This is a genomic window from Desulfopila inferna, from assembly GCF_016919005.1.
Taxonomy (GTDB): Bacteria; Desulfobacterota; Desulfobulbia; order Desulfobulbales; family Desulfocapsaceae; genus Desulfopila_A; species Desulfopila_A inferna.
Window position 1 is genome coordinate 173,014 of record NZ_JAFFQE010000005.1, and the last position, 115,343, is coordinate 288,356.

The 115,343-nt window shown below is 49.1% G+C and carries 122 protein-coding genes, 1 tRNA gene and 1 riboswitch (2 of these 124 only partly in view); of the genes, 35 read left to right on the forward strand and 88 right to left on the reverse strand.

The window, feature by feature from the left end; translation table 11 throughout:
* The 3 genes from JWG88_RS13795 to JWG88_RS13805 form a co-directional block, all read left to right on the forward strand.
* Positions 1-335, forward strand: the 3' portion of a protein-coding gene (locus tag JWG88_RS13795) for a PAS and helix-turn-helix domain-containing protein (RefSeq protein WP_240194451.1). It extends 553 nt beyond the left edge of the window; only the last 335 of its 888 coding nucleotides appear in the window; its start codon lies off the left edge, out of view; it ends in the stop codon at positions 333-335.
* A gap of 639 nt (positions 336-974) precedes the next feature.
* Positions 975-1,718, forward strand: coding sequence for a TVP38/TMEM64 family protein (locus JWG88_RS13800; RefSeq protein WP_205234375.1), 744 nt, complete (start codon positions 975-977; stop codon positions 1,716-1,718).
* Entirely contained in the window at positions 1,699-1,920 is a 222-nt protein-coding gene (locus JWG88_RS13805; protein WP_205234376.1) for a hypothetical protein, read from the forward strand. The genes JWG88_RS13800 and JWG88_RS13805 overlap by 20 nt, the downstream gene beginning before the upstream one ends.
* 35 nt (positions 1,921-1,955) lie before the next feature.
* Here JWG88_RS13805 and JWG88_RS13810 read toward each other — a convergent pair whose 3' ends face one another.
* Positions 1,956-2,108, reverse strand: coding sequence for a hypothetical protein (locus JWG88_RS13810; RefSeq protein ID WP_205234377.1), 153 nt, complete (start codon positions 2,106-2,108; stop codon positions 1,956-1,958).
* Between the two features lie 93 nt (positions 2,109-2,201).
* Between JWG88_RS13810 and JWG88_RS13815 the strand changes: the two genes are divergently transcribed.
* Entirely contained in the window at positions 2,202-3,254 is a 1,053-nt protein-coding gene (locus JWG88_RS13815) for an AI-2E family transporter (protein WP_205234378.1), read from the forward strand.
* 493 nt (positions 3,255-3,747) lie between these two features.
* A tRNA-Arg gene (locus JWG88_RS13820) sits at positions 3,748-3,824 on the forward strand.
* 203 nt (positions 3,825-4,027) lie between these two features.
* Here JWG88_RS13820 and ric read toward each other — a convergent pair.
* The 8 genes from ric to JWG88_RS13860 all read right to left on the reverse strand — a co-directional run bounded on the left by ric (position 4,028) and on the right by JWG88_RS13860 (position 11,658).
* Complete coding sequence (gene ric, locus JWG88_RS13825) at positions 4,028-4,738, reverse strand: iron-sulfur cluster repair di-iron protein (RefSeq protein ID WP_337833126.1); 711 nt, start codon at positions 4,736-4,738, stop codon at positions 4,028-4,030.
* Positions 4,739-4,995: 257 nt separating this feature from the next.
* Positions 4,996-5,532 (reverse strand): HPP family protein, encoded by a 537-nt coding sequence (locus JWG88_RS13830; protein WP_205234380.1) that lies wholly within the window; start codon positions 5,530-5,532, stop codon positions 4,996-4,998.
* The gene (locus JWG88_RS13835; protein ID WP_205234381.1) at positions 5,529-6,149 is read right to left on the reverse strand and encodes a CBS domain-containing protein; all 621 of its coding nucleotides are present in this window, start codon (positions 6,147-6,149) and stop codon (positions 5,529-5,531) included. Before JWG88_RS13835 ends, JWG88_RS13830 begins: the two co-directional genes overlap by 4 nt.
* Before the next feature lie 478 nt (positions 6,150-6,627).
* Entirely contained in the window at positions 6,628-7,416 is a 789-nt protein-coding gene (locus tag JWG88_RS13840) for a sugar phosphate isomerase/epimerase family protein (protein ID WP_205234382.1), read from the reverse strand.
* 39 nt (positions 7,417-7,455) lie between these two features.
* On the reverse strand, positions 7,456-8,109 hold the full coding sequence (locus tag JWG88_RS13845; protein ID WP_205234383.1) for a VOC family protein: 654 nt from the start codon (positions 8,107-8,109) through the stop codon (positions 7,456-7,458).
* 162 nt (positions 8,110-8,271) lie between these two features.
* Entirely contained in the window at positions 8,272-9,078 is an 807-nt protein-coding gene (locus tag JWG88_RS13850) for a carbon-nitrogen hydrolase family protein (protein WP_205234384.1), read from the reverse strand.
* 52 nt (positions 9,079-9,130) lie between these two features.
* Positions 9,131-9,871 carry a metallophosphoesterase family protein gene (locus JWG88_RS13855; protein WP_205234385.1) on the reverse strand — a complete coding sequence of 247 codons (741 nt, stop codon included), beginning with the start codon at positions 9,869-9,871 and terminating at the stop codon, positions 9,131-9,133.
* A complete protein-coding gene (locus JWG88_RS13860) occupies positions 9,868-11,658 on the reverse strand; it encodes a bifunctional serine/threonine-protein kinase/universal stress protein (RefSeq protein ID WP_205234386.1) in 1,791 nt (596 codons plus the stop codon). Before JWG88_RS13860 ends, JWG88_RS13855 begins: the two co-directional genes overlap by 4 nt.
* 280 nt (positions 11,659-11,938) lie before the next feature.
* Here JWG88_RS13860 and JWG88_RS13865 point away from each other — a divergent pair, with 280 nt between their 5' ends.
* From JWG88_RS13865 to JWG88_RS13890, 6 genes are all read left to right on the forward strand, one after another.
* On the forward strand, positions 11,939-12,217 hold the full coding sequence (locus tag JWG88_RS13865; protein ID WP_205234387.1) for a hypothetical protein: 279 nt from the start codon (positions 11,939-11,941) through the stop codon (positions 12,215-12,217).
* Positions 12,218-12,323: 106 nt separating this feature from the next.
* A riboswitch (TPP riboswitch) is annotated at positions 12,324-12,418 on the forward strand.
* Between the two features lie 74 nt (positions 12,419-12,492).
* Entirely contained in the window at positions 12,493-13,299 is an 807-nt protein-coding gene (gene thiM / locus JWG88_RS13870) for a hydroxyethylthiazole kinase (protein WP_205234388.1), read from the forward strand.
* A 5-nt stretch (positions 13,300-13,304) separates the two neighbouring features.
* A complete protein-coding gene (thiE, locus tag JWG88_RS13875) occupies positions 13,305-13,952 on the forward strand; it encodes a thiamine phosphate synthase (RefSeq protein ID WP_205234389.1) in 648 nt (215 codons plus the stop codon).
* Positions 13,939-14,682, forward strand: a complete 744-nt coding sequence (locus JWG88_RS13880; protein WP_205234390.1) for an ABC transporter ATP-binding protein — start codon at positions 13,939-13,941, stop codon at positions 14,680-14,682. Before thiE ends, JWG88_RS13880 begins: the two co-directional genes overlap by 14 nt.
* Positions 14,679-15,443 carry an ABC transporter permease gene (locus JWG88_RS13885; RefSeq protein ID WP_205234391.1) on the forward strand — a complete coding sequence of 255 codons (765 nt, stop codon included), beginning with the start codon at positions 14,679-14,681 and terminating at the stop codon, positions 15,441-15,443. The genes JWG88_RS13880 and JWG88_RS13885 overlap by 4 nt, the downstream gene beginning before the upstream one ends.
* Positions 15,427-16,377 (forward strand): ABC transporter substrate-binding protein, encoded by a 951-nt coding sequence (locus JWG88_RS13890; protein WP_205234392.1) that lies wholly within the window; start codon positions 15,427-15,429, stop codon positions 16,375-16,377. The genes JWG88_RS13885 and JWG88_RS13890 overlap by 17 nt, the downstream gene beginning before the upstream one ends.
* Before the next feature lie 56 nt (positions 16,378-16,433).
* Here the strand turns inward: JWG88_RS13890 and sixA are convergent, their stop codons facing one another.
* The 8 genes from sixA to JWG88_RS13930 form a co-directional block, all read right to left on the reverse strand.
* Positions 16,434-16,904, reverse strand: coding sequence for a phosphohistidine phosphatase SixA (gene sixA, locus JWG88_RS13895; RefSeq protein WP_205234393.1), 471 nt, complete (start codon positions 16,902-16,904; stop codon positions 16,434-16,436).
* Between the two features lie 246 nt (positions 16,905-17,150).
* Positions 17,151-17,675 (reverse strand): nitroreductase family protein, encoded by a 525-nt coding sequence (locus JWG88_RS13900; RefSeq protein ID WP_205234394.1) that lies wholly within the window; start codon positions 17,673-17,675, stop codon positions 17,151-17,153.
* A gap of 190 nt (positions 17,676-17,865) precedes the next feature.
* Complete coding sequence (locus tag JWG88_RS13905; RefSeq protein WP_205234395.1) at positions 17,866-19,023, reverse strand: acyl-CoA dehydrogenase family protein; 1,158 nt, start codon at positions 19,021-19,023, stop codon at positions 17,866-17,868.
* Positions 19,024-19,217: 194 nt separating this feature from the next.
* Entirely contained in the window at positions 19,218-20,000 is a 783-nt protein-coding gene (locus JWG88_RS13910) for an enoyl-CoA hydratase-related protein (protein ID WP_205234396.1), read from the reverse strand.
* Positions 20,001-20,023: 23 nt separating this feature from the next.
* Complete coding sequence (locus JWG88_RS13915; protein WP_205234397.1) at positions 20,024-20,776, reverse strand: DUF6125 family protein; 753 nt, start codon at positions 20,774-20,776, stop codon at positions 20,024-20,026.
* A gap of 21 nt (positions 20,777-20,797) precedes the next feature.
* A complete protein-coding gene (locus JWG88_RS13920) occupies positions 20,798-22,000 on the reverse strand; it encodes a M24 family metallopeptidase (RefSeq protein ID WP_205234398.1) in 1,203 nt (400 codons plus the stop codon).
* A 220-nt stretch (positions 22,001-22,220) separates the two neighbouring features.
* Complete coding sequence (locus tag JWG88_RS13925; protein ID WP_205234399.1) at positions 22,221-23,075, reverse strand: 3-hydroxybutyryl-CoA dehydrogenase; 855 nt, start codon at positions 23,073-23,075, stop codon at positions 22,221-22,223.
* A gap of 134 nt (positions 23,076-23,209) precedes the next feature.
* The gene (locus JWG88_RS13930) at positions 23,210-24,382 is read right to left on the reverse strand and encodes an acetyl-CoA C-acetyltransferase (RefSeq protein WP_205234400.1); all 1,173 of its coding nucleotides are present in this window, start codon (positions 24,380-24,382) and stop codon (positions 23,210-23,212) included.
* Positions 24,383-25,167: 785 nt separating this feature from the next.
* On the opposite strand from JWG88_RS13930, the gene JWG88_RS13935 reads away from it, so the two are divergent.
* From JWG88_RS13935 to icmF, 6 genes are all read left to right on the forward strand, one after another.
* Positions 25,168-26,934 (forward strand): AMP-binding protein, encoded by a 1,767-nt coding sequence (locus JWG88_RS13935; protein ID WP_205234401.1) that lies wholly within the window; start codon positions 25,168-25,170, stop codon positions 26,932-26,934.
* Positions 26,935-27,133: 199 nt separating this feature from the next.
* Positions 27,134-28,279: an acyl-CoA dehydrogenase gene (locus JWG88_RS13940; RefSeq protein ID WP_205234402.1), complete on the forward strand. Its 1,146-nt coding sequence runs from the start codon at positions 27,134-27,136 to the stop codon at positions 28,277-28,279.
* Positions 28,280-28,346: 67 nt separating this feature from the next.
* Complete coding sequence (locus JWG88_RS13945) at positions 28,347-29,114, forward strand: electron transfer flavoprotein subunit beta/FixA family protein (protein WP_205234403.1); 768 nt, start codon at positions 28,347-28,349, stop codon at positions 29,112-29,114.
* A 13-nt stretch (positions 29,115-29,127) separates the two neighbouring features.
* Complete coding sequence (locus JWG88_RS13950; RefSeq protein ID WP_205234546.1) at positions 29,128-30,039, forward strand: electron transfer flavoprotein subunit alpha/FixB family protein; 912 nt, start codon at positions 29,128-29,130, stop codon at positions 30,037-30,039.
* 371 nt (positions 30,040-30,410) lie between these two features.
* Positions 30,411-31,049: a TetR/AcrR family transcriptional regulator gene (locus JWG88_RS13955; protein ID WP_205234404.1), complete on the forward strand. Its 639-nt coding sequence runs from the start codon at positions 30,411-30,413 to the stop codon at positions 31,047-31,049.
* Between the two features lie 68 nt (positions 31,050-31,117).
* A complete protein-coding gene (icmF, locus tag JWG88_RS13960; protein WP_205234405.1) occupies positions 31,118-34,390 on the forward strand; it encodes a fused isobutyryl-CoA mutase/GTPase IcmF in 3,273 nt (1,090 codons plus the stop codon).
* Between the two features lie 104 nt (positions 34,391-34,494).
* Here the strand turns inward: icmF and JWG88_RS13965 are convergent, their stop codons facing one another.
* The 9 genes from JWG88_RS13965 to cobO form a co-directional block, all read right to left on the reverse strand.
* Complete coding sequence (locus tag JWG88_RS13965; protein WP_205234406.1) at positions 34,495-34,902, reverse strand: cupin domain-containing protein; 408 nt, start codon at positions 34,900-34,902, stop codon at positions 34,495-34,497.
* 51 nt (positions 34,903-34,953) lie between these two features.
* Positions 34,954-35,637 carry an NUDIX hydrolase gene (locus tag JWG88_RS13970; RefSeq protein ID WP_337833127.1) on the reverse strand — a complete coding sequence of 228 codons (684 nt, stop codon included), beginning with the start codon at positions 35,635-35,637 and terminating at the stop codon, positions 34,954-34,956.
* 3 nt (positions 35,638-35,640) lie between these two features.
* A complete protein-coding gene (locus JWG88_RS13975; RefSeq protein WP_205234407.1) occupies positions 35,641-36,039 on the reverse strand; it encodes a GatB/YqeY domain-containing protein in 399 nt (132 codons plus the stop codon).
* A 236-nt stretch (positions 36,040-36,275) separates the two neighbouring features.
* A complete protein-coding gene (locus JWG88_RS13980) occupies positions 36,276-37,394 on the reverse strand; it encodes a ParB N-terminal domain-containing protein (protein ID WP_205234408.1) in 1,119 nt (372 codons plus the stop codon).
* A complete protein-coding gene (locus tag JWG88_RS13985) occupies positions 37,369-37,962 on the reverse strand; it encodes a metallophosphoesterase family protein (RefSeq protein ID WP_205234409.1) in 594 nt (197 codons plus the stop codon). The genes JWG88_RS13980 and JWG88_RS13985 overlap by 26 nt, the downstream gene beginning before the upstream one ends.
* A gap of 111 nt (positions 37,963-38,073) precedes the next feature.
* Positions 38,074-40,977, reverse strand: coding sequence for a DUF294 nucleotidyltransferase-like domain-containing protein (locus tag JWG88_RS13990; RefSeq protein WP_205234410.1), 2,904 nt, complete (start codon positions 40,975-40,977; stop codon positions 38,074-38,076).
* Positions 40,978-41,076: 99 nt separating this feature from the next.
* Positions 41,077-42,246 carry an HD-GYP domain-containing protein gene (locus tag JWG88_RS13995; RefSeq protein WP_205234411.1) on the reverse strand — a complete coding sequence of 390 codons (1,170 nt, stop codon included), beginning with the start codon at positions 42,244-42,246 and terminating at the stop codon, positions 41,077-41,079.
* A 28-nt stretch (positions 42,247-42,274) separates the two neighbouring features.
* Entirely contained in the window at positions 42,275-43,411 is a 1,137-nt protein-coding gene (locus JWG88_RS14000; RefSeq protein WP_240194453.1) for a CaiB/BaiF CoA transferase family protein, read from the reverse strand.
* 103 nt (positions 43,412-43,514) lie between these two features.
* Complete coding sequence (cobO, locus tag JWG88_RS14005) at positions 43,515-44,036, reverse strand: cob(I)yrinic acid a,c-diamide adenosyltransferase (RefSeq protein WP_205234413.1); 522 nt, start codon at positions 44,034-44,036, stop codon at positions 43,515-43,517.
* Between the two features lie 863 nt (positions 44,037-44,899).
* On the opposite strand from cobO, the gene JWG88_RS14010 reads away from it, so the two are divergent.
* The 3 genes from JWG88_RS14010 (at position 44,900) to JWG88_RS14020 (ending at position 47,488) form a co-directional block, all read left to right on the forward strand.
* A complete protein-coding gene (locus JWG88_RS14010; protein ID WP_205234414.1) occupies positions 44,900-45,163 on the forward strand; it encodes a hypothetical protein in 264 nt (87 codons plus the stop codon).
* A 12-nt stretch (positions 45,164-45,175) separates the two neighbouring features.
* Complete coding sequence (locus JWG88_RS14015; RefSeq protein WP_205234415.1) at positions 45,176-46,828, forward strand: sodium:solute symporter family transporter; 1,653 nt, start codon at positions 45,176-45,178, stop codon at positions 46,826-46,828.
* A gap of 96 nt (positions 46,829-46,924) precedes the next feature.
* A complete protein-coding gene (locus JWG88_RS14020; RefSeq protein WP_205234416.1) occupies positions 46,925-47,488 on the forward strand; it encodes a YIP1 family protein in 564 nt (187 codons plus the stop codon).
* Positions 47,489-47,546: 58 nt separating this feature from the next.
* Here the strand turns inward: JWG88_RS14020 and JWG88_RS14025 are convergent, their stop codons facing one another.
* The 3 genes from JWG88_RS14025 to JWG88_RS14035 form a co-directional block, all read right to left on the reverse strand.
* Complete coding sequence (locus tag JWG88_RS14025; RefSeq protein WP_205234417.1) at positions 47,547-48,827, reverse strand: glucose-1-phosphate adenylyltransferase family protein; 1,281 nt, start codon at positions 48,825-48,827, stop codon at positions 47,547-47,549.
* Complete coding sequence (locus tag JWG88_RS14030; RefSeq protein WP_205234418.1) at positions 48,824-50,077, reverse strand: glucose-1-phosphate adenylyltransferase family protein; 1,254 nt, start codon at positions 50,075-50,077, stop codon at positions 48,824-48,826. The genes JWG88_RS14025 and JWG88_RS14030 overlap by 4 nt, the downstream gene beginning before the upstream one ends.
* A 331-nt stretch (positions 50,078-50,408) precedes the next feature.
* The gene (locus tag JWG88_RS14035; protein WP_205234419.1) at positions 50,409-51,428 is read right to left on the reverse strand and encodes a DHH family phosphoesterase; all 1,020 of its coding nucleotides are present in this window, start codon (positions 51,426-51,428) and stop codon (positions 50,409-50,411) included.
* Positions 51,429-51,979: 551 nt separating this feature from the next.
* Here JWG88_RS14035 and crcB point away from each other — a divergent pair.
* Positions 51,980-52,357, forward strand: a complete 378-nt coding sequence (gene crcB / locus JWG88_RS14040; RefSeq protein ID WP_205234420.1) for a fluoride efflux transporter CrcB — start codon at positions 51,980-51,982, stop codon at positions 52,355-52,357.
* A 3-nt stretch (positions 52,358-52,360) separates the two neighbouring features.
* On the forward strand, positions 52,361-53,452 hold the full coding sequence (locus tag JWG88_RS14045; RefSeq protein WP_337833128.1) for an LptF/LptG family permease: 1,092 nt from the start codon (positions 52,361-52,363) through the stop codon (positions 53,450-53,452).
* A gap of 53 nt (positions 53,453-53,505) precedes the next feature.
* Here JWG88_RS14045 and JWG88_RS14050 read toward each other — a convergent pair whose 3' ends face one another.
* The gene (locus JWG88_RS14050) at positions 53,506-55,161 is read right to left on the reverse strand and encodes a phospholipase D-like domain-containing protein (protein ID WP_205234421.1); all 1,656 of its coding nucleotides are present in this window, start codon (positions 55,159-55,161) and stop codon (positions 53,506-53,508) included.
* Between the two features lie 513 nt (positions 55,162-55,674).
* Between JWG88_RS14050 and JWG88_RS14055 the strand changes: the two genes are divergently transcribed.
* From JWG88_RS14055 to JWG88_RS14070, 4 genes are read left to right on the forward strand one after another with little or no spacing between them, the layout of a single operon-like run.
* A complete protein-coding gene (locus tag JWG88_RS14055; RefSeq protein WP_205234422.1) occupies positions 55,675-56,931 on the forward strand; it encodes an ABC transporter substrate-binding protein in 1,257 nt (418 codons plus the stop codon).
* On the forward strand, positions 56,928-57,809 hold the full coding sequence (locus JWG88_RS14060; RefSeq protein ID WP_337833129.1) for a carbohydrate ABC transporter permease: 882 nt from the start codon (positions 56,928-56,930) through the stop codon (positions 57,807-57,809). Before JWG88_RS14055 ends, JWG88_RS14060 begins: the two co-directional genes overlap by 4 nt.
* The gene (locus JWG88_RS14065; protein WP_240194455.1) at positions 57,806-58,642 is read left to right on the forward strand and encodes a carbohydrate ABC transporter permease; all 837 of its coding nucleotides are present in this window, start codon (positions 57,806-57,808) and stop codon (positions 58,640-58,642) included. The genes JWG88_RS14060 and JWG88_RS14065 overlap by 4 nt, the downstream gene beginning before the upstream one ends.
* Before the next feature lie 42 nt (positions 58,643-58,684).
* Positions 58,685-59,833, forward strand: a complete 1,149-nt coding sequence (locus JWG88_RS14070; protein ID WP_205234423.1) for an ABC transporter ATP-binding protein — start codon at positions 58,685-58,687, stop codon at positions 59,831-59,833.
* On the opposite strand, the gene JWG88_RS14075 is transcribed toward JWG88_RS14070, so the two are convergent.
* The 3 genes from JWG88_RS14075 to JWG88_RS14085 all read right to left on the reverse strand — a co-directional run bounded on the left by JWG88_RS14075 (position 59,830) and on the right by JWG88_RS14085 (position 62,341).
* A complete protein-coding gene (locus JWG88_RS14075) occupies positions 59,830-60,978 on the reverse strand; it encodes a baeRF7 domain-containing protein (RefSeq protein WP_205234424.1) in 1,149 nt (382 codons plus the stop codon). The genes JWG88_RS14070 and JWG88_RS14075 overlap by 4 nt on opposite strands.
* A gap of 73 nt (positions 60,979-61,051) precedes the next feature.
* A complete protein-coding gene (locus JWG88_RS14080; protein WP_205234425.1) occupies positions 61,052-61,849 on the reverse strand; it encodes a TraR/DksA C4-type zinc finger protein in 798 nt (265 codons plus the stop codon).
* 285 nt (positions 61,850-62,134) lie between these two features.
* Entirely contained in the window at positions 62,135-62,341 is a 207-nt protein-coding gene (locus JWG88_RS14085) for a dodecin family protein (protein ID WP_205234426.1), read from the reverse strand.
* 251 nt (positions 62,342-62,592) lie between these two features.
* Here JWG88_RS14085 and JWG88_RS14090 point away from each other — a divergent pair, with 251 nt between their 5' ends.
* From JWG88_RS14090 to JWG88_RS14130, 9 genes are all read left to right on the forward strand, one after another.
* Complete coding sequence (locus tag JWG88_RS14090; RefSeq protein ID WP_205234427.1) at positions 62,593-63,186, forward strand: uracil-DNA glycosylase; 594 nt, start codon at positions 62,593-62,595, stop codon at positions 63,184-63,186.
* A 50-nt stretch (positions 63,187-63,236) separates the two neighbouring features.
* Complete coding sequence (locus tag JWG88_RS14095) at positions 63,237-63,971, forward strand: DUF72 domain-containing protein (protein WP_205234428.1); 735 nt, start codon at positions 63,237-63,239, stop codon at positions 63,969-63,971.
* A gap of 275 nt (positions 63,972-64,246) precedes the next feature.
* Complete coding sequence (locus JWG88_RS14100; protein ID WP_205234429.1) at positions 64,247-65,038, forward strand: Fpg/Nei family DNA glycosylase; 792 nt, start codon at positions 64,247-64,249, stop codon at positions 65,036-65,038.
* A gap of 16 nt (positions 65,039-65,054) precedes the next feature.
* The gene (locus tag JWG88_RS14105; RefSeq protein ID WP_205234430.1) at positions 65,055-65,753 is read left to right on the forward strand and encodes a phosphoribosyltransferase; all 699 of its coding nucleotides are present in this window, start codon (positions 65,055-65,057) and stop codon (positions 65,751-65,753) included.
* A gap of 90 nt (positions 65,754-65,843) precedes the next feature.
* A complete protein-coding gene (locus JWG88_RS14110; protein ID WP_205234431.1) occupies positions 65,844-66,707 on the forward strand; it encodes an SDR family oxidoreductase in 864 nt (287 codons plus the stop codon).
* A gap of 22 nt (positions 66,708-66,729) precedes the next feature.
* Positions 66,730-66,975 (forward strand): DUF7218 family protein, encoded by a 246-nt coding sequence (locus JWG88_RS14115; RefSeq protein ID WP_205234432.1) that lies wholly within the window; start codon positions 66,730-66,732, stop codon positions 66,973-66,975.
* Positions 66,976-67,151: 176 nt separating this feature from the next.
* On the forward strand, positions 67,152-67,433 hold the full coding sequence (locus tag JWG88_RS14120) for a hypothetical protein (protein ID WP_205234433.1): 282 nt from the start codon (positions 67,152-67,154) through the stop codon (positions 67,431-67,433).
* A 345-nt stretch (positions 67,434-67,778) separates the two neighbouring features.
* The gene (locus JWG88_RS14125; RefSeq protein ID WP_205234434.1) at positions 67,779-68,081 is read left to right on the forward strand and encodes a hypothetical protein; all 303 of its coding nucleotides are present in this window, start codon (positions 67,779-67,781) and stop codon (positions 68,079-68,081) included.
* Between the two features lie 334 nt (positions 68,082-68,415).
* Positions 68,416-68,712: a hypothetical protein gene (locus JWG88_RS14130; protein ID WP_205234435.1), complete on the forward strand. Its 297-nt coding sequence runs from the start codon at positions 68,416-68,418 to the stop codon at positions 68,710-68,712.
* Between the two features lie 159 nt (positions 68,713-68,871).
* Here the strand turns inward: JWG88_RS14130 and bamJ are convergent, their stop codons facing one another.
* The 55 genes from bamJ to rplK all read right to left on the reverse strand — a co-directional run.
* Entirely contained in the window at positions 68,872-69,579 is a 708-nt protein-coding gene (gene bamJ / locus JWG88_RS14135) for a BamJ family beta-barrel-assembly machinery protein (protein WP_337833130.1), read from the reverse strand.
* A gap of 235 nt (positions 69,580-69,814) precedes the next feature.
* The gene (locus JWG88_RS14140) at positions 69,815-70,261 is read right to left on the reverse strand and encodes a Smr/MutS family protein (RefSeq protein ID WP_205234437.1); all 447 of its coding nucleotides are present in this window, start codon (positions 70,259-70,261) and stop codon (positions 69,815-69,817) included.
* Between the two features lie 164 nt (positions 70,262-70,425).
* Entirely contained in the window at positions 70,426-72,606 is a 2,181-nt protein-coding gene (locus tag JWG88_RS14145; protein ID WP_205234438.1) for a RelA/SpoT family protein, read from the reverse strand.
* An 18-nt stretch (positions 72,607-72,624) separates the two neighbouring features.
* Entirely contained in the window at positions 72,625-74,334 is a 1,710-nt protein-coding gene (locus JWG88_RS14150) for a proline--tRNA ligase (protein ID WP_205234439.1), read from the reverse strand.
* 122 nt (positions 74,335-74,456) lie between these two features.
* Positions 74,457-75,545: a flavodoxin-dependent (E)-4-hydroxy-3-methylbut-2-enyl-diphosphate synthase gene (gene ispG, locus JWG88_RS14155; protein ID WP_205234440.1), complete on the reverse strand. Its 1,089-nt coding sequence runs from the start codon at positions 75,543-75,545 to the stop codon at positions 74,457-74,459.
* Entirely contained in the window at positions 75,542-76,279 is a 738-nt protein-coding gene (gene tsaB / locus JWG88_RS14160) for a tRNA (adenosine(37)-N6)-threonylcarbamoyltransferase complex dimerization subunit type 1 TsaB (protein ID WP_205234551.1), read from the reverse strand. The genes ispG and tsaB overlap by 4 nt, the downstream gene beginning before the upstream one ends.
* Complete coding sequence (gene rseP, locus JWG88_RS14165; RefSeq protein ID WP_205234441.1) at positions 76,279-77,352, reverse strand: RIP metalloprotease RseP; 1,074 nt, start codon at positions 77,350-77,352, stop codon at positions 76,279-76,281. Before rseP ends, tsaB begins: the two co-directional genes overlap by 1 nt.
* Positions 77,353-77,438: 86 nt before the next feature.
* Positions 77,439-78,602, reverse strand: coding sequence for a 1-deoxy-D-xylulose-5-phosphate reductoisomerase (locus tag JWG88_RS14170; RefSeq protein ID WP_205234552.1), 1,164 nt, complete (start codon positions 78,600-78,602; stop codon positions 77,439-77,441).
* Complete coding sequence (locus JWG88_RS14175) at positions 78,602-79,396, reverse strand: phosphatidate cytidylyltransferase (RefSeq protein WP_205234442.1); 795 nt, start codon at positions 79,394-79,396, stop codon at positions 78,602-78,604. Before JWG88_RS14175 ends, JWG88_RS14170 begins: the two co-directional genes overlap by 1 nt.
* Positions 79,397-79,398: 2 nt before the next feature.
* A complete protein-coding gene (gene uppS, locus JWG88_RS14180) occupies positions 79,399-80,145 on the reverse strand; it encodes an undecaprenyl pyrophosphate synthase (protein ID WP_205234443.1) in 747 nt (248 codons plus the stop codon).
* A gap of 223 nt (positions 80,146-80,368) precedes the next feature.
* Entirely contained in the window at positions 80,369-80,923 is a 555-nt protein-coding gene (frr, locus tag JWG88_RS14185) for a ribosome recycling factor (protein WP_205234444.1), read from the reverse strand.
* A gap of 34 nt (positions 80,924-80,957) precedes the next feature.
* The gene (gene pyrH / locus JWG88_RS14190; RefSeq protein ID WP_205234445.1) at positions 80,958-81,674 is read right to left on the reverse strand and encodes a UMP kinase; all 717 of its coding nucleotides are present in this window, start codon (positions 81,672-81,674) and stop codon (positions 80,958-80,960) included.
* 220 nt (positions 81,675-81,894) lie between these two features.
* Entirely contained in the window at positions 81,895-82,491 is a 597-nt protein-coding gene (gene tsf / locus JWG88_RS14195; protein WP_205234446.1) for a translation elongation factor Ts, read from the reverse strand.
* 171 nt (positions 82,492-82,662) lie between these two features.
* A complete protein-coding gene (rpsB, locus tag JWG88_RS14200) occupies positions 82,663-83,481 on the reverse strand; it encodes a 30S ribosomal protein S2 (RefSeq protein ID WP_205234447.1) in 819 nt (272 codons plus the stop codon).
* Between the two features lie 181 nt (positions 83,482-83,662).
* Complete coding sequence (locus JWG88_RS14205) at positions 83,663-84,418, reverse strand: YkgJ family cysteine cluster protein (RefSeq protein ID WP_205234448.1); 756 nt, start codon at positions 84,416-84,418, stop codon at positions 83,663-83,665.
* A gap of 126 nt (positions 84,419-84,544) precedes the next feature.
* Entirely contained in the window at positions 84,545-84,934 is a 390-nt protein-coding gene (rplQ, locus tag JWG88_RS14210; protein WP_205234449.1) for a 50S ribosomal protein L17, read from the reverse strand.
* A 99-nt stretch (positions 84,935-85,033) separates the two neighbouring features.
* Positions 85,034-86,074: a DNA-directed RNA polymerase subunit alpha gene (locus JWG88_RS14215; protein WP_205234450.1), complete on the reverse strand. Its 1,041-nt coding sequence runs from the start codon at positions 86,072-86,074 to the stop codon at positions 85,034-85,036.
* A 163-nt stretch (positions 86,075-86,237) separates the two neighbouring features.
* Positions 86,238-86,867 carry a 30S ribosomal protein S4 gene (gene rpsD, locus JWG88_RS14220; RefSeq protein WP_205234451.1) on the reverse strand — a complete coding sequence of 210 codons (630 nt, stop codon included), beginning with the start codon at positions 86,865-86,867 and terminating at the stop codon, positions 86,238-86,240.
* Positions 86,868-86,922: 55 nt separating this feature from the next.
* Positions 86,923-87,321: a 30S ribosomal protein S11 gene (gene rpsK, locus JWG88_RS14225; protein WP_205234452.1), complete on the reverse strand. Its 399-nt coding sequence runs from the start codon at positions 87,319-87,321 to the stop codon at positions 86,923-86,925.
* Between the two features lie 21 nt (positions 87,322-87,342).
* A complete protein-coding gene (gene rpsM / locus JWG88_RS14230; RefSeq protein WP_205234453.1) occupies positions 87,343-87,708 on the reverse strand; it encodes a 30S ribosomal protein S13 in 366 nt (121 codons plus the stop codon).
* A 48-nt stretch (positions 87,709-87,756) separates the two neighbouring features.
* Positions 87,757-87,870, reverse strand: a complete 114-nt coding sequence (gene rpmJ / locus JWG88_RS14235) for a 50S ribosomal protein L36 (RefSeq protein WP_205234454.1) — start codon at positions 87,868-87,870, stop codon at positions 87,757-87,759.
* Between the two features lie 12 nt (positions 87,871-87,882).
* Positions 87,883-88,116 carry a translation initiation factor IF-1 gene (gene infA, locus JWG88_RS14240; protein WP_205234455.1) on the reverse strand — a complete coding sequence of 78 codons (234 nt, stop codon included), beginning with the start codon at positions 88,114-88,116 and terminating at the stop codon, positions 87,883-87,885.
* A gap of 233 nt (positions 88,117-88,349) precedes the next feature.
* The gene (gene map / locus JWG88_RS14245) at positions 88,350-89,108 is read right to left on the reverse strand and encodes a type I methionyl aminopeptidase (protein WP_205234456.1); all 759 of its coding nucleotides are present in this window, start codon (positions 89,106-89,108) and stop codon (positions 88,350-88,352) included.
* Positions 89,109-89,148: 40 nt separating this feature from the next.
* On the reverse strand, positions 89,149-90,453 hold the full coding sequence (gene secY, locus JWG88_RS14250; protein ID WP_205234457.1) for a preprotein translocase subunit SecY: 1,305 nt from the start codon (positions 90,451-90,453) through the stop codon (positions 89,149-89,151).
* A gap of 68 nt (positions 90,454-90,521) precedes the next feature.
* Entirely contained in the window at positions 90,522-90,977 is a 456-nt protein-coding gene (rplO, locus tag JWG88_RS14255) for a 50S ribosomal protein L15 (protein WP_205234458.1), read from the reverse strand.
* Positions 90,978-90,981: 4 nt separating this feature from the next.
* A complete protein-coding gene (gene rpmD / locus JWG88_RS14260) occupies positions 90,982-91,164 on the reverse strand; it encodes a 50S ribosomal protein L30 (RefSeq protein WP_205234459.1) in 183 nt (60 codons plus the stop codon).
* 66 nt (positions 91,165-91,230) lie between these two features.
* Complete coding sequence (gene rpsE, locus JWG88_RS14265; protein ID WP_205234460.1) at positions 91,231-91,743, reverse strand: 30S ribosomal protein S5; 513 nt, start codon at positions 91,741-91,743, stop codon at positions 91,231-91,233.
* Positions 91,744-91,770: 27 nt separating this feature from the next.
* Positions 91,771-92,136 carry a 50S ribosomal protein L18 gene (gene rplR, locus JWG88_RS14270; RefSeq protein ID WP_205234461.1) on the reverse strand — a complete coding sequence of 122 codons (366 nt, stop codon included), beginning with the start codon at positions 92,134-92,136 and terminating at the stop codon, positions 91,771-91,773.
* 55 nt (positions 92,137-92,191) lie between these two features.
* A complete protein-coding gene (gene rplF, locus JWG88_RS14275; protein ID WP_205234462.1) occupies positions 92,192-92,731 on the reverse strand; it encodes a 50S ribosomal protein L6 in 540 nt (179 codons plus the stop codon).
* Positions 92,732-92,756: 25 nt separating this feature from the next.
* Positions 92,757-93,155, reverse strand: a complete 399-nt coding sequence (gene rpsH / locus JWG88_RS14280; protein WP_205234463.1) for a 30S ribosomal protein S8 — start codon at positions 93,153-93,155, stop codon at positions 92,757-92,759.
* 57 nt (positions 93,156-93,212) lie between these two features.
* Entirely contained in the window at positions 93,213-93,398 is a 186-nt protein-coding gene (locus tag JWG88_RS14285; protein WP_205234464.1) for a type Z 30S ribosomal protein S14, read from the reverse strand.
* 125 nt (positions 93,399-93,523) lie between these two features.
* The gene (gene rplE / locus JWG88_RS14290; RefSeq protein ID WP_205234465.1) at positions 93,524-94,063 is read right to left on the reverse strand and encodes a 50S ribosomal protein L5; all 540 of its coding nucleotides are present in this window, start codon (positions 94,061-94,063) and stop codon (positions 93,524-93,526) included.
* A gap of 31 nt (positions 94,064-94,094) precedes the next feature.
* Complete coding sequence (gene rplX / locus JWG88_RS14295) at positions 94,095-94,430, reverse strand: 50S ribosomal protein L24 (protein ID WP_205234466.1); 336 nt, start codon at positions 94,428-94,430, stop codon at positions 94,095-94,097.
* Positions 94,431-94,488: 58 nt separating this feature from the next.
* A complete protein-coding gene (rplN, locus tag JWG88_RS14300) occupies positions 94,489-94,857 on the reverse strand; it encodes a 50S ribosomal protein L14 (RefSeq protein ID WP_205234467.1) in 369 nt (122 codons plus the stop codon).
* Positions 94,858-94,911: 54 nt separating this feature from the next.
* Positions 94,912-95,172 (reverse strand): 30S ribosomal protein S17, encoded by a 261-nt coding sequence (gene rpsQ / locus JWG88_RS14305; RefSeq protein WP_205234468.1) that lies wholly within the window; start codon positions 95,170-95,172, stop codon positions 94,912-94,914.
* 65 nt (positions 95,173-95,237) lie between these two features.
* Positions 95,238-95,429 (reverse strand): 50S ribosomal protein L29, encoded by a 192-nt coding sequence (gene rpmC / locus JWG88_RS14310; protein WP_205234469.1) that lies wholly within the window; start codon positions 95,427-95,429, stop codon positions 95,238-95,240.
* Positions 95,426-95,842 carry a 50S ribosomal protein L16 gene (gene rplP, locus JWG88_RS14315; RefSeq protein ID WP_205234470.1) on the reverse strand — a complete coding sequence of 139 codons (417 nt, stop codon included), beginning with the start codon at positions 95,840-95,842 and terminating at the stop codon, positions 95,426-95,428. The genes rpmC and rplP overlap by 4 nt, the downstream gene beginning before the upstream one ends.
* Positions 95,843-95,891: 49 nt before the next feature.
* Positions 95,892-96,539, reverse strand: a complete 648-nt coding sequence (rpsC, locus tag JWG88_RS14320; protein ID WP_205234471.1) for a 30S ribosomal protein S3 — start codon at positions 96,537-96,539, stop codon at positions 95,892-95,894.
* A 79-nt stretch (positions 96,540-96,618) separates the two neighbouring features.
* Positions 96,619-96,951 carry a 50S ribosomal protein L22 gene (gene rplV, locus JWG88_RS14325; RefSeq protein ID WP_205234472.1) on the reverse strand — a complete coding sequence of 111 codons (333 nt, stop codon included), beginning with the start codon at positions 96,949-96,951 and terminating at the stop codon, positions 96,619-96,621.
* A 45-nt stretch (positions 96,952-96,996) separates the two neighbouring features.
* Entirely contained in the window at positions 96,997-97,272 is a 276-nt protein-coding gene (rpsS, locus tag JWG88_RS14330; RefSeq protein WP_205234473.1) for a 30S ribosomal protein S19, read from the reverse strand.
* Positions 97,273-97,289: 17 nt separating this feature from the next.
* Positions 97,290-98,111: a 50S ribosomal protein L2 gene (rplB, locus tag JWG88_RS14335; protein ID WP_205234474.1), complete on the reverse strand. Its 822-nt coding sequence runs from the start codon at positions 98,109-98,111 to the stop codon at positions 97,290-97,292.
* Positions 98,112-98,203: 92 nt separating this feature from the next.
* Complete coding sequence (locus tag JWG88_RS14340) at positions 98,204-98,491, reverse strand: 50S ribosomal protein L23 (RefSeq protein WP_205234475.1); 288 nt, start codon at positions 98,489-98,491, stop codon at positions 98,204-98,206.
* Complete coding sequence (gene rplD / locus JWG88_RS14345; protein ID WP_205234476.1) at positions 98,488-99,111, reverse strand: 50S ribosomal protein L4; 624 nt, start codon at positions 99,109-99,111, stop codon at positions 98,488-98,490. The genes JWG88_RS14340 and rplD overlap by 4 nt, the downstream gene beginning before the upstream one ends.
* 35 nt (positions 99,112-99,146) lie before the next feature.
* A complete protein-coding gene (gene rplC / locus JWG88_RS14350; RefSeq protein ID WP_205234477.1) occupies positions 99,147-99,776 on the reverse strand; it encodes a 50S ribosomal protein L3 in 630 nt (209 codons plus the stop codon).
* Between the two features lie 40 nt (positions 99,777-99,816).
* On the reverse strand, positions 99,817-100,128 hold the full coding sequence (gene rpsJ, locus JWG88_RS14355) for a 30S ribosomal protein S10 (RefSeq protein WP_205234553.1): 312 nt from the start codon (positions 100,126-100,128) through the stop codon (positions 99,817-99,819).
* 12 nt (positions 100,129-100,140) lie between these two features.
* Positions 100,141-101,331, reverse strand: coding sequence for an elongation factor Tu (gene tuf, locus JWG88_RS14360; RefSeq protein WP_205234478.1), 1,191 nt, complete (start codon positions 101,329-101,331; stop codon positions 100,141-100,143).
* A 24-nt stretch (positions 101,332-101,355) separates the two neighbouring features.
* Complete coding sequence (gene fusA, locus JWG88_RS14365; protein WP_205234479.1) at positions 101,356-103,434, reverse strand: elongation factor G; 2,079 nt, start codon at positions 103,432-103,434, stop codon at positions 101,356-101,358.
* A 67-nt stretch (positions 103,435-103,501) separates the two neighbouring features.
* The gene (gene rpsG / locus JWG88_RS14370; RefSeq protein ID WP_205234480.1) at positions 103,502-103,975 is read right to left on the reverse strand and encodes a 30S ribosomal protein S7; all 474 of its coding nucleotides are present in this window, start codon (positions 103,973-103,975) and stop codon (positions 103,502-103,504) included.
* 28 nt (positions 103,976-104,003) lie between these two features.
* Positions 104,004-104,375: a 30S ribosomal protein S12 gene (gene rpsL / locus JWG88_RS14375; RefSeq protein WP_073379304.1), complete on the reverse strand. Its 372-nt coding sequence runs from the start codon at positions 104,373-104,375 to the stop codon at positions 104,004-104,006.
* A gap of 155 nt (positions 104,376-104,530) precedes the next feature.
* On the reverse strand, positions 104,531-108,580 hold the full coding sequence (rpoC, locus tag JWG88_RS14380) for a DNA-directed RNA polymerase subunit beta' (RefSeq protein ID WP_205234481.1): 4,050 nt from the start codon (positions 108,578-108,580) through the stop codon (positions 104,531-104,533).
* Positions 108,581-108,703: 123 nt separating this feature from the next.
* A complete protein-coding gene (gene rpoB / locus JWG88_RS14385) occupies positions 108,704-112,783 on the reverse strand; it encodes a DNA-directed RNA polymerase subunit beta (protein WP_205234482.1) in 4,080 nt (1,359 codons plus the stop codon).
* Positions 112,784-113,177: 394 nt separating this feature from the next.
* Positions 113,178-113,555 carry a 50S ribosomal protein L7/L12 gene (rplL, locus tag JWG88_RS14390; RefSeq protein ID WP_205234483.1) on the reverse strand — a complete coding sequence of 126 codons (378 nt, stop codon included), beginning with the start codon at positions 113,553-113,555 and terminating at the stop codon, positions 113,178-113,180.
* A gap of 46 nt (positions 113,556-113,601) precedes the next feature.
* Entirely contained in the window at positions 113,602-114,129 is a 528-nt protein-coding gene (gene rplJ / locus JWG88_RS14395) for a 50S ribosomal protein L10 (RefSeq protein ID WP_205234484.1), read from the reverse strand.
* 187 nt (positions 114,130-114,316) lie between these two features.
* Positions 114,317-115,021: a 50S ribosomal protein L1 gene (gene rplA / locus JWG88_RS14400; protein WP_205234485.1), complete on the reverse strand. Its 705-nt coding sequence runs from the start codon at positions 115,019-115,021 to the stop codon at positions 114,317-114,319.
* Between the two features lie 59 nt (positions 115,022-115,080).
* On the reverse strand, positions 115,081-115,343 hold the 3' portion of the coding sequence (gene rplK, locus JWG88_RS14405; protein ID WP_205234486.1) for a 50S ribosomal protein L11. Its footprint extends 163 nt past the window's final position; the window shows 263 of its 426 coding nt (coding positions 164-426); the start codon falls outside the window, past its right edge; it ends in the stop codon at positions 115,081-115,083.

A 115,343-nucleotide genomic window follows, 5' to 3' on the forward strand; every position in this document is an offset into this window, starting at 1 on the left:
CCAATGTCGACCGATTGGTCCTGCCCTATGTGGAGAGACTGCTTCAGGGTAAACTGACGGAACAGCAACGTACTCTTGCCGAAGTGGTGGAGAGTAATCTCCGGGAAATCACCGAACCTTTTCTGCACACTTTAGCCGGCATCAAGGTAATGCTCACTCCCCAGGAAATAGAGGTTGCCAATATGGTGCGGGGTGGTAGATCAAGCAAGGAAATTGCCGAAATGCTGAATCTTTCCGTCAGTGGCGTCGATTTTCACAGAAAAAGCCTGCGCCGCAAGCTCGGCCTCACCAACAGCCCGCAAAATCTTCGATCTTATCTGATGTCACTGGAATAAAAGACAGGGATTATTCAGGTGGTGTTTATAGAATTCTTTGTACTGCTGCTTTTCAGGTTTTTTTATTCGTAAAATGGGATACCCGACTCAGAAGCGAACGGATGCCCATAGATGTATACTTACCAGCAAATCACAAATCGGGGTCAGACCATAATTACAACCATTATTCTAGATATTTAATGGTAAAAAACAGGAATTTTCGATGCTTATAGGCCCCTTTTGCCCCCCAATAAGAGTGTTGTAAGGCAATCCCTGATAAACTACCGGCCTGATCTCTATAGGATCAGCGGCGAAAGCGGAGGTAAAATCGGAGATTTCCTCTGGCCGCTCTTCCTGCAGAATTTGAACAAATCACTGCAGCTTAGTCCGCTGTAATCTGAGAAATACAATATCTGACCTGCTCTTTCAAAAACAAAGAGGAAAGACCAGAGGGTTAGAGTAATTTTTATTTGCTATTTTAATTTTACTCTGACCCTTTTTATCCCTGACCCTTTTTATCCCGTAGAGGGGCGCGATACTGACAATGCTTATCATGTATCATGTATGTCCCTTATTATTTTCTCTGGAAGAATAAGCTGAAACAGATATGGAATCGGTGAGGTATTGGGAGGCTCTGTCGCCGGAGAAAGCGAAACGTTTATGAAAAAATTTTCCTTTTTCCAGAAACTCAAGAAGCGAAGACGGATGTGGCTATTCACGGGGTTTATCCTTCTCGCCATTTTGGGGCTTGTGGGCATTTGGCGCTTTACACCCCTTCAGTATTTCACCGATCAGGAAAACCTGAGCGGGCTCATCACTTTTGTCCGGGGCCAGTGGTGGACCCCCCTTGCCGTCATCGCGGCCTACCTGGTGGCCAACAGCCTTCTGTTTCCCAATATGGTGTTGAACGGTGCGATTATTCTGACCCTGGGGGGATTTCTCGGCTGGGCCTGCGCCATCACCGGCAGCCTGTCAGCCGCTTCTCTCTTCTTTTTCCTTGGTCGACGGTTCGGCACCGGAAAAATCGATTTTATGAAAGGAAAACGTTTCCAGAAGGTGCAGAGTTTTTTGCGTAAAGGCGGGATTGGCGCCGTGGTCGGTGTCCGGATGATACCCGTTGCCCCCTATGCGGTCGTGAATACCGCGGCTGGATCGATAAATCTTCGCTTCCGGGATTTCCTGATCGGCACCTTCATCGCTCATCTTCCGGGAACCCTGACTTTGGCCATTTTCGGGGAACAGCTGGAAAACGTGATCACAGATCCTTCCGCTGAAAATATCGCGCTCTTGCTGGCAGTGGTGATACTGGGAATTGCATTGATCTGGGGAATCAAGCGGTATGCGCGCAAACGCATCGAAAGCACTGAAAGAGGAGAGACCAGGGATGACATCAGAAAGCGATAAAGTCAAAACCATCATGACTCGAAACGAGGTTGAAATCTGCTATGAAACCTTCGGGGATCGGGGTGGCCCGCCGCTGGTGTTGATTATCGCTGGCCACGCAGATGAGCGCCTGGCGGAACCCTTTTGCCGCAAAAAAAAAGTGGAGAACCACTTTTCAATCGGTGACAAGAGTCAAGAAAAGGTTTGCCCCTTATCCTATTGACCGATTCCATTACCACGTTAACCGCTGTCTGGAACTCAACTCCTCGGCGCGTAGAACAGGTTCTGAATGCGGTCAGCCCCGAGAGCCTCACGGTGATGTCGATGCACCATCATGCTTTCGTCATAGCCGGCGAAGTCACATTTCAATATATGATGGACCTGCAGGCATGAAACTGTTAATTCGCTCATATTCGAAAAATTCCTCTAAAAATAGGCCTTGATTGTGCATGTAGGTTTCCGAAGCAGATTTTTCTATCTCTTTCCCCCTTAAACAGGACATCAATGGTTAAGACAACAGAATATACAAAGCTGATTCTTATAGCACTTGGTCTATTAGCTCTTTTTCTTTTGCTATCTTTGTTGTTGAGATCAGCCGTGCAGATACTGCTTCTGATTTTCGCCGGAATCCTCTTCTCCATTTTTATCCGTGGACTGAGCAATTTCCTTTTCGGCAAATTCAATCATCTGTCGGAAAATTGGAGCATAGCCATTACCCTCATGCTTCTGGTCATTGCCTTCATCGCCTTCTTCATTCTGTTGGCTCCGCAACTTGCCGAACAGGGAGGCAAACTGGTGGAACAGATACCTGAAGCCTTCAATAATCTCAGGGAGAGAATAAATCACCTGGACTGGCTCGAGAATCTTTTCCAGTCCTTCGGCGGATCTTCTGCACTCTCATCCGCCGGGACAGTGAGCAGTCAAGCCCTTGGTTTTTTCGCCACAACTATCGGAATAATTACCAGCATGTTTATTATTCTCTTCGTCGGCTTATATCTCTCCTTTACCCCTCAATACTACATCAACGGTATCATACGCCTGGTCCCGCAAAATGGACGACAGCGGACCGGACAAGTCTTCAGCGCCCTTGACTATACTCTTGGTCTCTGGCTTATCGGCAGATTTACCGGCATGCTGGTGGTAAGTGTCTCCACCTTTATCGGTTTGTATTTCCTCAAGGTTCCTCTGCCTCTCAGCCTTGCTGTTCTTGCCGGTCTTTTGACATTTATCCCCAACATCGGGCCGATTCTCTCAGCTATTCCGGCTATTCTTCTGGGATATACCGAATCTCCGTCAACCGCCCTGTATGTGATTTTGCTCTATCTTTTAATACAGGGTATCGAAAGCTACATTATCACTCCTCTCATTCAGCAGAGGGCGGTAGCCATGCCGCCGGTTCTTACTCTCACCTCACAGGTCGTTCTCGGCACCGCTCTGGGCTTTCTCGGTCTTTTGCTTGCCACTCCTCTTACGGCAGCCGCCATGGTGCTTGTCAAAATGCTGTATATAGAAGATGTACTTGGGGAAAAGTGTGAAACCGATGGTATCGAAGAATAGTCCTTTGTAATAAGAAGAACTTTTCCCGATCTCGACAGGCCGGGATCAGGAGAATGATTGTCTGCTGTCGCAGGACAGTTGTCCGTTCGGAAAGGAAGAATTCCGCACTCAGGGGTATTTCGGCTCGCCGATATTTGACCCATTTCGCCATTCATCACTTGTCCAAGCCTACCAATCCCGCTCAGGGAGACTTTCTTCCTGTCTTTTTCAATTAACAACTGCAAAAGGGAACTTTGGCGGATGTCCGGAGTGGTTTTCCGGTGCAGCGAATACACCAGCTTCTTTTCGCCAGGCAAGCTATCTATGCGAGGAGGAGTTACAAGAGCTGGGAATTCCAGTAAAGAAGGAACCAGCGTTTTGGTAGAAGAATAAGAAAACTAGACAGAGGCGCCTACGGCTTCCACATTAAATATAGATCGTTTTTGGTCGAAAAAAGAAGAAAGATCTGGCATAATCGTATTAACATATGGTATATGACAGCACCTTTCCGGATGGTCCCGTAGCTCAGTAGGATAGAGCACCAGATTCCTAATCTGGGTGTCGCAGGTTCGAATCCTGCCGGGATCACCACCCTTCTCTTTTTTCAATTACACAATCTTTTACGATCGGCAACCTGGCGTAAGGTTGAACTGATTCTTCTTTTCAGATTTTCTTTTTGCTGATTTGACAGGACAGTATGCATTCCTCTCAGGGTATGGCGGATTATGGCATTCCGAGTCATCAGAGGAAGCAATGGATTCCGAATCTGGGTCCGAAATGACGACTGGGCCTGATTATTCACAGAGCTTCATCGCCTTCGGAAAAAGAATATTATTTTCAAGGTGAACATGCTTATGGATATCGTCTTCGAACTCCTTGAGTTTCTCATAAGTGAGGACATAGGTATTGCAGACGTTAGCCGGTATGTCGAAATCCTTGGAGAGATGGCGGATTTTATGTAAGGCATCGCCTACTTCCTCATGCTCATCTTTGAAGTTCTCCAGCGATTTTCTGATAATGGCGGTATCTTCTTCTGCCGAGGTCTGGCCCGCTTTTTTCTGGGCGTAGACTCGTTTGAGAGCGGGAAAGAATTCTTCCTCCTCATCCCTGAGATGGCTTTCAAGATCGCTGCCGAGTTTCTTGAAAAGGGAGGCTATCTCGATTACTTCAGGATGGCTTGATCCATGGACCTCGGCGATCTTGTTGGCGTATGTGCCTATCTGCTCAATATTATCGTTAAGGTAGGAATGATGAACAGTGACAATGTAATCGGAAAGAAAAGGCAGCTCCCAGGAGTCATAATCCTGGCTACGCTCCCTGGGTTCTTTCTGCACTTCTTCGAGCTCTGCCGTTATTACGGAGAGATCGATGTTTTTGTCCCTGCTGGTCGTGGCAAGGTCTTCTTTGCCTCCACAGCAGAAATCTATGCCGTATTTCTCGAAAACCTGTGCGGTGCGGTAATCCTCGGCGACAATCTCGCCTATAGTTTTGTTTGGTGTGTTCACTTTCTTCACCTTTTGATGGATGGTTTGAGATAAGGCTCCTTATATTTCGTTATTTGGGTCTTGATATGAAATCCGGTATTTCTAAGAAAAGTGGACTCCGGGTCAAGCTCGGAGCGACGGTTGCAAAAGGATTAAGGAGATCTGCAGGCTCTGCTTCATCAAGTAGTTGAACTTCTTTTTGCAACCAGCTTTTAATACTATTGTGACAGCCTGCGGAATGATCAACTCCTTTTCTGGCGACCTCAGGGAGGCTTGCTTTATTGCCAGAATTCCGGGTACTTACGGCTTTTTGGCATATTGTTGAAAAGAAGAGCGACGATGAGCATGATCATTGCCCCGGAGGCAGTGGGAATTATGACGTACATGTAACCAAGATTATGAATACTTTCTCCGCCTATCACAGCGATCAGGGCAGTTGCCCCTCCCGGAGGATGGAGGGTCTTGGTGAAATGCATGACAGCAATGGAGGTGGAGACCGCCAGGGCCGCTGCCAGCCAGAGATCGCCGCCGAACAATTGGAAGGCGGTCACTCCGATTATGGCCGAGAAGACATGGCCGCCGATCAGATTCCTCGGCTGGGCCAGAGGACTGCGGATGGCGCCGTAGATAAGGACGGCCGAAGCGCCGAAGGAGCCAATTATCATGAGCATGCCGGTCTGGTCGAGCATCTTGTAATGAATCAGGGAAACAGCGGCAATGCCGAGAAAGCTGCCAATCCAGGACCAGAGAATCTCCATCGAACCTACCTGCGGCGGACTCTGCCCGCCTCCCTTCATTTTCTCCCAGTAACTCATTTTTTGGGTTTCTCCTGGTAGACATTGAGGGAATGCGCCAGATCGGTGCGTGTCACCATGCCAATCAGCCGTTGATCCGCATCGACAATCGGAAGGCGGTTGATCTGTTTATCGGCAAAAATCGAAGATATGGCGCCCACAGTCATTTCCGCTGCTCCGCTGATGGGGGGCCGGGACATAATGTCGCCAATAGTTCGATTGTGCAGCCTACCGATCATGCAGCTCCTGTCGTTGAGGCAGTGAGTGGCGATCTGCATAAAGGATGGTGTGGCACCAAAGCCCATTTCCTTTAGAAAATCCTTCTCCGATACGACCCCGACAAGGATTCCCTGACGATTCACCACTGGAGCACCCGATATCTGCTTTTCGGCCAGCAGGGCTGCGGCATCGACAAGGGCCATTTCCTGATCGACCACCACCACCGATGTCGTCATGATGTTGACGGCTTTCAGATCGGTGAGCAAACGTTGTATCGCCAGTGCATAAGCGGCCTTATAGATTTCCTTAAAATCACCGGGGGTAATGTCGAGATAGCCCGGAATGCGTTTCATCGCCTCGAGCACATCCTGCTCGGAAATTTCCAGAGGACCGCGCTCTTCCGAAAGTACTTCCTTCATGATTTTTCTCCTTTTGAATCACCGGAAGTCCGGCTGGATCTCTGGGCAATTATCTAATAAGAGTAAAGCATTTTTAAATAAAAGATAATTTGACATAGGTCAAATCGGGATGATTGCCTTCTTATGGGGCTTAAACAAATACAAACCGGCACAAAGCGGAGGCAGTTGCAGGGCCAGCAAAAGCGTTGGGCTTCCTTACGTCAGCACCAACCTACTGGAATGCCGCAATCGAATTTTGAAAGGGTAGGTTGGCGGTGAGCCTGGCGAACCCCATCAATTTAAAGTTTATTTGCAACTCATGGATAAGTTGCTTTTTTGACCATTGTTTGCAAATAGTAGAGCAAAAACACACTAAATCCGGAAGAGCCAAAAAATATTTTCAGAAATGAGGGCCTGCCAAAAATCTGCGGCTCGAGAGATTGGACTTTCTCGAAGTCGGTCTATGCCCGGTACGGGTGCTTATCGCGATGACATCTTTTTAACGGAGGAACATTTCCTTAATGCGTTCGCGACTGTCGACCAGCATTTGCCTGTCTTCTTCGAACACTTCAAAGGTAACGGTGCTGTCATAACCGATCTGCTGCAGTTGTCGTATCAGCTCATCAAAATCAATCGATCCCTTCCCCACCGAGAAATGATCATCTCTCCGGCCCCGATTGTCGCTGATATGCAAATGGCCGATCCGTTCGCCGAAATTTTCGGCAAGGTGCAGCAGACGTTTTCCGCTTTTATCGTCAATATTGGCGTGTCCGGTATCCAAAGTCAGCTTGAGGGATGGGAATTCCCTGAAGATTTCCTCGAAATCATGAGGTTCCACACCGGACATATATCTTGGAAACATATTTTCGAGGCAGATTTCCATCCCGCCGGCAGCAGCGGTAATTTCCTGCAGAAACTCGTAGGCATACCCTCGCACCGTATCCATGACAAAGCTGCCCAGACCGCTGACCACACTGGGATGCAGCACGACCTTTGAAGCCCCCAGTTCGATAGCCAGCTCCAGGGAACGGTGCATTTCCGTCACCGATGCCCTGCGAATACTTTCGGTGAGATCGGCAGTGGATACAAAGGTGGGCATATGACAGACCAGATCCAGACCGTTATTCCCGAGGGCATTAACGATATCGTTTTTATTTGCAGCAATGACACGGTAATGCGCCATGGGCGGATCCATGGCCAGTTCGACGTAGTCGAATCCCAATCGGCCTATCGCCTCTATTTCCTCAAGGACAGGCAGAACAGGGAAATTCATGGCTCCGAATTGCATATCTTCACTTCCTTTCTCAAATCTAATGAATGAAGCTGCCTAAATGCTTTTCAGCAGGCAGCTACCTGACTTGGTGGATATTTCCGCCTCGAGATAAGGGGTGCTCATCTCCGGCAGGATCTGAAGCTCGATCAAATCCAGGGCGCCGATATCCTCAAGCTGCCTGGCAGTCCATTCCACAAAGGGGGTAAAGAGTCTCAGGGCCTGCAGGCGACACCCCAGATCCACCATTTTGGCGGCGGGATGCTCGTCGGTTTGCCAGCTGATAATATAGGGCAGCATACCGCCTGCCAGCAGCCTGCCGTCATCGGGCACGCCGAAATACCAGCGCAGATCGCCACGGCTCACAGGCTGTGGAGCACCGAAGGAAATTTCAGCAATGTTCAAAGCACCAGTAATATCATCGGTGTTCACCACCCAGGTGAGCAGGCCGGGTCCATCGGCGAGGCGACGGCGCACCAGGGGATCGTCCAAGCCGAACCAGCGCGGCTGCAGCGGCTGTTCTCCCTCCGGGTCGATGGCGATAATCTCGAGAAAGACGGCATCGTCCAGCTTGGTCAGACAGTTATGGGTACCCATGCGCGGATGACTGCCGCCCAGGGGAATCTCGATGCCCAGCTGCTCTTTGACATATTGTCTGCCCTGCGCCAATGTTTGCGCGCCGATGACCAGATGATCGAGGTTGGTTCTCATTAGTACCTTACTCCCGAAAGGCTGACAAAAATACAAGAAAAAGGGAAACGTATTTGAAATCGCTAAACTACATCTACAACCAAGGTACTTATCCCGGCCGCTTGCGGCTTGACGGGGTTGATACCCCTTCTCGCTTAAGTGAATTAATGGTTTTTGAGCCTCTCAGCCGAACATCTCACTGCGCACATGATCAAGTGCCGGAAAGGTTTTTCGAACTTCAGCCAGGTGCTTCATGTCGACCTCAGCGGATATCGTGGTAACGCTGTCCCTTGCCTGGGAGATCACCACACCCCAGGGATCGACAACCATGCTTCTGCCGAAACTGACGTAGCTGGGAGGACAGCTGCCATATTGACCGGCGGCGGCCACATAACAGAGATTCTCGACAGCTCTGGCACGCAGGAGCAGCTCCCAATGATCCTTGCCGGTCATCATGGTAAATGCCGCCGGTACCAGTATCACCTGAACACCGCGGGCAGAAAGAACCCGGAACAGTTCCGGAAAGCGTAAATCATAGCAGGTGGCCATGCCGAAGATGATGCCGTCTACTGTAAATGTTACGACCTCATTCCCTGCCGTTATGGTCTCGGATTCGAAATACTTCCGACCACCGGGCACTTCCACGTCAAATAGATGTATTTTACGATATTTTGCGACGATATCACCCAGGGGATCAAAAACAACTGCGGTATTATGGATATCACTGCCGGATTTCTCCAGAAAAGAGCCGCAGTGAATAAAGACCTTGTGCTCAATCGCCTTTTCCTGTACACGGCCGAGGCTCATGGAATTATGCAGTTCCTCACTGTTTTTGCGCCAGTGTTTTTCGGGGCCCAGGAAATTGAAATATTCCGGCAGCATTATCAGACGGGCACCTTCCCTGGCCTGCACATCGATGAGTCTTTCTGCCTCGGCAAGGTTTTCCGCCTTATCCTTTTGGGTGTTCATCTGCACTAATCCGATTCTCATATTTTCCCTTTGCATGTCTCGTGGTTCCCAGGCTCACCTACCGATCAGCCCGCTATCTCCCTGTTTTCAACCTGGAAGCTAGATATTCCGGCAAGCCGGCCTTGCGCATTTTTGTTTGTGTTGTCTGATTGGCATAACTGAACCTGTGAAATATTACCGTTTTTTCGATGTCATCGTAGAGGCAATATGAACCGTCGGCGCTGCCGTCGCGAGGCTGGCCGATGCTGCCGCAGTTGACGATATAGCGCTGACCTTCCTGCAGATAACGAACCTCTCCGGGCTGCACCTTTTCCAAAGATATTTTCCAGGAATTCTCTTGAGAGATAAGCTGCGGCCAGTGGGTATGACTGACGAAGGAAAGACGATAGCCGGTTCTGCGAAAGGACCATAATGCCTTGATATACGAGTTCAGATAGATCCAGGCATCCGGGCTGTGCGGGGAGGCATGACAGTAACAGACGCCATCTATGAGCACCTTGTGCCGGAGGGTCCTGAGAAAGTTGACGCTCTCATCGCTGAGCTGGTCCATTGTCCAGAAAATTGCGTCGCGGGCATCGGCATGCATTTCGTAGGGGGAACTGTCCCAGATCGCCGCGGAATCATGATTGCCGAGAACCGCCTCAAGGTTGTCAAGCTCCTGCAGCAGTGTAATGCATTCATTGGGGTCCGGACCGTAGCCGATGATGTCTCCCAGAAAGACAAAACGGTCGGGTTGCTCTTCGGCCATCACCTCCAGAAAAGCCTGCAGGGCTTCCAGGTTGGCATGAACATCTGCAAAAACGGCGATTTTCAATCGGTTTTACCTTCGGGTCTGAGAGATTTGGCCACCGAACCGCCGATTTGCTGAAGAAGCTGCATGAAACGGCTTGAAAGAGGAAGAGTTTCGGTGCTGTATACTTTCTTAAAATCATCCTGTCCGGCCTCCAGCGTGGCAATCCTGTCCACACTGCGATGCAGATCCTCGTGGACCTTCAGCAATTCCGCCCCCCGCTCCTCTTCATCGAGATGACTGACAAACTGCTCCAGCCATTCGCCGTAGGGGCAGGCCGCCGCCGACGGCTTGATCTCCTCGACATGGGTATTTACCGCCTCACTGAGTGAATTGAGGTGATAGACCCAGGTATCGGCGAGAAACAGTCTCAAATTCTCCAGGGCCACCCCTGCAGGCCTCTCGCTCCGCTGAAGTCGAGGTCCCGGCCCGGATGATGCCGGTTTGAGTACCCGTACTTTCCGGTTGAGGGTGCGGCTCACCTTGTCGATGGTGCTGCCTCCGAAAAGGCCGGAAAAGGTGGCTGATCTTCGAGGATGACGCGGAGGGCCCAGAACGGTAATATCGGCGTTCAGGCTCTCTGCCATCTCTATAATATTTTCAGCTACATTTCCTCTTTTAATGCGCAGCATCACCGGGAGTTCATATTTTTTCAGGGTTGACATATACCCGTCAATCCTGTGGACCAGCCGGGTTCCAACAACCTCGTTGGTATATTCGACATCCTCCGGCTCGATATCCTCCTCTTCAAGCACCACCAGAAGGGTGATTTCACCGCCATATACCAGAGCTTCCCGCTTGACCTCCTCTACGACCAGGTCCGCGATATTATCATCCATGATACAGCCCAGAATTTGCCGGGCCTCAAGCGGGACGGACATTTTGTTTCTTTCCTTCTTTTCCCGGTAGATGCTGCAGTCCTTCGACTTAAAAAAACTGAACAGGGTGGATGGCTTTTCTGTTTTTTCGCCATCTTCAGTGGGTTCAAGACTATCGTAATTGCGGAGATCGTGCTGCAGGTCAGCAACATTCTGGTAACGGGAACCCAGATCGCGCTTCAGCATTTTCAGGATAATCTGCTGAATAGCGGGAGGAATCGACTGCTCATAATGTCGTGGTGGCACAGGATCTTTATTGAGCCGCTGCTCCACATCCACAACCTTACTCGAGCGTTTGAAAGGTATTTGCCCGGTCAGCATTTCATAAAAAGTTATACCCAGGCTGTAAATATCGCTTTGTTTGGAACTCCTGTTGCCGCAAAGCTGCTCCGGTGAAATATAATACGGTGTTCCGTGAGGTTGAGAGAAATCATCGGCCAGGTAGTCGCGCAGGCCGAGATGACGGGCAAGTCCGAAATCGACGAGCTTGATACCATCATTGGGAAGAATCATTATGTTTTCAGGTTTGACATCAAGATGGAGCACCGATCTGGAATGTAGATAGCCGAGCGCCTGGCAGACCTTGAGGCAGACCGACACCGCCTCCTTTAACGGAAATATCTGGCGGACCTGCAGAGCTGTCTTGAGATCCTGCCCGGCAATATACTCCTGAACGAGATAGAGATGTGAGATTGGTCTGACCAGAAACCTGACCACGGTTCGATGATTGAGGTACCGGCTCAGGTATTCTTCGTTCTGATAATGGTAAAACAGGACGGGATGATTAAGAATGTTGTCGAGTGGAATTTTCAGGACGACGGAGTTATCCGACAGGCTGTCATCAGCCAGATAGAGATGGGCCGCAGCCCCTTTATGAAGCAGCTCCTGAATCGTAAACCCATCGATTATATCACCAATTTCAGGTAGTTCCATCTTTTCCTCTCTTTTCTTGTCCGGCCCCTGGCCGTCGGCATGTTCGGAGGACTCTTCCAGCCTCGCTCCAATAAAATATATGTTTTAGCTCTAGATATTCATAGATCAATCGTATATCTGATCATGAGTTTTTGCAAGAACGGGCTTTCATCCTTCCGGCTGCTTCTGCAAATGGCCGGCGGAATGGATGGTTGAGATGCCGGGAGAAATGCATAGTATATCGATATGGAGCTTAATTTGCTCCGGTTTTATACATCTCAACCAAGAAAGAGGTGAAAAAATGGTTACAAAAGACGAACTTTGCAAAAAAATAGAAGCGATACATCCTCATATGGGAGTTTGCGGCATTGATTTTAATGTCGATTATGACGATAAAGCCGAAGCCTGGGCGGTGGATTACCATCAGGGCAAGCGGCACCTCAGAACTTTTGTAGATTTCGATGAGGCCGACTCATGTCTTGAAAAGGAAAAATGTTTGCCGCTGGGCCTACAGATAGGCCAGTTAAGAAACAATTTTGAGAAATATATTCATGAGCATGCCCTTGAAAAGGACAACTAAACCACCAGGATATCCCGTGCCCTGCACACGACAGGGCAGGAGATACTCATCCACACTACTGCGAGCAAAAGGTGGTTGACAATAATAGAGCATTACTCTATTTTCTAGTATTTGCAGGGGGTGGCACAATATGCCTGAGATGATACCCATAGAACCTGATCTGGTTTATTCCAGCGTAGGGAATCGCAAAAATGAACCATGCTCTTTCACATGTTTCCATCATCTCTGTTTCCACTTGACCCTACAGCTTACTTTCCCAGGAAAAGAGGTGATACATGTCGAATCTTGCCGAAAAAGCAGCCGCTAATCTTCGGGCTGTCCGCACCGCCGCGCCCCTGATCCATAATATTACCAATTTTGTGGTGATGAATTTCACCGCCAACAGTCTACTCGCCATGGGAGCCTCTCCGGTGATGGCACATGCTGAAAACGAAGTTGTCGATATGGTAGCTCATGCCGGCGCTCTAGTTCTCAATATCGGCACCTTGACCGATTCCTGGGTGGAATCGATGATCAAGGCGGGTCGGGCTGCTGCAGCACGGAACACTCCCATAATTCTCGATCCGGTGGGTGCCGGCGCCACTCCACTTCGTACGCAATCGGCCAAAAGGATAATCGATGAGACGCGGGTCGGTATTATCAGAGGAAACGCCTCGGAAATTCTTTCCCTGCGCCACCCCGATTCCGCCACCAAAGGTGTGGATGCGCTTCATTCAGTGGATGAAGCCGAGGAGAGCGCCAAAGTTCTGGCCAGGGAGCTGGATGCTACCCTGGCTATCACCGGGCCGGTTGATCTGGTAACCGATGGCGACCGCGTTCTCAAGATCTCCAACGGTCATCCGCTGATGCCTTATATCACCGGGACGGGATGCGGTGCAAGCGCTGTAATCGGCGCCTTCGCCGCAGTTGATAAGGATTTCGTCTCGGCGGCGGCGACCGCGCTTGCCTTTTTTGGTCTTGCAGGGGAGAAGGCAGCTCTCTCTGCCAATGCCCCGGGAAGCTTCATGATCGCCTTGCTCGATGCGCTCTATACCATTTCACCCGTGGATCTGCTAGCCGGCGCCAGGATAGAGGAAATATAATTACAATGATCGACTATTCGCTTTATCTTGTTACCGACTCTCATCTTTCGCTGGGCAGGACAACTGCGGAAGTTGTGGCCTCCGCCGTCAAAGGCGGGGTCAGTTGTGTACAGCTGCGCGAAAAAAACCTGACAAAGCATGAGTTTTTGGACAATGCCCAAATCCTGAAAGAACTGCTTGCTCCCCTGGGCATACCCCTGATCATCAATGATTATCCCGACATTGCTCTTGCAGTCAACGCCGAGGGCGTTCATCTCGGCCAGAACGACATGCCTGTCAGAGAGGCCCGGGACCTGCTGGGTAAAAACAAACTAATCGGCATTTCCGCGGAATGCCTGGAAGATGCGATCAGGGCTGAACAACAGGGCGCCGACTATATAGGGGTAAGTCCGGTTTTTGCAACCACCAGTAAAGCAGATACCGGTATGCCGTTGGGCCTGGAGGGAATCCGCAGGATTCGCCGCCATGTCAGGCTGCCGCTTGTAGCCATCGGGGGAATCACCAGTATGAATACCGGCAGGGTTATTGCCGCAGGGGCCGACGGTATTGCCGTTATTTCGGCCATTGTCTCCGCCGCCTCCCCTGAGGAGTCGGCGCGAATGCTCACAGAGCTGATAGCAGAGGCACGACGGGTACACCATGACTGCAACTAAAACGTCAGCTCCGTCCATAACCTTCACCGACATCTGTCTTGATTTTGAAAACGAGACTCTTTTCGATCACCTCAGCTTCAGCGTGGCCGCGGGCAAATGCACCTGCATCCTGGGGCCCAGCGGCTGCGGGAAATCAACACTGCTCAGGATGGTTTCCGGAAACAGCAGTCTGCGCTATAGCGGCAGTATTTCCTTCTCTACCGACAATCACCAAGTAGGCTGGATGAGTCAAAACGACCTTCTGCTCCCCTGGATGACCCTGCACGACAATGTCATGCTGGGCGCCAGGCTGCGCGGCGAAGTGGACGACAGTGTCCGTGACAGGGCGTCCATGCTGCTCGAACATGCGGGATTGTCACAGTACGAGAAGGCCCTGCCGGCCACCCTTTCCGGAGGAATGCGCCAGCGCGGCGCACTGCTTCGCACCCTTATGGAAGAACGAGCGCTTCTGCTCATGGATGAACCTTTCTCGGCACTCGATGCTCTGACCAGGATGAAACTGCAGGATCTTGCGGCTCACATGACCCGGGGCAAAACGGTACTGCTGGTCACCCATGATCCCCTGGAGGCGTTGCGGATGGGAGACGAGATTATTGTTTTCACCAATGCCCCCGGCGGAGTGAACAGATTTGCCGATCTGCCGGGCAGCGTGCCCCGTAAGGCGGGAGATCCCGCCATTGCCCCCTTCTATACCAATCTGCTGGCTCTTCTGATGAGAGAGAACGTATGAAGTTCCTCAGGATTGCAAGCCTGATCGCCGGAGGAATTCTTCTCTGGCAGGTAGTGGTGATTATCAGTGGAGCTCCCCACTACATCCTGCCCGGGCCGTTGCCGGTGGTCCGTGCCATTGTCAGCCACTGGCCCGAATTATGGCATCATCTGCAGACCACATTGCTGGAAATTATCGCAGGGTTGATCATCGGCACCTTTCTGGGGAGCATCAGCGCCCTGGTGATGACGCTCTCGCCCCTGCTGAAGCGCTGGATGCTGCCGGTGCTGGTGATCAGCCAGGCCATCCCGGTATTTGCACTGGCGCCGGTGCTGGTGCTCTGGCTCGGTTACGGCATGGCCTCAAAGATAGCCATGGCGGTGCTGATTATCTATTTTCCGGTAACATCCTCCTTCTATTACGGGATGCAGCGCACCGACCGTGATCTGCTCGAACTCGCCAGAATAATGGGGGCCGGCAAAATCGCCCTTTTTCGTTTCATCATTATCCCCAACGCTCTGCCTCCCTTCGGCTCCGGTCTCAGGGTAGCTACGGCAGTCGCACCAATCGGAGCCATAGTCGGCGAGTGGGTGGGCTCCAGTGCGGGTCTTGGCTTCTATATGCTTCATGCCAATGCCCGGATGCAGATAGATATCATGTTTGCCGCCCTGACCGTACTTGCCCTTATCTCCCTGACTCTCTATTTCGTCGTTGACGCCATCATAACCAGAATTCTTTTCTGGGAAACACAAAAGGATCTCATTCATGAAAAAACCAGGTAAGGTATTATGCTTTGTTTTTGCCGCACTGCTGCTTTTCTCCGGCAGTGCTGGCGCTGCAGAAAAACTGACAGTGCTGCTCGACTGGTTCGTCAATCCCGACCACGCCCCTATCTTCGTCGCTCAGGAAAAGGGCTTTTTCAAGGAAAAAGGGCTGGAGCTGGAAATTATCGCCCCATCCAATCCCAACGATCCGCCCAAACTTGTGGCCGCCCAAAAAGCCGACATTGCCGTATCATACCAGCACCAGCACCATATGCAGGTTGATCAGGGTCTGCCACTGGTCAGAATTGCCACTCTGGTTGCCACGCCCCTGAACTCTCTGGTGGTTCTTGCCGATGGCGATATTGACAGCCTCGCCGATCTCAAAGGAAAAACCATCGGCTACTCGGTAGGCGGTTTTGAAACAGTTCTCCTCAAGGTGATGCTGGAGCGTGTCGGATTGACTCTTGACGATATCAAGCTGGTAAATGTCAACTTCTCCCTCTCTCCTTCTCTTTTTACCGGGCAGACCGATGCGGTGATAGGTGCCTTCAGAAACTTCGAGTTGAACCAGATGGACATTGAGAAACGACCGGGAAAGGCCTTCTTTGTTGAAGAACATGGTATTCCGGCCTATGACGAACTGATCCTGATCGCGCATCGCGACCGGATAGGAGATGATGCCCTGCGCCGCTTCGTGGACGCTCTTGAGCAAGGTGTTCAGTATCTCATCAACCATCCCGAGGAAAGCTGGGCTCTTTTCGCCAGTGGATCGCGAAAGAATCTCGATGACGAGCTGAATCGCCGCGCCTGGAGGGATACACTGCCTCGCTTTGCCCTGCGTCCCGGCGCTCTGGACATCAACCGTTATGAAAATTTCGCCCGATTTCTGCAGGAGCAGGAGATTATCGAGACGATCCCGCCTCTGCAAAGCTGGGCTGTTGAACTGCGGTAATCAGTATATTTGCCGCTGCAGCAGAATCTGCAGCGGAGTGACTTTTTTTTATTACTTCACGACAGGGTGGGGTTAAGAGTCCATTTGATATACCAATTCAGGCCGCCGTCTTCTCCTTTTTCGGCGTCCAGGCAGACAATTCCGGAGTTCTGGAAGTGATACACCTTGATATCGGGGGAGCCGGTGGTCAGAAAGGAAAGAAGGCGTTCAAGAAAGGGCATATGACCGACAACCATGCAGTTTTCCGCCGGGTCGATATGCTTTGCATAGTCCCGGACATCATCCAGGGGAGCAATACCGGATACCTGCTCAACAGGGATACTGTCCTGAACAATGTCCCGGAAGAGATCCGCCGTTTGAGCGGCACGCTTTTTTCCTGAATGAATTATTTTCCGAACATTGACCTCATATCCTCTGGCCACTTCGGTAATGAGCTCCGTTTCCTCTATACCCTTTGAGGTAAGTCCTTTTTCCGGATCGACGTCTTTTGAAGCACTTCTGCCATGCTGTACGAGAAAGAGTGCCATTTGCCACCTCCTGATTTTCTGAGTTTTGTCAAAAAGAGGGCCAAAATGTCATATTCGAATACAGTTACCACGTTTGCGGGATACGGCCATATCCCCAGATCATATTTTCATAAACAACAGATCAGACTGATCGGGATAATCCGTGATTCGTGAAAACAAAGGCGCGATATCTTGAGCGCGGACTGTGCGGATGCCGATGAAATAGGACAGCGGCGGTTTGACAGCCACCGCTGTTCCCAAGCAAATTTAGAATTTCTCCCAATGAACAAACTCCTCCATCGCCTTTCTTTTCGGCGCCGGAGGTTCATGATCCGGATATCCCAGTGGCACCAGGGCCACAACTTCGTGGGTAGGCGGAACATTAAGAATATCCCGGGCGCCGTCATGGTCAAACAAACCGACGATAACCGTGCCGAGACCTTGATCATGGGCGGCCAGGCAGAGATTCTCGGTTGCCAGCCCGAGATCATACATAAACCAATCCCCAAGTTTGGTTACCGCCTTGTCATTGTAAAAACCTGATTTTTCCAACCTGCCACATACGGCAATGACAACGGGAGCCTTCTCCATGGCAATTGTTGCAGGATTTTTTTTGCTGATTATGCCTGCGAGCTGCTGCTTTATCCCTTCATCCCTGATGACAACCAGTTCGCAGCACTGGGTGTTGGCCCAGGAAGGCGCCCATCTTGCCGCCTCCAGCACTTTCTGCAGTTTGTTCTCTTCAATCTCGGTTGACTGGTACCTTCTGACACTGCGTCGTGTAGTAAACATTAACCCTCCCTTCGTTTGTGGTCTCTGGCTAGGAGGTTGTCCGAGAATAGGCATTTTCGTTCAGATCAAGGCATTTTCAGGAAATCAAGCACAGCCATATAGCTGATATCGGAGTCTGCGCTTACCTGCGAGCATTGATTTTCTGAAAATAACGCCGAGATGGGCGAAAAGGGCATTTTCGGACGGCCTCCTAGGAAAATTCACCTAAGATCTGCCGGGCAATTATCAGCCGCTGAATCTCGCTGGTTCCCTCATAAATCGTCGTTATTCTGGCATCGCGGGCATACCGCTCAACCGGATAGTCGCGGGTGTAGCCATATCCTCCCAGAATCTGCACGGCCTCATAGCAGGCGCGATTGGCTGCTTCCGTTGCGAACATTTTTGCCATGGATGCTTCCTTGGAAAAGGGACGGCCCTGCTCTTTCCGGTAAGAGGCGCTCATCAGCAGCAGTCGGGCCGCCTCAAGCTCGGTAAAGGCATCGGCAATCTTCCACTGGATTGCCTGAAAATCACTTATTTTTTGGTTGAACTGTTTACGCTCCAGAGAATATCGCGTGGCATACTCCATGGCGGCAAGACCGATACCAAGACCCAGTGAACCGATGCCTATGCGGCCGCCAGCCAGCTCACTTACTGCGGCCCTGAATCCGTCGTTCTGCTCACCCATCAGAGCGTCTTTGGGCACGCGGCAGTCCTGAAAGAGCAACTCGTTGGTGGCCGAGGCATGCTGGCCCATCTTTTTTTCCTTTTTGCCGATTATCAGACCCGGAGTGCCGGCTTCAATGAGAAACAGGCTGATCCCCTTGCCTCGCGGAGCCGCAGGATCGGTCACTGCCCAGACCACAAAAACACCGGAACAGGTACCGCTGGTGATAAATATTTTGGAACCGTTAAGAATCCATTCATCACCCTTGAGAATGGCTGTAGTCGTCATCCCGGCTGGATCGGAGCCGGCGCCAGGTTCCGTGAGGCCGAAGGCGCCTGCCGCATATTCTCCGCTGCAGATCCTGGAGATATATTTCTTTTTCTGCTCCTCACTGCCCAGCGCCTGGATTACCTCACACACCATGTTATTTACCGAGACAGTGACCGCAGTTGAGGCACAGGCCCTGGCAATCTCGGTCATGGCCACGCTGAACGCTATAACACCGGCCTCGGAACCACCATAGGCATCGGAGACATTGAGCCCCATGAAACCGAGTTCCCCCAGCTTGCGTAGATTCTCGTAGAAAATGGCGTCATCACCACCATTGTCGAGTTGCGCTGCCACCGGTTCTAGCTCTGATTTGGCAAAATCGCGGGCAGTATCCTGTATTAGTTTTTGTTCTTCACTCAGATCCAGACGCATAGCTTTACCCCAACCGTCTTTTTATTTTTCCTGATTACCCCTAATCCTCAGCTCAAGGTCGGGACTGCTCATTTCTCGGGTCTCTGCAGCCCGGACGGCTGCAGCGAAGCCTCCATGGATGGGTTTACGGCGTCCCGATGAAAAGAGCAGTCCCGGCCTGGGCCAGAAAACACTGCGTTACAAGCGTAATCAGATTATTTTTTCTTGAACTCCGGAACACGTTTTTCCAGAAATGCCAGCATCCCTTCGCCCTGCTCATCACTGGCAAAACAGAGACCGAAAAGATCGGCCTCGTAGCGGCAGGCCCGTGCCAGATCCATCTCCATGCCGTTGTTCACCGCCTCCTTGCACAGCCTGACCGCGAGCGGCCCCCGGGAAGCGATCCTGCCGGCAAGACCGAGACATTTCTCCAGCAGTTCCTGCTGCGGGAAAACCCTATTCACCAGGCCAATGCGACATGCTTCCGCAGCATCGATTATATCACCACTGAAAAGCAGCTCGTTGGCCCTCCCCTTGCCTATAAGACGCGGCAACCTCTGGGTGCCGCCGAAGCCGGGGATGACACCGAGATTGACCTCCGGCTGGCCGAATTTGGCATTCTCGGCGGCATAGCGGATGTCGCAGGAGATGGCGATCTCGCAGCCGCCCCCCAAGGCAAAGCCATTGACCGCCGCAATAACAGGTTGGGGCAGTTCCTCGATGGTTTTCAGCACCTTGTGGCCGAATCGTGCAAAACGGTTGGCCTCGATGACGCTGAGATCCTGCATGTGGGAAATATCCGCGCCGGCGACAAACGATTTTTCGCCGGCTCCGGTCAGGATAACGACGGCAACCTCCTCGTCTTCGCCAAGATCGATGAAGCAATGATCAAGCTCCAGCAAGGTATCCAGATTCAGGGCATTCAGGGCTTCGGGCCGGTCAATGGTGACGATGGCGGCAGCGCCTTTTTTTTCCAACCTTATGTATTCATATTCCATAGGTTTCCTCATCGAGTTGTTTTTTACTCTTCGTTCAGGCTGAATTTCCAGGCGCAATGCCACTCCGGCGGATGTCTATCCGGCGGACAGCCGATGCATTCGGTAGTAATACGCTCGTCAATTGCCCTGGCAAAATAGGTATATTCCACCTGTCCCGCCGACTTGCAGGGATAGTCATCCAGTCCTTTGCGGTTTCTGGCCGCCTGCACCCTGCATTTGTTCATTTGAAAGACAAAGCTTTTCTCCTGCTCATCGGAGATTGACTGTTCGTTGATTGAACCATAGAGCCTGAAAGCAAGTGCTCTTTTCAGCCCTGCTAATCCGGGACGTTCTTCCATTCCCAGAAAGTTCTTGATGGATGCCGCCTCCACCGGCGAAAACTGAGACCAGCAGGAGTCGTTGCAGCGCTTGGCATCATTCATCCCTTCACTGAACTCCACCGTCTGAAACCAGACGCCGTCACCGACCAGCCAGTTTTTGGCGACCCGGTGGAGCAGCTCTTTCTGCTGCTCCACCTCCATGCTCAAAAGCGGTTCCGGAATATTATCCACCATCTCGAAGCCAAACACTTTGGAGAGATGATGTATCTGTATCTGATAGCTTTTTGCTGCAGCCTTTTCCAGCATCTGCAACCCTTTCTTCTCTCCCATCTGGTGCTTTACCTCGGCATACCAGAGGGCATGATGAACAATGGTGCGATGAAAGAAGTCCAGGATGAGTCCGGCCCGTCCTTTCTGATCGAGGGTGTCGGGACTTTCTGCGTCTGTCTGTATCATAATCGGCTCCGGGGAAAATTGTTAGGAAACTCTGCAAATTTCATCGGGGAAATGGTTAAGAGGCTCAAGTCCCACCGCTGTTACCAGATGGGTATTCTCGATACCGACCACGCCTTTTCCAGGCATGATCACCTTGGGCTCAAGGGCGATGACCATCCCTTCCGCCAGTTCGAGCTTCTGGCCTTTGGCAAGAAAAGGGAATTCGTCAAGTTCGAGTCCCACGCCGTGTCCGGTAAAGCGAATCTTCCTTTCGCCCACCCCCATAAACTGCTGACGATATCCCTGCTTTTCCGCCATATTCGTCATCAACTGGTAGAGATCGCCGGTTACCGCGCCTGGAACTGCTACTTTTTTAATCCTCTCCTGCATCTCCAGCATGGCGTCATGGGCTCGATACATCTCATCCGGGAGATCGCCGATGACAAAAATTCTGGCGTGATCGGAAATATATCCGTCATAGGCAAAAACATAATCGACAAGGACAGTCTCATTCCGCCTGATTTTCTTGAACCCGGCCCCCTGGCTAATAAGTCCGCTCACCCCTTGTCCTCCGGTAGGCGATGCCAGATAACTGGGAACCGCGGCAGCCGGACCAGACATGAGATGTCCATAAAACAATTCACTGCCGAACAGCCTCATTCTGACGATGCCCTGATGCCCGAGGCTACGGGCATAGGCCTCCAGTTCACCGGCCAGAGCCACTTCGGTCTTGCCGACTTCGAGTAGTTGCGGAAAATGAGCGGCCACTTTGTCGGAGAAGGCAGCTGCGGTTTTTATTTTCTCAATTTCATAGGCGGACTTTACTGCCCGCACCAGGCGGATTGGCGTTGACACATCGACGATTGAGCAGCCTGAAAAGATTTTTAAAAATTGAAAATAGAGATTGGCTGGAAGTACATCAAGTTCCATTCCCAGGGGGGAAGGAAGAGTATAACCGTGTTCCTCTAAGGCCTGCGGGATTTTCTTCGGGCTCACCAGTGAAACTATATCTTCAAGAGGCGATTCAGCCCTGGCCCGTTCGAATTCCTTGAAAATCATGAGCAGGGGCTTGCCTTCGCCTGGAATATAGAGCCACCCCTGCTGGGCAGTACCTGAGAAGTAATACAGATCGGTATTCTGCACGATCAGGGCGCCCTGGATGTCCTTTTTCCGCAATTCGGACTGCAGCTTCCTCAGACGTGATTCAATTTCGCCCAAAAGTGGTCCGGCCGGATATTCTTCCACATCTCCTCCCTGTTGATCTGCTCGCGTTTGCTGATCCTGTAATAAATTGCCGCGATGTCAGAAGGCTAGATAAAAAGTTCGATATACAGAAGGCGCAGTTTTGGCAGGCCTTAGACGATACATAGTATGTCGAAGGTCTGTCAAAAACCTGCAACGCGGGAGTTCGGGCTTTCTCGAAGTCGGAGTTTATGCCCATACGGGTATTTATCGCGACGCCATCTTATTTGGAATAGTCATAAAAGCCTTTGCCGCTCTTTCTTCCCAGCCAGCCGCTCTCGACATATTTTCTCAACAGTGGGCAGGGGCGGTATTTGGAATCCTTGAAGCCGTCATAGAGCGTTTCCATAATGGCCAGGCAGGTATCCAGACCGATAAGATCCGCCAGGGCCAGCGGACCCATGGGATGATTCATGCCCAGCTTCATCACCGTATCGATATCTTCCGGTTTGCCGACACTCTGGTAGAGGCAGAAGATAGCCTCGTTGATCATGGGCATCAGGATTCTGTTGGCGATAAAACCGGGAAAATCGTTAGCTTCAGCAGGTGTCTTGTTGAACTTTTTACAGAGATCCCAAGTCAGCCGAAAGGTTTCTTCGGAGGTTGCCAATCCCCTGATCACCTCGACCAGTTTCATCACCGGCACCGGATTCATGAAATGCATGCCGATGACCTTTCCCGGTCTGGTGGTTTGAGCGGCAATTCTGCCGATGGGAATGGATGAGGTATTGGTCGAGAGAATGACATGGGCTCTACAGACGTGATCAAGTTGCTGGAATATCTTAAACTTGAGATCCTCACGCTCCACTGCGGCCTCGACCACGAAATCGACATCTTTCATATCGTCCAGGTTAACGGTGGTCTTCACCCTGGCGAGGATATCATCGGCTTCACCCTGATCGAGTTTGCCCTTTTCCACCATGCGGCCCAGATTTCTGGCAATGGCCGCCCGACCCTTCTCGGTGAATTCCTCGCGGATGTCGCTCATCAGAACCTCGAGCCCGCTTGCCGCGGCCACCTGGGCGATGCCATTGCCCATCTGGCCCGCGCCGATCACTCCAAACTTTTTTATTTCCATTACCGTTTCCTCTCCCGGATTGATGACTTCGTCGAAAACTTTTTCCCGGCTGTACTTGTTTCCGCCTTCGTCTGTAATGAATGCAGCGGAGCTATCATAAAGCCGATTTGACTGCCGATTTGTTCAAGGCTTAATCAGCGTTTCAGTACCAGAGCCACAGCCTCTCCGCCGCCAAGGCAAAGAGACGCCAAACCTGTACGGAGGTCTCTTGCCTCCATTTCATAGAGCAATGTCGTCAATACCCTGGCACCGCTGGCTCCGATCGGATGTCCCAAAGCAACGCTGCCGCCATTGACATTGACTATAGCGGAGTCAAGTTCCAGCACCCTATTGATGGCTACCGAGGTTCCGCTGAAGGCCTCGTTAATTTCAAACAGATCGACATCCGCCTGGGTTATCCCCTCCTTTTTGAGTACCTTGGGGATTGCATAGATCGGAGCCATCAGCACATACTTCAAATCGATGCCGGCCGACGCCTGGGCGCCGATTTCCGCCATAATCGTGCAACCAAGCTCCTCGGCCTTCTCCCTGCTCGTTACCACCACGGCGGCACTGCCGTCGCTGATTATTGAGGCATTCCCTGCGGTGCCGACACCATCCTTTTGAAACGCGGGGCGCATTTTGGCAAGTCTTTCATAAGGGGTATCCATGACGCACTCATCGGTATCGAAAAGAATATCACCCTTGCGATCGGAAATAGTCAACGGGGCAATCTGCTTTTTGAAGCGGCCGTCGGCAATAGCTGCCTGCGCCCGCCTGTAGGATTCCGCAGCAAACCTGTCCTGCTGCTCGCGATCAACCTGCCATTTTTCACAAATGAGCTCGTTGGACATGCCCATATGGAAGTCGTTGACAATATCCCAGAGACCGTCGTGCACCATATGGTCCTCGATCTTTCCGGGTCCCATGCGGTGGCCCCACCTGGCTTTATCCAGATAATATGGAGCCATGCTCATGTTTTCCATCCCTCCGGCAACCACGACATCGGCATCGCCGCATTGTATGGCCTGGGCGGCAAGCATCACGGCCTTCAGAGAAGAACCGCACACCTTGTTAACGGTAATGGCCTCCACCTCCTGGGGCAGATCCGCTTTGATGGCCGCCTGCTTCGCCGGGTTCTGCCCATACCCGCAGGGTAGAACCATACCCATGATGCATTCATCCACTGCGGTCGCTTCTATGTTCGCCCGTCGTATCGCTTCTCTGATCACATGTGCCCCCAGATCGGTGGCTCCGGTTTTACTCAATGTCCCACCAAAGCTCCCCAGCGGGCTCCTCACAGCGCTAACAATTACGGCGGCTTTCATAGTATACCTCTTCAGTTCGTGTGATTTTCATATTCCGCGGAATTATCTCTATAATGACTCGAAAAGAGCTCGACCAGCGTCGTTGTAGATCTAAAACGGCGATTTGTCGCACCACCTGTACAGCCCAACGGTACTGCCAAATCGCCGTTTCAGATACTGCGCCAGTATATCGGACTATCTTAAAGTCGGAGTTATGCACGTATGGGCGTTTATCGCATGTCCACCCCGGCAACTTCGACGACCTTTACAAAATCATCTCTTGTTGAAAAACATCTGATTTTATCCAAGTCGGAAATACCGACCAAGCGCTCAATCGTTTTTTTTATGATTCCCTTTAAAGCACCATTTGTCAATCAGTTTTTCGTTATACGGAACTGAAAATCTTCCTGAATTGATCACAACCCATCCTTCCTTTCTCACTACCATAACTATCCGATTGACTATCAAATACTTCCTCTCCTTTGCCACAAAATCTGCCAGAAAACAGGAACATGTTTCTCTTTTCAGGGTATTATGACAACACATCTGTTAACTATGGCTTATACATGCCATGAATAAGTTTGAAAACCAAAAAAATGCTTTGACAAAATCATCAATATACTTTTAAGTGGAACTAGATTCCGAGCGAGCGCTCGGTAGCTAACCAACACTGGAGGGCGACAACGCGCCCGGTACTCTAACCCGGTAAAACCGGGCTAGGCCTTTAAAAAAGAATTTCCTGCACCGGATGCGCAGAAATTTTTTCCATAAAGGTACCAAAAATTCCGAACAGGAGGGAGTCTCAAATGGGTATGGAAAGTCTGTATAAGGAAGTTATGGATATCAACATGATGGCAGATGACGACCGCAAGGATGATGCGGCCAAGGCTTTTTTTGAACGGCTCAACTTCATGGAACTTCCGGAATACTTTAACTGGGCGGAAGAAATATTCGAGGGCGTCCATGTCAAAGAACGCGGTGACAAACCGGCATTCATCTGGGCCGATATCCTCACCGAAGAAAACAAGACCTATTCCTATCGGCAATTCATGGCCAGAGGCAATCAGTGCCTGAACCATCTGCGTAAGTCCGGGGTGGACAAAGGCAACAATATGTACATGATGGTGCCGATCGTCCCGGAAACCTGGTTTGCCACCTATGCCTGTGTCAAGGGAGGACTCGTCGCCGTTCCAACTGCCACCACCATGACTCAGCGGGAAATGGAATTCCGCTTCGAGACCTATCCGCCGGACTGCATCATCGCCGCCGAAGTGTATACCGATCTGATCGATGCCGCCATCAAGACCAACGGCACCGAACCTAAGGTCAAAATCGTTCTCGGCAAAAAGGCTGGCTGGACCAGTTATACCGATCTCGAAGGAGAATCGGAAGAAGCAGAGGCCGCCAAAACAAAATCGAGCGATCTGCTTTTCTGTTTCTTCACTTCCGGTACTACCGGACTGCCCAAACGAGTCGGTCACACCGCCGTATCTTATCCTCTGGGACACCTGTCCACCTCCATTATGGCCGGTATCCGGACCGACGATATCCATCACAACCTGGGAGCGCCCGGCTGGGCCAAGTGGGCCTGGAGTTCCTTTTTCGGGCCGTTGAATGTCGGCGCCACCGCCACCGGATTCGATTTCACCACCCTTGACGGTGAAAAATATCTCAAGGCTATTTCCACCCATAAGATATCCACCTTCTGCGCTCCCCCTACCGCCTGGCGGATGTTCATCAATCTTGACACATCCCAGTTTGACCTCTCTAACCTGAGACAATCCATCGGCGCGGGAGAGCCCTTGAATCCTGAAGTAATTTCCCGATGGAAGAAACTGACTGGTAATGAGATCCGTGACTTCTACGGTCAGACGGAATCAACGGCAATGATCGGCAACCCCCCCTGGATGAAAGGTAAAATGCGCAGCGGCTCCTTCGGCTACCCCTCGTATATGTACGATGTCGCCCTGGTTGACGAGGAAGGCTTTGAAATCACTAAAGCCGATGAGGTCGGCCATATCGTGGTTAAACTCGATAAATGGCGGGCCATCGGACTTTTTACCGAATATATCGGCAGCCCTGAGAAAATGGGCGATGCCTTTCGTGGCAACTACTATTACACCGGAGACCGGGCATCCTACGATGAAGACGGCTACTGGTGGTTTGTGGGCAGAAGCGATGACGTTATCAAATCCTCGGACTTCAGAATCGGACCCTTCGAGGTGGAGAGCGCCCTTATGGAGCACGTTGCCGTTGCCGAAACCGCCGTGGTAGGTGTACCGGATCCCAAACGGCATCAACTCGTCAAGGGATATGTCATCCTCAAACAGGGTGTTGAACCCTCAAGAGAACTGGCTCTGGAACTCTTCCAGCACACCATCAATGTCCTGGCCAAATTCAAAATTCCGCGGATCATCGAGTTCGTTCCCGAGGTTCCCAAAACGCTGAGCGGCAAGATACGCCGTATCGAATTGCGGCAGCAGGAGGAAAAGAGGCAGCAGGATAAGTCTGGAGCGGTTGCCACCGAATTCTTCTACTGGGATTTCCCGGAACTCAGTTCAAGAAAAAATTGATAGCACGCGGCAGGGGCGCACTATACGCTCCTGCCGCCCTCTAATAAAATAAAACGATAAGTGCGACAGAGGCAGCCCGACAGGGACCGCTGAGTTGGCAACTTGCGGCCTGTGCAAGCACGCTGAAAAACACTTTTTTAAAGAATGCATGAAAAATTACCCGAAAAATACCCAAAGGGACTCTGCTGGAGATTGAACGATGAATTTTGAACTGACGGAAGAACAGAAACTTATCAAAGACATGGTACGCAGCTTTGCGGAGGCGGAGGTAGCTCCTTCCGCCCGGGCCAGGGATGAGGAAGAACGCTTTGACCGGGAACTGATGTTTACCCGACTTGCCGAACTTGGCCTGACCGGAATCGTTTTCCCCGAAAAGTATGGTGGTGCCGGTGCGGACTACATCAGCTACGCCATTGCAGTCGAGGAACTTTCCCGGGTCTGTGCCTCCACCGGAGTCACCCTTTCCGCACATCTGTCATTGTGCGCCAACCCTATCTATCTCTTCGGCAGCGAAGAACAGAAACAGAAATTCCTTGTTCCGCTGGCTACCGGTGAAAAAATGGGGGCCTTCGGTCTCACCGAGAACGCTGCAGGCTCCGATGCCGGCGGCACCAGAACCACGGCAGTTAGGGATGGTGACGAATGGATCCTCAACGGCAGTAAAACATTTATCACCAACGGCGGCGAAGCTGAAGTATATGTGGTGATGGCCAGAACGGACAAGAATGCCGAGAAGCATCATGGAATCAGCGCCTTTATCGTCGAAAAGGGCACACCCGGCTTTACCTTCGGTAAGAAGGAGGAAAAGATGGGGATTCGCAGTTCCCCGACCATGGAGCTTCTCTTTGAAAACTGTCGGATTCCACAGGAGAATCTTCTGGCCGAAGAAGGCCAGGGCTTCAAGGTGGCAATGAAAACCCTGGACGGCGGCAGAATCGGCATTGCCGCACAGGCCCTCGGAATTGCCCAGGGTGCGCTTGATGAGGCGGTAAATTATGCCAAGGAAAGAAAGCAGTTCGATACGCCGATTGCCCGTTTTCAAGGGGTCCAGTTTCAGCTTGCCGATATGGCCACGCAAATTAAGGCAGCCAGGCTGCTGGTTTATGATGCCGCTTACCGGGCCAGCGCGAAGCTTCCCTATTCTCAGGATTCGGCAATGGCCAAACTGATGGCAAGCGAGACAGCGATGCGGGTAACGACACAGGCCGTGCAGATTCTCGGGGGTTACGGCTACACCCGTGATTTCCCTGTGGAAAGGATGATGCGCGATGCCAAAATTACGGAAATCTACGAAGGGACCAGCGAGGTGCAGCGGATTGTCATAGGGTCGGCGTTAACCAGATAAACAGTCTCGTTAATAACATTACCAATATGTATTTTGCACAAAAGGAAAGTTGTAACTGGAGGAATCTATGAAAATTCTTGTCTGCATCAAACAGGTTCCGGATATGGAATCAAAATTTTCCCTGGACGGTACCTGGTACAGTACCGTCGATCTCGCCTGGCGAATGAACGAATATGATGAATTCGGGGTCGAGCAGGCGGTCTCTCTCAAAGAGCAGGTTAAGGATTGTGATATCACGGTCCTCTGTATCGGACCGACCAGGGTTAAGGAAACCATGAAAAAGGCGCTGGCAATGGGATGCGACCGCGGCGTACATATAGAAGACGATGATTCCGCCGGACGTGACCCTTTTACCATAGCATCAATAATCGCTGAATTTGCCCGGGATAAAGAATTTGACCTGATTTTCTGCGGTATGCAGTCGCAGGATAGAGCAAGCGCACAAGTAGGCCTAATGACCGCGGAGATCCTGAGTATACCTGCGGTATCCACGATAGTCGACTTCAAATACGATTCCGGAGACATCCAGGTTAAACGGGAACTGGAAGGCGGCATCAAGTCTCTTGTCTCGACAACTACTCCCGCCCTTCTCACCTGCCAGCTTGGACTCAACAGCCCCAGATATCCGACCCTTCCCAATATCATGAAGGCTAAGAAAAAAGAGTTGCTTTCCTCTCCGGTTGCCGATTTTCTCAAAGAAACTCCCCTTCAGGAAACAGCGGAGATCTTTTTTCCGGAGAAAAAGAGCGGCGGCCTTATTCTTGAGGGAGATCCGGCTGAATTGGCGGAAGAACTTCTCAGGATTTTAAGAGAAAAGACAACCGTTATGGGATGATGGGAGATACATGATGAAAACTTTACTGATTGCAGAATATAGAGATGGCAAATTGCTTGAAAATTATGGGGAGCTTATCGGCTTCGCTGAGGCAATTGAGGCAGAAAGTGTTATGTTTCTGGTGGGCTCACCGGAGTCTCTGCCTGATTTCAAGGGCAAACTTTATCTGGCCGGTGCCGAGAGCCACGGTGAATTCAACCCCGCGGTGCACAAAAGGTTGCTCACCGAGGTAATTACCCGGGAAGAACCTGATATCATTGCGTTTCCTCATTCATCATACGGTTGGGATATGGCCCCGCGAATTGCCTGTTCCCTTGGAATCGCCCAGATTTCAGAGGTCGTCGACTTCAGGGATGGACTGCCGGTCGTACCGGTCTGCAATGCCAAAATGCGCCGCACCGTCAAACCGAAGAGTGAACAGTATGTGCTCACCCTGCAGGCGGGGGCCTTCAACGCTCCGCCTCCCCAGAGTCAAGCAGCTCCCGAAGTAATAGATATTGAGGAGCTGTCGCAGGGGGATCTCTCATTTCATGGATATGAAGAGGCTGAAAAGGGCGGTGTTGATCTCACCAGGGCGGAGATCATAGTCAGTGCCGGCCGGGGCATAGGCAAAGCTGAAAATGTCGGGATTATTTCCGACCTGGCCGAAAAACTCGGCGGTGAATACGGGGCCAGCCGTCCGGTGGTTGATTCGGAATGGGTTGAACACAACAGACAGGTAGGAACAACGGGACAGACGGTTTCCCCGAAACTCTATATTGCCTGCGGTATCTCCGGAGCTATACAGCATCTTGCCGGAATGAAGAAATCCGAATTCGTGGTTGCCATCAACACCGACAGGGATGCTCCAATAGGAGAAGTAGCCGATGTTCTGATAGTCTCTGATCTGAAGCAATTCGTGCCGGCTCTGATGGAAAGGCTTTAGTACCTTACTCCTTAACTTCTGTCATAAAAAAACAAGAAAAGGAGAAATGTATTTGAAATCGTTAAGTTGGATATGCATCCAAGGTACCTACTTGCCGTTTGCCGGCGTTAGTACCTTACTCCGAAAAAATCGGCACAAAAAACCAGAAAACGGAAAGTACTTTAACAGCCGGCCCGTTAAGCATATTGCCAAGGTACTTATACCCCTCAAGGGGGTACTGTAAAGAGTCCAGCTCAGCTGGGTTAAGCTGCCTTTCGATGATTATGTGCACTCACGTTTGCAGGAGCGCTGCCGGAATATTGCACACCTTGAAAATACAGCGTCTTAGAATATGCTTAGAGGCGGCCAAGAGGGACAAGGGGAAAGTGTAGATGAGAATTGAGGCAAAGGACTCACGCGAAGTAGCCACCCAGATAAAGAACAAAAAACTGGTTGAAGAAAGAAGACGGCAGATTGTCGATGGTGCGGTCAAACTTTTCATCAAATATGGCTACCATAAGACAACTACACGGATCCTGGCCAAGGAGACCGGGCTTTCCATAGGTTCTCTCTACGAGTACATATCGACCAAAGAGGATGTTCTTTACCTGGTCTGCATGGCCATCTACTCTGAGGTAGAGCAGGGTCTTTCGGGGGCGCTGACACGATCCGCCGAAGGCCGGGAGGCGTTGCGGGAAATCATCCGGGAATATTTCCTGGTCTGCGACCGCATGAGCGACCACGTCCTGCTGATGTACCAGGTAACCCATTTTCTTCCAGACAAGTGGCAGAAGAAGGTCCTGGAGGCGGAGATGAGAATCACCAGTCTCTTCATCGATGCCATGAAGCAGCTGCAGAGTGAAGGTAAACTTGCTGTTGACGATGAAACCATCAACCTGATCGGCCATAATATATCGGTCATCGGTCATACCTGGGCTTTCAGAAGATGGTACTTTGCCAAGCATTTTACCATTGAACAGTATACCAAAAAACAGTCTGAGTTCATTATGGGATTTTTACCGGAAAAGTAATTGGAATCCTGCTGATCTCACTTTAAATTAGAACAGACTTCTCGATCAATGTCAAAGAAGGAGACGAGATGAACGCCCCCATTGAAGTGTATAAGCTCAATAATAATGTCAGAGTAATCACGGCCACTTCACTTTTCGACGGCCATGATGCCTCAACCAACATTATCCGTCGGATTTTGCAGGATTCAGGAGTGGAAGTCATCCACCTTGCACACAATCGTTCCGTCCAGGAGCTTGTCGATACGGCCATTGAGGAAGATGCCCAGGGGATAGCCATGTCCTCCTATCAGGGTGGTCATATCGAAGCCTTCAAATATATGATCGATCTGCTCAAGGAAAGAAATGCATCCCACATCAAGGTGTTCGGCGGGGGCGGCGGCGTCATTGTCAGCGAAGAAATAAAAGAACTGATGGATTACGGCGTGGCCAGAATCTATACCCCTGAAGACGGGGCTAGTATGGGATTGCAGGGCATGATCAACCACATGCTGTCTATCCTGGATTTTTCGACGCTGCCTTATCACGATCTCCAGCCCAAAACACTCGCGCCCACTATGGTCGACAAAATCAGCGGGTTAATGACCGCGGTACAGGAAGCCAAGGCGACAAGTGCGGAAGAACTGGAAAAAATCATGTCGACCATACGGCCACTGGCGGCGACCAGGAACCCTCCCGTTATCGGCATCACCGGCACAGGCGGTGCCGGGAAATCCTCACTTACCGACGAGATCATTGTCCGCTTTCTTAATGATGCCAACGATATTCGCATTGCCGTTATCTGCTGTGATCCGTCACGAAGAAAAACAGGCGGTGCCCTGCTTGGCGACAGGATACGCATGAACTCCATCTCCACTACCGATCGGGTCTATATGCGCAGCCTGGCGACCCGCAGTTCCTCCCACGAGGTCTCCGAGTCTCTCCCGGAAGCGATACAGGTTGCCAAGGCGGCCGGATTTGATCTGATTATTGCGGAAACCGCCGGCATCGGCCAGGGTGACTCCCGCGTGATCGATCTTGCCGATGTATCTCTCTATGTGATGACCAGCGAGTTCGGCGCCCCGTCCCAGCTGGAAAAGATCGATATGCTTGATTACGCCGATATCATCGTTATCAACAAGTTTGAAAAGAAGGGCAGCGACGACGCTCTCAGGGATGTTCGCAAGCAGGTGCAGCGCAACCGCAAAGCCTGGGACAGAGCCCCGGAAGACTTTCCGGTATTCGGCACCATCGCCTCAAAGTTTAATGACGACGGGGTCACCGCCCTCTACCATGCCATTCTGGAAACACTTAGCGCCAAGACATCTCTGCAGCTTAGCTCGGCCCTGCTCAAACCCGAGAAGAAAGCCTCATCTTCCAAGGCTATCGTGATACCCGCCGATAGAATACGCTACCTCGCTGAGATTTCTGAGAGTATCCGCAAGTATCATGCCATCAGCGGGAAGCAGTCCGAGGCAATCCGCAAAAGATGGCACCTTCAGGAGAGCATCGAGATAATAGCCGCCGGAGACGGCGATGAAATAGTAATCAACTCCCTCAAGGAAGAAGCCGGCAAAGCATCGCGGAGCATCGACACTGACGCCCACACGCTGGTTTCCTCCTGGCAGGATATCAAAGAAGCCTATTCCGGCGATGAATATGTTTACACAATCAGGGGAAAGGAGCTGCGCATCCCGCTCTACAGCACAACGCTGTCGCACTCCAGAATGCCGAAAATATCTCTGCCCAAGTTCAAGGATCCCGGAGAGATCTATTCCTGGATGCGGCGGGAAAACCTCCCCGGATATTTTCCCTTCACCGCCGGGGTGTTTCCTTTGAAGAGAGTTGCGGAAGATCCTACACGGATGTTTGCCGGCGAGGGTGGTCCCAAAGAGACCAACGCGCGCTTTAAGCTTCTCTCCGCCGACTCTGAGGCAAAACGCCTCTCAACCGCCTTTGACTCGGTCACCCTCTACGGCTGGGACCCGGATCTGCGTCCTGATATATATGGTAAAATAGGTACCTCGGGGGTATCCATCTGCACACTCGATGACGTTAAACAGCTGTATGACGGTTTCGAGCTCTGCTCACCCACCACCTCGGTTTCCATGACAATCAACGGCCCCGCTCCAATCATTCTGGCAATGTTCATGAACACTGCCATCGATCAGCAGGTCGACGCTTTTGCGGAGAAGAACAATCGCGCTCCCAACCAGGAAGAATTACGGCAAATCAGGGAGATGGTCCTTGCCAATGTCAGGGGCACCGTACAGGCCGATATCCTTAAGGAAGACCAAGGGCAGAACACCTGTATTTTCTCTATTGAATTCGCTCTGAAAATGATGGGGGATATTCAGCAGTTCTTTATTGAAAACAATGTACGGAATTTTTACTCCGTCTCCGTCTCGGGCTACCATATTGCCGAGGCCGGCGCCAATCCCATTACCCAGCTCGCCCTCACTCTCTCCAACGGCTTTACCTATGTGGAATATTACCTGGCGAGGGGCATGCATATCGACCAGATCGCACCGCGGCTCTCCTTCTTTTTCTCTAACGGCATGGATCCTGAGTACACGGTTATCGGCCGGGTGGCCCGGCGCATCTGGGCCGTGGCCATGCGGGAGAAATACGGGGCGTCAGAAAATAGCTGTAAGCTGAAGTACCATATCCAAACCTCGGGAAGATCGCTGCATAGTCAGGACATACAGTTCAATGACATTCGTACGACACTGCAGGGTCTCTGCGCTATCTACGATAACTGTAACAGTCTGCATACCAATGCCTACGACGAGGCAATCACTACTCCGAGTAACGAGTCTGTCCGGCGTGCTTTGGCCATTCAGCTGATCATCAACCGCGAATGGGGTCTGGCCAAAAATGAAAACATGAACCAGGGCAGCTTTATCGTTGAAGAGCTGACCGAACTGGTGGAAGAGGCGGTTCTCAGTGAATTTGACAGAATCACCGAACGCGGCGGCGTACTTGGAGCGATGGAGACAGGGTATCAGCGCTCCAAGATACAGGAGGAGTCGCTTTATTACGAGAACCTGAAGCATACGGGCAAATATCCTATCATAGGCGTGAACACCTTCCGCAATCCCGCTGCCAATTACGACGAAGCCAATGCCGCAGTGGAACTTGCCCGGGCAACGGATGAGATCAAACAGGACCAGCTGCAAAGACTCTCCGACTTCCAGGCAAGGCATAAAGAAGAAGCACCCGAGGCACTGGCGCAACTCAAAAAAGCGGCTCTTAACGGCGACAACCTTTTTGCTGAATTGATGGAAACCGTGAAAAGCTGCAGTCTCGGCCAGATAACTACAGCCTTGTATGAAGTTGGTGGACAATACCGCAGAAATATGTAGCAGATCTAAATTTCAATAATTCCTGAAGATGCCGGAAGAATGGGCAATTGTTTCCATTCATCCGGCATCTTGCCTGGAAGGAAGAGCAGACTTCATAATGCCGCCTACTTTTTGACGGTAATCGGCTGCCCCTTTTCGCCCAGGTAAACTACCAGAATCTCAACAGGCTCCACTCCCTCATTTATGCCGTAATGGTCCTGATTGACCAGCTCGATCAAGGCCTCGCCCTGTTTTATTATCTTTCTTTTCCCCTGGTCTGAAATGACTGTCAGTTCACCGGCAAGCATGTAGGCCACATTAATCACCGGATGAAAATGCATCGGTAGAGAGGTCTGCGGGTCTACGGTGATTTTCAGAACGGTCACCTCCGTTTCCGCCTGAGAATAATCGGGTAGAGAAACATCATTCCATGAACTGGTGGATTTGATCAGTTCTTCAACCTGCACGCCCTCCGCCCAGGCAAACCCGACGAAAAACAACAGCACGACCACAGTAGTAAATATTGTCTTCATAATCCCTCGTTGATGGCTCGTAAAAAACTCGATATATCCGGTTATCTTTGGCTATCGCCAGGCAAAATAAGGTTGTTCATAATGGGCGACCCTTACCTCTCTGCCCTGTAGGGCTACTTCACGAAACTGGTAAAGCACCGCTCCGGTGGGACTCGCAATCCATCCCTGCCCCACCGGCATAAGCAGCACCGGATTATCACTCTCGGGAATTGACTGCAAAACCGGAGCATCGTCCCTCATCAACTCCATTACCGGAATACGGTGAACCGAGGCAACTTCGGCGGGATTCGGGATCAGGCCGGGATTCTCGCCGGCCCACACCACAATGGGGGTAATGGTAAACCCGGAACGAGTGGAAAAGTCATCGAGACGACCCAGGATGGCTGCCGGTCCCAGGCTGATCCCCACCTCTTCCTTCAATTCCCTCAGGGCCGCCTGCTCGGCGGTTTCGCCTTGGTCTATACTCCCGCCGGGAAGAGCCCACTGCCCGGCATGGTTAACCAAATGCTGCGATCTTCTGGTAAGAACCAGAGCTGCTTCGCCAGGTGCTGTCTTCGGTATTCCGTATACCGGCGAATCATCACCCGCATTGACAAGGGCGAGGGCAACGGCAGCCCGTCTCATGCCGCTGTTCTGCTGACAATGGTGCACCGTAAAACGCTTCAGATTGGCAGCCACCAGCAACCGAAGCCCATCTCCAAACGGCCAGCCGTTCTGCTCCGCTGTTTTCACCACCCTCTAGTCCATCTCCTGCAAAATCTTCTTCACGGTATTGCCATCGGCGCTTGAACCGAAATGTGCCATTATCGGGCGCATGGCCTGCATTTTGTTGGCCAGACTGCTAAAATCGACATTATCTTCTATCCAGGCGCGAATTTCTTCCTCGCTAGCCTGCTTAGGCAGATATTCCGTGAGGATACGGATATAACCGGTATCCGTTTTTCCCGAAGCTGCCAGCAGCTCCTTCTCTGATTTAATCAGTTTCTTGATGATGCCGACAACCTGTTCATCGGTTAATTCCTTTTCCGGCTGTCTCTGGAATTCTCCAATGAGTATGCGTATCACAGCGGTTCTCTCGCTGTCTTTCGCCTTCATGGAAGTTATAAGCTGTGACCTTATGGTCTCCTGTAGTGCCATTCTCTCCTCCGAAAATATTTAAAATCGCTATACAGCGTTCTTTTGCTTGATAATCTCGTAAAAAGTCATCGAAGTTCCGAGATGGACTCTGCGATAAGCACCCATACGGGCATAAACTCCGACTTCGAGAAAGCTTGACATACTAGGCGTAGTATCTGAAACGACCAAAATCACCGTTTTAAGATCTACAACGACGTAGATCGAGCTTTTTGCGAGTCCATCTTTGCTTTAATAGATCATATATGACAACGATCCGTATCCTTCACCTTTGAAATACCGGGAATAAGAGTCTGCGTTGAAATAACCCCGGTCCATTTTCTGATGGTGGAGAGAATGAACTGAGAGAGCAGCTCCGCATCCGAAGAGAGCAGGTCCCGCACCAGCCTCACTTTAATAATGATATCAATAGACCCATGGACGGAGTGAACTTCACGAACTTCATCGAGGGCAAGAAGCTTGTCGAAAATGCGCTGTTCATGCCGGCCATCGACGTTGAGAAGGATAAAAACCGTCATTTCCGGATGAAGATCAGGATATTTCTGCTCTTTACGACGTGACATTTCTTTGCGGAATTCTTCCATCTCTCGGGGAATAAGCTGATCGACCCCGATTCCATATTTTCTCTTCTTGCCTATTTCCCACTGATGCACGGAAATATAGAGATAGAGATCATCAACCGTCCTCTCCGGAAAAGAGGCGACCAGCCGCCGGTCGCGGATTATCGCGGCAAGGGGTTGATAGATAGTGGAGTACCAGTCTCCGGCCGCCTCCTCATAACTCACCTCTTCTCGCCGTTCCTCGGTGAGAAAGCGGCGATGCTCCTCGATCTGCTTTTCCAGATGGCCGTATTGTCCAAGCTCGGTCAGATCAATAGTGCTGAGTAGTCCTGCCTTGTCTCTGAACTCCGTTTTTTCCAGATACAACTTGTTTTCCAAGGTATTTTTTGACGGCAGCAGTTCTATGATACAGGACCTGATTTCGGTGCGGCCTAATTCCTGGGCAGCCTTGAAACGATGATGCCCGTCAAGAATGAAATAGTCATCCTTGATCTGGTAGAGAGAGATCGGAGCCATGGTTTTACCGGTCTTCATTGCTTCGACAATGGTGTCAAGGCGTTCATCCCTTCTGCCGTTTCTGGTTTTAAACTGATTATCGAAATCATGGTATCTCCCCACACTTCCAATAATCTTATGCATCGGAACCATTGAGGTGCCGCGCTTCACCGACTCATATGCCTCCTCACGCTCCTGGTGGGTATTGAAGCTGTGAGGGTTGTCGTCCTCCCCTTGTTCAGTACCGCCAAAGATCTTCCTGGCAAAATCCAGAGGGTTATATTTCGAAAACATAGAAGCCATAACTGTTTATCACCCGGGTTGTATTGACTATGGTTACTCGCTCTGCATCATCTTCAAAATTCCGGTGAATATGTCCATGTAGAAAATATGAAGGTTTATATTTCTCAATAAAGCGCGAGAAGCTCCTGAAACCCTTATGACAGGGATCTTCGCCATCGTGGATGTGACGCGGCGGTGCATGGGTCACCACTATATCAGGCCCGCCGCTGCGCCACAGAGAAAAACGCATCCCACCGATGAACCGGGCCATCTGCTTTTCGGTGTATTGATTTCTACCGCCATTATACCATCTGCTGCCGGAGAAACCGACAAAAGTAAAGTCATTGAAGGAAACTATCTGCCTGTCGATGTTGCGGCAGCCTACCGGGGAGGAAGCGGAATAGCGCAGATCATGATTGCCGAGCACATACATCAGAGGAACATCGAAACGATGCCGCAGTGCACTGAGGAATTCCGGAGGAAGGTCCCCACAGGAAATAATGAGATCAATATCCTTGTATTTTTGCAGTGTTTCCGGAGAATCAAAGACATCACCGGAAACCGTGTCTGAAACCGTCAATATTTTCAAAATTCCGTCGCCAACCTCTCATGGCTGAGTACTATCTGCCGATTGTTCTCCGGAGAATTGAAGATTCCCAAGTCATTATTGAGATCCTGGATCAAACCGGGAATGATGCGCCTAGAAAAATATTTCCACCTTACCTATGGCACTCAGCTTTTTCTGCAGAGCGCCTACATGGCCGAATATATTCTTTAATGCATTTTTTTCCATATAATTAAGTTCCTCAAGGAAAATATGGTTATCAGGTTCCAATCCTTGATCCAGTCTTTTCACCTGATGCATGAAGCGTATCTGCATTAAATAGTTGTAGCCCTCGGTGAGATCCTTATGCAGTTCTTTGCTGATAAAGCCCCGTAACCTGAGGCGGTCCAGACGCTGCAGGGTATTGGTCTCCTCCAGCCCAAAATTAATGGCATAAAGCCGCGCATACCCGACAATGAGAGCGATGACATGCTTTATATTGAAAGTATTGGCATGTTCTCCACCGGATTCAACAGAAATGTTGCCGAAAAAATCCAGCGGCAGCTTAAAGAGCAAGGCGTTCTGGGCGAGCTGATAAAAGAAGGCATCTCTGTTTTCCACCCGCCTGCCAATGTGTTCCCTCAGTTCCGTCACCAGCCTTTTTTCGCCGTACATACAACGAAAATCAAAAAAGATGCTGACTTCAAGCAAATCTTGAGGTTTGGCTTCGGTGATCCAGGTGCTGAAATATTCTTTCCAGATACTGAGCGGCCGACACCAGCGGGGATTCATAGCCATCACCTCTCCCTTGCATAAAACATATCCGGCCTGATCCAGCCATGCACAAATTTTTTCGCTCATCTTCAGAAAATAGGAATTGACCTGTTCCTGCCGATCTTCTTCAACATCTTCATAGATCAGCGCATTATCCTGGTCGGTTGCCAGAGTCTGCTCCTCGCGCCCTTCGCTGCCCAGACAGATAAAGGCAAAACGTGCAGGCGGTTCTCCCATTTCCCTGATGGCGAACTCGATGAACTTCAGCAGAACTGCTTCCGATATCATACTGGTTATCCGGGTTATATTCCGGGCGTGAGCTCCGCTGTCCACCAGTGACTTGATTATGCGGGGAAGCCGCACATGGCTGGCAACAATCCCGGAGGTATCGGTGGCATCGTTGATTTCATTCACCAGAAATGCTGAAGAATAACGGTGTACGTTGAGCAGATCTTCGTTGGAGAGAACACTGACAATCTCTCCTGCTTCATCCTTGACTACCAGATGTTTTACCCCTTTTTCCTCCATAAGCATAACCGCCTCAAAGATCAGGGCCGATCCTTCGATGAAAATAAGCGGGGTGCTCATTACTTCGATAACCGGCGTAGCATAATCCATCATTTCCGCGACCACCTGCTCCCGCAGGGCCATGTCGGTGGCAATGCCGGCAACCTCACCAGCTGCGTTTTTTACCAGAATCGAGCTGCTCCGCCCTTCCTTCATGAGCTTTGCCGCCTGGTAGATCGGCAGAGATCCGTCACAGACAAGAAAATCTCCCCGCACATGCCTCACAGGCTGGTTCAAAAAGAGCAGGGAGGTCTGCAGTTCCACGATAAGCTTTTCCCGGTCCTCTTCTCGCCGTATCTCCTCACTGACGTCCTCCATAATACCATCGCAATAGAGGGCTTCTCCCAGGGCATTTTTGGTAAGTACCAGGGAGAGAGAGACACTTCTGATCACATCCTCATGCTGCAGTCGAATTATTCTGTTTTTCAAAAAACCTTCTTCAGCAACCAGATCATAGAGATTTGCGATATCGTGCCGGCCAAAGGTATCGCGAAGGCTTATATTGCTCGCACCTTCCTCAAGACCGGTCAATTCGTAGAAGGCGCGGTTGGCCTCCAGCAGCTTGAGCTGCCGGTTGGCTTCGGCTCTGAAAATCGGGATATTGAGCCTGGAGGTCAGCTGCCGGTACTTCTCCCGGCTTTCGTCCAGCTCTCTTTCCATCAGCTTGGTCGAGCTGTTGTCCTTGATACTGATGACGGCAGCCTCACGGCCATCCAGCGCGATTTTAGAGATGGACAGCTGCACCTCGATGGATTCACCTCCCGGTTTTAACAGGTTTGCGGTGTATCTCCCTTCCTCGATTCTGCCCCCGGCCGCAAAAAACGGTAGTCCGTTTTCCGTCCCGGAAAATATCTTTCCAACGGCAATGGCATCGAGCTCCTCCGCGGACAGCCCGGTTACACCCTGCGCCGGTTTATTGGAATATATGCACCTGCCCTCAAAAAACATCAATAACGGATCCGTCGCCGTTTCCACCAGCCTCTTATACTTGAGCCTCGATTTTACCAGTTCCCGCTGGGCGTGGTTGCGCTGTTTTTCGGAAAGATAACTCTGCCTGCCCACATAGAAGAGAATGAGGGTCAACAGTGCTACCGCAGCCAGACTCATGCGTGAAAGGCGTCCGGAAATCTCGGCCGTCTTGTTCTCGACATCGTCCAGGAATACGCCGGTGCCTATCACCCAGTCCCAAGGGGCAAAGCGTTTGACAAAGGAGAGCTTGGGAACGACCATCTCTTCGGCATACTTCCTGTTCCAGCTATAGTCGATAAAACCGCTGTTCTGCTGTTCGACGGTCCTTTTGATTTCCACAAACAGCTGTTTCCCCTGGGCGTCCCTGAAGCTGGTCAGATCCACCCCGACAAGCTCCTCGGAATAAGGATGCATCACCATTACCGGAACGCTGTTGGTAATCCAAAAATAATCCCTGTTGTCTTCGCCGTACCTCATGGTTTTTATAAGCGCCAGAGCTCGTTGCTGAGCCTCCATTCTGCTGAGTAGGCCCGCCTCTTCCTGCTGCCGGTAAAAATCGAGGACCCCCCAGGCACTCTTGGTCAACTCGAGAATCATCGCCTTCTTGCCGTCGACAAAGCTTTTTTCAAATGCGGGTATGATGACCAGATACAGCGCGGAGATGGTGAGAAGAAGCGCAATAAAGGTTGGCAGTACAATTGAAATAAAAAAACGTCCCCAGACATGAATAAATCTTTTCAACAGAACCATCGGTCTCCCCTTATAACGGGATTATTCTGAACCTCATTGCCAGAACAGCATGCGAAGGAACTACAGTCAAAACTGCCGATAAAGGCATGAAAGTCAAAATCAGATGAACAAAGAGGCCGTCTTTCTCTTCAGGCTGTTTTGCAATCTGCGCTTATGAATACCGATGCAGCCGCAGGAAGCTCGTGTAAACCCGGCCGACTCCGGTTGTAAATCAAGTATATCGAAGAGAGTGAGAACAATTTCCGGATCGAACTGACTTCCCGCACCCAGCTGCAGGTTGACTATGGCATCTTCAAGCTTCATTTTTGCAAAATGCTTCCTGCCCGCCAGCATAGTCTCGAAGGCATCGCATACAGTCAGGATCCGGGCGCCCAGTGGAATGTCATTCCCCTTGAGGCCTTCCGGATAACCGGAACCGTCATAACGTTCATGGTGATGCATGACAAGCGGTTCGACATCGCTTAAAAATACCAGCGGCTGCAATATCCGGGCTCCTATGACGGGGTGCTGCTTGACAATATCCATCTCTTTGCGGTTAAGGATGCCGAGACGCTCGAGAATATGGTCATTCATGCCGATCTTTCCGATATCATGGAGCAATCCGCCATGATACATCGTCTCTGTTTGAGCCGCCGTCAGCTTCATTGCCTGTGCGATGCACTTGGCATATTGTGCTACCCTGATAGAATGTCCATGAGTCTGCTCATCCTTTGCTTCCAGGGCCAGGGTGAATCCCTCCACCATCTGTTTCAGGGTGTCGAGCATCTTATCGTCATAACTTAGACTTTTCTGCAAAGCGATGGAACCCTGTTCTCCCAGGGCCTGCAAAATATCGTGCTCCCCTTTCGTCAGCTTTCGCGTTTTCGAAAAATAAACGGCCAGTATGCCACGGTAGTCCCTGACGATATCAAAGAAAACCGCCTGAATGGAGCCAACCTTCTTTTTACCGATCTTATCAAGATTGGGGATGCGACTGTCGTACATGGCGTCTTCAATAAAGACGGATTCCTCCCCCCGATCATCGAAGATCGCCATCAGGGTTGCATAGTCAATCTCAGCCAGACTGCGATAGGAGAAGCCATGTGATATCATGTTCTTGATGCTTTTCTGTCCCTGATCGACAATCCAGAAAATGCATCCCTTGGCCTCAAGAATCTCTGAAATGTTTTCAACAATCCTCTCTAGGATTTCATGGGTATTCTCCCCGGTGTGAATGGCCTTGCTAACCCGTCGAAATACCTTGAAAAACTGGGAATAATCCTGATCCATATGTTCTCGTTTTTGCTGACAAAGGAGGTTAAACCACACCTGTATCAAAGTATGATTGAATGGTTTTCTCGGTATAGCCGAGTTCGGCGAGCACTTTCCGTGTGGATCCGCCAAATGGCTGCGGAGCACTGCGGACAGAACCCGGTGTCCTGCTGAGTTTAACCGGCACGCCGAAGGATTTCCCTACCCCCTCCGGGCCTTCCATTTCTATGATCATGTCCCGGTTCCTGAAAAGCCGGTCCTCAAGTACTTCATCGAGGCTCTGTATTTTGGAAAAGCATACGTCTGCCCCGGACAGAACCTCCTCCCAGTGCGACAGTGGCTTGTTCTGAAAGAGTTCACACAGTCTGGCGATAATCTCTTCTCTTCTCTCCTCATCATACTGCAGTGCGCTATATTCCTCGAGCTCCAATATGCTGCAGAGATTTTGCCAGAACCTGTTCTCCACAGCCCCAAGGGCAAGATACCTGCCGTCGGCGGTGGCATAGGTATTATAGCAGGCGTAGCGATGGGAAAGCATGGATTGCGAACGCTCCTGCTTCATTCCCGTCTTCTTCTGCAGAACAGCAGGAAGAGTGAGCAGCCCGAGGATGCCGTCGGTCATTGATATATCGATATATTGTCCTTTGCCGCTTTCATGCCTCTCCTGCAGCGCCAGGAGTATACCGATAACCGCATTCATCCCACCTCCGGCGATGTCGGCAATCTGAACGGCTGGGATAACCGGCGGTCTCTGCTTTTCTCCGATGCAGTCCAGTACTCCGGAACGGCTCAGGTAGTTGACATCATGCCCTACCACCTGGCTTGCGCCTCCATCCTGCCCGTATCCGCTGATGGAACAATAAATGAGAGCCGGATTGACTTTGCATGCTTCCGCATAGCCAACCCCTAATCTGTCGACTACCCCCGGGCGGAAACCTTCAATGACGATATCCGCCTTCTCAACCAGCTGAAAGAAGATCTTCTTCCCTTCCTCTTTTTTGAGATTCAGGGTCATGTGCCGTTTATTCCGGTAGACATCCGCGAAATAGAGATCATCGGCCAGGAAACGCCGGTCTTCTATGGCCAGGACTTCCGCGCCATGATCAGCAAGTATCATCGAACAGAACGGCCCCGGCAAAAGTCTGGATAAATCCAGAACTGTAATACCATCAAGTGCTCCCATCTTCATCTCCTTCGATTGGGTACAGGTTATGATTATCAGCCAAACTCAGACAAGGGTATTATTTCCATTGTGGCCATGTGGACTTAGCGTTAGCGGTCACCTATCAATATTCAATACCCTTTTGTGCCTTGATGCCCTGGGTGAAAGCGTGCTTGACTACGTCCATACTGGTGACTGTATCGGCAATTTCGATGAGTGCTTCATCCGCGCTCCTACCAGTCAGAACAACACTCAGCCGTTCCGGTTTTTTTTTCAGCACTTCAACGATCGCTTCTACCTCCAGAAATTGATAAAGCGTCAGATAAGTTATCTCATCAAGGATGACCAGGTCAAAATGATTGCTTTCGATTTTCTCTTTGGCCAGTTGAAATCCCTGCCCTGCAATCTCTCTGTCCGCGGTGATATCCTGTTTTTTAAAGACAAACCCTTTACCGCAGATATGCCATTCAAGATTTTCCAGGGTATTGCCGAAAAGCCGCTCCCCATAATCTCCCTTACCTTTGAGGAATTGAATCACGCAGACCCGATGGCCATGTCCCAATGCACGGAATGCAAGACCAAGAGCTGCGGTTGTTTTACCCTTGCCGTCACCGGTATTGATTATAATTCTTCCTTTTGAACTCACTCGGTTTTCCTCCAATGCTCGGCTATTGCAAATTAATATTGGTTTTGAGGAGATAATTGAACCACTATACCTAAAATAGCCGGTAAGCTGCCGTTCCACCATATTTTCTTTGAAGGACTCTAAAAAGCCCAGCACTCCGCGTTGCAGTACTTCGAACCTTATCCATTCATCTGAAAGTTTGGTGGAAATTTTATTTCAAACTTATCCTATGGCATTCCTTTATCTTTAGAAATCATTCAGCAAATATCATCAAACATACTGATACAAAACAGTTGACAAATTAATAATAATGGATTTAAACTACCACAGACTGAGCGCTCGTTCAACATATCTATCCAGACGTGAAGAAATTGACGGGCCCGGTTATTGAATGTTGCTTTTACAGAGCATCTAATGTCGAGCAGCAAAGTCTCCTCCGACTGCTCTAACCAGATATTGTGTCTCTTCCATCAGGTTAGAGATCCGATCGCTTCTTGATCGAGCGCTCGATCTACAAATGCTTTTTTATACCTTAGCGATCTTTTCCTGCGCCTTTGCAGGAAAACACTTCAAAAAGGCGCTGTTAAGAGTCCAGCTCTGCTGGGTTAGCTGATTTCCCCTCATCTCAAGAGCCTCTAGACTCTTGGTCTGCGGGATATATATAAACCACGGAATAGGCCAAATATTTTGTGGTTTTGCAGCATCGGCTTCTTAGAGACATCTTCAACAAACTTCTGAGGAGCACATACAGGTTCGTCATCTTTTTATTATGGATCTCACCGGCGCAGTGCCGGATCTTTTCTGCCCGAAACAAAATTGCGGCGATGAGATCGGGGGTCAAGAGGACGGCGGAGCAGCAGCATCATCATAAAAAGGAGGAGAAAATGAACAGCGCGTATAAAAAGGAAATTAGGTACACTATGATTTTCAGTGTGCTCCTACTACTCTGCGGCCATTGCGGATTGTTTTTCGTGGCCATTCCCGCCCTGCGGGGCCACATGATTTTCGGCTTCCCTTCTCAATACATTATCCCGGTGCTCATGGGATGGTTGGGTCTGATGGCAGTTACTGCCATCCAGGCAAAACTGACCAATAATCTGGACGATGAAATTGAAGCGATGCAGGATGTCGTTGAAGAATCAATCTAAAGGGGCAAGATCATGGAACAACAGAATTGGGCACTTGAAGATCCTACCATTGGGATCATATTTGTAGCAGCTTCATTCATCATATTCTATTTCGTCGGCTGGTATTCAGCGCGTGCCGCCAAATCATCAACTGACTACTGGACCGCCGGACGTTCAATTGGATCTCTAGCCAATGGCCTCGGCATGGCTTCGAGCTATATGAGTCTGGCAACTTTTCTGGGAGTGACCGCCCTGATCCTCAACCTCAAGGTTCCCTTTGTTTACATGTGGATCCAGTTCGGTCTCTCAATCCCTCTCATAACATTGTGGTACGGTACTCCCCTGCGCAGAATGGGGGCTTTCACTCCGGCGCATTTTGTCCGTGAACGATACGGCCTGAAAACCTCCTGGGTGGTGGCGGGCTTTATGGTACTTATTATGGTCATGTATGCTATCGGCCAGATGATAGGAGTCGCCAAGGTTTTCCAGATGCTCTTCGGCATTAACTATACCCTCGCCCTGATTGGCGGCGGTGCCCTTATTGTCGGCTATGTCGCCATCGGCGGAATGTACGGAACCTCCTACAACGCAGCCTTCCAGATGGTGCTGATGGGAATCGCTTTTATCGTGCCGCTTGGTGCGATCATGAAGGCCATGGGCGGTACCGGCTGGTACTTCCCCCCGCTGCTCTACAGCGACATGGTCCCGGCAATGCTCGCCGCGGTACCTGACTTCTTCGACATGAAGTATGGTTTTAAATGGTACTTTGCCCTTATTCCCACTCTGACCATCGGCGCCATGGGACTGCCCCATCTCGGTATGAGGATTTACACGTCTTCTTCCTTGAAGAGCGCCAGAGGTGCAATGGTCTGGTTTACCTTCTTCTGTGGCATCACCTTCAGCGCCACCTACACCATGGGTTTTTCCGGGGTCTTTTTTCAGGCAACATCGGGATCGGCCATAGCCCCTACAGACTTCGACAAGATTACCCTTATTCTCAACAGTGTCTATAACGCGCCATGGGTTCTCGCCTTCGTTATCGCCGGTGCCATAGCCGCGGGTCTCTCAACCATCAGCGCCAATCTTATGGCAATCGGGGCTTTGATCGCCCAGGATATTATCGCTACGCTCAAGCCTGATCTTCCCGAAGATAAAACCAAGATACTTAACTATAGCGCGATTGCCGGTGGCGGCCTGGTTGCCATTCTCATCGCCCTAAATCCGCCGACCTTTCTGGTCGTCTCCGTACTCTGGGCATTCGGTATGGCTGGTGTAACCTGTGCACCGCTGGTGATTCTCGGCGTCTGGTGGAAGCAGGCTAACCGTTTCGGTGCAACAATAGGATCCTTGGTTTCCGGACTCACCTATGTTATCGTATCTCCATACGTCTTTCCCAATATCACCCTGGCCAGCGGGATTCAGGCAAAGCTGGGAATGTCCGGTGCACTTCTCTGTGTACCTCTCTGCTTTTTTCTGGTAACTACTATTTCCATGATTACCAACAGAATCCCGGCGATGCTGGTGCATATTCCGCTTGAGGAAAACAAACGGCTGGTCGATTCCATCCACGGCTGGACCGTCTACAGTGAGGAACGTTACAACAGCACCATGGCCGGCGTTATTGTTGCCGGCATCAGTGCTCTCATCATGATCTGGTCATTATTACCAGGCGGCTGGGTTGCCTAATCCACCGTCACTCAGGCTGTTCTGCAATCTCAAATGATTGCAGAACAGCCGTTTATTTTTATTTTTTTAAGAAAAGAGATTGAAGGGCAGATGAAAATGGCTGATATTTATAAAGGAATGCTGGTTGGCAATGAAGATGTTTTTCAGTTGGCACTGGATGGCAAGGCCAGAAAATACGCCCTCGGCAATATTTTTATACTTGGGATTATCTATGGATTTTCCAACCTGCTCGGAGCCCTGCAGACCACACCGGAATTACCCCTGGACGACAAATTCGCCTTCATCACGCCTCTTATCTTCTCCACAGCGGGCATCGTCACTATATGTGGAGCCCTCATAGCCTGCACCATGGTATATTGGGCTGCGTCCAAAGCCTTCGGCGGTCATGGTGGCTTTGGCTTGGTCTTTGACCTTATCGGTCTTGCCGCTATTCCCTTCTGGATCCTTGCTCCATTACTAAACTACACTTTGCGTTATCAAACGGGCGAGTTTGCCCGTATGATCTTGATTGTTTGCATGGCCCTGGCGTTTTTCTGGGCTTTCAGGCTGGTCAGAATGAGTATGATACAAGGTCAGGGTCTGAACAACAGACGAGCAACAATTGCGGTAGCAGCAATATGGATATTCAGCGTCAGCTCAATCTATGTCTTTCTGCCCTGAATCATGTAGGTAGAAAATAAATCCTCTACTCAAGCACTTTTACGGATCATATTATTTGCTACTCTTGATTAAGCAGAATAGATTCACCATCGGCTACAGTTGAAGTAGTAAAAAATGATTCGTCGACTCTCGAATCGATCACACAATTCCTGCCGACCTGCGCCCCTTCCGGCAAATGTGCTCCTTTACCGATAATGGTGATACCTGTATACAGATGAGAAGGCTCAACCTTGTTGACAATATCGAATCCTTCTCCATAACCGATAACGGAATTGGCCTCCACGATCACGCGCTTGTCCAGAATGGAGAGATCGACCACCGCATTATTTTTGATGACGCAATCAGTGAAGACAATAGAATCTTTGACAACAGCCCCTTCTTCCACTATCACCCCAGGAGACAGCACCGAGTTTATCACTGTTCCTCGAATGTTGGAGCCTGCTGAAATCAATGATCTTGAAACCTTGGATGTAGTGGCAAATCGGGCGGGAGCCCGGTCCGCGGGTCGGCCTTCCGCCTCGACATTGGTGCGTATCTGCCACTTCTGCGGTGAGATCCCGCTATCGAGATTGATTACGTCCATATTCGCCTGCCAGTACGCCTGCACGGTCCCAACATCTCGCCAATAGCCGTAAAAGGGATAGGCAAAAACATTGTCATTTGCTATGGCGTGCGGGAGAATATGCTTGCCGAAATCAACATCATTTTTGTCACGCATCAGTGAAGACATTAAATAATCGTAGTCGAACACATAGATTCCCATAGAGGCGAGGTTTGACTTGGGTTTCTTGGGTTTCTCCTCCCAACCAACTACCCTGTTGCGCTCGTCGATGATACCTGCACCAAATTGGTACATTTCGCTCTTGGGGACGACCATCATGCCAACGGTGATATCGGAATTTTTTGAACGATGATATTCAAGTATGGCATCGAAATCCATCTGATAAATATGGTCACCGGATAGGATAAGCACTTCTTTAGCCGGATTGTCGGCAAGAAAATCGATATTTCTGCGCACCGCATCCGCGGTACCTTTATACCAGTCCGACTCCTTTTCTCCGGTTCTCGGCGGAAGAATACTGATGCCCCTGCTTCGTCCGGTGAAATCCCAAGCCTCGCCGCTGCCGAGATGACTCATCAGGGATAGCGGCTTGTACTGGGTCAACACACCGACCTTCCTCAGTCCCGAGTTCATGACATTACTCAGGCTGAAATCGATAATCCGGTAGATCCCGGCAAAAGGAACAGCGGGTTTGGCCCGTCTCTTCACCAGAATATTGAGACGGCTGCCGACTCCACCGGCCAACAGGAGAACCAGGGCATTTTTAAAACGGCTCATCGCAGCACCTCCCCATATTTTACGATGGAAGGCCAGTGCGATTGCTGGATCGCTGGATATATGGTGGCACCTTCCTCGATTCTGGTCTGCAGCGGTACCTGGTTATTCCAGCCGATCACGGTAACTTTTTGTGCGCTGCTCCCCGGTTCCGCCCCTATTACCACATTCCGGCCATAGTTATTGTTGACATCGGCCACGACTTTGTTGAGACGGCAATTTTCATTGATGACATTATTGAAGAAAATCACTGAATTTTCAATGACTGCTCCTTTCTTCACGACAACACCGGGAAAGATGACCGAATTTCTTACTTCACCGTCTATAATGCAGCCATTGTATATGAGGCTGTTGTCGACCCTGGCATCCGTCCCTGTGAGAACAGGCTGGAAATCTCGAATACCCCTGTGATCCAGATTGGTTCTAAAGCCCCACTTTTCCAGATCGATGACAGGGTTTTCTCCGAGAAGATCCATATTGGATTGCCAATACTCTTCGACGGTACGGGTATATCCCCAGTATCCACAAAATTTGTACCCGTAAACCCGATAATTATGCTCCAGCAGTTGGGGGATAATATCACGCCCGAACTCAAACGATTCTTCCTGCTGGTTTTGCTTCAAGGCATCATACAGCACCTGAGGCCGAAAGCACATAACCGTCAGGGATGCCCAGTTTGACTGCGGCTGTTGAGGTTTTTCCCAGTATTTCTGCACCTTCCCCCCGCGGCCATCTTCATCTTCAATCACCGAACCCACGCCGAACCGATGCGCTTCCGCCAACGGCACCTCTATGAAAGCTATGGTCAGGTCGGCGTCTTTTTGCCGATGGTAATTGATCATATCCTGGTAATCCATCTTATAGATGTGATCACCGGAAAGAATCAGGATCTCTTCTGGATTGTGATACTGGACATAATCAAGATTTTTGAAAACGGCATCGGCCGACCCCCTGTACCAATCCGTCGCTTCAGTTCCCAGAAACGGCGGCAGGATGGAAATGTGACGATACCGGCCGATCATATCCCAGGCAGCGCCAGTGCCGATATGATTAATCAGCGAATAGCTGCGGTACTGACTGAGAAGGGCAACCTGCTCAATTCCGGAATTCATCAGATTGCTCAAAGCGAAATCGATTACCCGGCCAAATCCACCGAAAGGAACCGCGGACTTAGGGCGATAATAGGTCAGGGCAGTGAGTTCATCCACCCTTCCCCCGGCAAGTACCATGGCAAGTGTCTCTGGTCTAAGCATAGTTTTTTTCCGTTGGGGGCGAACCTTCCCCCCCTGGTATATGTTGGGAGTGATGATTGATGTAGCGGCCAGCCTCTTCTAACACTATAACAGAACGATATATTTGCCAAGATGCGGATGACAACAGAGAAGTTTTTTTTGTGCTGGCGTCACCACAAGCGCGGACTTCGAGAAAGCCCGATCTCCCGTGCAACAGCCCTTGTATATAGGAACTTTCCATCTAACCAGTTGGGAGCTTCGCGGCACCTCAACTGAGATTATCTGGTGTGATATCCTCGCAAAAGCCGAAGATCCCTGTCGTTACTTTGGGATCACACCGGCAAAAGTATGATCACATATGTCGCATTGTCAATCTTTTAAGAGTCAGGGTATTGAAATCCTTATCATCGATATCCAGGTTTTTCAAAGGAACTTCCGCCCGCGCCGAATCTTTGTGCCCACCGGCTGAACCGATAGAGCCGAAAATCCGTGTCGCCAGTTTTCCGGCACTCTTGCGATAGCCGTCACAGCGGAAGATAACCACCAGCTTATCTCCATGAATACCAGAGACGAACACCCAGTCTATTTCACCGACGTGATTAAGAAAATCGGCAATTATGACCAGAACATCAGGGCTCCGTACCCTACCGACATGGGTGTAATACCTTCTCTTGGAATACTTAAGCGCTGCCAGTGCTTCACTGAAATATTTCAGTTCGGATCTTCTCAGTTCCGTCAATTCAAATTTGCGAACCAGGTTTCTATTGGCAATATTAAAGAGATAACGAAAGGATATGCCATCGGCCAGGCCGCCTTTCTTTTCGAAATCCTGAGTGTCTACCTTGATGGCATAAAAAAGCGCGGTTGCCAGAATGACTGAGGGTTTCATCGAAGCGGCCCGCAAATACTCCACCATCATGGTTGAGCAAGCTCCATACTCAGGACGGATATCTATATAGTCCGCCTCCCAATTACCGGCAATGGGATGATGGTCTATTATGACATTAAAGGGCAATTTTTCAAACGGCGGCAAATGACTCGGCTGTGAATCGATCAGAACCAACTTTGAGTACTTCGAAACTTTTACATTCTTTAATCGTTCCAACGGAATTTTTAATCTTTCAACCATTGCCACATTGTTGAGCCTCCGTATTTCATTAGGATGGGCTATGGCAACGGTTTTTGTTCTATAGCGCAGCAGTCTCTTTACCGCAAGAGCACAAGCCAGAGCATCAGGATCGGCATTGATGACGACAAGAACTTCGTCCTCTTTTTCAAAGACTTTCCAGAATTGATTCAAACGCTCTTTGGTCGATCTTCGCGCCGATTGCTCAAGAATAGAAGGATTGCATCCTTTACTTTTCCGTGCCATTTGTTGTTAACATTTGCATTCTGGACTTTCTCCCCCGAAAAGGGGTGTATCCGGCCGTTTTGTTGAGTTTGCCGTAAACACCCTTGCAGCCGACACCACTCCCAAATGACCCCTGGACAGGCATGTCGAATGCCTTTCAAAAATGCAAAATGCCTCCTCTAAAATTCAGCCCCTTTTCATGTTTCGGAAATCAAACAGGGCAGGAAAATGCTAAAAAAAGCCTGTTATCTTCTGGCTTTCCGTAATTTTCAGCACACACGAAAATTCACTATAGCATACTAGTCTTCTAAAATGCAAGAGTCTCATGGGGTGGTGGTCTATCCGGTACATCTCAATTTTAAAGGAAAAAAGCTGCTGTCGAAGAGACAAAGTCAATCCAGTTTCACCCTCCAATCCTTTTCCCCATACGGTGCTTCTGCTTGACGATGGATGCCGATAATGGTACCTAAGATGAACGTTGAACAAAAACAAAAAAATATCATTTAATCTGTGAATCGGTCTCTATAGCTAAGGGAATAGCCAACTCAGCTGGATTAGGAAATACAATAAAAATGGTAAAGATACTTGCCGTGGGCCTCGGGGGTGCAGCCGGCTCATTAGGCAGATACTTCATAGCCGTACTCGCCGAGAGGGTGAGTTCGCTGAATTTTCCCATAGGAACCTTTATGGTGAACATTATCGGCTCACTTCTCATTGGATTCTTCTGGAGCTATTTTGACAAAATCCACATAAACAATGAATTCAGACTTTTTCTCTTTACCGGATTTCTGGGGGGCTTCACTACATTTTCAGCCTTCACCCGGGAAACAGTGCAATACATCAAAGCCGGTGAGCCATATCACGCTCTCTCCTATCTGCTTTTCTCCAATGCCACGGGAATTGTTGCGGTAATGTTGGGCTTTTTCATCTCCTATAGACTCTTGCGTTAACAAGTGAAAATCGTGATCCTGCTCAACCGCTACCTTTTGGCCCAGTTTGCCGTTAATTTTGCGACTGCTTCAACCGCTTTTGTTGCTATTTATCTTCTCATCGATTTTTTTGAAAAGATTGATAAATTCACCGCACATGGTGGAACAATGGCTCTTGCCCTCAAATTTTTTCTCTTAAACATTCCATTTATCCTTGATCAGCTCGGACCGGTGCTCATATTGCTCTCCGGAGTTATTACATTTGGCATCCTTAACCATAACAATGAATTACGTGCCTTAAAAGCAGGCGGCATTCCTCTTAAAATCATTGTCAGGCCCATTATTATGGGTGCGGTACTGGTAACCTTAATATTCCTTGCCATGGCGCAGTTCCTATTGCCCAAAAGCATCGCCACCACGAATACGATCTGGTACGAGCAGCTTCAGGGCAAGGTTCCGCTGGGAATCCACAGGAGTGGCCGTTATTATTACAAAGGCCAGGAAGGATTTTATTCATTTGAGTGGCCCGATACTGACAAACTCTCTTTCCGGAATTTCTCGTACTCCCGCTGGAATGAGAACTATAATCTTAAACTGATGCTCAGCGCGGCACAGGCTGACTGGAAAGATGGTACCTGGCATTTTCATAGTGGCCAAACCCAGGAATTGATCGGCGAGAGTGATTATAAATACACCTTATTCGAAAATACACAGGATGTTTTGCCGGAATCTCCCGATCATTTCTTCATTCCGGAATACAGATCTGCCGAACTCTCGTTGACCGGGCTGTTCCGCGAAGCCCTCAAAAAACAGGCCCCCGAAGAAGAAATGGTCTCCTGGACCAATTTTTACAGCCGCCTCTCCTATATTTTGCTGGGAATTCCTCTTTTGCTCCTGGGTCTGCCGATTCTCACCCTCTCCTATCAGAAATGGGGTCGGGACCTGGCTATTGCCATACCTGCCAGCTGCATGCTGGCCTTTGTTGCCTGGGGTTTCTGGGGAGCATTGCAGTCGTTTGCCAAAGTCGGCTATATTTCTCCCGCCCTTGCCGCCTCCGTGATCCACATTCTTTTCGCACTCCTGGGTCTGCTGCTGCTGCAACAACAGGACAAATAGCTTGCGCTCCCGCTACTATCAAACCGAACTCCAAACGAAAAAGGCCTATATAGTCATAGAGTAGGGGTAAAAGGTCTGCTTATCGGCTGCAGCAGATTTGTCAGAATGCGCTTCTGATCAATGAATGAGACCTGGGGGTACGAGCCGACAGGACGGTAATACTTATGGAATTCCGGATCATAAGGAGATACCATTTTCCCTCCTTTCCATTCAAAGCAGGCGGTATTGGTCAATGGCCACAGATTGATGCCGATTATTTCTGAAATGGTAGTATGAACGGTCGAACCGATGGCATCGATCTGCTCCAGCCCGATCGGCTGCTCAAGCTCAGCTACCACCCAGGCCCCCTCGGGAGACCACAGCGGCTGCAGATATTCGCTGAGATCGGTAGCCAGAGATTCATCATCAATGACCACCATGACCTCGGCGTTCCATACTCCCGAGCGAGGGTCCCAGTTGAATGAACCTATTGCCGTAAACCGGCTATCGATTATGCTGGTTTTGGAATGCAGACTGCTCGTAGTATCCCGGTTGCCCGATCGTTCAACCAGAGTATCTGGCTTTTTCAGGTGAAGAAGAAGGCGAAGGTCTCCCAGCATGATGCGCAACTGAGGCTGAAAGGCCACATAAGTCTGCCAGGCGTCGGTCGAAGCCAGGCTGTTGGTGAGGACCCTGATGGGCAGATCCGGTTTTTCGGAGCGCAGATTTCTAAAGAGCGCGTGAGAACGATCACTCAGCACCAGATACGGCGTCTCGATAATCACTGAGTGGTCTGCAGAGCCTACAAGCGCTGCCAGACGATCAGCCAGCAGCTGAGGATTGTAATCAGGCTGATCACCGATAAGTCCTGGACGATCATACCAGATGGATATTCTGTTGACCGAGCGCCACCGGCCGGTTGCCTCATCGACCTCTGCCATTGCTTCCTGCGGCGCCTGTTGCAGCCACTCCGTATCCGGTACACTTGCGGCGACATCATCCAGTTTCATTGCAGTCTTCGAACGAGAGTCCTTCCAGAATAATTCAAAAGCATCAACGGCATCAGCTACAGCCGGCCCTTTTATGAGGATATCTCGATCAATGAAATTCAATTTATTGTTCACTCCGAAATATTCATTGCCGACGTTGCGTCCGCCGATAAGGGTCCGCCGGCCATCGACGGTGAAAATTTTCAAGTGCAGGCGCTGGTTGACGCTGGAAAAATCCAGCATCAGGTTCTCCAGAATTCCCACATCAATGCTGGCAACTTGCTGATTAATGGGGTTATATAACCGAACTTCAAGTCTCTTGCTGGCCTGGGCTATGGCCGCTACCCTGCTGGGATTGCGCATAAAAAAGATACCGTCTCCCAACAGCCGCACGCGAACTCCCCTCTCAGCTGCAGCTATCAGATCCTGCACCAACGTCAGTCCTGCCTCATCATCGCGCCAGAGAAAGGTGCAGAGATCGATTGATTGCTTGGCCTCTCGGATCATCTGCCGCCGCAGCATAAAGGCTTCCACAGGATCATCGACCAGGAGGATCTGATGAGCACTATTGTGCCATTCGTAGGAGGCAACACGTTTTTTGGCAAGTTCGCCAATACTTACCTCTTTATTGGGTTTAAGAAAAAACTCGACGGCAGCACCGGCAAGCAGAGCCGCCAAAACAAGTCCAATTCCGAAAAGGCGCCGGAGTTTCCCCTTGAACGGCATACCGAAGATTTTCAAGCTACACCTCCTCTTCAACATTTCTGGACATTATGGTTTGACACCTGGCAGCAACTCCCGCTAGCTTTGCTTATCTGTTTTTTTTTAGACATCATCTCAGATCAAATACTAATTCTTAAATCAGAAGGTTTCTTCATTTTTGTTGCTTCCATCCGTGTTGTTGATTTTACCTTATTTTTCCTTTGCACCAATTATAAAAAGATACGTCCCGCCTTTACATCATAATATTTTTGCTGCACAATTAAAGGAGGGCGAGGTGGAGATGTAATTTCCCCGCCACTCGAGGCAATCTATGTATAGTCAGAAATCTGCCGCAAAACTTTCGCACTTTCGCAGCGTATATCACGATTTTTCATCCAGTCAACTATAACCCGTAACACGTTTTCCCTGCTGCCTATCCAAGTTTTGCTATCCTTTTTCTTTCAGAGTTGATCATAACAATCAATGCTTTCATGCCTGAAGATGATCAGATCTCATACTTTCCTTAAAAATATTCGGGTTTTTTCCCGATGCATGAGTGGTTTGCTTCCATACTGTCGGTTCCTTGGAATCATTGTTGTTGTGCTGTTCTCTATCGGCGGCTGCAGTGAGGAACCATCTTTCACAGGGCCGGTGTTGAAATGGTATACTTTCGATGAACCTTCAGGGGCTTTTGTCCAGGCGGCAAATACCTGTTCCCGCGAATCCGGAGGGCAGTATTCCATTGACATGGTCCCTCTGCCGGCCGACGCCGATCAGCAGCGTGAACAGCTGGTAAGAAGGCTGGCCGCCCGGGATCCTGACATTGACATTATCGGCATGGATGTGATCTGGACGGCTGAATTTGCCGCGGCCGGCTGGATTCTGCCCTGGCCGGAAGATCTGGCGGATACGGTTATTCAGGGGAGGCTGAGCAGTGCCGTAGAAAGCGCCACTTATGAAGGGCGCCTCCATACTGCACCGTTTACTACCAATACTCAGCTGCTCTGGTATCGGACCGATCGAGTAGAAACACCGCCTGAGACCTGGGAAGAAATGATAGAACTGGCCGAATCTCTAGGCGAAATCGGTGCCATACAGGCCCAAGGAGAAAGATATGAAGGTCTGACAGTTTTTTTCAACTCCTTGCTGGCCTCGGCCGGAGGCTCAATTCTGGATGACAGGGAAGATCAGGTAGAGCTAGACGAAGACCCCACCCGTCAGGCTCTGCAAGTGATGCAGCGCCTCGCTCTCTCTCCGTCGGCACCTTCTTCCCTTGCCACCAGCCGCGAGGATCAATCCCGTCTCGCTTTTGAAGCGGGAGAATCCACCTTCATGGTCAACTATACCTTCGTTTGGCCCAGCGCCTGGCAGAATGCTCCCGATATAGCAGAGCATGTAGGCTGGGCCCGCTGGCCCGCCGTCTCCAAGGAACATCCGAGCAGGGTTACCATCGGTGGTCTTAATCTCGGCATAGCCGCATCAAGCCCCCATCCAGAAATGGCCTTTACTGCGGCCTCCTGCCTGGCATCGGAGGAAAATCAGCGGCTGGCGGCCCAAATAGGCGGTCTTCCCCCCACCATCGTCGCCCTCTATCAGGACAGTGAGGTCCGCGAGACCTTTCCCTTTGCCGATACCCTTCTGGAATCCCTGAAAAGTGGCGTACTGCGCCCACAGACTCCGCTCTACAATGACATTTCCCTGGCCATCAGCCATACTCTTCATCCTATGCGTTCCATTAATCCCGAGCAGGATGTCAGCCGCCTGCGCGAGAAGATCAGGCGTGCTCTGCATTCGGAGGGACTGCTGTGAAACCAGCCGGGCTCACCGACCAGAAACTCGGCTGGCTTCTTTGTACTCCGGCCCTGCTCACCATGACAGTGGTAACAGCCTACCCAATTATCTATGCCTGCTGGCTTAGCCTGTTCCGCTATGACCTCCGTTTTCCCGAGCGTCGTGCCTTCACAGGCTTCGATAATTACCTTTCTGTTCTCAGTTCATCAGTCTGGTGGGAAGCCTTACTCAATACCATGATGATTACCGTCAGCTCAGTCAGTATCGAGCTGGTTCTCGGTATGATCTTCGCTCTGGTGATGCATAGGGCAACCATCGGCCGCAGACTGGTCAGGGCTTCCATTCTGGTTCCCTACGGCATCATTACCGTAGTGGCGGCGCTGATCTGGAAATTTGCCTTCATTCCCACAACCGGTTTCGTCAATAACCTTTCGGGCCTGGAGCTGTCCTGGCTCGGTGGACGATGGAGCGCCTTCTTCGTCATCGTCCTCACGGAAATCTGGAAGACGACTCCTTTCATGTCGCTGTTGCTCCTCGCCGGGCTGACCCTGGTACCGGAAGACCTGCTACGGGCCGCACGCGTCGATGGCGCCACTGCCTGGCAGCGCTTCACTTTGATAATTCTGCCGATCATGAAGCCCACTATCGCAGTGGCCCTGCTCTTCCGCACCCTGGATGCCTTCCGTATCTTTGATACGGTATTCGTGCAAACAAGAGGAGCGCACAACACCGAATCGGTATCCATCATCGGCTACCATGCCATGATTTCGAGGCTCAATATGGGACTTGGCTCCACGGTTTCGATACTGATATTCATCTGTGTACTCCTGGTTGCCGCCGTGTATTTACGTGGGTTCGGCATCGCCCGGTCACTGACCGGCGGGGAGGAGCCATGAGCCGAGGCCAAAACCGTCTCGAGCGTCTGTACTGGATCGCCGGCAGTATGCTGGCGGTTGTCTACGCCCTGATCCCGATTGTCTGGATTGTATCGCTTTCCCTGAAATATCCAGCAGATCTCAACGACAACCGCTTCTGGCCACGGCGCATTACCTTTGAACATTATCAGGCCATCTTTACTGATGCGCAGTTTCCTGCAGCACTGTGGAACTCGCTTGGCATCGCCTTTCTCTCCACCTTGCTGTCAATTGTAATCGCCATGTTTGCCGCTTATGCCATAGTAAGGCTGAAGTTCAGCGGGCGCGGGCTGTTTCTCGCTTTCACCCTGTCCGTTGCGATGTTTCCTCCGGTGTCTATCGTCGGGCCTCTGTTCAACATGTGGCGCCTGGTCGGTCTTTACGATACCTGGCCGGGCCTTATCCTGCCCTATATCACCCTGACCCTCCCTCTGGCAATCTGGACGCTTGCCGCCTTCTTCCGTGAAATTCCCTGGGATCTGGACAGGGCGGCCCAGGTGGACGGCGCCACGGCTTTTCAGGCCTTCCGTATGGTGATTGTGCCGCTGGCCGCACCGGGTATTTTCAGTGCCGCCATTCTTGTTTTTATCTTTGCCTGGAACGATTTTCTTTTTGCTATCTCGCTCACTTCCACTAACCAGGCAAGAACCGTTCCTGCGGCCATAGCATTCTTTACAGGAAGTTCACGTTTTGAGCAGCCCACCGGTTCAATTGCCGCCGCTGCGGTGGTAGTGACCATTCCACTGATTATTATGGTGCTGATTTTCCAGCGGCGGATTGTCGCGGGGCTGACCGCCGGGGCTGTCAAGGGATGAGCAGCAGATCAGGCCCTTTCATATTTTCGTATATGGTAAAAAATGTCTGAAATTCAGCTCGACAACATCAGCAAGATATTTCCCGACGGCACGGAGGCCGTCAAAGATGTTTCCCTGACCGTCGGCAACGGTGAATTCTTCATACTGCTAGGCCCGTCGGGCTGCGGCAAGTCAACCCTGCTCAACATGATCGTCGGGCTCGACAGCGTTAGCTCCGGAGAGGTACGGGTTGACGGGAAATCAATTAACCATCTCGCCCCGCGTCAAAGAAATATGGCCATGGTTTTCCAGAGTTATGCCATTTATCCTCACATGAGTGTGCGCGATAATCTCGCTTTTCCCCTAAAACTTGCGGGGATGCAACAGCAGGAAATAGGGCGCAGGGTAAGAAAAGCAGCCGAGGCTCTGGAGCTTGGCGAGTTACTTGATCGCATGCCGCGCAGTCTTTCCGGTGGGCAGCGGCAACGGGTGGCCATGGGCCGGGCAATCGTTCGCGAACCTGCAGCCTTTCTGCTTGATGAACCTTTATCCAATCTCGATGCCAAGCTAAGAGGCCAGATGCGCGGCGAAATTGCCCGTCTTCAGGAACAGCTTGGAACCACCATGATCTATGTTACTCATGACCAGACCGAGGCCATTACTCTGGGGCACCGGCTGGCAATTTTGCGTAGAGGTTATCTGCAGCAGGTAGGGACTCCGCGCGAGCTCTACAATGATCCGGCCAACATTTTTGTTGCCGGGTTCATTGGATCACCCGCCATGAATTTCATTCCGGGTCGTCTGAGCCGGGGTAAACTGCACCTGCCGGTATTGGACAGAGACATGGATCTAACGTCAGTTCAGGGAGCGGAATCGGACAGAAATATAATCGCAGGTCTGCGGCCAGAACATCTTCAAATAGTTGATGACAAAGAAAAAGAACCGCAGATGTCAGCCACCGTTTCCATGATCGAATGGCTCGGCGCCGACGCCTTTGTTCATTTTACACTGGAGAACAGAGAAGGCACGTCGGTATCCCTTCCCGAGGAGCTGGACAGGCGTATCAGTCCGGAAAAAGAAATACAGGGCATCGTCAGGGTGGACCCTTCACGCCGCCTATCGAGAGGAGATTCCCTGCGTCTTAAAGCGGATATTGACAAGCTGCACATCTTCGATCAGAACAGCGGCAACTGTCTGAGCCGCTCCAACTAGTACCGTAGAAGAGCACAAACTGCCGAGTCCTGCGGCATGTCCTTTCGCTCCTTGAAATATATCCTTCCTCTCTTCAGCATCGTCCAGAATACAGCCTCATCGAGCAGGTCAACCGAGCCGCTGTTCATCTCATTTGTCTGAACCATTTTCCTCTCATCATGGTCAAACGTCCCCCAGACCTGTTCATTTTGGACCACAAACAGTGTATCGACACGTCCCTCACTGGCGGCGATAAGGACATTTTGCAGGTCGTCGCTAACCCTACCGGTACCCAGATTATTGCCCAACTCAGTTAGGGCATTGTCTTCTCCCCTAGCATAGTAATTTGCCACAATCTTCCAGGTTTTCTGGTGAAGTTCCTCTATAGAAAGATCATCGGGATTCTTGCCGACAACTTCCTTGAGAACAGCATTGCTCTTGGTGGTATGCCTGTAGATGGCAGCCAGTTCATCAATTCCGGCAAGGATGATGGGGCAGTTTTTCTGATCGAGCAGAGGAAAAAGTCCACGATCAACGGCCTGGAAATACCGCTCCAGGTTTACCTTTTCTTCGTCGATGCCAACTCCCTGTCCATGATACATCGGCCGACTTCCTTCTCCATAAGAGCCGCTTTGAGTATGGTAGGTCAGTTGACTTTCGGGATCGTCATAACGCAGAACCTCCCCCATGTTCCGTGGAGTATCCGGCGGCAGTTCTATTTCTCTGATTTCAAATCTATCCCCCTGATAAAGGTGAATACCGTTCTTGTTTAAAGTGACTACAAGATAGGGTTGATTTTCCAGAAAAGGAACAAGAGGCTTGACATGGAAACGATGTCCCACCTGTATCAGCTCCTGAAAAGATATGGGCAGATGATAACGCAATGCCACATCTCCTGCACGGAAGACCGCCAATCCTTCCCTGCCGATATGCTTCCAGTATCCCTGATTCTGTACGAGCTTATATTCCGGATCGAGGAAACTGCGTGCTTCAGCGCTCCGCATTCCTCCATCTATCAGCCGGGTCTCGATCTGAGTGATAAAATTTTTATAACGAATGGAATCCTGTTGGTCTCCGATCCGACTGACAGGCATATAAAGGGATACCGCAGGCCATTTTTGCTCCTGCAGAAGAGATTTAAATTCACTGATGTCTATCATATCCATACTTTTTTCCGTTCTGTTGCGGGGCCGGCAATTGTCTGTTTTGTCAGCTCATGCTCAGCACCTGATTTAGGCGTCACTTGCGGCCGCCTTTTTCCGGGATAATTTCATCGGCCGGGCTGATTGTCTTGCCTTCCTTTACCGCCTCAATGGTTTCGGTCCCAACACCTTCGGCACTATCCGGTTCTTCCTCTTCTTCATTGTTGATCCCCGGAGTGCGATCCTTTCTCGCCCAGGCCGTTCGATCTATCCTGATTATTTCCTCTACATCTCTGAATCCAAGAACGTCGTAGATGATCTCCTGAAGGTGGCTATGCTGCCGCTTGTCCGGCAAAGCGCCTTCGACCCGAAGAAAGCCCTTGCTGCAGGTGACCGACAGATCATCAAGGGGAACCTGTCCATCCCGGAGAATGGCATCTATCACTGCAGCCTCCAGCTGCTCATCATTTAGTCCCTGTAGGTCCTCCGGCAACTCCACCTGTTCTTCAGCTCCCAAAATTGCCTCTTCTTCATTCAAATCCTCCTCCCCAACCTCACCTTCCTCACCCTTTGCGCACCGTATACACGACGCCGTCCAGGGAAGTGCTTCCAATCTTTTCGCAGAAATGGTACGGCCACAGGATTCACATATTTCATATTCTCCCAGGCGAAGGCGATCGAGTGCATGATTGATGGCCGCGATTTCATTTTCTACCTGATCATCCAACCGATCCAATCCATCGGCCATCTGGGCATTGGTTGCGTTCTCTTCGAATTCGACCTCCTTGAGACCTAGATTGATCCTGGCTTCTTCTAGTTTTTGCCGTTTTTCAATAAGCTCTTGATGCAAATCCTTGAGCCGTTTTTCAATATTCTGCTGTTGTTCTCTTTCCATAAAAAGCACCTCTTACGGCATAATGTAAAATCCCGCTTTTCAGAGGATCGAAAACCTTCAGTTTAATATTCCATCCCCGGTGTCTTGCTTTGCAGGACAATAATCTCGTCTCGTCGGATTAAAATTGTACATCCTCCTGGCTCGCACCTTCGGTTCCTCCTCATCTGGCATCAGTCCGGAACTCTACCTTGTTAAGCGTTCGCCTCCGGAAATGAGTTTCTCACATAGTATTTGCTTCAGGTGTGAAACTCAGAGAAGTGAATCCAACCGGTAAGGTAGTATCTGTTATTTTTCCAAGGCGAAGGTGACCTTGAGATGCAGACGGTAGACCTTGGGACCTGAGTCGGAAATTATCACCTCCTGGTCCTTTATCCAGACACTGCGCACATTCCTCAAAGTTTCGCAGGCCTGCTGGATTCCCACCGACAATGCATCTTCAAAGTTTTTTTCAGAATCGGCGCTTATCTCGATCATTTTTGCTACTGAGGCCATGAGTCGTCTCCTTTTGCGCTGAAAATTATCGATGAGCAAGCATCCTTGCTGTTTTCTATGGAGTCTGGATCAATGATTCCGAACCAACTCCGTCCTACAAAAATTAAATACAATAACCATGCCACATCATCCGGCCATTGACTTACTCTGCCGGCAATGGCATACGTATTGCAATTGTTGTCATAATCGGAATCGACTTATAGCCTTGATCCGCCACAACGGAAAAAAGATAGCTGAGATAGAAATTTACCATGGATAGAGTTGAAGAGAGCCTCTTTCGTCTGGCCGCAAAGGCGCAAAAGTGCCGACGATGCCCGCTGCACCGGAGCCGCACTCATGTGGTATTTGGAGAAGGTCCCGCCAAGGCTGCTGGTCTGCTGGTTGGTGAAGCGCCGGGTAAGGCGGAGGATGAGAGTGGACATCCATTTACAGGCCGGACCGGCCGCTATTTCGACACTGCACTGGCCTCATGCGGGTTGAGCAGAGATATGCTGTATATCACTTCAGCCGTAAAGTGCCGGCCGCCCAAAAATCGTGATCCAAGCAGAGAAGAACTTGAAACCTGCCGGGTCGCCTGGCTCGACGACCAAATTGCCTTGCTCGATCCACCTATCGTACTGGTGCTCGGCAAAATAGCCTATCTCCAGATTTTCCGGGATAGCGCTGATCTAAGGGATGTCCGCGGCAAATTCCTGGACTACGATAACCGCAAATGGCTGGTTACTTATCACCCGACAGCGGCAATGCGCTTTCCCAGAGTGAGAGAGTTGTTTATTCATGATCTCGAAAAGTTCTCCCTTGCCCTTAAAACTTCCCCATATTCCTGTTTTTTTGCAAAAAAGTAATCTTTCTCAAGGTTCTTATGCAACTCAGGTTGGCTGAAGAAGGTAAAAAAATGACCAAGCTAACAGCTCAAGTTTGGATCGGCACATCGGGATACCAGTACAGTCATTGGAAGGGGATTTTCTACCCGGAAGATCTCCCTAAAAAAAACTGGTTCAGGCATTACCACAAACACTTCAAAACTGTTGAAATAAATAATACTTTTTACAACCTTCCCAAAGCAGAGACTTTCGAAAACTGGCGAGACAGGGCGCCGGAGGACTTCTGCTATGCGCTCAAGTTCAGTCGTTACTGCACCCATATGAAAAAGCTCAAGGATCCGGAAAAGGCTCTGGATAAATTTATGGCCATGGCCTCCATTCTCCAGAAAAAACTGGGTCCGATTTTAATACAACTTCCGCCACACTGGAAAGCGAACCCGGAACGTCTGCAGGAATTTTTAAGAAGAGTGCCTTTCGGCCCGCGCTTCACTGTGGAATTCCGCGATCCTACCTGGTTGGATGATAGCATATTTAAAATACTCGAAAATCACCGAGCCGCTCTCTGTATACATGACATGATTTATGATCATCCTGAAAGAACCACTGCTGATTGGGTCTATTATCGATTTCACGGAAGAAATTACGGAGGAAATTATTCCCATCAGAAGCTCAGCGCGGTAGCCGATCGTCTGGCTATTCACATAAAGGCAGAGCGGGATGTTTTCGCTTATTTCAATAACGATCTAGAAGGTCATGCCATCCATAACGCCCTGGACCTGCAGAGGTATGTTATGGACAGGATATGATTACGAGGCAACGGAAAGAGAAGGATTTTTTAGGGCAATAACATCAGTATCCCTTTCTTTTCGCCGTCCTTCCCAACCACAATCTCATCACTCTCATCAATTGAGGTAATACTGCCGCAACCGTCAAGGCAGTTCATGAAAAGCAAATGCAGTGGCGTCGAACCGATCAGGATAGAACTTGTCAAGGCGCCATGGTGTACCTACATTAAAACGACAGGAACAGGCCGTTCGCCTGGCTTGGTCTTAACTATCTCATTAGACCATGAGGTATCACCATGCCGGAATTACCTGATGTTGAAGCATTTCGGAAATATATTCAATCCACAGCTCTCCACAAAACGATCCGCGATGTCAAGGTATTCGACACTGCGGTTCTCAAAAATACCGGGCCCTCGGTTTTAGCTGGAGGGCTCAAAGGACGCAGCTTCGAACAAGCAGAACGACATGGCAAATACTGTCTGCTGGCATTGGATAACTCCAAATACCTGGTCCTGCACTTCGGCATGACCGGCTTTGTTAAATATTACAAAACTGGAACTCAAGCTCCGAATCATGTGCGTGTTGCCATTGAGTTCGAGAATGACTACGTCCTGGCTTATGATTCCCAACGTAAACTCGGGGAGATTCAGTTGATCGATGATGCGACCCGGTTTATTGAGAGTCGGAAACTAGGACCTGACGTCATGAATCCGGATTTTTCAGACAAGAATTTTCTGAAAGCCCTGAGTGGACGTAGAGGAACACTCAAATCGACACTCATGAATCAGAAGATTATTTCAGGTATCGGCAATGTCTATTCCGATGAGATTATGTTTCAGGAAAGGCTGCACCCAAATACAAAAGTTGCCGACCTGGATGACGAACAACTCGGCCTGGTCTTCAAAACAATGCAAAGAATTTTTGCTCAGGTTATCGAAACGGGCATTGAACCACAGAACATGCCGGATTCATTGTTGACTCACCACCGCGGAAGGGACATGAAATGCCCTTCCTGCCAGGGTGCTATCGAGAAGATCAAAGTTGCAGGCCGCAGCGCCTATTTTTGTCCCTCTTGCCAGGCTCACTAAACCGGGAGGTAAGCAAATGCCGGGTACTTTGACTGATGCTCCCCGATTGAGAAACAAACATCACGTGTTTACAGGAAGGAAGGATGCTGGCCGCTATCTCGCCGCAATGTTGAGCAAGTATGCTCATCGATCCGAAACCATGATTCTTGCCATCCCCTCTGGAGGTGTACCGGTGGGATTGGAAATGTCCGGTAAGCTCGATCTGCCTATGGATCTGGTAATTACCCGAAAAATTCAGATTCCCGGCAATACCGAGGCGGGATTCGGCGCCATGACTATGAATGGTAAGGCCTTTATAAACCGGGAACTCCTTGACAGCCTGCATTTAAGTGAGGCCCAAGTCAATATGCAGATGGAAAAGGTACGAGGGGAGCTGCAACGCAGAAACGTCCGCTTCCGAAACAACAGACCTCCTCCGGACCTTAAAGAAAAGGTGGTTATCCTGACTGATGACGGCATTGCCTCCGGATTCACTATGCTGGCAGCCATAGACATGGCTGTAGACCATGGTGCTAAAAGAATCGTAGTGGCTGTTCCCACGGCACCTATCTCCTCCATCTTTCGCATTGGAGGCAGAGTTGAAGAAATTTTCTGCGCAAATGTTCAGGACTACGGTGCGTTTGCGGTAGCCGATGCCTATAAGCGCTGGCGTGATCTGGAACCGGAAGAGGTGGTTGAAATGCTGCAGCTGTGTGGCTTACCGACGACTGAATAGCTCTGAAGGAAACCGCTCGCCCTCTTCCCGCAAGGGTTAGGCGCAGTAAATTAAAATTGAGAGAAATTTCTAATCAGGGAGAATGATATCATGAGCATCGACAAAGACAGACAGCAGCCCTCTCAGCATCAGGACAAACAACCGGGCGAGCGCTCTAAAATGACTCCCCTGCCCAAAACGGAAGATGACGATTATCGTCCCAGCGGCAAACTGCTGGATAAGGTGGCTATCATCACCGGTGGAGACAGCGGTATCGGCCGGGCTGTCAGCATACTTTTCGCCAAGGAAGGCGCCGACGTTGCCATTGTCTATTATGATGAGCACGAGGATGCTCGTGACACTCAGGAGCGTGTCGAGAAGACCGGGCGCCGGTGCATTTCCATCTCCGGAGATCTCGGCGATCCATCTTTTTCTCAGGTAGTTGTTGAAAAAACCCTCGATACTTTCGGCACCCTTGATATTTTGGTCAACAATGCCGGGGAACAGCATGCCTATCAGAGCATAGCCGATGTCACGCCGGAAGATCTCCAGCGTACCTTTCAGACCAATATCTTTTCCATGTTCTATATGATCCAGTCTGCACTTCCCGCACTTGGAGAAGGGAGCATCATCATAAATACAACCTCGGTCACCGCCTATCAGGGTCATCCTACCCTGATACCATATGCCTGTACCAAAGGTGCGATTACCACGCTGACCCGCTCTCTTGCCATCAGTCTTGCCGAAAAAAACATCCGGGTCAACGGGGTAGCCCCAGGCCCAGTCTGGACCCCATTGATCCCGGCAAGTTTTGATGAAAGCAAAGTGGAAAGATTTGGTAAAAATACCCTGCTGGGTCGCCCCGGCGAGCCGGTGGAGATAGCTCCATGTTATCTTTTTCTAGCAACTGAGGGCGCATCCTATATGACCGGACAGGTCCTTCACCCTAACGGGGGCCGTATCATCAATGGCTGAACCTTTTGACCGGAGACTACCTATGCCTACCAGTAAAATAAAGGACGAGAAACAATACCAGGCCCTGCGTGATCAGGGAACGAGCAAGGAAAAAGCCGCCAGAATTGCCAACAGTCCCAAAAAACAGACAGGTAAAAAAGGCGGAAGTGCAGGAAAATATGAACAATGGAGCAAATCGGAGTTATATGAAAAAGCCAAAGAAGTCGGCATAGAGGGTCGTTCAAAAATGAGCAAAAGTGATCTTATTGATGCTCTTCGGCATCACTGATCCTTACGCTAGAGTTGCGGGCACTGCTGTGGGTCGGTATCGATTCAATCGACCTGCCGAATTATCAGAAAATAATTACTCCGATTATACCTAAAACAGAAAGTCCCAGCCCGAACACACCAAGGAGAATTGCTAGAATACTGATCAGTCCGCCTCCGATTTTCGGAGAGGCGGAAATGATCACTCCGATTATTCCCAATACAATAGTTAGACAAGCCGTGAGGAGCCCCCATATGGGACTTCCGGAAAAAATGAGAATAAAGCTGATTACAGCAGAGATGATAGCGATTGTTGCAGCAGTTCCTGCCTTTTGGTTTTCCATACAGAAGACCTTTGCATTTTCAGGTTCAAGAGAAAAACTTCCTGCGGTCGATGCCTCTTTTGCTCTTAACAGATTGACCGAAGCTGCTATGAAATTCCAGGAAATATCAGGATATATTAGTTTTATGATAAGGTGAAGTATGTGTACTGTCAATGAGGTTATGAATGCGACTGGCTCTCCTCCGAATCTGCTCCTGATAGCACCACTCTACAATTCGTCCAGAAATAGTTTGTAGCCAAGACCATGTGTCGGAGAAAGTCATAATCTTTCCGTGTAAAGCCATTCACCTCATGGCATATTTCTTGCTTTTCAATGATAAAGAGAGCCGAGCCGCAGGGAAATAAGATACCGATCGAAGATTCGATGATCTGTATCAGCTTTCTTTTCGCCTTTACGGCGTGGCGGCAGATGGCTATGCAGGACCACGCATGGCCCAAGCCGTCAATAAATCAGGTATTCAAGTCTAAAAAAGGAGAATATCATGGAATTGAAAGATTATTGCCGCAATGTCGAAATGGAACTGACAAACTGGAAATCAAAACTATATGATATCATCAGGAAAATGGATACTGCACCGACCGGTGAAAAAGAGAAGATGTATGAAGAAATAAACGGCCTCCACATTCTACTGACCGAACTGGAAGATCGCATCGACGGTCTGCGCACTTCATGCCCTACGGAATGGCAGCCCGAGCATGAAGAAATAAAAGGGAAATTTGAGGAAATAAAAAGCCGCTACCAAGAAGCAGCAAAGGCCAAATTCGATTATGACTTCGGCGGCTGATATCTTTAGTCGCCATTCGTGATTGATATTTTAAGCCGGCTCTATTCCTTCGAAGGAAAACAGCATACAACCTTTGCTCTGCTAGAAGTAAGTCATAGCATTACGGCCATGACGGCAGGCGATATTTCTTTCCGTCATGGCTGAACTACCTCAAGCAGTCGAAGCTTTGTATAGGGAACATCCTGCTGATCTGATTTCCTGCAAAAGTGGAATCGTCCGAGATAATCGGATTATCTCAAATTTCTACCCGGCGTTTTTAAAGCGACTAGCCGTCGGTAAGATTCTTTTAATCGTACAACGATTAGACAAAGGAACTTTAAGTAGGAGAAAAACCATGCATTCATCTCCCTATCATGACCTTATCGAGGATAAGATAAGGGAATGGCGAACCGAAATTGAAAAACTTGACGAACGGATGCTTAAGGGAAAATTCGCGACAAAAGAACAGTCGGGTACCATGATTGATCGACTCAATGCAGCAGTCAACACCGCAGTCCTTGAACTCCGCGAGCTTGAGAAAAAAGAGCAATCAGGAAATACAGCGACCATGAAGGACAGAATGTTGGAGATATTCGATTCCGTAGACAAGAACATCAGGTCCCATGAGAGCAAAACACCTTTTATGCTCTGAGTAGCAACGCCACACCTTCTAGACGACAGGCTCCTCCGGCGCTGAAGAATGCCGATGCCTCTTTGAGCCTGCGGCAGGCCGTAAAACAACAAGCCGTTCCGACAGGAACGGCTTGTTTACTTCAGATAATACAGAAATAAAGCAATGAAGGGTTTTCAGTTACTCAACAATCTCGAGCAACTCCACCTCAAATATCAGTACGGAATTCGGTTCGATAACAGGAGGTGCGCCTCTCTCTCCATAGGCAAGCTCAGGCGGAATGACCAGTCTGTATTTTGAGCCTACATTCATCAACTGTAATGCTTCACTCCAACCGGCAATAACCTGATCCGCCCCGAAAACGGCGGGCTCGCCACGCTTGACTGAACTGTCAAATTCCGTTCCGTCTATCAATGTTCCGACATAGTCGACTTTAACCTGATCGGTAGCCTTGGGCTTGGGGCCATCGCCTTCCTCCAGCACTTTGTACTGAAGTCCGCTCTCTGTTGTGACTACTCCCTCTTTTTCTTTATGTTCTTCAAGGAATTCAGTGCCTTCTTTAATGTTTTCTTCTTTTATTGCAGCAAGTTGTTCCTCTTGCTTGGCCTGCATTTCCTCTCCGAACTGTTTCTGGACAGCAGCTATTTCATCAGCACCTAATCGAGGCTCGTTTCCCTGAAAGGCATCCTCGAGTCCCTGGAGAAGAGCTTCAAAACTAATTTCTTCTCCAATTCCTTTAAAATAATTACCGACATCAAGCCCCATGCTGTAGCCGAGTTTTTCCTGGAAACTTTCCAGAGCAATAGCTTCTTTTTTTGCCTCCTCAGCCCACACTGTTGACGGTAAAACAAAAATACAGGCCAATATCACCCCTGCTAATTTCTTCACATTATTCTCCTTTTTAGTCATAATTCCAATCTGATCAAGTCTATCGTGTCTTTTATGATAAACATCCAAACCATTCATACAAGACGGCCTCTTCTTAAAACATTTCCCACTTATATACTCCTAACAGTTAATGGCATTTATATTTTTGGAAGGTTCTGAGATTATGGGTGTGACGTGAAGACCGCGGCATTAGTGCCTTACTCTTGAAAAACGGCCACAGTAGAGATGCGGCAGATCACATTTCTATAATGGAAACGCCTTTATTTTTTCTATTGAGATTATCATTTTGCGAGAGCAACGGCAATCGTCGCAGTAACGCTCTTGTTGCTCCGGTCTTTTTTGAGAAAAGCTCACCTGCAATATAGCTCCGTATAGTATTGTGTTCTTTATAAAAATCAAGCATTTTCCGACACTCAGCCCGAATTCGGCCGCCCTTGCCGCTGGCTCCATAACCATGAATAACGGTAATGACGCTGATCTCGTCATTTTTTGCTCTTTCCAGCTCCCTTGCCAGCTTCGCCAGAGCCTGCTCGACCGTAGGCCGTCCATATTCTATGTTGATTATGCGGTGAAAGCTCGTGGGTCTTTTCAATCTCCCGCCGGACTGTCTGGTCCCGCAAAAGGGACAGATGGATGAGTCGATACCCATCTCGTTTCCACACATTTCGCAAACATCTTCCATACCGCGTACTCACCTGCTTTCCAAGCAATATTTTGGGCGTCGAATTATTTTGTTAAAACTGTCGTAGAAGCCGCCTTATTCGTGCGGTTTCCAAAAAAGAGATACTGATTTCTGCTTATGAAATCAAGGCGAAGTGATCCTTTAAACCGACATCTTCTTCCGGACTATTTTCTCCTGACCGATATGACGTGCGTCATCTGACGCAGATGCTGGTTGATGATCTGCAGGTGCTCAAGGTTTTCTACCTCGACTGTGATGCGAATGTCAGCGGTATCCACTGGTGTTGTGTGTGCGGATATTTCGACAATATTGGCATTGTCCGAACTTATGGCTGCACTGATCTCGGCAAAAATGCCTCGCTTATTTTCGGCACTGACCAGGAGTTCCACCCGGTGCTGACGGTTGGATGTATTCGACCAGGAAACATCGATCCAACGCAGCGGATCGGTCTGTTTAAGATTGAGACAGTCCGCCTTATGTACCGAGACTCCTCGCCCCATCGTTATAAAGCCGATGATATCATCACCGGGTACCGGATTACAGCACTGGCTGATTTTAACCAGCATATCATCGATGCCGTCAATCTGAATAATGGCATCGGAACCTTCTGCAGGTTTTCGGGGGGTGCTGACATATACCCCGCTCTCTGCGGGTGTCAATGAGCTTTCTATCGCCTCTTTTTCCTGCCGCACTTCAGTGGGCAGCAGAAATTTCTCCAGATGCTGGACAGTAATCGTCCCGGATCCGACCTTTACCAGCATATCATCAAGAGAGTTGCAGTGAAGTTGCTTGAGCAGAAGCCTGATATGGCCGCTCTTCACCATCTTTTTTAAAGTGGTGTTATTCTTTTTCAGCTCGCGTTCACAGATTTCCCGCCCCAATTTTAATGCCTTCTCCTTCTCTTCCCGCCTCAGCCAGGAGCGTATGCGGGACCTGGCCCTGCTGGTTTTTACCAGATTGAGCCAGCCCCGCCTGGGGGTCTGGGAAGGAGAGGTTATAATTTCGACAATATCACCATTCTGCAGTTGATATTTAAGGGGAACCAGGCGACCATTCACCTTTGCTCCGGTGCAGTGGTCACCGACCTCGGAATGAATGGCATAGGCGAAATCGATAGGACAGCTCTCCTTGGGGAACTCCTTCACTTCACCGTTCGGGGTCAGAGCGTACACATCGGGATCATACAGCTCACCCCTGACGCTGTCGAGAAACTCTTTGGGGTCTTCGACTTCCTGCAGAGCGACCACCAGCTTTTTCAATTCCCTGAAAAGCTTCATGTCGTGCTGCTCTGCTTTCTGTCCTTCCTTATAGGCCCAGTGTGCCGCCACACCTTCCTGGGCAATCAAGTCCATCTGCTCGGTACGTATTTGTATCTCGATGAAATGCCCCCGCGGTCCTATAACCGTGGTGTGCATGGACTGATAGTTGTTTGATTTAGGTACGGATATGAAATCTTTAATTCTTCCCGGCACCGGGGCCCAGTTGGCGTGGATGGTTCCGAGGGCCTCATAGCATTCATTCAGGGAGTTGACAATAATGCGGAAGGCAACCTTGTCGTAGACATGTTCAAGAGGTATATTCTGAACGATCAATTTTTTATAGATAGAGTAGAGATGTTTCGGTCGTCCTATTATCCTGGTCGGTTTAATGCCGCTGGCATGGAGTTTTTCATTTAAGATGCCGATTACCTCGTCGACATAGATTTGCCTCTCTTCAAGCGAGCTCTCCAGTTTGCGGCTCAATTCTGCAAACTCGTCAGTATGCAGAAACTTGAAGGCCAGATCCTCCAGCTCCCTTTTCATCCAGTCTATACCCAGCCTGCCGGCAAGGGGAGCGTAGAGATCCATGGTTTCGCCGGCAACCTCACGCTGCTTTTCCCGGTCAACAGCTTCGAGCACGCACATATCCTGAAGACGGTCGGCCAGTTTAACCAGCAATACCCTGACATCGGAAGCAATGGCCAGCAGCATCTTACGCACGTTTTCCGCCTGGTGGGCAAGTTTACTGTTGTACTGCATGTCGGTAATTTTTGTCGAACCATCGACTATCTGGGCAACCGATGCACCAAACTTTTCACGCAGTTCATCGGTGGTGACACCATGTTTCAATACACCATGGAGAAGCCCTGAAAGAATAGTATCCAGATCAAGCTTCATGGAGGCCAGAGTAGAGGCAACCTCAAGGGAATGGAGGATGTAGGGCTCGCCGGAAAAATGTTTTTCTCCCTGGTGAACCTCCTCCACAATGTCCCAGGCCCGGTCAATAGGGGAAAGATCAACCCCCTGAAGGTGATTACCGGCAAGGACTTTAAGACCGCGTGTATTTATCGTTGGAATCTGTAACATACCACCTACCTATATTTCTCAGAGAGTTGCCTCAGCGACTCCTTTAACAATATAGGGCACCACGTCTGCAACCACTATTTCCTCAGTGACACCATCGCAGCGCCGCCGTATCTCAATCACGCCTTTCTGGGCGTAACTTTTGCCGACGGTAACTCTATAGGGAATGCCGAGAAGATCGGCGTCCTTAAATTTCGCTCCGGGCCTTTCGTCGCGATCATCAAGGAGTGTTTCAATCCCCTGATCCAGGAGATCCTGATAAATCTTTTCCGAAGCTGCTGTAATCTCGTTATCCTTGAGATCCAGGTTGAGAATAATCGCTTTATAGGGGGCCAGAGGCACAGGGAAAATAATACCGTTTGCATCATGATTCTGTTCAATGGCTGCGGCAACTACCCTGCTCACTCCGATACCATAACACCCCATCACAAAAGGCTTTTCCTGGCCTTCATTGTCTTGAAAAACAGCACCCAAAGCCACCGAATACGAATCCCCCAGCTTGAAAATATGGCCTACTTCAATACCTTCGGTAAGCTCAAGTTTTCCGCTACATAAAGGACAGAGGTCTTCAGTTGTTACCTGGCGCAAATCAGCTATGGATTCAACTTCGAAATCGCGGTGCATATTGACGTTTTTCAAATGAAAATTCTTTTCATTGGCGCCGGTGACGAAATTTCGCATGGCCTCCACCTGCTGATCGGCAACCAACCGGATCGAGCCGCCTACAGGGCCGAGATATCCACTGGAAACACCTGTGGCATCGAAGACTTCCTTGTCTTCAGCCATAACGATATCCGTGGCCTTGAGCAGGTTTTTGAGTTTTACCTCTTCCACTTCATGATCACCGCGCAGCAGGACTCCAACAGGCTCTCCATCTGCCAGATAAACCATGGTCTTGACCAGTTGCTCCGGGACGATATCCATGAACTTGCAGACCGCCTCAACCTTGCGCTTTCCGGGTGTTTCCACTTTTTCCATGGCCGACAGTTCAATGGAGTTATCCAGCTGGGGTGCGGCAACCCGAGCTTTTTCCATATTCGCGGCATACTCACATTTTTCACATATTACAATAGTATCTTCGCCGGTTTCGGCAAGGACCATGAATTCATGAGAGAAACTGCCGCCGATAGCTCCGGAATCGGCTTCCACGGCACGAAAATCCAAGCCACAGCGCTTGAATATTCGGTTGTAGGCGTCGTGCATCTTTCTATATGAAATCTCGGCCATCTGATCATTCATATCGAAAGAATAGGCATCCTTCATGATAAACTCTCTGCCCCGCATCAAGCCGAAGCGCGGACGAACCTCATCACGGAATTTTGTCTGAATCTGGTAGAGATTGAGGGGCAGATCCCTGTAGGAATGCACATCGCGGCGGATGATATCGGTAATCACTTCTTCATGGGTCGGGCCCAGACAGGACTCCCGTTCGTGGCGGTCTTTAAAGCGCAGCAACTCCGGTCCATATTTTTCATACCTACCGGACTCCTGCCAGAGATCGGCAGGCTGCACCATCGGCATCAACAGTTCCTGTGCTCCTGCCCTGTTCATCTCTTCTCTGACGATTTCTTCAACCTTGCGTATCGCGGCAAGACCATAGGGCAAGTAAGTATAGATGCCCGAGGTAAGTTTTCGCATAAACCCGGCGCGCAACATCAGTCTGTGGCTGACAACCTCGGCTTCTGCAGGGTTTTCCTTAAGAGTGGGAAGTAATGATTGTGAATATCGCATTATCGTTAGCCAGATTATTGTTAATAGTTATGAAGCAGTTAGGTCCTGAGTTCCACGATCATTTTTAAACTATCTCAAGATTGAGTCAACAGGAATCGGACACGCTCCGTAAACGGGCTGCTTCATTGCTTCTCCCGTCCGTACTGATCTTCCATCTTTTTCAGCTCAGTCATGAAAACCTCCAACAGATCGGCTTCGGCGACCTTTTTGTAGAGCTTTCCTTTCTTGAATATAATGCCGACGCCTTTACCGCCAGCGACTCCGATATCGGCCTCCCTGGCCTCTCCGGGGCCATTGACGGCACATCCCATTACTGCGACCTTCAAGGGGGCTTTCATGGTCTGCACATATTCTTCAACCTTTTCCGCCAGAGAGAATATATCGATAGGCGTCCTGCCGCAGGTGGGGCACGAGATCAACTCGGGCCCGCGTTGGCGGATCTGCAGGGAGCGCAAGAGTTCATAGCCAACACGAACCTCTTCCAACGGTGGTCGTGTCAGCGATATCCTGAAGGTATCGCCGATGCCCTCGAAGAGCAAAATTCCGAGAGCGACACTGGACTTGACACAACCGCCGATCAGCCCACCTGCCTCCGTCACCCCTATATGTAGAGGATAGTCCGTCCGTGCAGCCAGTTCTCTGTAGCCGTGAATTGTTGTCAGTGTATCTGAGGACTTGATCGAAATTTTTATTTCGTGGAAGCCCTGCTTCTCCAGTAATTGTATATTCCGCAGAGCACTTTCAATAAGCGATCTTGGATTCTCCGGGGTAGGATAGCCATACGTGCCGAGAAGATCTTTTTCAATGGAACCGCTGTTCACGCCAACCCTGATGGGCAGGCCGTGCATCTTGGCAGCATCGACAACACGGGCAAGTTTGCTTTCTCCTCCGAGATTGCCGGGATTGATGCGTATTGCCTGAGCACCATTTTCCATTGAGGCCACCGCCAGGCGGGAGTCAAAATGGATATCGGCAATCAGCGGAATGGAAATGCGTTCGCGAATAGAGCGCAAAGACAGGGCTGCCTCCATGTCGGGAACAGCTACACGAATAAGCTCACAACCGGCTCGTTCCAATCCGGCAATCTGAGCAACAGTAGCCTCAATGTCCCGCGTATCGGTGCTGGCCATGGATTGGACGCTTATAGGAGCATCTCCGCCCACCTTGACATCACCTACTGTAATCTGTCTGGTTTTTCTGCGAACGATCATCCTCTGAAATCCTTGCTTTGCTTTTTGTCGGCCAGACTAAGTTCGGCATCGGATGCCCGAACATAGACAGGAGCCGCCGTGGCCAGGTCAAGGTACTTGTTTTCACATAGTAATCTGCCGCACAATAGGCCAACTGCTGCAGCCGATGGAGCATGCAGCTGATACGGTGCAAATTTCACACGATCGCCTAGCTGCTCTTTCCAGAAATCTCCATAGGTCAAGACGCCATCACCAACCATAACGACGGGTTCATCGATTTTCCCGACCAGCTGTTGCGGAGAAAGTACTTGAATTTTATCCCTTCTAAGAAGTGAACCATCATCACCGCTATCATAAAAAGCTGTATAGACCTGTTTTTTTCGAGCATCGAGAACCGCACAGACAGTACCGCCGGTAAGGCACATTGACGCCAGCGCATCCAAGGTTGATACACCCAGAAGTTTCTTTTGAGCCGCCGCTGCAAAGCCCTTGGCGGTGGCCATTCCAATCCGCAACCCGGTAAAGCTGCCGGGCCCCAAACCCACCGCTACCCCTTCAATATCCGACCAGCCGGTTTCCGTCTCGTGAAAAAGAGTATCAACGATGCCAATCAGTCTTCTGGAATGGGTTATACTGGAGCTGAACGACAGACAGGCCAGGACCTCGCCGTCCATAAGCGTTCCTCTGGTCAAGGCTACACTGCTGCATCGTGTTGCCGTTTCCAGGGAAAGGATGAGCGGATACTGCGGAGACATCACTGAAACAGCCTCAGGATATCATTGTAGAACACAAAAACCATCAGGGTGGCGAGCAGAGCTATGCCAATCTGCTGCGCGATGATCTGAGCCCGCTCGTTCATAGGCTTTCGCCGAATGGCTTCCACTGTCAGAAAAGCCAGATGGCCGCCATCAAGAACGGGTATCGGCAAGAGGTTGAGAATTCCCAGATTGACGCTCAACAAACCAATGAAATAGGTTAAATTAACCCACCCCTCCCGCATTTGCTCCCCGGCGAGCTGGGCAATGAGGATCGGACCACCCAGTTCGCTAGCAGGAATGACCTGCTGCACTATTTTGGCAAAACCCATGCCGGTGAGATAGATGAAAAGCCATGTTTGCGAGAGCGCATCCTTAAAGGCCTGCAACCCTCCGACAGAGGAGTATTCGACCTCATTGTCCTTGACAATGCCGATCATATAGCGCTCTTCGGTCACTTCGCCAAACATATTTTTGGCATCATCAAGTTCAGGCTTCACCAACACCTCAAGGGTCCTGTTTTCTCTCTGTAGCAGAACATTTATCTCATTACCACCGCTTTCCTTGACCTTGTGAAGGACGTCAACCCAAAGCTTGGTAGGCTGGCCGTTAATTTCCAGCAAAACATCACCCTCCTGGATTCCCGCATGATATGCCGGTGAATCTTCGGTCACCATACCGACCCGAGTGGTTTCTACCGGTTGTGGAACTCCAACAACGCTGAACAGGAAAAAAAAGAGAAAAATGGGAAATATCAGATTAAACACGGGTCCGGCCAGTATGATTAAAAACCTCTGCAGCACACTTTTATGGGCGAACGATACCTTTTTATCGGCTTCCGGCACATCCTGCTCATCGGGGTTTTCACCAAACATCTTGACGTACCCCCCTAGCGGCAGGGCGGAAACGATGTATTCCGTCTCTCCCACAACTCGCCCAAAGAGCTTTGGCCCGAATCCAAGTGAGAACTTGAGTACTCTGACGCCGAAAAGTTTAGCGACAAGAAAATGGCCTAACTCATGAACAAAGATGAGCAGTCCCAAAACCAAAATAAAAGAAAAAAGTGTATTCATCAGCAGGGCAACGTTAAGGATAAATTTGAATGGATCTTGTAAGTTTATATGAAATTAATCATTAAAAGAAGAAATGCGACTACGGCTTACTGCAGTCGTTCTATAAGACGCCGCGCCACACTCCGTGCCTCTCTGTCCGCCTCCAATATATCGTCCAGACTGTTTTCGTCGCCGCTTCTCACTGTCTCCATAGTCTGCGCGACTGTTTCAGCTATTTGCTGAAAAGACAGACGATTATCAAGAAATGCCTCAACAGCTTCTTCATTGGCGGCATTGAGAACCGCGGGAAGGACGCCGCCCTGCTGCAGAGCATCAAAGGACAGGCGCAAAGCGGGAAAACGTCGGTAATCCGGCTCTTCAAAGGCGAGATTGCCGCACTGAGTGAGCCCAAGCCGGTTAAGGCGCAGAGGCAGCCTTTGCGGATAGGACAAGGCATAGGCTATGGGAATACGCATGTCGGGGATTCCTAGTTGAGCAAGGACTGAACCGTCCTGAAACTCAACCAGCGAATGAACAATCGACTGCGGGTGAACCACTACCTCGATATCCTCGCCGCTTATATCAAAAAGCCAGCGCGCTTCGATAACCTCAAGCCCTTTATTCATAAGGGTTGAAGAATCGATTGATATTTTTCTCCCCATGGACCAGTTGGGGTGCTCCAGCGCTTGGGCAGGGGTGACATTCTGCAATTCTGCAACTGTTTTTTCTCTAAACGGTCCTCCGGATGCGGTAAGGATTATCTTATCAACATCCTGCCGTCTCCCTCCTTCGAGGGCCTGGAAGATAGCACTGTGCTCGGAGTCTATCGGGAAAAGCCGGATGCCTCTACGACGAACGGCATCCATGACGATCTTGCCGGCCATCACCAGCGTTTCCTTGTTGGCAAGGCCGATATCCTTGCCTGCCTCAATGGCGGCAAGAGTAGGCAGCAATCCGGCTGCACCGACGATTGCTGACACAGTAAAGTCCGCTTCTGCAAGGGCGCCGACCTGCTCGTTGCCGGAGTTTCCATAAACTATTATGTCGTGAAAATGCGGCGCTACCAGTTTTTTTAAATTCTCGGCATGATGTTCATCGATAACGGAAACACATTTTGGTCTAAACTCCGTCATTTGCTTACTCAGCTCCATCAGGTTTCGTGCTGCGGCAAGTCCCACGATCTCGAAATGCTCGGGGAATTCTCGAACGATTCTAAGAACGTTGACACCAATAGAGCCGGTTGAACCCAGGAGAGAGATTTTTTTCTTCATCATCCGGTGAAAATCAACAGGTAGTAGAGAACGGGAGCAGACAGGAGCAGGGAGTCGATCCTGTCGAGAATACCGCCATGACCAAGGAGTATCTTTCCGGAATCTTTTGTATCTGTTCCCCGCTTGATGATGGATTCGCTCAAATCACCGGCAATGCCGACACCGGTCAGCAGAATTGCCATGGGGACAAGAACGACCCAATTAATGTTATCAAGGAGAAAAACGGCAAATATCACAGCAATGACAAGACCGCTTATCACTCCGCCGATAGCGCCTTCTATCGTCTTATTTGGACTGACATTTCGGCAGAGCTTATGTCTGCCCCAAGTCCTGCCGCTGTAATATGCTCCCGAATCAGAGCCCGCAGTTATGGCCACCAGTATGATGAGCCAGTAATTGCCTTCAGGCACCAGCCACAAAAGAACCAGATGAGCCGCAAAAAATCCGACATAGACGGCACCGAACACGAGCCTGCTTAAGACCCCAAAACTATCGGCTAGTCTGGTATAGTTTGTCAGTATATAACAAATAGATAAAAAAACGGAGAAAAAGAGCCCGCCACAGAGTCCGGCTTCGTGCCATAAACCGCTGAGAATGACGGGAAGCGCGAGGGAGGTGGAAAGCATCAGCAATTCGGGATTGCCGGTATCCGACGGCAGCGCCATTTTCAGATATTCATGAGCGCCGATTAAAGCTATAATTACAACAACCAGCCAAAAGGCAGAAAAAGAACCGCTGAGGAGTAAAAAAAGCCAGCAGGAGGCCAGCGCAATACCCGGTACAATTCTTTTCATCTCTATCCGGTCCTCAGCTGTGCCCCGGTCTTGCCGAAGCGGCGCTCTCTGTTCTGATATTCCGCCAGGGAATTCAAGAAAGCATCTTTTCTGTAGTCAGGCCACATTGTTTCGGTGAAAATTATCTCGGCATAGGAGGCCTGCCACAACAGAAAGTTGGATAATCGCTTCTCTCCTCCGGTTCGGATAAGAAGATCAGGATCGCAAAGATCGGAAGTATAGAGATTATCAGAAATTGTATCCTGGTTAATGTCGCCGCTGTCAAGTATTCCCTGCCGGCACATGTCGGCGATTTTTCTGACTGCATGGACAATTTCATCACGTGATCCATAACTCAAGGCAAGATTGAGAATAAGCTTATCGTTTTTCTTGGTCTTATCAATGGAATCAAGCAGTACGCCACGAACACCGTCTGGTATTCTATGAAGGTCGCCGATACAGGAAAGCCTGATATTGTTGCTGAGCATCCGGGAAAGCTCTGACTCCAGATAGTTCTGAAGAATCGACATCAAGCCGGAAACCTCACCATCGGGTCTCTTCCAGTTTTCGCTGGAGAAAGCATATAGAGTCAACACTTCAATGCCTATTTCTCCGGCGACCTCGACAATTTCCCTGACTGTTGAAGCACCGGCCTTATGCCCATAGAGCCGTGGTTTTTTTCTTTGTTCGGCCCATCTGCCGTTGCCATCCATGACTATGGCAACATGACGGGGTAATCTGGTTTGATCAAGCTCAGGATCCGTTGGCATAATAAACTGATAAGAGATAAGTCGGTCAAAAGAGAACGTCGCCGTAAACGGGTCCGCAATGAGGGTAAAGAGTAGCGCCGGTTGAGTTGGGCTTTAGTGCCTTACTTTTTAAAAACCGTCACAAAATATAAACTGAAAATGTATTTAAATCATGAATCGGCCTCTACAGCCAAACCATTTATACCCCTCAAGAGGGGACTGTAAAGAGTCCAGCTCGGCTGGATTAGACCTCCATGACTTCCTTTTCTTTGGAGGCGGTAATCTCGTCAATTTTTTTAATATGACTGTCGGTTTCAACCTGAGCTTCTTCCTGAAGTTTGAACAAATCATCTTCAGAAATTTCTTTATCTTTTTTCTGCTTTTTCAGGATGTCAATAGCATCACGCCGGGCATTGCGCACGGCGACGCGAAACTCCTCCGCCACTTTTTTCACCTGTTTGACAAGTTCCCTGCGCCTCTCCTCCGTAAGCTGGGGGATATTCAATCGAATTATCTTGCCATCACTCACAGGGGTAAGGCCGATGCTGGCTTTGAGAAGCGCTTTTTCAATCGCTGGAAGCATCTGCGGATCCCAGGGCTGAATAGAAATCATTCTGCTCTCCGGAATGGTAAGCGTGCCAACTTGATTAAGAGGCATCGAACTGCCGTAGGCGTCTACCATGATATCCTCCAAAAGCGCAAGTGAAGCGCGCCCGGTCCGGACCTTCGAGAGCTCCTGCCTGAAAGCTTCGACACTTTTCTCCATTTTTTCGGACATTTCAAAAATCACATCACTCATTGTCTGCACCTCTCCTGTACTGCTTATACGATGTTTATTCCGCGCTGATAATAGTACCGATACTCTGTCCACTTACTGCTTTAAGTATATTACCAGGTGTATTCATGTTCAGAACCAGAATAGTCTTTTTATCACCTTTTGCCAGAGCGATAGCCGTTGCATCCATTACCCGAAGATCCTTGATAAGGACTTCATCAAAAGTTAGCTTCTCGTAGCGTATAGCTCCTTGATGTACGACAGGATCCTTGTCAAAAACACCGTCTACCTTTGTGGCCTTGATGATGATATCGGCATTAATCTCCAATGCCCTCAGGACACCGGCGGAATCTGTGGTGAAATAAGGGTTGCCGGTTCCAGCGGCAAAAATGACAGCTCTACCCTTTTCCAGATGACGAGTTGCCTTCCTTCTGATATAGGGTTCACATACCGACTGCATAGGTATAGCCGACATTACCCTGGTATCTACGCCGACACGCTCCAGGGCGTCCTGCAGGGCCAGACTATTCATGACAGTTGCCAGCATCCCCATATTATCGGCGGTCGCTCTGTCCATACCCTTGCTGGCGCCGGCAACACCTCGAAAGATATTGCCTGCACCAATCACTAGGCCAGGTTGAACACCCAGGTCGATGATCTCTTTTATTTCTTTTGCGACATAGGCAATGACATCGGTGTTGATTCCGTAAGAATCGTCACCCATTAGAGCCTCACCACTGAGCTTCAACAATACCCGTTTGTACTCTATGTGCATCGCATGATCTCCGCTGAGTTTTTTGGAAAAGGAGAAGAAGTTTACTGCAGGCCTCCGGCAGTCGAATTATGACAATCCTGAGAAATAGATCTTTCTCTCAAGCTCACTTTTGTGCTATGAATTCACCCTAAACAAGGTTAAACTTCAGTTAAGAACTTGACCTTACAGCCTTATTGAGTGAGCATGACTCCGAACCGCCAAAGTGTCAAAGTATCCTGATTTACTCTTCGCCTATCTGGAAACGGACAAATCGTTTAATCGAAATATTTTCTCCCATCTTACCAACCAGATCAGTGAGAATATCCTGAATTGAGCGTTCCGGATCCTTGACAAATTTTTGCTCGAGAAGGACGATTTCGGCAATAAATTTCTCAACCTTGCCGGTCACCATCTTCTCAATGATGTTTTCGGGTTTTCCGGATTCCAGTGCCTGTTGGATATAGATATCCTTCTCTCTGGCTACGATATCTTCCGGCACTTCTTCGCGGGTAACGGAAACAGGATTGGCAGCGGCAATATGCATGGCTATATCGCGGGCAAAATCGTTAAATTGATCCGTCTTCGCGACAAAATCGGTCTCACAGCCGACCTCAACCATTACACCGAGTTTCCCGCCGGCATGAATATAGGTGGCAATTACACCTTCGCTGGTCGCTCTGCCCGCGCGTTTTGCGGCAACAGCAAGACCTTTCTGGCGAAGAAGATCAATAGCCCTTTCCATATCGCCATTGGTTTCAGTCAACGCCTTTTTACAATCCATCATGCCTGCAGCGGTCTTATCGCGCAGCTCCTTTACCATCTTGCTTGTTATAGTCATGGTAAATCCTCCATTAGTCAGCGCCGGGGCGCTTTCTCTTTCATTTATGAAAACGTAAAGCTTCTATAAACCAAAGCCTTTGCGTTAATACGGAATAAAGGGGCTGCCACAGAAGACAGCCCCTATAAATCTTGAACATCACATAGTGCACGTTGTGCTTTTACCTGGCTGCTACTCTTTTTCAGAAACCTCAGAGGCTGCAGGACTTTCCGGAACTGCGGGAGCGGCCGGAGCCGATTCCATGCCAGCAGCTTCAGCCTCGCCATGAGCGGCGGCCATAGCTTCTTCTGAAGCCTCTTCGCCATCTTTTGCAGCCTGGCCACGCAGTACGGCCTCAGCCATCTGGTTGCTGATCAGACGAATGGACCGGATGGCGTCATCATTTCCTGGGATAATATAATCGATTCCATCGGGATCACAGTTGGTATCGGCAATGGCGACTACTGGAATATCAAGCTTTCTCGCCTCACTGACACCGATTGATTCTTTTCGGGGATCGACAACAAAGATAACACTCGGCAAAGATCGCATGTCTTTTATGCCGCCGATATTTCTCTCAAGCTTGATCCTTTCCTTCTCCATCAGCAGAATTTCTTTTTTAGGAAATCGGTTGATGGAACCATCCTCCTGCATCGATTCGATAGCTTTTAATCGATCAACACTATTTTTTATGGTTTGAAAGTTGGTCAGCATGCCGCCCAGCCATCTATGGTCAACATAATACATACCGCAACGCCGCGCCTCTTCTTTTATAATGGCCTGTGCCTGTCTTTTGGTGCCGACAAAAAGAACGGTTCCACCATTAGCGACTTCATTTTCGACAAAACTGCAGGCCTTGTCGAACAGTCTTTTGGTAAGATCCAGATTGATTATATAGATGCCGTTGCGTGGTCCGTATATATACGGTTTCATCTTCGGATTCCAGCGACGTGTCTGATGACCGAAATGCAGACCAGCCTGAAGCATATCTTTTACACTTACATTTGCCATTTTTAAATCTCCTTTTCTGGTTTTTCCGCCATCCCCATTTAATCACCTTTAATCGATGACACCAGTTGTTCAGGGATGTGTGTTATTTAGCTGCCTGTTGAGAGGATGCTTTCCTCATGTTTACAAAAGTAAAACAAATCTGTTTACCATGACAGGCTATATATTGCAAGAATTCCTCGACTCATTGCCTTTTTATGAGTGAAGATTTTCCTGAAAAGATTAACTTAAGCCATTCAAAACCGAATTTAAGCAATTCACTATCCTCGCTGAGGATCCGCCTTTTAAGATCCTTGGCCATCTTAAACTGCTGTAAAACATTTTTCTGTTCTACAAATCCGCGAAAACCGTCTATATCATAACAAACCATAAAAGCGAATCGTTGTTTTTCACCGCCAACACCTTCCCCTTTCCATGGATTAGTTGAAAATAATGTATCAATTTCACCCCAGAGGTCATTCATGAGATTAAACTGCTCCAGTCGCTGCTGGCGAACCCACTGCTTTACCGTCAGATTTTGCTCTTCCTCATGCCCCATACAGTAATCATGATTGGTCATGAAGTAGAACTCTCTCTGCCGGTCCGCACTGGGTTTTCTGTCGATGGCTCGCTCGAGAGGATATGTCCTGCAGGCAGAAGGCCTGTCACTGTAAACGGTACAACCGCCGGAACCGAGAAACGGACACCAACCCCTCTCATCAAGTTTGAGCATCACCGCGGGAAAATAAGGGTTATCGCCACTAACCACGCGGGAATGCTGATACAGGAATTCTTCAGAATCAAGCTTAACTGCCTGCCTTAATCGCAGTATATCATAGGGGAAGAGCTGCATGTCGACATTTTTGCAGCACAGGGTAAAACAGGACACTCCCGGATGACAGGAAAAGGTAAAGGGGCTGCTCTCGAGGGGAACCATTCCTTCGGGAAATATTTTTTCCATACAAAAACCTTCCTAACCCAGCTAAGCTTGATAAGAACCTTTAGACCACAAATAAAAAAGCTGGTATGAGTATAATACTCATCCCAGCTTTTTCAACGTTTCAGCTCATGCGGAAAAAAAACGAATTTACTCTTCGCTTGCTTCTTCACCGAGATCTTCTTCATATCCGACAAGTTCAATGATTGCCATTGAAGCGGCATCGCCCTGGCGTGTGCCGGTTCTGATAATCCGGGTGTAGCCGCCATTGCGGTCAGCAAATTGACTACTGATCTGATCAAATAATTTAGTGACGACGTCCTGCTTCCTGATGTAACTCAGCGCCTGGCGCTTGGCATGCAAGTCTCCACGCTTGGCGAGTGTAATCATTTTCTCAGCGATAGGACGTACTTCCTTAGCCTTCTCAGCAGTGGTTACGATACGCTCATGCTCAAAAAGCGAGGTAACCATGTTTCGAAACATGGCTTCACGATGGGAGCTGGTACGACCAAGCTTTCTGCCGGATTTTTTGTGTCTCATGTATCTATCCTCAACTTATGTTGATAGTTTCAGTTGGCTCTATTGTCGCCTTCGTTATACGAAGACCTACCTGGTGTCTGTCGATGGACGGACACAACCTTATTCATCCTCGCTGGGAACTCTGTCCGGAGGTGTCCAGTTCTCAAATTTCATGCCCAGGCTCAGTCCCATTTCCGACAGCAGCGACTTAATTTCATTGAGAGACTTTCGTCCGAAATTTTTGGTCTTCAGCATCTCTTGATCGGTTTTCTGCGCCAGGTCCCCGATAAAATGAATCTCTGCATTCTTCAGACAATTAGCTGAACGTACAGACAGCTCAAGATCTTCAACCGGTTTGTCAAGATAGGGATTAAGAGGCTCGACATCCTGCTCTTCCTCATCGGCCTTTTCAGGCTCGGCGGCTTCCTCATCAAAATTAATGAAAATAGTCATCTGCTCCTTGAGGATTTTTGCAGCATAGGCTACAGCGCTCTCGGGTTTGATGGAGCCATCCGTTTCTATTTCCAGGGTCAACTTATCATAATCGGTTCGCTGACCAACCCTGGCCTGAGAGACCACGAACTGGATGCTCTTGACCGGAGTAAATATCGCATCGATAGGGATTTGGCCGATTGACAGATTTTCTTTATCCTGCTGTTCGGCAGGCTGATATCCCTTCCCCCACTCAACGGTCATTTCAGCTATAAAGGTTGTCTCTCCGGTAAGGGTACAGATAACCTGTTCAGGATTCATGATCTCCACGATACCACCAGAGCTGATAATATCTCCGGCAGTAACCACACAGGGCCCTTTTTTCTCAATCCGGACTACCTTTGAGTCCTCGCTGTTAAGTTTGGTGCGCACCTGTTTGATGTTGAGTATGATCTCACTGACATCTTCGGAAATATCCTTCATTGAGGTAAACTCATGCAGGGCGCCTTCAATCTTGACAGTGGTGATGGCTGCACCCTGAATGGCTGCAAGAAGGATACGTCGCAAAGAATTGCCAATCGTGGTCGCAAACCCTCTTTCAAGCGGCTGGCAAATAAATTTACCGTAGTACTCGGTATGGCTTTCCTTGTCCACTTCAAGTTTCTCAGGCGCTATGAGTTCATGCCAGTTCCGATAAAATGGTATATTTTCCTCGACAATCTGGGTCATATAAATCCTTCTTTGTTTTTTCTACGACTTTAAAAAGCGTAAAAACCCTAAAGGGTGACACCGATCCTTTCTCTACTGGAAACGGCCGGTGTCAATCCAATAAGGCGCTTAAATCTGTAACAGCCGACAATAAGAATATCCAATTGCCGGCATGGTAAGACTGTTACTTGGAATACAGTTCTACTATCAACTGTTCCTGAATTGGCATTGTCATTTCTTCACGGTTCGGCATTGCCTTCACAGTAGCCTTATAGGCGTCTTTATCAAGTTCGAGCCAGCTGGGAACACCACGTCGCGCCACAGCCTCAAGACTTTCGTTGATTATAGCATTAGCCCGGCTTTTCTCTTTCAGAGTGATAACATCATTCTCAGATATCAAATAAGAGGGAATATTCACCTTCTTTCCGTTCACAAGGATATGGCCATGTCTTACCACCTGCCTTGCCTGATCTCGGGAAGATGCAAATCCGGCACGGAACGCGGTGTTATCAAGACGTCTCTCCAGGAGAACAAGAAGATTCTCACCTGTAACACCTTTTTGACGCTCAGCTCTGTCGAAAGTAAGGCGGAACTGCTTCTCCAGCATACCATACATTGACTTTACTTTCTGCTTTTCGCGCAACTGTACAGCATAGTCGGATAACTTACGAAAACGTGACTGACCATGTTGTCCTGGTCCAAAAGCACGTCTCTCAAATGCGCATTTATCTGAATAGCACCTATCGCCCTTCAGAAATAATTTCAGATTTTCACGTCTGCACCGTCTACATACAGCCCCTATATTTCTAGCCAACTTTGACCTCCGCTCTTCGTATAAATTTATGCACCTTAATCAGCGTTCGCAATTGTTACACTCGGCGACGCTTAGGAGGCTTGCATCCGTTATGAGGAACCGGAGTAACATCGTAAATACGGCTAACTTCAAAGCCGGTATTAATCAAGGCTCTGAGTGCAGCCTCTCTTCCTGGCCCCGGGCCCTTTACCTTTACCTCAATTTTGCGCATTCCCTGATCGGCGGCTTTTTTTGCGGCATCCGCTACAGCATTCTGAGCAGCGAAGGGAGTACTTTTCCGCGAACCCTTGAACCCTAGAACGCCGGCGCTGCACCAGGAGATCACATTCCCCTGCTTATCAGAGATTGTCACTATGGTATTATTGAAGGTAGAGTAAATACTGACGACACCTTCCGGTACGTTCTTTTTAACCTTCTTCTTCACTCGTGCTTCTGCACGTTTACCTTTTGCCATTACAACACCTGTTAAATTTAATTATTTTTTACGTGCAGCACCACGACGCGGTCCTTTTTTGGTTCGCGCATTGGTTTTGGTTTTCTGACCACGGCATGGCAATCCCATGCGGTGCCGGCGTCCACGATAGCAGCCAAGGTCCATAAGCCTTTTGATGTCCATGGAGACTTCACGTCTCCTGTCACCTTCTACCGTATATTCATCTTCAATAACTTTACGGATTCTGGAAACATCGTCACCGTCGAGGTCATCACTACTCATCGTATACGGCAGATCTACCTTATCCAATATTTTTCTGGCAGAAGTCAAACCGATACCATGAATATAGGTAAGGGCTATGTCGATATGTTTGTTCTTTGGTAGGTCAACACCAGCTATACGTGCCAAAATGTATCTCCTTAAACAAGTGGGAATAATCTAAGCGACAAAAATCTATTATCCCTGTCTCTGCTTATGTTTTTTAATCTTACAGGAAACGCGTACAAGACCATTGCGTTTATATACTTTACAAGCACTGCACATTTTTTTAACGGATGATCTTACTTTCATAATTTTTCTCTGCTATTTCTTTTTAGAGTTTTTGGATCTGAATGTTACTCTTCCACGAGATAGATCGTAGGGTGATAACTCAACCGTTACTCTGTCGCCGGGCAATATTTTTATAAAATGCATTCTCATTTTCCCGGATATATGAGCCAGCACTTTGTGGCCGTTATCGAGTTCGACACGGAACATTGCGTTGGGCAATGGTTCGATTATAGTGCCTTCAACTTCAATAGCTTCTTCTTTTGCCATGGAGGCTCCCGAATGTTATTAGTCCCTTACAGATTACTTTTCTTATACTGCAGCAAAATGATTTCCCGAAGGTCCTTATCCAGCACTGGCGGAGAGCGTCTTAGAGATAGTTTCCCTGTGTCTTTCCCAAAAAAATATCACTAAGGCACTTACACAACGAGGCCGGGTTAGTATTAATTCAAAAACTCGTTATTATAATCTATTCTACCACAAAAGAGAAGGATTTTTTTAATCTACTCAAAATTGTCACGAGAACTAAGGACAAGCGGTCCATCAGCAGTAACGGCGACTGAGTGTTCGAAATGCGCAGACGGCTTCTTATCTGCAGTTATGACAGTCCAGCCATCTTTGAGTACTTTCACCTTATGTGTTCCGGCATTGACCATAGGTTCGATGGCCAGAACGAGTCCTTCGACAATTCTCGGCATGCGGTCATCCTGGACGAAATTTGGAATCTCAGGACCTTCATGAAGAGACGTACCGATGCCGTGGCCCACAAACTGGCGGACAACGGAAAAACCATTCTGCTCTACATATCCCTGTACCGCAGCGGAAATATCGGATATGCGGTTGCCGATTTGCACTTTTTCTATAGCCAGTTCCAGGGAACGTTTGGTTACATCCAGCAGTCTTCTGGTCTGCGCAGAAATATTACCAACCGGCAGGGTTATTGCGGAATCGCCGAAATATCCCTTGTATTCAACGCCGAAATCTATGGAGATGATATCTCCCTTTTTCAGCTTACACTTTTTTGATGGTATACCGTGTACCACCTGCTCATTCACCGATACACACAAGCTGCCGGGAAATCCACGGTACCCTTTGAAAGCAGGTCTGACTTTCTTCCTGGCACAGAAATCTTCAGCGAGCCTGTCAAGTTCCCAGGTGGTCACTCCCGCTTCGACATGTCGTTTAACAAGAATCAAGGCCTCAGCTACGATCTGGTTAGCCTCCTGCATGATGCTGATCTCATCAGCGCTTTTCACCACCATCGTTTTTGGTTCCTCAACTGTGCCCACGTCACAAAACCCTCTAGCTCCGGCCTTTGATCCGTCCCTGCTTCATAAATCCTTCGTAGTTTCTCATTACCAGATGGGATTCTATCTGCGAGATTGTGTCGATACCGACACCTACGACGATAAGTAGAGCAGTTCCTCCAAAATAAAAGGGTATGTTAAACTGCGAAATCAGCACGGTTGGCAATACACAGATCACACTAAGGTAAATCGCCCCAACAACTGTAATTCTGGTAAGCACCTTGTCTATGAATTCTGCAGTTCTTCTGCCTGGTCGAATTCCCGGTATAAATCCTCCGTTCTTCTTCAGATTCTCGGCAACATCGTCAGGCTTAAACTGAATTGCGGTATAGAAAAAACAGAAAAAGACGACCATAGCCACAAATATTACATAATACCATACAGTCCCGGGGGACAATGCAGCAGAAGCCCGCTGCACCCAGTCGATCTGGATAAAACTACCGATCGTTGCGGGAAACATCATTATTGAAGAAGCAAAGATCGGCGGAATAACGCCGGCAACATTTATTTTCAGAGGCAGATGGGAGCTTTGCCCGCCATATACCTTTCTGCCTACCACTCTTTTTGCATATTGGATCGGAATCCTTCTCTGCGAGGTTTCAAAAAAGACGATGGTCGCCACTACACCTAACATGAAAATTACTAGAAACGGTACGAAAAATATAGCTATCTCGCCGGCCTTTACCAACTGAATAGAATTGATAATGGCAGCCGGTCCCCGGGCAACGATTCCCGCAAATATTATCAGCGATATACCGTTGCCGATACCGCGTTCGGTCATCTGTTCGCCAAGCCACATAATAAATGCTGTACCGGAAGTCAGGGTCAGCATCGTCATCAACTTGAACTGGATGCCGGGATCAAGCACAATAGCTTCTCCACCTGGTCCGGCCATTCCTTCAAGACCAACTGCTATAAAGGTGCCCTGAATTATGGAAAGTGCAACGGTTCCGTAGCGCGTATATTGCGTAATTTTTCTCCGCCCGGCTTCACCCTCCTTCTTCATGGTCTCCAACTGTGGTATGACCACCGTCAGCAACTGGATGATGATCGAGGCGCTGATGTAGGGCATGATACCCAAGGCAAAAATAGAGAAGTTCTCAAGCGCGCCGCCTGAAAACATGTTGAACATCCCAAACAGTGTGCTTGCATTTTGTTCAAAAAATGAAGCCAGTGCCTCTCCGTTTATACCCGGTGTAGGGATCTGCACCCCCATACGATAAACCGCCAGCATAAGCAGCGTGAAAATTATCCGCTTACGCAATTCCGGTATGTTGGCTGCACTCTGCAATCCACTCATAAAAGTTCTTTCCTTGTGCTGTGACAAAAATACGCCCGCTGCGAAAAGGAATCAGCGGGGTATAGAGATTATTCCTCTAGGGCACTAACGAGTGTAACCGTACCGCCTGCCTGCTCAATCTTCTGTTGCGCCTGCCTGCTGATCTTATCGACACAGACGGTAACCGCACGGGTTATCTCACCATTGGCAAGTACCTTGCTCAACTGTCCCGGCTTGAGGAGACCCGCTTCCCTCAGTGTATCGTTATTAATCTCGGCAACTTCAGTTAATTTCTCAAGTTGAGAGAGGGAGATAATAGTATATTCGATACTGAATTTGTTATAAAATCCTCGTTTCGGCAATCGTCGCTGCAGTGGCATCTGGCCACCTTCGAATCCCGGCTTGCTTTTATACCCGGAACGTGATTTGGCACCTTTATGTCCGCGACCGGCTGTCTTACCATGACCGCTTCCAGGTCCCCTGCCAAGGCGCTTTTTCTCTTTAACAGCACCTTCTTTTGGAGATAAATTTCCCAATGTAAGCATTTTTTTACGCCTCCTCGATTCGGACAAGATGCCTGACTTTGGCTATCATGCCGCGGATTTCAGGGGTATCTTTTCGAGTAATTGATTTATTCATTTTGGTCAGCCCCAATCCTGTCAGAGTGGCGCGAATTTTTTGGGTACTGCCTATTCCACTCTTGACCAGAGTAAATGTGATTGTCTCGGCCATTATGTTACCTTTTGCAATGTTGAGTTATCTATCTTTTCAATCACTGGTCGTGATTTGAATCTCGCTTTATGCCAAAATTTCTTCAACTGTCTTGCCACGCAGAGCAGCAATACTTTCAGCTGATCGTAGACTGCGTAATCCCTGCAGGGTGGCCTTAACCATGTTGTGCGGATTATGGGATCCCAGACATTTGGTGAGAATGTTGGTAACGCCTGCAGCTTCCAGCACCGCCCTTACAGGACCACCTGCAATAACTCCCGTACCTTCCGAAGCCGGCTTCAACAAAACTTTGCCAGCGCCGTAACTTCCGGTAATCTGATGAGGTATGGAGACAGAGGTGAGCGATACCGACTCCATATCCTTTTTAGCACGTTCAACTCCTTTGCGAATTGCTTCAGGAACCTGATTTGCCTTACCGAGACCGTAGCCTACTTTTCCTTTACCGTCTCCAACGACCACAATTGCACTAAAGCTGAAACGACGTCCACCTTTAACAACTTTTGCAACGCGATTGATGTAAACAATCTTTTCGATCAGTTCTTCGGCGCTTTCACCTTTAGAACGTTTAAAATCAGACAAGGGACACCCCCATTATTTGCATATTCTTTAAAATATTAATCCACCTTCGCGTGCGCCCTCGGAGAGGGACTTCACCCGGCCGTGATAAAGATATCCACCACGATCAAAAACGACTTCTCCAACACCAGCAGCTTTTGCCTTCTCGGCAATTGCAGTGCCCACAGCTTTGGCAGCGCCGATTTTTCCTTTCTCTTCGCCGATATCAAAGCTTTTATCAACAGTTGACATGGCAACGATGGTCTTGCCCAGAGTATCGTCTATTATCTGCGCATATATATGTTTATTGCTCTTAAAGACGCGTAAACGCGGTCTTTCGGTCGTTCCGGCAATATTTTTCCTGATTCGGCTTACCCTTTTAGCTCTCGCCGTCACTTTGGGATTTGTCTTGGCCATAATGCACTTCCATATTTTTTATAAAAGAGGACCCCGACAGGGCCGTATATTATTGTTATTTTGCCGCTCCCGACTTACCAACCTTACGTACAATCTGTTCATCTTCGTAACGAATCCCCTTGCCTTTATATGGCTCAGGTTTTCGTACTTGACGTATTTTAGCGGCTGTAAGCCCCAGCAGTTCTTTGTCAATTGAATCCAGAACAATCTTATTGCCTTCGACAGCTGCCCCTACGCCTTGAGGAATATCAAAAACAACGGGGTTGGAATAGCCGACGTTGAGAGTCAGTTCACTGCCGTTCACACTGGCTTTATATCCAACACCTTCGATGATCAGGCTTTTCTTAAATCCCTGGTCAACCCCGACCACCATATTGCTCACCAGACTGCGAGTCAGGCCGCGAAAGGCATTGACCTTTCTGCTTTCAACCTTGTTTGCAAAAGAAATGACACTGTCTTCCAGAATCACTTCAACATCTTCTAATACGTTCAGCGAAAGTTCCCCTTTGCTCCCCTTGACGGTGATGTTTTGACCGTCAAGCTTGACATCCACTCCAGAAGGAACGGGGATTGGCTGCTTTCCTATACGAGACATAGTTACCTCCGTTAATTAATGGGTGTTACCACACCTCACACAGTATCTCACCACCCGTCTTGCGGGCGGCAGCGGCCTTATTGGTGATGATGCCTTTCGATGTTGAAACTATCGCGATGCCCAGGCCGTTCAATACACTGGGGATAGCGTCAGACTTAGCATATTGCCGCAGTCCCGGCTTACTGACCCGTTTAATTCCAGAGATTACCGACTCGCCATCAGGACCATATTTCAGATCAATAGTCAAGACGCCCTGTACTCCTTTGTCGGAGACCTGATAGTCGTTGATGTAACCTTCTTCCTTCAATACCCTGGCAATCTCAACCTTGGTATTGGATTTAGGTATTTCAACACTCTTGAATTTTACCATAACCGCATTTCTTATCCTGGTCAGCATGTCTGCCAGGGGATCGCTCATTGACATAGCGAACACTCCTTATCTTTCCAAACTTTAGACGAATTTTTAATACAATAGTGGGTATTACCAGCTTGATTTGGTTACACCGGTAATTTCACCTTTGGACGCCAACTGTCGGAAACAAATCCTGCAAACACCAAATTTCCGAATAAAGGCCCGAGGCCGTCCACACAGTGGACATCTATTATATTTTCTAACAGTAAATTTTGGTTTGCGTTGCGCTTTTGCAATTATCGATTTTTTAGCCAAACCAACCTCCAGTAACACTCATTTTTATATAATGTTTGTGCCTTGAAAACAGCCTTCCGGGTTTAATGCAGAAATCCAGGTTTCCAAGAACCACATATCCAGTCGAGCTGGCATACTTTACTTACTTATTTGCGAAAAGGCATTCCCATTTTTTTGAGAAGGGAACGGCCGCCTTCATCGGTAGGGGCTGTCGTTACAATGGTAATGTTCAAGCCCTTGATCTTGTCTATCTTGTCGTAATCAATTTCAGGAAAGATGATCTGTTCTTTTATGCCCATGGAATAATTCCCTCTGCCATCGAAGCCTTTAGGAGACAAACCGCGGAAGTCCCTGACTCGAGGTAGAGAAATATTAACCAGTTTGGAAAAGAAGTCATACATTTTCTCTCCACGCAGAGTCACTCTGCAACCAATCGGCATCCCTTCGCGCAGTTTATACGTCGCTATGGATTTTTTTGCCTTGGTGACTACGGCTTTCTGACCGGCAATTTTAGTGAGTTCATTGACAGCACCTTCTATTATCTTAGGGTTCTGCACAGCCTCACCAAGTCCCATGTTGAGAACGATCTTCTCAAGTTTAGGGATCTCCATTGCATTTTTATAGCCGAACTCTTCTTTAAGTGCCGGTACACACTCGTTTTCGTAATATTCTCTCAGCGCACCCATTTATAACTCCTGACGTAAGCCTGTTTTGTAATTAAGCCTTGCTCTCGAAAGCTTCACCGCAATTCTTGCAATAACGAACCTTAGTGCCATCTTCGAGATACTTTTTTCCTATCCGGCCGGTCTTGGTGCACTCAGGACAGATCATCTGCAGATTGGAAACATCCAAAGGTGCTTCCCTTTCCACGATCTGCCCCTGCTGGTTCATTTCGGTAGGCTTGGTATGACGCTTTATCATGTTGATTTTCTCAACCACAGCCTGATTCTTTGCCGGAATGACTTTCAGAACTTTGCCGACTCTACCCTTATCCTTCCCAGCAATAACTTCGACCTGATCGTTTTTCCTCAGGTATGTCTTACCCTTTGCCATTTTTTAATACCTTTGTTCTAGCTGCCTTCAGTAGACCTTAGATTTTCGCGAACGAAAATTAAAGTACCTCCGGAGCCAATGAAATTATTTTCATGAAGCCCAGATTCCTCAGCTCCCTTGCAACCGGACCGAAAATACGGGTTCCAACGGGTTCACCGCTGGTGGAGAGCATAACCGCGGCGTTTTCATCGAAGCCGACCCAAGTGTCATCCATTCGTTTCATTTCTTTGGCTGTGCGGACAACTACTGCCTTCATGACCTCGCCTTTTTTGACCTTGGCGTGCGGAATTGCTTCCTTGACGGTAACAACAATGATGTCGCCGATAGTCGCATATCTCTTCTTGGATCCACCAAGAACTTTAATGCACAGTACCTTTTTAGCACCAGAGTTATCAGCAACGTTAAGTATGGTTTCTGTTTGTATCATAGTTCCACCTGATTAGACATCAGTTACAGACTTTCAAAAAAAACAGGTAATTAACTACACAGCCTGTTCGAGTATTTTCTTTACACGCCATCGTTTTCGTTTGCTCAATGGCCTGCATTCCTCAATAAGAACCGTATCCCCGATGTTGCAGATATTTTCAGGATCATCGGCAAGGTATTTAACGCTTGTTTTAACATATTTGCCGTAAAGCTTATGACGGACCCTGCGCTCTACCCGGATAACGACACTTTTTTCCATTCTGTTGCTGACAACAGAACCGGTTCTTGTCTTTCTGGATGGTGTATTTTCATTCATAATATATCAAATTTAAAATGTGTCTTTCGATAGTGGCATAAAGATGAATTAGAAGGTCCTGAATTCTAACTCACAGCTCTCTCTCGATTAATAGTATTGATCCTGGCTATATCTTTTCTCATCTTGTTCATGCGTGAAGTGTCTTCCAGCGGTCTAATTTTATGCTGGAATGATAAATTGCTCAGCTCCTCACGCAGTTCCTTCTCTTTTTTAATCAATTCTTCGTCGGACATATTTCTTACTTCTGACGGTTTCATAATGTGTTCCTCTTCGAAATAACCTTAGTAGCAAAAGGAAGCTTATTACCAGCCAGAGTCAATGCCCTCACTGCGAGTGCTTCATCAACACCATCAAGCTCATAGAGAATTCTGCCGGGTTTGATGGGGGCAACCCAGGAGTCCGGGCTTCCTTTACCTTTACCCATACGAGTTTCAGCAGGTTTCTTTGTAATCGGCTTATCGGGAAAAACACGTATCCATACTTTTCCGCCACGCTTGATCTTTCTGTTAATGGCAATACGCCCGGCTTCGATCTGTTGAGCCGTCATCTTGCCGCAGTCCAGTGCTTTGAGCGCAAATGTGCCAAAGCTGATAGAGCTCCCTCGCAGAGCAACGCCCCTCATCCTGCCCTTGAAAACTTTTCTATGTTTAACCTTTTTTGGACTTAACATCTCTTACTCCGTAATTTCACTGAGTGGTAAACTGATATTACCCACCAAACTAAGCGGCGGGTGCTTCAATATCACTCAGCACTTCACCTTTGAAAATCCAAACCTTTACACCAATAATCCCGTAAGTTGTATTGGCTTCCGCAAGGGCATAATCAACATCCGCCCGCAGTGTATGCAGCGGTACTCTTCCCTCTCTTACCCACTCACAGCGGGACATCTCAGCACCGCCAAGTCGACCGGAACAGGAAATTTTGATACCCTTGACTCCAAAGCGCTGAGCTGAGTTTACTGCTTTCTTCATTGCACGGCGGAAGGCTACCCGGCGTTCAAGCTGAGTTGCGATACTCTCAGCAACTAGCTGCGCATCTGCCTCAGGCCTTCGCACCTCTTGAATGTCAAGAGTGACGCTCTTTTTGATGAGTTTTTCAAGGTCCCTTTTAAGGTTCTCAATCTCAGAACCCTTTTTACCAATAACAATTCCTGGCCGGGCAGTGAAAAGTTTGATTCGTACCTTGTCTCCCGTGCGCTCTATGATGGTTCTGGCAAGACCTGCATGATAAAGACGCTTCTTGAGATATTTCCTCATCTTCTGGTCTTCGAACAAATAGGCGGCATATTCCTTATCCGCATACCATATCGAATCCCAGGTCCGGGTTATATTCAGTCTCAGTCCTAATGGATTAACCTTCTGCCCCAAAATTCAATCCTCCAACAAAAGTGAATTTCAAATGATAAAAAAATAACTGTAGATACTATAGATCATATGAAAATAAGCGCTACATTTCATCCAGCACAACAGTGATGTGGCTGGTTCTCTTGATGATACCTGTTGCTCGTCCCATTGCCCGCGGACGTATTCTCTTTAAAGACGGTCCGCCGTCAATTGCTATCTTCTTAATATATAAGTTGTCCACATCAATTTGATCGTCCTGGGTTGCATTGGCCAGAGCTGACTCAATTACCTTACGTAAAATTGTCGCACCCTTTTTCGGCATAAAACGCAGGGTGGTGACAGCCTGGTCAACCCCCATGCCTCTCACCACATCGGCAACCAGACGCGCTTTCTGTGGAGATATACGAATATATTTTCCTACGGCTCTTGCTTCCATAGCATGTACTCCCGTGAGTCCTCAGGGAAACGTTGTCGTTTCTATTTATCTCTTTCCTTTCCTGTCGCTGGCATGACCATAGTAAGTACGGGTTGGAGAAAATTCTCCGAACTTGTGACCCACCATGTTCTCAGTGACAAAAACCGGTATGAATTTTTTTCCGTTATGAACCGCAAAGGTCATACCTACCATCTCAGGTGTGACATCAGAACGCCTGGACCAGGTTTTAATGACTTTTCGCGAACCACTCTCGTTAGCCCTAATCACCTTCTTCATAAGATGGTCATCAACGAATGGACCCTTCTTAATTGAACGGGACATACCTTACTCCTTGCATGTTATGATCTCCGCTTGACAATTAAATTGTCGGAAGCCTTATTCTTTCTAGTTTTATAACCTTTGGTCGGGAAGCCCCAAGGGGTTACGGGATGACGGCCACCGGAACTTTTTCCTTCACCACCGCCCATTGGATGATCGACCGGGTTCATGGCCACGCCTCGCACATGTGGCCTTTTTCCCATCCATCGTGTACGACCGGCCTTGCCAAGCTTTTTACTTTCGTGCTCTCTGTTGCCGACCTGGCCTATGCAAGCCCTGCACAAATTGTTAAACCTGCGAACCTCGCCTGAAGGCAGTTTAACCAGCACGTATTTTCCTTCCTTAGCCATAAGCTGTGCGGATGCACCGGCACTGCGAACCAGCTGGGCACCTTTGCCGATCTTCATTTCCAGATTATGAATAACCGTACCAAGAGGAATATTGACAAGAGGCAGGCAATTACCCGGCTGAATATCAACCTTGTCTCCGGCTTCTATAGTATCCCCGACTTTAATACCTCTCGGGGCGAGAATATATCTCTTTTCACCATCGATATAATTCAACAGGGCGATATGTGCCGATCTGTTCGGATCGTATTCCAGAGCTACTACTTTGGCACTGATATCGATTTTAGAACGCTTGAAATCGATGATCCGATATTTCCGTTTATGTCCACCACCGATATGCCTCGAGGTGATACGTCCGTAATTATTTCTTCCGCCGGATTTAGACTGACTGGTGGTAAGGCTTTTTTCAGGCCTTTTTGTTGATAAGTCAGGATCCTTGATCGACACATGGTGTCTCTTTCCATCCGATGTAGGTTTGTATGTCTTAATAGCCATGATTTCCCAATCGCTCCATCATCTTTGTGTTCGATAGATTCTCATTCAATGAGTATGCTTCAGCAGCATCTGCTGAACCGTTACGGCCTCTTCTATAATTCGTCAGCAAAATTGATCTCACCTTCGGCCAGAGTCACATATGCCTTTTTCCAGTTATTGGTATTTCCAATAGTCTTGCCGACTCTTTTCTGTTTCCCCGGCATGTTCGTGGTATGTACTTCTTTGACTTTTACCTTGAACATCTGTTCGACCGCATTTTTGATATCTATCTTGTTAGCCTTCGGATGGACTTTGAAGACGACCTTGCCGTCCGTTTCATGAAGAAGGGTAGCTTTTTCCGTGAGGCAGGGCCCTTTGAGTACATCATATTGATTTTTCATGCCAGGCACCTCTTTTCAAGACTTTCTATAACAGGCTGAACCAATACCAGCTTCTTGTGGAGAAGAATGTCATAGACGTTGACCCCCTCAGCCGGCAGAACTTTAAAACCGTTGACGTTACGCGATGACTTATCAAGATTATCATTGATGCCATCAATGATAATTAAACAGTTGTCAACTTCCAACGTACTCATTATGCCGACAAAGTCTTTGGTCTTAATGGCATCGAGCGTGATATCATCTAGGACCATAAGATTACCCTCGCGGAGCCTGGCACTCATGGCCATGGCGAGAGCCTGCTTTCTTACTTTTTTATTCAGCTTGAAACTGAAATCGCGTGGTTTCGGTCCAAAAGTTACTCCACCGCCTCTCCAGATAGGTGATCTCCTGGAACCTGCCCGTGCCCTTCCTGTACCTTTTTGTCTCCACGGTTTCGCCCCGCCGCCACGAACCTCGACTCGTGTTTTCGTACATGCGGTACCGGCACGCCTGGCAGCTCGCTGCATACGCACCACATCATGCAGTACATGCTCCTTGACGTCAAGGTCGAACACTTTTTCGTTCAACCCGATCTCGCCAACTTTTTCCTTCTTGGTATTATATATATCTACAGTTGACATTACTTTCTCCTTGAACCGGATAATCTTCAGTATCGCTACTTGGTAAAGATTTTTATAAGGCCGTTTTTAGCGCCGGGTACCGGTCCCTTAACAAGTATAACATTGTCTTCGGTGCGGATATCGATGACGATCACGTTCTTTTTCAAGACAGTATCGTTGCCCATCCGTCCTGGCATCTTCTTACCTTTGATGACACGACTCGGCCAGGCACTGCAGCCGATGGAACCGGGGGCACGATGAAATCCGGAACCGTGTCCCGCACCGCCGCCGGCGAAACCATGTCTCTTCATAACACCCTGGAATCCCCTACCTTTGCTTTTTCCCTGAATATCGATGATATCACCAACATTAAAAAGCGAATCCAGGGATAAGGTCTGCCCGGTCTGAAATTCCTCCGGGTTTTCAACTCTGAACTCCCGAACATGGTAGAAACCGTCACTGCCGGCTTTCTGAAAATGCCCGTTCATCGGTTTATTGACACGACTTGGCTTCTTGGCGTCGAATCCCACCTGAATCGCGTTATACCCATCGGTTTTCTCAGATTTGACCTGAAGAACCGTACAAGGACCGGCTTCGATCACAGTCACTGGAGTAGCTTCCCCCAAATCGCTGTACACTCTGGTCATACCGACTTTTTTTCCTAATATACCCATTGACTTTGGCATAATATTACCTGCTGCTTCACTTTACTTTGAATATCTGCCGCTAAGGCAGCTTAATTTCAACGTCAACTCCTGCAGAGAGCTCGAGTTTCATCAACAGATCTATGGTCTGCTGTGTCGGCTCAAGAATATCAAGGAGACGGCGGTGCGTTCTCATCTCAAACTGTTCCCGTGACTTTTTATCAACATGCGGTGATCGCAGGACAGTGAATTTGTTTATCGTGGTCGGCAGAGGAATAGGACCGGCTACGGCTGAGCCTGTTCTCCTGGCGGTCTCGACAATTTCAGAGGTCGATTGATCGAGTAGCTTATGATCGTAAGCCTTGAGGCGTATACGAATTTTTTCTGTAGGTATCATTATGCACCCTTATTCTACGATTTCACTGATAACGCCGGCACCTACGGTACGCCCACCCTCACGGATGGCGAAACGAAGACCTGCATCCATGGCGATGGGAGTAATCAATTCCGCGGTCACCGAGACATTGTCACCAGGCATTACCATTTCCACTCCGTCGGGAAGGGTGACGATTCCGGTAACATCTGTAGTCCTGAAATAAAACTGCGGACGATAGCCATTGAAAAACGGGGTGTGACGACCGCCCTCCTCTTTACCGAGGATGTAGCACTCCGCTTTAAACTTGGTGTGCGGGGTAATGGAACCCGGTTTGGCCAATACCTGACCGCGCTCGATCTCATCACGCTTGACACCGCGAAGAAGTGCGCCGATGTTATCTCCGGCCTGGCCTTCATCAAGAAGTTTTCTGAACATCTCAACGCCGGTACATACGGTTTTCTGGGTCTTGCGAACACCAACGATCTCTACCTCTTCACCAACCTTGATCACACCGCGTTCAATACGACCGGTGGCAACCGTACCACGACCGGAAATAGAGAAAACGTCTTCAACAGGCATCAGGAAAGGCTTGGCGATATCACGCTCAGGCTCGGGGATATAATTATCAACAGCGTCCATGAGATCCCAGATACATTTCGCAGCGGCTTCATCTTCAGGATTCTCCAGCGCCTTCAGCGCTGAGCCCTGAATGATGGGAATGTCGTCGCCCGGGAATTCGTAGGCGTCGAGCAGTTCGCGCAGTTCCATTTCTACAAGCTCGATGAGTTCTTCATCGTCAACCATGTCACACTTGTTAAGAAAGACAACGATTGCAGGAACACCTACCTGACGGGCAAGAAGGATATGCTCCCGGGTCTGCGGCATGGCACCGTCGGTTGCAGCAACCACCAGAATCGCGCCGTCCATCTGGGCCGCACCGGTGATCATGTTTTTGATATAGTCGGCATGACCGGGGCAGTCGACGTGAGCATAGTGACGCTTCACGGTTTCGTACTCGACGTGCGCTGTGGCAATAGTAATTCCACGTTCTTTCTCTTCCGGTGCCTTATCGATCTCACTGAAATCGGTAAAATTGGCCTGACCTTTTAAAGACAACACCCGAGTGATAGCGGCCGTCAAAGTAGTTTTTCCATGATCGATATGACCGACGGTTCCTACATTGACATGCGGTTTAGTCCTTTCAAATTTTTGCTTTGACATAGTCTTTCCTCATTATGATTTGGGTCATATTCCTCGAATTTTTTTAATAATAACATCTGCCTTGGCGGCAGGAACTATATCATATTCCAAGAACTGCATTGTAAAGTTTGCTCTTCCCTGGGTAGCTGATCTCAGGGAGGTGGAGTAACCGAACATCTCAGCCAGAGGAACATGTGCATGTACTGTCTGTAGATCACCCGTGGCTTCAACACCGGTAATTTTAGCACGCTTGCTGTTGAGATCCGCCATCACATCACCGAGATGGTCTTCAGGTGTGATGATTTCAAGTTGCATCAGCGGTTCGAGCAGAACCGGCGATGCCTCCGCAGCTGCTCTTCGCACTGCCATTGCCGCGGAAATCCCAAATGCCATCTCAGTCGACTCTTCCTCATGGTATGACCCTCCGACCAGACTCACCTTCAAGTCCGTGAGCGGGTAACCGATGAGCGGTCCTGAATCGAGTGTATCTCTCGCTCCACGTTCAATTGCGCCCAGGAACATATCAGGAATTGTTGTTTTATCAACCTGGCTGACAAATTCAACTCCGCCGCCTCTCTGAAGAGGCTCAATCTCCAACACCACATGACCATATTGTCCTTTGGCGCCGGTAAGCTGGTCAAATTTTCCCTCGCCACGAGCCGAAGTTGTAATAGATTCCTTATAAGCAACCTGCGGCTTGCCGACATTGGCGGAGACCTTGAAGTAACTCAGCAGTCGATCCACAATTATCTCGAGATGCAACTCTCCCATCCCTGAAATAATCGTCTGCCCGGTGTCTTCATTCGTAGATATGGTAAACGACGGGTCTTCAAGAGCTATCTTATTGAGGGCATCTGTGAGTTTTTTCTCCTCAGCTTTGCTCTTGGGCTCAACGGCCACCCCTATCACCGGTTCCGGGAATTCCATACTTTCAAGGATAATGAAATCTCCCCTTTGACAAAGTGTGTCGCCCGTGGTGGTGAACTTAAGTCCGACTATCGCTCCGATATCTCCAGTGCTGATCTCCTCTACCTCTTCACGCTTATTGGCATGAAGCTTGAGAAGCTTGCCGATCTTTTCCTGCTTTTTCTTGACCGGGTTGAAAACTTTGTCTCCAACGTGCAACGTTCCAGAGTAGGTCCTGATGAAGGCCAAATTTTCAACAAAGGCATCGCTCATCAACTTGAAGACCAGTCCACAGAACGGTTCATCCACCGTGGTCTTTCTCTGAACAGGCTCTCCATCTTTATCCAGCCCATCAACGCTGGTTATGTCGAGCGGTGAGGGTAGATAACGAATGATCCCGTCAAGCAGGGGTTGAATCCCCTTATTCTTGAAAGCGCTGCCGCAAAAAACCGGAACAATCTTCAGTTCCAGCGTAGCCTTGCGCAGAGCAGTGTATATCTCAGACGCAGATACCTTTGTATCTTCTAAATATTTTTCCATGACCCCCTCATCGAAGTCGGCCAACTTCTCGAGGAGTGCCATACGTGCGGCCGAGAAAATTTCTCTGTATTCGGCAGGAATGTCTTTCTCAACAACTTCCTGGCCAAGAGACTGTTCGTTGAATTCGAGCATTCTCTCTTCTATCAGATCAATAACACCGATAAATTCCGATTCCTTACCAATGGGAATCTGAACTGCTACCGGATTGGCTCCAAGCTTCTTCGACATCATCTGTACTGCTCTGTCGAAGTCGGCTCCAATTCGATCCATTTTATTGACGAAGGCGATTCGCGGTATGTGATATTTGTCCGCCTGCCTCCATACCGTCTCCGACTGCGGCTCTACACATCCCACCGCACAGAAGACAGCCACCACCCCGTCAAGTACCCTCAGGCATCTCTCCACTTCAACAGTGAAGTCAACATGACCGGGAGTATCGATTATATTAATCTTATGGTCGTTCCAGAAGCAAGTGGTTGCAGCAGAGGTTATGGTGATCCCCCTCTCCTGCTCCTGCTCCATCCAGTCCATAACGGCGTTACCGTCATGGACCTCGCCGATCTTATACGATCGGCCGGTGTAATACAATATTCTTTCAGTTGTTGTTGTCTTACCTGCGTCAATATGGGCCATAATGCCGATATTACGCACAACTGACAAATCTTTTCGGGCAGCCATCAGTCATTTCCTTGAGAGTTTACTTTTTTGACGTCTGCCCCCTATCGGGCCATTTTGCCCTTAGCTGTTACCAGCGATAATGCGCAAACGCCTTATTGGCCTCTGCCATTCTATGCGTATCATCACGTTTTTTTACAGATCCGCCTCTGTTATTGTAGGCATCAAGTATTTCAGCCGCAAGTTTATCAGCCATGGACTTCCCAGAGCGCGATTTGGAAAAGCTGATAATCCAGCGGATAGCCAGGGCGTTTCTTCGGGTCTGGCGAACTTCCATGGGCACCTGGTAGGTTGCCCCACCAACTCTTCTGGACTTTACTTCAACCCGTGGACGTACTTTCTCCATAGCTTCTTCAAAAATCGTAAGAGCGTCTTCTTCCTTTGATTTTTCAGAAACTATATCCATAGCATCATAAAAGATACGCTGAGCAAGGCTCTTCTTACCCCTCTCCATCAGCCCGTTGGTAAATTTACTCACCAGGACACTGTTGAAGCGTGGATCAGGATCTACCGGTCGTTTTTCAATTAATCTTCTACGCGACATATATCATTCCTCTCTTACAAGCCTCTCCTTAAGAAGGACGCTTGGCACCATATTTTGATCGACCCTGACGCCTATCAGAAACCCCCAGGGTATCCAGAGTACCACGTACAATATGGTAACGAACACCCGGAAGATCCTTCACCCTACCACCTCTGATAAGCACAACAGAGTGCTCCTGAAGATTATGCCCGATTCCAGGAATATATGACGTCACCTCAATACCATTGGTAAGCCTGACCCTTGCAACTTTTCGCAGAGCGGAGTTTGGCTTCTTTGGAGTTGTTGTATATACTCTTACACAAACCCCTCTCTTCTGAGGTGATCCCTTCAAGGCCGGAGTGTTCGTCTTTTTGACGATTTTCTTTCTTCCCTGCCTTACAAGTTGGTTGATAGTTGGCATCGTCTTTACTGCTCCTGTTCGATTAACCTTAAATAAATATTTCTAAAAACAGTGATCCATTTTACGCGCTGATCGCAGCACGAAAGAGATTATAATTACCTCATCCACAGATTACTGTCAAGAATAAAAACACCATTCCTTCGCATTTAAACTTACTAGATATCATTATCGAGACCAGTTCCCGCAGAGATCAGTCGGCCCATGATCACATTTTCCTTGAGTCCCGCCAGTTCGTCAACCTTGCCGGCCATAGCGGCATTGGTAAGGACTTTGGTAGTCTCCTGGAATGAAGCCGCGGAAATAAAACTCTCGGTGGAAAGTGATGCCTTAGTCACTCCGAGCAAGAGCGGCTCGGCCACCGGCGGTGTCAAACCTTTTGCAAAAAGCTGATCACGCTCATCCTCGAATTTCCACCATTCGACCTGCTCTCCGATCATAAACCTGGAGTCTCCTGAGGCGGTAATCATGACGCGACGCATCATCTGACGCACTATGACCTCGATATGCTTGTCGTTGATCCGCACGCCCTGGAGTCTGTATACCTCCTGGATCTCATTAACAAGGAACTTGGCAAGTTCCTTTACCCCTAGAACCCTGAGAATATCATTGGGTACGATAGTTCCTTCCATCAAAGGCTCACCGGCCTGGACATAGTCACCTTCATGAACGATGAGATGTTTTGATTTTGGAACCAGATATTCCTGCGGCTCACCATGCTCAGGAGTAACGACAACCCGCCGCTTTCCTTTGAGTTCCTTACCAAAGCTTACCCGACCGTCAATTTCCGTAATAATGGCTGGTTCTTTGGGTTTGCGGACCTCAAAAAGTTCGGCAACCCGCGGTAGACCACCTGTAATATCCTTGGTTTTCGAGGATTCCCGTGGAATTTTACCGACGATCGTACCCGGCTTTATCTCGTCTCCTTCATTTACGGAGATGATGGAACCCACAGGCAGGCTGTAGCGTGCGTGAACATCGGAATCAGGCAATTTCAAAGTCTTGCCGCGTTCGTTTTTAACGGTTACCCGTGGGTTGAGCTGGGCCGTGCCGCTGGTGTGGGTAATTACCTTTGATGATTTACCGGTAACAATATCCACCTTTTCCTGCATTGTGATGCCCTCAAGGATATCACCAAACTTAATGATACCTCCTACCTCGGCTACAATCGGAATGGTATAGGCATCCCAGTCAGCCAGAATAGTTCCCGCCTCCAGCTCAGCCCTTTCCTCTACAAGGATCTGGGCTCCGTAATTGACCTTGAATTTCTCACGCTCCCGGCCGAGATCATCAAGGATAACGATCTCCGCATTACGGTTCATTACGATTTTGATACCCTCAGCGTTGACAACGGAGTGAAGGTTTTTAAATCCAACCTTGCCGCCGCGCTGTGTCCTCAACTCCGCCTGCTCTACCGAGCGGCTCGCGGTTCCACCGATATGAAAGGTACGCATAGTGAGCTGGGTTCCCGGCTCACCAATGGATTGAGCAGCGATAACGCCGACCGCCTCACCGATATTTACCATATGACCGCGACCGAGATCACGACCATAGCAAAGAGCACAGACACCGCGGCGGGCCCGGCAGGTCAGCACGGAGCGTATGAGCACCCGGTCGACACCGGCATTGTTGATTTTTTTAACAATATCTTCGGTTATCTCATGCCCCTCAGGAATAATGATCTCATCGGAGTATGGATCCACGACATCCTCTAGCGCAACCCTGCCGAGGATACGATCACCCAGCGGAACGATAATTTCACCACCGTCAATAAGTGGTTCAGCTACAATACCGTCCAGAGTGTCGCAATCCTTTTCCACTATAGTAGATTCCTGTGCCACATCCACAAGCCTTCTGGTCAGGTATCCGGAGTTGGCGGTTTTCAGAGCCGTATCCGCCAGACCTTTCCTCGCTCCATGGGTTGAAATAAAATACTCAAGAACATCGAGACCCTCTCTGAAGTTCGCCTTGATCGGTGTCTCGATAATTGCCCCTGAAGGTTTAGCCATCAGACCGCGCATTCCGGCAAGCTGACGGATCTGGTCTCTGGAGCCCCTGGCGCCTGAATCAGCCATAATAAAAATGGAGTTGAAGCTGGGTGCCTCAACAAGATTGTTATCCTTGTCACGGAAATAATCAACCTTGATTTCATCCATCATTCCATTGGCGACTTCCTCGGTGACCTTCGACCAGATATCGACAACCTTGTTGTATTTCTCACCAGAAGTAATAAGGCCGTCGCTATACTGCTGTTCGACCTCAAGGACTTCTTTTTCCGCTGATTCGACAAGATCTTCTTTATTCAGGGGGATCTTCATATCGTTAATACAGATGGAGATTCCCGCCCGGGTTGCATACTCATAGCCGGTGTCCTTCAGCCGGTCGGCAAGGATAACCGTATCCTTTGTTCCTGCATGTCGATAGGTGTAGTCGATGAGTCCGGCAAGCGCCTTTTTGCTCATCACCTTATTGATTTCCGCAAAGGGAATACTGGACGGCAGCAGTTCGCCGAGAATTGTCCTGCCAATGGTGGTTTCGACAATCTCACCATTCTTCCGGACCTTCACTCTTGCCTGCAGATCAGCGACTCCATGATCATAAGCGATACGGGCCTCCTTGGCATCGGAAAATACTTTCCCTTCCCCTTTTGCATTAATTCTGTCCCTGGTCATATAGTAAAGACCCAGGACAATGTCCTGAGACGGTATAATGACGGGTTCGCCGTTGGCAGGTGAAAGAATGTTGTTGGTAGACATCATCAAGACCCGGGCCTCAACCTGGGCTTCCACGGAGAGAGGCACATGCACCGCCATCTGATCGCCATCAAAGTCGGCGTTGAAGGCCATACAAACCAGGGGATGAAGCTGAATTGCCTTCCCCTCGATAAGAACAGCTTCAAAGGCCTGCATACCAAGCCTATGAAGAGTAGGAGCCCTGTTGAGAATAACCGGATATTCAGTTACAACCTCATCGAGTACATCCCAAACCTCTTTTGTCCCCTTTTCCACCATTTTTCTGGCACTTTTAATGGTGGTGACATACCCTCGGCTTTCAAGCTTGTTGTAGATAAAGGGCTTAAACAACTCCAGCGCCATTTTCTTAGGAATGCCGCACTGATGCAAACGCAGATGCGGTCCGACAACGATGACGGAACGTCCGGAATAATCGACACGCTTGCCGAGGAGGTTCTGGCGGAATCGTCCCTGCTTGCCTTTAAGCATATCCGACAATGACTTCAGCGGTCGTTTGTTTGCCCCGGTGATAACCCGGCCGCGGCGACCATTGTCAAAAAGAACATCAACTGCCTCCTGCAGCATGCGTTTCTCGTTGCGGATGATGATATCGGGCGCATCCAACTCAAGGAGTCTTTTCAACCTGTTGTTGCGGTTGATCACTCTGCGGTAAAGATCATTGAGGTCGGAGGTGGCAAACCTTCCGCCTTCCAGCGGCACAAGAGGTCTCAGGTCCGGGGGCAGTACCGGAATAACCTCAAGAACCATCCACTCAGGTTTATTGCCTGAATCGCGGAAGGCCTCGATGACAAAGAGCCGCTTGCCGAGTTTCTGCCTTTTGGTCTGAGAGTTGGTTGTGGCCATCTCTTCGCGCAGTGTCTTCGAAAGAGCAACAAGATCCTGTGATTCCAGAAGATCTCTAATCGCTTCGGCACCGATACCCACCCGGAATTTTCCGGCGTATTCCTCTCTGGCCTGACGGTATTTTTCCTCGTTGAAAAGGGTACCGACCGGAACGGCCTCAACATCTGACTCGACAACGGCATACTGCTCGAAATAAAGTATCTTCTCCAGCTGCTTCAGGGTCATGTCAAGGACAGCCCCAATCTTGCTGGGCAGACTCTTGAGAAACCAGATATGCGCGACCGGGGCGGCCAGCTTTATATGACCAAGACGCTCCCGCCTGACCTTTGACTGAATAACTTCGACACCGCATTTCTCACAGACAACACCACGGTGTTTCATACGCTTATACTTGCCGCAGTTACACTCGAAATCCTTTACCGGACCAAATATCTTGGCGCAGAAGAGACCATCTCGTTCGGGCTTGAATGTTCTATAATTAATGGTCTCGGGTTTCTTTACTTCCCCATGAGACCAGTCCATTATCTTTTCAGGCGAAGCAAGAGTTACCTTGACACTCTTGAATTTAATGGGAGATTTTGGCTTTTGAAAAAAATTGAATAGCTCTTCCACGTAAATCACCTCTTCTTCTTATTATTTGATACGCCTGATCCGGTGGAATCAGACACATGAAGAGATTATGCCCCGAAGGGTTATCCGCACACCCCGCCATGGGCGGAGTGTGCCTCTATATATCTATTCTTCGATAAGTTCCATGTTGAGACAAAGGCCCTGCAGCTCTTTGACCAATACATGGAATGATTCCGGCAAGCCGGTTGTCAGAAAATTATTTCCTTTTACAATCCGCTCATACATTGTTGTTCTGCCTTCGACGTCATCAGACTTAGCGGTAAGGAATTCCTTCAGCGTATAGGCAGCGCCGTAGGCTTCCATAGCCCAGACTTCCATCTCACCGAGACGCTGACCACCAAACTGAGCTTTGCCGCCCAGCGGCTGCTGGGTAACAAGGGAGTACGGTCCGGTTGATCTGGCATGAATTTTGTTATCAACCAGGTGATGGAGCTTGAGCATGTACATGACCCCAACCGTTACCAGGTTATCGAAGGGCTCGCCCGTAAGTCCGTCATAGAGGCGGCTCTGACCTACCTCATCAACGCCGGCTTCAACCAGCAGCGCCCGGATGCTGCTCTCGGCGGCGCCATCGAAAACCGGAGTGCTCATGTGCAGGCCTTCCTTATGATTTCGGGCCCACTGCATCAGTTCCTCGTCATCTTTACCTTCCGTTATGGCAGCAGCCTCTTCTTTGGAGTAAACTTTGGCAATTTTCTCACGGATTGCCTCCACAGCATGATCCTGAACCATCTTCTCCAGTTGTTCGCCCAATTTTTTTGCGGCAAACCCGAGATGGGTCTCCAACACCTGACCGACGTTCATTCGTGAGGGAACGCCCAGGGGATTGAGGACGATATCGACGGTTTTACCATCGGCAAAATAAGGCATGTCCTCTTCCGGCAGCAATCGGGAAATCACGCCTTTGTTGCCATGCCGTCCTGCCATTTTATCGCCGACGGAAAGTTTACGTTTGGTGGCAACATATACCTTCACCATTTTGACCACCCCGGGAGGCAGGTCATCCCCTTTCTTCATCCGGTCGATAATACCGTCATATCTCTCGCTGATAAGCCTTGCCTGATTTTCATAGCGGCTGTAAATGCCCTCTATCTGCTCGGTGTATTTGCTTTTTTCGGAAAAGTCTACACTGCTGAGGTTTCTGAAGCCCACCTTGGCTGCGACGGCTCCATCTATCTTTTTGCCCAGTTTAACAAGCAGCGTTCCATCTTTGCCGATGATATCCTTCTTAGCGGTGCGGCCATCCATGAGATCGCCGAATTCGAGGCATATACCCCTCCTGAGACTGGACAGCTCATCGAGTTTATCCTGATTGATCCTTTCTATTTCAATCTCTTCGATCATCAGCGAACGTTCATCTTTGTCGACCCCCTTCCTGGAAAATACCTTGGCATCGATAACAACGCCTTCAACCCCAGGTGGCACCCGAAGCGATGAATCCTTGACATCCTGCGCCTTCTCCCCGAAAATAGCACGTAACAGTTTTTCCTCCGGAGAGAGGACGGTCTCGCCTTTAGGCGTTACCTTGCCCACTAGGGTATCTCCGGCCCGCACCTCAGCACCAATTCGCACAATTCCGGAGTCATCGAGATTGCGCAGTGTTTCCTCGCTGACGTTGGGAATATCACGAGTGATCTCCTCCTTGCCTAGCTTGGTATCCCTGGCCATAGTCTCAAAGACCTCGATATGTACCGAAGTGAAGGTGTCCTCCTTCAAAAGACGCTCATTGACCAGAATAGAATCCTCAAAGTTAAATCCCCGCCAAGGCATAAAGGCGATGGTTATATTCTTACCCAGTGCAAGTTCACCATTATCGCAGGAAGGTCCATCGGCCAGAACTGTCCCCTCTTTTACCTTTTGCCCGGGCAGGACAAGAGGTCTCTGAGTGAAACAGGTATTCTGGTTGGATTTCTTGTATTTTTCCAGACGATACACAGCAATTCCGGTATCATATCCATCTGTTCCCGGATTGTCGTAACGAACCACCACTCGGTTTGAATCCGCTTCCTCAACAACTCCATCGCCACCGGCAAGCAGACAGGCACCGGAATCTCTAGCCACATATCTTTCCATACCTGTACCGACGAGAGGTGCTGATGTCTTGAGCAGTGGTACCGCCTGTCTCTGCATGTTGGAGCCCATAAGCGCACGGTTGGCATCATCGTTTTCCAGAAACGGAACAAGTGATGCGGCAACGCTGATCAGCTGGTTCGGGGCGATATCCATATAGGTAACCGTGTCACTGGGAGCGGTGACAACCTCTCCTTCTTCACGTACGATGATGGTATCAGGTATGATCCGCTGGTTTCCATCCAGTGCTACCGACGCCGGAGCAATAATATGAGTCTGTTCCTGCAAGGCACTGAAATATTTGATATCGTCTGAAACGATCCTGTCGTCGACCTTGCGGTAAGGGGTTTCGATAAAACCATAGGGATTTACTCTGGCATATGTCGCCAGTGAGACGATCAAGCCAATGTTCGGTCCCTCCGGTGTCTCAACCGGACAGATGCGGCCATAATGGGTAGGATGGACATCCCGGACTTCAAATCCGGCACGCTCCCGGGAAAGACCGCCTGGTCCCAGGGCGCTGAGACGTCTCTTGTGAGTCACCTCCGACAATGGGTTGGTCTGGTCCATGAACTGCGACAGCTGCGATGTTCCGAAGAATTCCTTTATTGCCGCGGAAATCGGTTTCGGGTTGACAAGATCATGAGGCATCAACGTTTCAACATCCTGCAGGGTCATGCGCTCCTTGATGGCACGTTCCATGCGGACAAGACCCATACGGTATTGATTCTCAATAAGCTCACCGACCGTCCTCACCCTCCTGTTACCGAGGTGATCGATATCATCAACGCCCCCCTGGCTGTCTTTGAGACGAACAAGATACTTAATTGATTCAATAATATCTAACCTGGTCAAGGCCTTTTGTGATATATCGATGTCCAGGTTCAGCTTGGCATTAATTTTATAACGCCCAACTTCCGAGAGATCATAAAGATCCTGGTTAAAAAACAGGTTCTCGAAAAAAGTCTGGGCAACTTCAAGCGTAGGCGGGCTCGATGGCCTAAGCCTTCTGTATATTTCCAGCAGGGCTTCTTCCGTGGAGCTGACCTTATCTAGTGCCAGAGTTTTGCGAAATGAATCGGAATAGTGAACCCCGTCAATAAAAAGTACTTTAACCGAATTGATCCCGACTTCCTGCAGGGACTCGAGGACGGTCTCGGTAATTTCGGTGTTGGAAAAAAAGAGTATTTCCTCCGTCTCCGGATTGAAAATGTCCTGGGACAGGTATTTTCCAATCACTTCATCTCTGGAGATCTTGATAAACTCGATCGGTGAGGATTCAATCTTTTTACACAGTACCTTGCTGATTTTTTTGCCTTTTTTCGCCAGAACTTCGCCATCTTCAGGATTGATCAGGTCGTACTCGAGACGTTTACCTACAGCAGTGCGGGTATCAAAGTGCATTTTATACTCGTCGCCTTCGAAGAAGATCTCATTTGTATAGTAGAATTCTTCGAGTAATTCACTGGCGCTTTTTCCAAGAGCTTTGAGCAGGGTTGTTACCGGAAATTTTCTTCGCCTGTCGATGCGCACATGCAGGATATCTTTGATATCAAACTCAAGATCAATCCAGGAACCTCGAACCGGTATAATCCTGGCGGAATAGAGAAGTTTACCGCTGGCATGGCTCTTGCCGTTGTCATGGGTATAGAAAAGCCCTGGTGATCGCTGTAGCTGAGAGACTATAACTCTTTCGGTGCCGTTAACAACGAAAACTCCGTCTCTGGACATAAGCGGCAGAGCGCCGAGATAAACCTCTTGCTCTTTTATATCCCGAATGGTCTGAACGCCGGTTTCCTCATCTACATCAAAGGTGATAAGGCGGACAACAATCTTCAGTGGTATATCATACGTCATGCCGCGCTGAACGCATTCCTCGACTGTATATTTGGGTTCACCAAACTTATACTTGACATACTCTAAAGAACACATTCCATTAAAGTCATTAATGGGAAAGACGTTCTTTAAAATTGCCTGCAGGCCATAATCCTCGCGATCCTCCGGCTCACGGCCCATTTGCAGGAATTTCTCGTAGGATTTCCTCTGCATGGATATCAGGTGAGGAGGCTCAATGATATTTTCCACAGTGGCAAATTTCTTTCTAATTCGTTCCATAAATCGTCCTCGAGGGTGCCTATAGATCGTTTACGTGAAATATACAGTAAGCATCAAACAACGATGCACTGCATGATATTTTAACTGGTTAGGTGGGGAAAAAATGACCTGCTGCCGATGACCTGATTGTAAAAGCAGCAAAGTTGAAAACAAAAAAAAGAAGATGCTCTGCCGAAAATAGAGTTTAGGGTCATAATCCCAGCCATAGTATTTGATATTTTCAATGCAATAGCGAAAACAGGCTAAAACCACTCCAAATCACTGAATGTACGTTCTTTCTCAAGATATCTTCTTGTTGAACTCCGAAAATACAACACGCTACGTGGCGATGCCCGTAGCGTGTTGCTAAAAACAGACGGATATCCCTTGGCGGAATATCCTTAATGCGTGGGAATTATTTGATCTCGATAACTCCACCAACTGCTTCGATCTTGCCTTTGATTTCCTCAGCCTCTTCTTTGGTAACGCCTTCCTTGATGGGCTGGGGTGCATCCTCAACAAGAGCTTTTGCTTCTTTGAGCCCGAGGCTTGTGATAGCACGAACCTCTTTAATGACCTTGATTTTCTGGTCGCCGGCACCCGCGAGAATGACGTCAAATTCAGTCTTCTCTTCGACTTCAGCTACCGCCGGACCTGCACCTGCAGCGGCTACGGCAACGGGGGCAGCTGCGGAAACACCAAACTTCTCCTCAAACTCCTTGATAAGTTCGGAGAGCTCAAGTACTGACATATTAGCAATAAATTCAATTACATCTTCTTTTGTTACAGCCATTGTTCATACCTCTTCGTTAGATAAATTTGTCTGGTACCGGTTGGTATTAATGCTCAACCTGTTCTTTCTTTTCCTTGAGAGCCTGTAGTCCATATACAAATGTTCTGGGAACTCCGGAGAGAACCTGAACCAGACCGGTAGGCACGCCATTAAGCACGGAAAGCAGCTGACTCAGCAATACATCCTTAGTCGGCAGCTTGGATAGAGCAACAAACTCTTCCGGACCTAACTTTTTCCCCTCAAGAACGGCTGACCTGATAACAAATTTATCATGGTCTTCTGCAAATTTTGCCAACGCTTTTGCAGGTCCGACAGGATCATCATACGCCATTACTACGGCTGTAGTTCCCGTGAAATCATCACTGAGAACGTTACTCTCTGTCTCTGTAACCGCTCTTCTCAGGAGAGTGTTTTTGGCGACGCGAATCTCTGAGTCTACTTTTTTCAGCTCTATCCGAATTTTCTGCAACTGAGTGACAGTGAGGCCGCGATAGTCCGCTACCACAGAAAATTTAGATTTACTGAAGGATTCATTCAGTTCAGAGATAATTGCCGCTTTCTCTTCACGATTCAAAGCACTCCTCCTACTTTAAGTTTATGTCGTTAGATACAGCAGTTACAGCAAGATTGTTGGTTTACATATTTTCAGAGGCTGCAAACCGTCTCGGCAGGTGGTAAAGAACCGATTAAACTCTTCAGTGCCTGCTGTCTTCGACTATACACTACACCATCAATCATGGTGCAGAACCTCAAATACACATTTATTTCAGCAATGCCCTTACATCGACCGGCTCGACCTTGAAGCCGGGGCTCATGGTCGTAGATACGGCAATACTTCGTAAATAAATTCCTTTACTGGAGCTGGGTTTAAGCTGAATCAACTTGCCGATAAAGGCGAGTATATTTTCAAGAATCTTTTCTTTGCCAAAGGACACTTTCCCCACTCCTGCATGGACTATGCCTGCCTTGTCCACGCGAAAATCAACTTTTCCGGATTTAATTTCTGCAACCACATTGGCAATATCGAAAGTTACGGTCCCAAGCTTGGCATTGGGCATCAGGTTACGTGGTCCAAGTATCCGTCCGATTTTTCCTACTGTTCCCATCATATCGGGGGTGGCTACCGTTTTATCGAACTCCAGCCAGCCTCCCTGAATTTTTTCAACAAGATCATCAGAACCGACATAGTCAGCGCCGGCTTCTTTTGCCTCTGTCTCTTTTTCACCTTTGGCGAAAACAAGAACCCGAGTCTCTTTGCCGGTGCCATGTGGCAAGACGACAGAGGAGCGAATCATCTGATCAGCATGACGGGGGTCAACACCAAGCTTGACGGCAATATCAAAGGTCTCATCAAATTTGGCATATGATGCTTTGAGAGCGTATTCAATGCCCTCATTCAAAGTATATAGTTTTGTTTTATCAACTGTTTCAAGTATCTTTCTATAATTTTTTCCGCGCTTCGGCATATCAGCCTCCTACTATAGAAAAGGATCAGGTCCTTTCGAGTAGTAAATAATTTTAAAATTTAGTCAATCACGGTAATTCCGGCGCTTCTTGCAGTGCCCTCGATGATCTTCATTGCACTCGCGACATCATAAGCGTTCAGGTCAGGCATCTTTATCTCGGCAATCTCGCGGATTTTATCCCGCTTAATCTCCGCGACACGTTCCAGCTTAGGATTTCCGGAACCTTTTTTAAGGTTTACAGCCTTCAGCAAAAGCACGGACGCCGGCGGCGTCTTGGTTATGTAACTGAAAGATCTATCCTGATACACGGTGATAACGACTG

What these genes read in the sequence shown, in the direction of transcription:
- JWG88_RS13800 (WP_205234375.1), top strand. Translation starts at nt 975, where the DNA reads ATGAAAAAATTTTCCTTTTTCCAGAAACTCAAGAAGCGAAGACGGATG.
- JWG88_RS13805 (WP_205234376.1), top strand. Translation starts at nt 1,699, where the DNA reads ATGACATCAGAAAGCGATAAAGTCAAAACCATCATGACTCGAAACGAG.
- JWG88_RS13810 (WP_205234377.1), bottom strand. Translation starts at nt 2,108, where the DNA reads ATGAGCGAATTAACAGTTTCATGCCTGCAGGTCCATCATATATTGAAA.
- JWG88_RS13815 (WP_205234378.1), top strand. Translation starts at nt 2,202, where the DNA reads ATGGTTAAGACAACAGAATATACAAAGCTGATTCTTATAGCACTTGGT.
- JWG88_RS13830 (WP_205234380.1), bottom strand. Translation starts at nt 5,532, where the DNA reads ATGAGTTACTGGGAGAAAATGAAGGGAGGCGGGCAGAGTCCGCCGCAG.
- JWG88_RS13835 (WP_205234381.1), bottom strand. Translation starts at nt 6,149, where the DNA reads ATGAAGGAAGTACTTTCGGAAGAGCGCGGTCCTCTGGAAATTTCCGAG.
- JWG88_RS13840 (WP_205234382.1), bottom strand. Translation starts at nt 7,416, where the DNA reads ATGCAATTCGGAGCCATGAATTTCCCTGTTCTGCCTGTCCTTGAGGAA.
- JWG88_RS13845 (WP_205234383.1), bottom strand. Translation starts at nt 8,109, where the DNA reads ATGAGAACCAACCTCGATCATCTGGTCATCGGCGCGCAAACATTGGCG.
- JWG88_RS13850 (WP_205234384.1), bottom strand. Translation starts at nt 9,078, where the DNA reads ATGAGAATCGGATTAGTGCAGATGAACACCCAAAAGGATAAGGCGGAA.
- JWG88_RS13860 (WP_205234386.1), bottom strand. Translation starts at nt 11,658, where the DNA reads ATGGAACTACCTGAAATTGGTGATATAATCGATGGGTTTACGATTCAG.
- JWG88_RS13865 (WP_205234387.1), top strand. Translation starts at nt 11,939, where the DNA reads ATGGTTACAAAAGACGAACTTTGCAAAAAAATAGAAGCGATACATCCT.
- thiM (WP_205234388.1), top strand. Translation starts at nt 12,493, where the DNA reads ATGTCGAATCTTGCCGAAAAAGCAGCCGCTAATCTTCGGGCTGTCCGC.
- thiE (WP_205234389.1), top strand. Translation starts at nt 13,305, where the DNA reads ATGATCGACTATTCGCTTTATCTTGTTACCGACTCTCATCTTTCGCTG.
- JWG88_RS13880 (WP_205234390.1), top strand. Translation starts at nt 13,939, where the DNA reads ATGACTGCAACTAAAACGTCAGCTCCGTCCATAACCTTCACCGACATC.
- JWG88_RS13885 (WP_205234391.1), top strand. Translation starts at nt 14,679, where the DNA reads ATGAAGTTCCTCAGGATTGCAAGCCTGATCGCCGGAGGAATTCTTCTC.
- JWG88_RS13890 (WP_205234392.1), top strand. Translation starts at nt 15,427, where the DNA reads ATGAAAAAACCAGGTAAGGTATTATGCTTTGTTTTTGCCGCACTGCTG.
- sixA (WP_205234393.1), bottom strand. Translation starts at nt 16,904, where the DNA reads ATGGCACTCTTTCTCGTACAGCATGGCAGAAGTGCTTCAAAAGACGTC.
- JWG88_RS13900 (WP_205234394.1), bottom strand. Translation starts at nt 17,675, where the DNA reads ATGTTTACTACACGACGCAGTGTCAGAAGGTACCAGTCAACCGAGATT.
- JWG88_RS13905 (WP_205234395.1), bottom strand. Translation starts at nt 19,023, where the DNA reads ATGCGTCTGGATCTGAGTGAAGAACAAAAACTAATACAGGATACTGCC.
- JWG88_RS13910 (WP_205234396.1), bottom strand. Translation starts at nt 20,000, where the DNA reads ATGGAATATGAATACATAAGGTTGGAAAAAAAAGGCGCTGCCGCCATC.
- JWG88_RS13915 (WP_205234397.1), bottom strand. Translation starts at nt 20,776, where the DNA reads ATGATACAGACAGACGCAGAAAGTCCCGACACCCTCGATCAGAAAGGA.
- JWG88_RS13925 (WP_205234399.1), bottom strand. Translation starts at nt 23,075, where the DNA reads ATGGAAATAAAAAAGTTTGGAGTGATCGGCGCGGGCCAGATGGGCAAT.
- JWG88_RS13930 (WP_205234400.1), bottom strand. Translation starts at nt 24,382, where the DNA reads ATGAAAGCCGCCGTAATTGTTAGCGCTGTGAGGAGCCCGCTGGGGAGC.
- JWG88_RS13935 (WP_205234401.1), top strand. Translation starts at nt 25,168, where the DNA reads ATGGGTATGGAAAGTCTGTATAAGGAAGTTATGGATATCAACATGATG.
- JWG88_RS13940 (WP_205234402.1), top strand. Translation starts at nt 27,134, where the DNA reads ATGAATTTTGAACTGACGGAAGAACAGAAACTTATCAAAGACATGGTA.
- JWG88_RS13945 (WP_205234403.1), top strand. Translation starts at nt 28,347, where the DNA reads ATGAAAATTCTTGTCTGCATCAAACAGGTTCCGGATATGGAATCAAAA.
- JWG88_RS13950 (WP_205234546.1), top strand. Translation starts at nt 29,128, where the DNA reads ATGAAAACTTTACTGATTGCAGAATATAGAGATGGCAAATTGCTTGAA.
- JWG88_RS13955 (WP_205234404.1), top strand. Translation starts at nt 30,411, where the DNA reads ATGAGAATTGAGGCAAAGGACTCACGCGAAGTAGCCACCCAGATAAAG.
- icmF (WP_205234405.1), top strand. Translation starts at nt 31,118, where the DNA reads ATGAACGCCCCCATTGAAGTGTATAAGCTCAATAATAATGTCAGAGTA.
- JWG88_RS13965 (WP_205234406.1), bottom strand. Translation starts at nt 34,902, where the DNA reads ATGAAGACAATATTTACTACTGTGGTCGTGCTGTTGTTTTTCGTCGGG.
- JWG88_RS13975 (WP_205234407.1), bottom strand. Translation starts at nt 36,039, where the DNA reads ATGGCACTACAGGAGACCATAAGGTCACAGCTTATAACTTCCATGAAG.
- JWG88_RS13980 (WP_205234408.1), bottom strand. Translation starts at nt 37,394, where the DNA reads ATGGCTTCTATGTTTTCGAAATATAACCCTCTGGATTTTGCCAGGAAG.
- JWG88_RS13990 (WP_205234410.1), bottom strand. Translation starts at nt 40,977, where the DNA reads ATGGTTCTGTTGAAAAGATTTATTCATGTCTGGGGACGTTTTTTTATT.
- JWG88_RS13995 (WP_205234411.1), bottom strand. Translation starts at nt 42,246, where the DNA reads ATGGATCAGGATTATTCCCAGTTTTTCAAGGTATTTCGACGGGTTAGC.
- JWG88_RS14000 (WP_240194453.1), bottom strand. Translation starts at nt 43,411, where the DNA reads ATGGGAGCACTTGATGGTATTACAGTTCTGGATTTATCCAGACTTTTG.
- JWG88_RS14010 (WP_205234414.1), top strand. Translation starts at nt 44,900, where the DNA reads ATGAACAGCGCGTATAAAAAGGAAATTAGGTACACTATGATTTTCAGT.
- JWG88_RS14015 (WP_205234415.1), top strand. Translation starts at nt 45,176, where the DNA reads ATGGAACAACAGAATTGGGCACTTGAAGATCCTACCATTGGGATCATA.
- JWG88_RS14020 (WP_205234416.1), top strand. Translation starts at nt 46,925, where the DNA reads ATGGCTGATATTTATAAAGGAATGCTGGTTGGCAATGAAGATGTTTTT.
- JWG88_RS14025 (WP_205234417.1), bottom strand. Translation starts at nt 48,827, where the DNA reads ATGAGCCGTTTTAAAAATGCCCTGGTTCTCCTGTTGGCCGGTGGAGTC.
- JWG88_RS14030 (WP_205234418.1), bottom strand. Translation starts at nt 50,077, where the DNA reads ATGCTTAGACCAGAGACACTTGCCATGGTACTTGCCGGGGGAAGGGTG.
- JWG88_RS14035 (WP_205234419.1), bottom strand. Translation starts at nt 51,428, where the DNA reads ATGGCACGGAAAAGTAAAGGATGCAATCCTTCTATTCTTGAGCAATCG.
- crcB (WP_205234420.1), top strand. Translation starts at nt 51,980, where the DNA reads ATGGTAAAGATACTTGCCGTGGGCCTCGGGGGTGCAGCCGGCTCATTA.
- JWG88_RS14055 (WP_205234422.1), top strand. Translation starts at nt 55,675, where the DNA reads ATGAGTGGTTTGCTTCCATACTGTCGGTTCCTTGGAATCATTGTTGTT.
- JWG88_RS14065 (WP_240194455.1), top strand. Translation starts at nt 57,806, where the DNA reads ATGAGCCGAGGCCAAAACCGTCTCGAGCGTCTGTACTGGATCGCCGGC.
- JWG88_RS14070 (WP_205234423.1), top strand. Translation starts at nt 58,685, where the DNA reads ATGTCTGAAATTCAGCTCGACAACATCAGCAAGATATTTCCCGACGGC.
- JWG88_RS14075 (WP_205234424.1), bottom strand. Translation starts at nt 60,978, where the DNA reads ATGGATATGATAGACATCAGTGAATTTAAATCTCTTCTGCAGGAGCAA.
- JWG88_RS14080 (WP_205234425.1), bottom strand. Translation starts at nt 61,849, where the DNA reads ATGGAAAGAGAACAACAGCAGAATATTGAAAAACGGCTCAAGGATTTG.
- JWG88_RS14085 (WP_205234426.1), bottom strand. Translation starts at nt 62,341, where the DNA reads ATGGCCTCAGTAGCAAAAATGATCGAGATAAGCGCCGATTCTGAAAAA.
- JWG88_RS14090 (WP_205234427.1), top strand. Translation starts at nt 62,593, where the DNA reads ATGGATAGAGTTGAAGAGAGCCTCTTTCGTCTGGCCGCAAAGGCGCAA.
- JWG88_RS14095 (WP_205234428.1), top strand. Translation starts at nt 63,237, where the DNA reads ATGACCAAGCTAACAGCTCAAGTTTGGATCGGCACATCGGGATACCAG.
- JWG88_RS14100 (WP_205234429.1), top strand. Translation starts at nt 64,247, where the DNA reads ATGCCGGAATTACCTGATGTTGAAGCATTTCGGAAATATATTCAATCC.
- JWG88_RS14105 (WP_205234430.1), top strand. Translation starts at nt 65,055, where the DNA reads ATGCCGGGTACTTTGACTGATGCTCCCCGATTGAGAAACAAACATCAC.
- JWG88_RS14110 (WP_205234431.1), top strand. Translation starts at nt 65,844, where the DNA reads ATGAGCATCGACAAAGACAGACAGCAGCCCTCTCAGCATCAGGACAAA.
- JWG88_RS14115 (WP_205234432.1), top strand. Translation starts at nt 66,730, where the DNA reads ATGCCTACCAGTAAAATAAAGGACGAGAAACAATACCAGGCCCTGCGT.
- JWG88_RS14120 (WP_205234433.1), top strand. Translation starts at nt 67,152, where the DNA reads ATGATCACTCCGATTATTCCCAATACAATAGTTAGACAAGCCGTGAGG.
- JWG88_RS14125 (WP_205234434.1), top strand. Translation starts at nt 67,779, where the DNA reads ATGGAATTGAAAGATTATTGCCGCAATGTCGAAATGGAACTGACAAAC.
- JWG88_RS14130 (WP_205234435.1), top strand. Translation starts at nt 68,416, where the DNA reads ATGCATTCATCTCCCTATCATGACCTTATCGAGGATAAGATAAGGGAA.
- JWG88_RS14140 (WP_205234437.1), bottom strand. Translation starts at nt 70,261, where the DNA reads ATGGAAGATGTTTGCGAAATGTGTGGAAACGAGATGGGTATCGACTCA.
- JWG88_RS14145 (WP_205234438.1), bottom strand. Translation starts at nt 72,606, where the DNA reads ATGTTACAGATTCCAACGATAAATACACGCGGTCTTAAAGTCCTTGCC.
- JWG88_RS14150 (WP_205234439.1), bottom strand. Translation starts at nt 74,334, where the DNA reads ATGCGATATTCACAATCATTACTTCCCACTCTTAAGGAAAACCCTGCA.
- ispG (WP_205234440.1), bottom strand. Translation starts at nt 75,545, where the DNA reads ATGATCGTTCGCAGAAAAACCAGACAGATTACAGTAGGTGATGTCAAG.
- tsaB (WP_205234551.1), bottom strand. Translation starts at nt 76,279, where the DNA reads ATGTCTCCGCAGTATCCGCTCATCCTTTCCCTGGAAACGGCAACACGA.
- rseP (WP_205234441.1), bottom strand. Translation starts at nt 77,352, where the DNA reads ATGAATACACTTTTTTCTTTTATTTTGGTTTTGGGACTGCTCATCTTT.
- JWG88_RS14170 (WP_205234552.1), bottom strand. Translation starts at nt 78,602, where the DNA reads ATGAAGAAAAAAATCTCTCTCCTGGGTTCAACCGGCTCTATTGGTGTC.
- JWG88_RS14175 (WP_205234442.1), bottom strand. Translation starts at nt 79,396, where the DNA reads ATGAAAAGAATTGTACCGGGTATTGCGCTGGCCTCCTGCTGGCTTTTT.
- uppS (WP_205234443.1), bottom strand. Translation starts at nt 80,145, where the DNA reads ATGCCAACGGATCCTGAGCTTGATCAAACCAGATTACCCCGTCATGTT.
- frr (WP_205234444.1), bottom strand. Translation starts at nt 80,923, where the DNA reads ATGAGTGATGTGATTTTTGAAATGTCCGAAAAAATGGAGAAAAGTGTC.
- pyrH (WP_205234445.1), bottom strand. Translation starts at nt 81,674, where the DNA reads ATGCACATAGAGTACAAACGGGTATTGTTGAAGCTCAGTGGTGAGGCT.
- tsf (WP_205234446.1), bottom strand. Translation starts at nt 82,491, where the DNA reads ATGACTATAACAAGCAAGATGGTAAAGGAGCTGCGCGATAAGACCGCT.
- rpsB (WP_205234447.1), bottom strand. Translation starts at nt 83,481, where the DNA reads ATGGCAAATGTAAGTGTAAAAGATATGCTTCAGGCTGGTCTGCATTTC.
- JWG88_RS14205 (WP_205234448.1), bottom strand. Translation starts at nt 84,418, where the DNA reads ATGGAAAAAATATTTCCCGAAGGAATGGTTCCCCTCGAGAGCAGCCCC.
- rplQ (WP_205234449.1), bottom strand. Translation starts at nt 84,934, where the DNA reads ATGAGACACAAAAAATCCGGCAGAAAGCTTGGTCGTACCAGCTCCCAT.
- JWG88_RS14215 (WP_205234450.1), bottom strand. Translation starts at nt 86,074, where the DNA reads ATGACCCAGATTGTCGAGGAAAATATACCATTTTATCGGAACTGGCAT.
- rpsK (WP_205234452.1), bottom strand. Translation starts at nt 87,321, where the DNA reads ATGGCAAAAGGTAAACGTGCAGAAGCACGAGTGAAGAAGAAGGTTAAA.
- rpmJ (WP_205234454.1), bottom strand. Translation starts at nt 87,870, where the DNA reads ATGAAAGTAAGATCATCCGTTAAAAAAATGTGCAGTGCTTGTAAAGTA.
- infA (WP_205234455.1), bottom strand. Translation starts at nt 88,116, where the DNA reads ATGGCAAAAGAAGAAGCTATTGAAGTTGAAGGCACTATAATCGAACCA.
- map (WP_205234456.1), bottom strand. Translation starts at nt 89,108, where the DNA reads ATGGTGGTGAAAAGCGCTGATGAGATCAGCATCATGCAGGAGGCTAAC.
- secY (WP_205234457.1), bottom strand. Translation starts at nt 90,453, where the DNA reads ATGAGTGGATTGCAGAGTGCAGCCAACATACCGGAATTGCGTAAGCGG.
- rplO (WP_205234458.1), bottom strand. Translation starts at nt 90,977, where the DNA reads ATGCTTACATTGGGAAATTTATCTCCAAAAGAAGGTGCTGTTAAAGAG.
- rpmD (WP_205234459.1), bottom strand. Translation starts at nt 91,164, where the DNA reads ATGGCCGAGACAATCACATTTACTCTGGTCAAGAGTGGAATAGGCAGT.
- rplR (WP_205234461.1), bottom strand. Translation starts at nt 92,136, where the DNA reads ATGGCCAAGACAAATCCCAAAGTGACGGCGAGAGCTAAAAGGGTAAGC.
- rplF (WP_205234462.1), bottom strand. Translation starts at nt 92,731, where the DNA reads ATGTCTCGTATAGGAAAGCAGCCAATCCCCGTTCCTTCTGGAGTGGAT.
- rpsH (WP_205234463.1), bottom strand. Translation starts at nt 93,155, where the DNA reads ATGTCAATGAGCGATCCCCTGGCAGACATGCTGACCAGGATAAGAAAT.
- rplE (WP_205234465.1), bottom strand. Translation starts at nt 94,063, where the DNA reads ATGGGTGCGCTGAGAGAATATTACGAAAACGAGTGTGTACCGGCACTT.
- rplX (WP_205234466.1), bottom strand. Translation starts at nt 94,430, where the DNA reads ATGGCAAAGGGTAAGACATACCTGAGGAAAAACGATCAGGTCGAAGTT.
- rplN (WP_205234467.1), bottom strand. Translation starts at nt 94,857, where the DNA reads ATGATACAAACAGAAACCATACTTAACGTTGCTGATAACTCTGGTGCT.
- rpsQ (WP_205234468.1), bottom strand. Translation starts at nt 95,172, where the DNA reads ATGAATGAAAATACACCATCCAGAAAGACAAGAACCGGTTCTGTTGTC.
- rpmC (WP_205234469.1), bottom strand. Translation starts at nt 95,429, where the DNA reads ATGAAACCGTCAGAAGTAAGAAATATGTCCGACGAAGAATTGATTAAA.
- rplP (WP_205234470.1), bottom strand. Translation starts at nt 95,842, where the DNA reads ATGTTAAGTCCAAAAAAGGTTAAACATAGAAAAGTTTTCAAGGGCAGG.
- rplV (WP_205234472.1), bottom strand. Translation starts at nt 96,951, where the DNA reads ATGGAAGCAAGAGCCGTAGGAAAATATATTCGTATATCTCCACAGAAA.
- rpsS (WP_205234473.1), bottom strand. Translation starts at nt 97,272, where the DNA reads ATGTCCCGTTCAATTAAGAAGGGTCCATTCGTTGATGACCATCTTATG.
- rplB (WP_205234474.1), bottom strand. Translation starts at nt 98,111, where the DNA reads ATGGCTATTAAGACATACAAACCTACATCGGATGGAAAGAGACACCAT.
- JWG88_RS14340 (WP_205234475.1), bottom strand. Translation starts at nt 98,491, where the DNA reads ATGAAAAATCAATATGATGTACTCAAAGGGCCCTGCCTCACGGAAAAA.
- rplD (WP_205234476.1), bottom strand. Translation starts at nt 99,111, where the DNA reads ATGTCAACTGTAGATATATATAATACCAAGAAGGAAAAAGTTGGCGAG.
- rplC (WP_205234477.1), bottom strand. Translation starts at nt 99,776, where the DNA reads ATGCCAAAGTCAATGGGTATATTAGGAAAAAAAGTCGGTATGACCAGA.
- tuf (WP_205234478.1), bottom strand. Translation starts at nt 101,331, where the DNA reads ATGTCAAAGCAAAAATTTGAAAGGACTAAACCGCATGTCAATGTAGGA.
- fusA (WP_205234479.1), bottom strand. Translation starts at nt 103,434, where the DNA reads ATGGCTGCCCGAAAAGATTTGTCAGTTGTGCGTAATATCGGCATTATG.
- rpsG (WP_205234480.1), bottom strand. Translation starts at nt 103,975, where the DNA reads ATGTCGCGTAGAAGATTAATTGAAAAACGACCGGTAGATCCTGATCCA.
- rpsL (WP_073379304.1), bottom strand. Translation starts at nt 104,375, where the DNA reads ATGCCAACTATCAACCAACTTGTAAGGCAGGGAAGAAAGAAAATCGTC.
- rpoB (WP_205234482.1), bottom strand. Translation starts at nt 112,783, where the DNA reads ATGGAACGAATTAGAAAGAAATTTGCCACTGTGGAAAATATCATTGAG.
- rplL (WP_205234483.1), bottom strand. Translation starts at nt 113,555, where the DNA reads ATGGCTGTAACAAAAGAAGATGTAATTGAATTTATTGCTAATATGTCA.
- rplA (WP_205234485.1), bottom strand. Translation starts at nt 115,021, where the DNA reads ATGCCGAAGCGCGGAAAAAATTATAGAAAGATACTTGAAACAGTTGAT.